Source organism: Telluria sp. LT1R51-2, assembly GCF_059685775.1.
Map to the genome: position 1 here is coordinate 628,823 of NZ_JCASIM010000001.1, position 113,553 is coordinate 742,375.

Annotated in this window: 100 protein-coding genes (1 of these 100 running past the window's edge); 65 read left to right on the plus strand and 35 right to left on the minus strand. The window is 64.3% G+C overall.

Features of this window, described 5'->3' with window-relative positions:
• The 7 genes from AC56LH_RS02780 to kdpE form a co-directional block, all read left to right on the plus strand.
• Positions 1–579, plus strand: partial view of a TorF family putative porin gene (locus AC56LH_RS02780; RefSeq protein WP_499643854.1) — the 3' portion only. Its footprint begins 222 nt before the window's first position; the window shows 579 of its 801 coding nt (coding positions 223–801); its start codon lies off the left edge, out of view; it ends in the stop codon at positions 577–579.
• A gap of 131 nt (positions 580–710) precedes the next feature.
• Positions 711–800, plus strand: a complete 90-nt coding sequence (locus AC56LH_RS02785) for a potassium-transporting ATPase subunit F (RefSeq protein WP_183549701.1) — start codon at positions 711–713, stop codon at positions 798–800.
• A complete protein-coding gene (kdpA, locus tag AC56LH_RS02790) occupies positions 800–2,599 on the plus strand; it encodes a potassium-transporting ATPase subunit KdpA (protein WP_499643856.1) in 1,800 nt (599 codons plus the stop codon). The genes AC56LH_RS02785 and kdpA overlap by 1 nt, the downstream gene beginning before the upstream one ends.
• Before the next feature lie 14 nt (positions 2,600–2,613).
• Entirely contained in the window at positions 2,614–4,713 is a 2,100-nt protein-coding gene (gene kdpB, locus AC56LH_RS02795; RefSeq protein ID WP_499643857.1) for a potassium-transporting ATPase subunit KdpB, read from the plus strand.
• A gap of 8 nt (positions 4,714–4,721) precedes the next feature.
• Positions 4,722–5,339, plus strand: a complete 618-nt coding sequence (gene kdpC, locus AC56LH_RS02800; protein ID WP_499643859.1) for a potassium-transporting ATPase subunit KdpC — start codon at positions 4,722–4,724, stop codon at positions 5,337–5,339.
• Between the two features lie 3 nt (positions 5,340–5,342).
• Positions 5,343–8,066, plus strand: a complete 2,724-nt coding sequence (gene kdpD / locus AC56LH_RS02805) for a two-component system sensor histidine kinase KdpD (RefSeq protein WP_499643861.1) — start codon at positions 5,343–5,345, stop codon at positions 8,064–8,066.
• Entirely contained in the window at positions 8,059–8,751 is a 693-nt protein-coding gene (kdpE, locus tag AC56LH_RS02810; protein ID WP_499643863.1) for a two-component system response regulator KdpE, read from the plus strand. Before kdpD ends, kdpE begins: the two co-directional genes overlap by 8 nt.
• A gap of 447 nt (positions 8,752–9,198) precedes the next feature.
• Here kdpE and AC56LH_RS02815 read toward each other — a convergent pair whose 3' ends face one another.
• Positions 9,199–9,609, minus strand: coding sequence for a putative quinol monooxygenase (locus tag AC56LH_RS02815; RefSeq protein ID WP_499643865.1), 411 nt, complete (start codon positions 9,607–9,609; stop codon positions 9,199–9,201).
• Between the two features lie 137 nt (positions 9,610–9,746).
• Between AC56LH_RS02815 and AC56LH_RS02820 the strand changes: the two genes are divergently transcribed.
• Complete coding sequence (locus tag AC56LH_RS02820) at positions 9,747–11,384, plus strand: M28 family peptidase (protein WP_499643867.1); 1,638 nt, start codon at positions 9,747–9,749, stop codon at positions 11,382–11,384.
• Positions 11,385–11,400: 16 nt separating this feature from the next.
• On the opposite strand, the gene AC56LH_RS02825 is transcribed toward AC56LH_RS02820, so the two are convergent.
• A complete protein-coding gene (locus AC56LH_RS02825) occupies positions 11,401–13,911 on the minus strand; it encodes a hybrid sensor histidine kinase/response regulator (RefSeq protein WP_499643869.1) in 2,511 nt (836 codons plus the stop codon).
• A 158-nt stretch (positions 13,912–14,069) separates the two neighbouring features.
• Entirely contained in the window at positions 14,070–14,711 is a 642-nt protein-coding gene (locus tag AC56LH_RS02830) for a GNAT family N-acetyltransferase (protein ID WP_499643871.1), read from the minus strand.
• 155 nt (positions 14,712–14,866) lie between these two features.
• Here AC56LH_RS02830 and AC56LH_RS02835 point away from each other — a divergent pair, with 155 nt between their 5' ends.
• From AC56LH_RS02835 to AC56LH_RS02845, 3 genes are all read left to right on the plus strand, one after another.
• A complete protein-coding gene (locus AC56LH_RS02835) occupies positions 14,867–16,615 on the plus strand; it encodes a methyl-accepting chemotaxis protein (protein ID WP_499648361.1) in 1,749 nt (582 codons plus the stop codon).
• Between the two features lie 247 nt (positions 16,616–16,862).
• A complete protein-coding gene (locus tag AC56LH_RS02840; RefSeq protein WP_499643873.1) occupies positions 16,863–17,333 on the plus strand; it encodes a chemotaxis protein CheW in 471 nt (156 codons plus the stop codon).
• Positions 17,334–17,359: 26 nt separating this feature from the next.
• A complete protein-coding gene (locus AC56LH_RS02845; RefSeq protein ID WP_499643875.1) occupies positions 17,360–19,087 on the plus strand; it encodes a methyl-accepting chemotaxis protein in 1,728 nt (575 codons plus the stop codon).
• A 424-nt stretch (positions 19,088–19,511) separates the two neighbouring features.
• Here the strand turns inward: AC56LH_RS02845 and AC56LH_RS02850 are convergent, their stop codons facing one another.
• On the minus strand, positions 19,512–20,534 hold the full coding sequence (locus tag AC56LH_RS02850; RefSeq protein WP_499643877.1) for a porin: 1,023 nt from the start codon (positions 20,532–20,534) through the stop codon (positions 19,512–19,514).
• Positions 20,535–21,089: 555 nt separating this feature from the next.
• Between AC56LH_RS02850 and AC56LH_RS02855 the strand changes: the two genes are divergently transcribed.
• Both AC56LH_RS02855 and AC56LH_RS02860 read left to right on the plus strand, forming a co-directional pair.
• Positions 21,090–22,142, plus strand: coding sequence for an aldose epimerase family protein (locus AC56LH_RS02855; RefSeq protein ID WP_499643879.1), 1,053 nt, complete (start codon positions 21,090–21,092; stop codon positions 22,140–22,142).
• Positions 22,142–23,020, plus strand: coding sequence for an SMP-30/gluconolactonase/LRE family protein (locus AC56LH_RS02860; RefSeq protein WP_499643881.1), 879 nt, complete (start codon positions 22,142–22,144; stop codon positions 23,018–23,020). Before AC56LH_RS02855 ends, AC56LH_RS02860 begins: the two co-directional genes overlap by 1 nt.
• A 33-nt stretch (positions 23,021–23,053) precedes the next feature.
• On the opposite strand, the gene AC56LH_RS02865 is transcribed toward AC56LH_RS02860, so the two are convergent.
• Positions 23,054–23,770 carry an anti-sigma factor gene (locus tag AC56LH_RS02865; RefSeq protein WP_499643883.1) on the minus strand — a complete coding sequence of 239 codons (717 nt, stop codon included), beginning with the start codon at positions 23,768–23,770 and terminating at the stop codon, positions 23,054–23,056.
• Complete coding sequence (locus AC56LH_RS02870) at positions 23,767–24,354, minus strand: sigma-70 family RNA polymerase sigma factor (RefSeq protein WP_499643885.1); 588 nt, start codon at positions 24,352–24,354, stop codon at positions 23,767–23,769. The genes AC56LH_RS02865 and AC56LH_RS02870 overlap by 4 nt, the downstream gene beginning before the upstream one ends.
• Before the next feature lie 258 nt (positions 24,355–24,612).
• Between AC56LH_RS02870 and AC56LH_RS02875 the strand changes: the two genes are divergently transcribed.
• The 4 genes from AC56LH_RS02875 to AC56LH_RS02890 all read left to right on the plus strand — a co-directional run bounded on the left by AC56LH_RS02875 (position 24,613) and on the right by AC56LH_RS02890 (position 30,378).
• Positions 24,613–25,590 (plus strand): ferritin-like domain-containing protein, encoded by a 978-nt coding sequence (locus tag AC56LH_RS02875; protein WP_499576403.1) that lies wholly within the window; start codon positions 24,613–24,615, stop codon positions 25,588–25,590.
• Between the two features lie 274 nt (positions 25,591–25,864).
• Complete coding sequence (locus AC56LH_RS02880; RefSeq protein ID WP_499643887.1) at positions 25,865–28,669, plus strand: GAF domain-containing protein; 2,805 nt, start codon at positions 25,865–25,867, stop codon at positions 28,667–28,669.
• A gap of 68 nt (positions 28,670–28,737) precedes the next feature.
• Entirely contained in the window at positions 28,738–29,433 is a 696-nt protein-coding gene (locus tag AC56LH_RS02885; protein WP_499643889.1) for a fumarylacetoacetate hydrolase family protein, read from the plus strand.
• Between the two features lie 87 nt (positions 29,434–29,520).
• Positions 29,521–30,378: a hypothetical protein gene (locus AC56LH_RS02890; protein ID WP_499643891.1), complete on the plus strand. Its 858-nt coding sequence runs from the start codon at positions 29,521–29,523 to the stop codon at positions 30,376–30,378.
• An 8-nt stretch (positions 30,379–30,386) separates the two neighbouring features.
• On the opposite strand, the gene AC56LH_RS02895 is transcribed toward AC56LH_RS02890, so the two are convergent.
• Positions 30,387–31,937: a methyl-accepting chemotaxis protein gene (locus tag AC56LH_RS02895; protein ID WP_499648363.1), complete on the minus strand. Its 1,551-nt coding sequence runs from the start codon at positions 31,935–31,937 to the stop codon at positions 30,387–30,389.
• 178 nt (positions 31,938–32,115) lie between these two features.
• Complete coding sequence (locus AC56LH_RS02900) at positions 32,116–33,141, minus strand: asparaginase (RefSeq protein ID WP_499643893.1); 1,026 nt, start codon at positions 33,139–33,141, stop codon at positions 32,116–32,118.
• A gap of 261 nt (positions 33,142–33,402) precedes the next feature.
• Here AC56LH_RS02900 and AC56LH_RS02905 point away from each other — a divergent pair, with 261 nt between their 5' ends.
• Positions 33,403–33,786, plus strand: coding sequence for a hypothetical protein (locus AC56LH_RS02905; protein WP_499643895.1), 384 nt, complete (start codon positions 33,403–33,405; stop codon positions 33,784–33,786).
• Here the strand turns inward: AC56LH_RS02905 and AC56LH_RS02910 are convergent.
• The gene (locus AC56LH_RS02910) at positions 33,772–34,638 is read right to left on the minus strand and encodes a pirin family protein (RefSeq protein ID WP_499643897.1); all 867 of its coding nucleotides are present in this window, start codon (positions 34,636–34,638) and stop codon (positions 33,772–33,774) included. The two genes, AC56LH_RS02905 and AC56LH_RS02910, sit on opposite strands and share 15 nt — an antisense overlap.
• Positions 34,639–34,763: 125 nt before the next feature.
• Here AC56LH_RS02910 and AC56LH_RS02915 point away from each other — a divergent pair, with 125 nt between their 5' ends.
• The 5 genes from AC56LH_RS02915 to AC56LH_RS02935 all read left to right on the plus strand — a co-directional run bounded on the left by AC56LH_RS02915 (position 34,764) and on the right by AC56LH_RS02935 (position 41,774).
• Positions 34,764–36,302 (plus strand): dipeptidase, encoded by a 1,539-nt coding sequence (locus AC56LH_RS02915; RefSeq protein ID WP_499643899.1) that lies wholly within the window; start codon positions 34,764–34,766, stop codon positions 36,300–36,302.
• A gap of 367 nt (positions 36,303–36,669) precedes the next feature.
• Positions 36,670–37,764, plus strand: a complete 1,095-nt coding sequence (gene galT / locus AC56LH_RS02920; RefSeq protein WP_499643901.1) for a galactose-1-phosphate uridylyltransferase — start codon at positions 36,670–36,672, stop codon at positions 37,762–37,764.
• Entirely contained in the window at positions 37,761–38,864 is a 1,104-nt protein-coding gene (locus AC56LH_RS02925) for a M24 family metallopeptidase (protein WP_499643903.1), read from the plus strand. The genes galT and AC56LH_RS02925 overlap by 4 nt, the downstream gene beginning before the upstream one ends.
• Positions 38,861–39,976 carry a galactokinase gene (gene galK / locus AC56LH_RS02930; RefSeq protein ID WP_499643905.1) on the plus strand — a complete coding sequence of 372 codons (1,116 nt, stop codon included), beginning with the start codon at positions 38,861–38,863 and terminating at the stop codon, positions 39,974–39,976. The genes AC56LH_RS02925 and galK overlap by 4 nt, the downstream gene beginning before the upstream one ends.
• Complete coding sequence (locus AC56LH_RS02935) at positions 39,963–41,774, plus strand: glycoside hydrolase family 2 protein (RefSeq protein ID WP_499643907.1); 1,812 nt, start codon at positions 39,963–39,965, stop codon at positions 41,772–41,774. Before galK ends, AC56LH_RS02935 begins: the two co-directional genes overlap by 14 nt.
• Positions 41,775–41,872: 98 nt before the next feature.
• On the opposite strand, the gene AC56LH_RS02940 is transcribed toward AC56LH_RS02935, so the two are convergent.
• The 4 genes from AC56LH_RS02940 to AC56LH_RS02955 form a co-directional block, all read right to left on the minus strand.
• Positions 41,873–42,406 carry a hypothetical protein gene (locus tag AC56LH_RS02940; RefSeq protein WP_499643909.1) on the minus strand — a complete coding sequence of 178 codons (534 nt, stop codon included), beginning with the start codon at positions 42,404–42,406 and terminating at the stop codon, positions 41,873–41,875.
• A 150-nt stretch (positions 42,407–42,556) separates the two neighbouring features.
• The gene (locus tag AC56LH_RS02945) at positions 42,557–42,982 is read right to left on the minus strand and encodes a VanZ family protein (protein WP_499643911.1); all 426 of its coding nucleotides are present in this window, start codon (positions 42,980–42,982) and stop codon (positions 42,557–42,559) included.
• A 117-nt stretch (positions 42,983–43,099) separates the two neighbouring features.
• On the minus strand, positions 43,100–43,405 hold the full coding sequence (locus AC56LH_RS02950) for a hypothetical protein (protein WP_499643913.1): 306 nt from the start codon (positions 43,403–43,405) through the stop codon (positions 43,100–43,102).
• 556 nt (positions 43,406–43,961) lie between these two features.
• Complete coding sequence (locus tag AC56LH_RS02955; RefSeq protein ID WP_499633529.1) at positions 43,962–44,729, minus strand: SDR family NAD(P)-dependent oxidoreductase; 768 nt, start codon at positions 44,727–44,729, stop codon at positions 43,962–43,964.
• Positions 44,730–44,877: 148 nt separating this feature from the next.
• On the opposite strand from AC56LH_RS02955, the gene AC56LH_RS02960 reads away from it, so the two are divergent.
• The 3 genes from AC56LH_RS02960 to AC56LH_RS02970 are packed head-to-tail and all read left to right on the plus strand — an operon-like array spanning position 44,878 to position 46,156.
• Positions 44,878–45,045: a hypothetical protein gene (locus tag AC56LH_RS02960; protein WP_499643915.1), complete on the plus strand. Its 168-nt coding sequence runs from the start codon at positions 44,878–44,880 to the stop codon at positions 45,043–45,045.
• Positions 45,042–45,548 carry an RNA polymerase sigma factor gene (locus AC56LH_RS02965; RefSeq protein ID WP_499643917.1) on the plus strand — a complete coding sequence of 169 codons (507 nt, stop codon included), beginning with the start codon at positions 45,042–45,044 and terminating at the stop codon, positions 45,546–45,548. Before AC56LH_RS02960 ends, AC56LH_RS02965 begins: the two co-directional genes overlap by 4 nt.
• A complete protein-coding gene (locus AC56LH_RS02970) occupies positions 45,545–46,156 on the plus strand; it encodes a hypothetical protein (RefSeq protein ID WP_499643919.1) in 612 nt (203 codons plus the stop codon). Before AC56LH_RS02965 ends, AC56LH_RS02970 begins: the two co-directional genes overlap by 4 nt.
• Here AC56LH_RS02970 and AC56LH_RS02975 read toward each other — a convergent pair.
• The 3 genes from AC56LH_RS02975 to AC56LH_RS02985 are packed head-to-tail and all read right to left on the minus strand — an operon-like array spanning position 46,146 to position 48,123.
• The gene (locus AC56LH_RS02975; RefSeq protein ID WP_499643921.1) at positions 46,146–46,658 is read right to left on the minus strand and encodes a TPM domain-containing protein; all 513 of its coding nucleotides are present in this window, start codon (positions 46,656–46,658) and stop codon (positions 46,146–46,148) included. The genes AC56LH_RS02970 and AC56LH_RS02975 overlap by 11 nt on opposite strands.
• Positions 46,658–47,503, minus strand: a complete 846-nt coding sequence (locus tag AC56LH_RS02980) for a TPM domain-containing protein (protein ID WP_499643923.1) — start codon at positions 47,501–47,503, stop codon at positions 46,658–46,660. The genes AC56LH_RS02975 and AC56LH_RS02980 overlap by 1 nt, the downstream gene beginning before the upstream one ends.
• Before the next feature lie 8 nt (positions 47,504–47,511).
• On the minus strand, positions 47,512–48,123 hold the full coding sequence (locus tag AC56LH_RS02985; protein ID WP_499643925.1) for a LemA family protein: 612 nt from the start codon (positions 48,121–48,123) through the stop codon (positions 47,512–47,514).
• Between the two features lie 149 nt (positions 48,124–48,272).
• Between AC56LH_RS02985 and pyrF the strand changes: the two genes are divergently transcribed.
• Positions 48,273–49,100, plus strand: a complete 828-nt coding sequence (gene pyrF, locus AC56LH_RS02990; protein ID WP_499643927.1) for an orotidine-5'-phosphate decarboxylase — start codon at positions 48,273–48,275, stop codon at positions 49,098–49,100.
• Positions 49,101–49,206: 106 nt separating this feature from the next.
• Here the strand turns inward: pyrF and sbcB are convergent, their stop codons facing one another.
• Together sbcB and AC56LH_RS03000 are read right to left on the minus strand one after the other, a co-directional pair.
• On the minus strand, positions 49,207–50,655 hold the full coding sequence (gene sbcB / locus AC56LH_RS02995) for an exodeoxyribonuclease I (RefSeq protein ID WP_499643929.1): 1,449 nt from the start codon (positions 50,653–50,655) through the stop codon (positions 49,207–49,209).
• Between the two features lie 111 nt (positions 50,656–50,766).
• Entirely contained in the window at positions 50,767–51,729 is a 963-nt protein-coding gene (locus AC56LH_RS03000; RefSeq protein WP_499643932.1) for a GGDEF domain-containing protein, read from the minus strand.
• 126 nt (positions 51,730–51,855) lie between these two features.
• Between AC56LH_RS03000 and AC56LH_RS03005 the strand changes: the two genes are divergently transcribed.
• On the plus strand, positions 51,856–52,686 hold the full coding sequence (locus AC56LH_RS03005; protein WP_499643934.1) for a helical backbone metal receptor: 831 nt from the start codon (positions 51,856–51,858) through the stop codon (positions 52,684–52,686).
• 55 nt (positions 52,687–52,741) lie between these two features.
• Here the strand turns inward: AC56LH_RS03005 and AC56LH_RS03010 are convergent, their stop codons facing one another.
• On the minus strand, positions 52,742–53,143 hold the full coding sequence (locus AC56LH_RS03010; RefSeq protein WP_499643936.1) for an HPF/RaiA family ribosome-associated protein: 402 nt from the start codon (positions 53,141–53,143) through the stop codon (positions 52,742–52,744).
• Between the two features lie 254 nt (positions 53,144–53,397).
• On the opposite strand from AC56LH_RS03010, the gene AC56LH_RS03015 reads away from it, so the two are divergent.
• Positions 53,398–55,005, plus strand: a complete 1,608-nt coding sequence (locus tag AC56LH_RS03015) for a methyl-accepting chemotaxis protein (protein ID WP_499643938.1) — start codon at positions 53,398–53,400, stop codon at positions 55,003–55,005.
• A 9-nt stretch (positions 55,006–55,014) separates the two neighbouring features.
• Here the strand turns inward: AC56LH_RS03015 and AC56LH_RS03020 are convergent, their stop codons facing one another.
• Both AC56LH_RS03020 and AC56LH_RS03025 read right to left on the minus strand, forming a co-directional pair.
• A complete protein-coding gene (locus tag AC56LH_RS03020; RefSeq protein WP_499643940.1) occupies positions 55,015–56,280 on the minus strand; it encodes an MFS transporter in 1,266 nt (421 codons plus the stop codon).
• Positions 56,281–56,286: 6 nt separating this feature from the next.
• Complete coding sequence (locus AC56LH_RS03025) at positions 56,287–57,315, minus strand: CDP-6-deoxy-delta-3,4-glucoseen reductase (protein WP_499648365.1); 1,029 nt, start codon at positions 57,313–57,315, stop codon at positions 56,287–56,289.
• A 145-nt stretch (positions 57,316–57,460) separates the two neighbouring features.
• Here AC56LH_RS03025 and AC56LH_RS03030 point away from each other — a divergent pair, with 145 nt between their 5' ends.
• Positions 57,461–58,348 (plus strand): NAD(P)H-binding protein, encoded by an 888-nt coding sequence (locus AC56LH_RS03030; RefSeq protein WP_499643942.1) that lies wholly within the window; start codon positions 57,461–57,463, stop codon positions 58,346–58,348.
• Between the two features lie 24 nt (positions 58,349–58,372).
• Here the strand turns inward: AC56LH_RS03030 and AC56LH_RS03035 are convergent, their stop codons facing one another.
• The 4 genes from AC56LH_RS03035 to AC56LH_RS03050 form a co-directional block, all read right to left on the minus strand.
• On the minus strand, positions 58,373–58,975 hold the full coding sequence (locus tag AC56LH_RS03035; RefSeq protein ID WP_499643944.1) for a glycine-rich domain-containing protein: 603 nt from the start codon (positions 58,973–58,975) through the stop codon (positions 58,373–58,375).
• Between the two features lie 235 nt (positions 58,976–59,210).
• A complete protein-coding gene (locus AC56LH_RS03040; protein WP_499643946.1) occupies positions 59,211–61,067 on the minus strand; it encodes a CHASE domain-containing protein in 1,857 nt (618 codons plus the stop codon).
• Positions 61,068–61,255: 188 nt separating this feature from the next.
• Complete coding sequence (locus tag AC56LH_RS03045) at positions 61,256–63,439, minus strand: metallophosphoesterase (RefSeq protein ID WP_499643948.1); 2,184 nt, start codon at positions 63,437–63,439, stop codon at positions 61,256–61,258.
• Positions 63,440–63,524: 85 nt separating this feature from the next.
• Entirely contained in the window at positions 63,525–65,279 is a 1,755-nt protein-coding gene (locus AC56LH_RS03050) for a glutamine--tRNA ligase/YqeY domain fusion protein (protein WP_499643950.1), read from the minus strand.
• A 199-nt stretch (positions 65,280–65,478) separates the two neighbouring features.
• On the opposite strand from AC56LH_RS03050, the gene AC56LH_RS03055 reads away from it, so the two are divergent.
• From AC56LH_RS03055 to AC56LH_RS03075, 5 genes are read left to right on the plus strand one after another with little or no spacing between them, the layout of a single operon-like run.
• Positions 65,479–65,772 carry a DnaJ domain-containing protein gene (locus AC56LH_RS03055; RefSeq protein ID WP_332530403.1) on the plus strand — a complete coding sequence of 98 codons (294 nt, stop codon included), beginning with the start codon at positions 65,479–65,481 and terminating at the stop codon, positions 65,770–65,772.
• Between the two features lie 48 nt (positions 65,773–65,820).
• Positions 65,821–66,330: a hypothetical protein gene (locus AC56LH_RS03060; protein WP_332530404.1), complete on the plus strand. Its 510-nt coding sequence runs from the start codon at positions 65,821–65,823 to the stop codon at positions 66,328–66,330.
• Positions 66,320–67,111 (plus strand): hypothetical protein, encoded by a 792-nt coding sequence (locus AC56LH_RS03065; protein WP_183549872.1) that lies wholly within the window; start codon positions 66,320–66,322, stop codon positions 67,109–67,111. The genes AC56LH_RS03060 and AC56LH_RS03065 overlap by 11 nt, the downstream gene beginning before the upstream one ends.
• 14 nt (positions 67,112–67,125) lie before the next feature.
• Complete coding sequence (locus tag AC56LH_RS03070) at positions 67,126–68,004, plus strand: hypothetical protein (RefSeq protein WP_499643952.1); 879 nt, start codon at positions 67,126–67,128, stop codon at positions 68,002–68,004.
• Between the two features lie 10 nt (positions 68,005–68,014).
• Positions 68,015–69,223, plus strand: coding sequence for an MFS transporter (locus tag AC56LH_RS03075; RefSeq protein WP_499643954.1), 1,209 nt, complete (start codon positions 68,015–68,017; stop codon positions 69,221–69,223).
• Between the two features lie 150 nt (positions 69,224–69,373).
• Here the strand turns inward: AC56LH_RS03075 and infA are convergent, their stop codons facing one another.
• Entirely contained in the window at positions 69,374–69,640 is a 267-nt protein-coding gene (infA, locus tag AC56LH_RS03080) for a translation initiation factor IF-1 (RefSeq protein ID WP_482897817.1), read from the minus strand.
• 450 nt (positions 69,641–70,090) lie between these two features.
• Between infA and AC56LH_RS03085 the strand changes: the two genes are divergently transcribed.
• The 4 genes from AC56LH_RS03085 to AC56LH_RS03100 are packed head-to-tail and all read left to right on the plus strand — an operon-like array spanning position 70,091 to position 74,609.
• Positions 70,091–71,593: an ATPase domain-containing protein gene (locus AC56LH_RS03085; RefSeq protein ID WP_499643956.1), complete on the plus strand. Its 1,503-nt coding sequence runs from the start codon at positions 70,091–70,093 to the stop codon at positions 71,591–71,593.
• The gene (locus tag AC56LH_RS03090) at positions 71,580–73,316 is read left to right on the plus strand and encodes a response regulator (protein ID WP_499643958.1); all 1,737 of its coding nucleotides are present in this window, start codon (positions 71,580–71,582) and stop codon (positions 73,314–73,316) included. Before AC56LH_RS03085 ends, AC56LH_RS03090 begins: the two co-directional genes overlap by 14 nt.
• Positions 73,317–73,344: 28 nt before the next feature.
• Positions 73,345–73,902 carry a sigma-70 family RNA polymerase sigma factor gene (locus tag AC56LH_RS03095; RefSeq protein ID WP_499643960.1) on the plus strand — a complete coding sequence of 186 codons (558 nt, stop codon included), beginning with the start codon at positions 73,345–73,347 and terminating at the stop codon, positions 73,900–73,902.
• Positions 73,899–74,609 carry an anti-sigma factor gene (locus tag AC56LH_RS03100; RefSeq protein ID WP_499643962.1) on the plus strand — a complete coding sequence of 237 codons (711 nt, stop codon included), beginning with the start codon at positions 73,899–73,901 and terminating at the stop codon, positions 74,607–74,609. Before AC56LH_RS03095 ends, AC56LH_RS03100 begins: the two co-directional genes overlap by 4 nt.
• Before the next feature lie 86 nt (positions 74,610–74,695).
• Here the strand turns inward: AC56LH_RS03100 and AC56LH_RS03105 are convergent, their stop codons facing one another.
• Entirely contained in the window at positions 74,696–76,345 is a 1,650-nt protein-coding gene (locus AC56LH_RS03105; protein ID WP_499643964.1) for a DUF4394 domain-containing protein, read from the minus strand.
• A 268-nt stretch (positions 76,346–76,613) separates the two neighbouring features.
• Between AC56LH_RS03105 and AC56LH_RS03110 the strand changes: the two genes are divergently transcribed.
• Positions 76,614–76,817 (plus strand): hypothetical protein, encoded by a 204-nt coding sequence (locus AC56LH_RS03110; protein WP_499643966.1) that lies wholly within the window; start codon positions 76,614–76,616, stop codon positions 76,815–76,817.
• A 69-nt stretch (positions 76,818–76,886) separates the two neighbouring features.
• Here AC56LH_RS03110 and AC56LH_RS03115 read toward each other — a convergent pair whose 3' ends face one another.
• The 3 genes from AC56LH_RS03115 to AC56LH_RS03125 are packed head-to-tail and all read right to left on the minus strand — an operon-like array spanning position 76,887 to position 82,316.
• Positions 76,887–78,137, minus strand: coding sequence for a CaiB/BaiF CoA transferase family protein (locus AC56LH_RS03115; protein ID WP_499648366.1), 1,251 nt, complete (start codon positions 78,135–78,137; stop codon positions 76,887–76,889).
• Positions 78,138–78,171: 34 nt separating this feature from the next.
• Positions 78,172–79,941, minus strand: coding sequence for a cation:proton antiporter domain-containing protein (locus AC56LH_RS03120; RefSeq protein ID WP_499643968.1), 1,770 nt, complete (start codon positions 79,939–79,941; stop codon positions 78,172–78,174).
• Between the two features lie 56 nt (positions 79,942–79,997).
• Positions 79,998–82,316: a family 1 glycosylhydrolase gene (locus tag AC56LH_RS03125; RefSeq protein WP_499643970.1), complete on the minus strand. Its 2,319-nt coding sequence runs from the start codon at positions 82,314–82,316 to the stop codon at positions 79,998–80,000.
• Between the two features lie 360 nt (positions 82,317–82,676).
• On the opposite strand from AC56LH_RS03125, the gene trpS reads away from it, so the two are divergent.
• Positions 82,677–83,699 (plus strand): tryptophan--tRNA ligase, encoded by a 1,023-nt coding sequence (gene trpS / locus AC56LH_RS03130; protein ID WP_499643972.1) that lies wholly within the window; start codon positions 82,677–82,679, stop codon positions 83,697–83,699.
• A gap of 140 nt (positions 83,700–83,839) precedes the next feature.
• On the plus strand, positions 83,840–84,889 hold the full coding sequence (locus AC56LH_RS03135; protein WP_499643974.1) for a serine endopeptidase: 1,050 nt from the start codon (positions 83,840–83,842) through the stop codon (positions 84,887–84,889).
• Positions 84,890–84,950: 61 nt separating this feature from the next.
• Here AC56LH_RS03135 and AC56LH_RS03140 read toward each other — a convergent pair whose 3' ends face one another.
• Positions 84,951–85,373, minus strand: a complete 423-nt coding sequence (locus AC56LH_RS03140) for a DUF3597 domain-containing protein (protein ID WP_499648368.1) — start codon at positions 85,371–85,373, stop codon at positions 84,951–84,953.
• Between the two features lie 760 nt (positions 85,374–86,133).
• Between AC56LH_RS03140 and AC56LH_RS03145 the strand changes: the two genes are divergently transcribed.
• The 5 genes from AC56LH_RS03145 to AC56LH_RS03165 all read left to right on the plus strand — a co-directional run bounded on the left by AC56LH_RS03145 (position 86,134) and on the right by AC56LH_RS03165 (position 92,799).
• Entirely contained in the window at positions 86,134–86,484 is a 351-nt protein-coding gene (locus AC56LH_RS03145) for a DUF1294 domain-containing protein (RefSeq protein ID WP_499643976.1), read from the plus strand.
• Positions 86,485–86,501: 17 nt separating this feature from the next.
• Positions 86,502–87,254, plus strand: coding sequence for a glycerophosphodiester phosphodiesterase (gene ugpQ, locus AC56LH_RS03150; RefSeq protein ID WP_499648370.1), 753 nt, complete (start codon positions 86,502–86,504; stop codon positions 87,252–87,254).
• A gap of 94 nt (positions 87,255–87,348) precedes the next feature.
• Complete coding sequence (locus AC56LH_RS03155) at positions 87,349–89,004, plus strand: flagellinolysin (protein ID WP_499643978.1); 1,656 nt, start codon at positions 87,349–87,351, stop codon at positions 89,002–89,004.
• A gap of 72 nt (positions 89,005–89,076) precedes the next feature.
• Entirely contained in the window at positions 89,077–91,686 is a 2,610-nt protein-coding gene (gene alaS, locus AC56LH_RS03160) for an alanine--tRNA ligase (protein WP_499643980.1), read from the plus strand.
• A 111-nt stretch (positions 91,687–91,797) separates the two neighbouring features.
• Positions 91,798–92,799: an OmpA family protein gene (locus AC56LH_RS03165; protein ID WP_499643982.1), complete on the plus strand. Its 1,002-nt coding sequence runs from the start codon at positions 91,798–91,800 to the stop codon at positions 92,797–92,799.
• 92 nt (positions 92,800–92,891) lie between these two features.
• On the opposite strand, the gene AC56LH_RS03170 is transcribed toward AC56LH_RS03165, so the two are convergent.
• Positions 92,892–93,797: a LysR family transcriptional regulator gene (locus tag AC56LH_RS03170; RefSeq protein WP_499643984.1), complete on the minus strand. Its 906-nt coding sequence runs from the start codon at positions 93,795–93,797 to the stop codon at positions 92,892–92,894.
• Between the two features lie 150 nt (positions 93,798–93,947).
• Between AC56LH_RS03170 and AC56LH_RS03175 the strand changes: the two genes are divergently transcribed.
• From AC56LH_RS03175 to AC56LH_RS03195, 5 genes are all read left to right on the plus strand, one after another.
• Positions 93,948–94,274 (plus strand): putative quinol monooxygenase, encoded by a 327-nt coding sequence (locus tag AC56LH_RS03175; RefSeq protein WP_499643986.1) that lies wholly within the window; start codon positions 93,948–93,950, stop codon positions 94,272–94,274.
• A gap of 362 nt (positions 94,275–94,636) precedes the next feature.
• Positions 94,637–94,864 carry a sulfurtransferase TusA family protein gene (locus AC56LH_RS03180; protein WP_499574699.1) on the plus strand — a complete coding sequence of 76 codons (228 nt, stop codon included), beginning with the start codon at positions 94,637–94,639 and terminating at the stop codon, positions 94,862–94,864.
• Between the two features lie 217 nt (positions 94,865–95,081).
• The gene (locus tag AC56LH_RS03185) at positions 95,082–95,831 is read left to right on the plus strand and encodes an electron transfer flavoprotein subunit beta/FixA family protein (protein WP_258836221.1); all 750 of its coding nucleotides are present in this window, start codon (positions 95,082–95,084) and stop codon (positions 95,829–95,831) included.
• A gap of 34 nt (positions 95,832–95,865) precedes the next feature.
• Complete coding sequence (locus tag AC56LH_RS03190) at positions 95,866–96,795, plus strand: electron transfer flavoprotein subunit alpha/FixB family protein (protein WP_499643988.1); 930 nt, start codon at positions 95,866–95,868, stop codon at positions 96,793–96,795.
• 110 nt (positions 96,796–96,905) lie between these two features.
• On the plus strand, positions 96,906–98,696 hold the full coding sequence (locus tag AC56LH_RS03195; RefSeq protein WP_499643990.1) for an acyl-CoA dehydrogenase: 1,791 nt from the start codon (positions 96,906–96,908) through the stop codon (positions 98,694–98,696).
• Positions 98,697–98,753: 57 nt separating this feature from the next.
• Here AC56LH_RS03195 and AC56LH_RS03200 read toward each other — a convergent pair whose 3' ends face one another.
• Positions 98,754–99,167 carry an NINE protein gene (locus AC56LH_RS03200; RefSeq protein WP_499643992.1) on the minus strand — a complete coding sequence of 138 codons (414 nt, stop codon included), beginning with the start codon at positions 99,165–99,167 and terminating at the stop codon, positions 98,754–98,756.
• Between the two features lie 248 nt (positions 99,168–99,415).
• Between AC56LH_RS03200 and rpsP the strand changes: the two genes are divergently transcribed.
• From rpsP to AC56LH_RS03245, 9 genes are all read left to right on the plus strand, one after another.
• Positions 99,416–99,664, plus strand: a complete 249-nt coding sequence (gene rpsP, locus AC56LH_RS03205; RefSeq protein ID WP_258836218.1) for a 30S ribosomal protein S16 — start codon at positions 99,416–99,418, stop codon at positions 99,662–99,664.
• Positions 99,665–99,719: 55 nt separating this feature from the next.
• Positions 99,720–100,256 carry a ribosome maturation factor RimM gene (rimM, locus tag AC56LH_RS03210; RefSeq protein WP_499643994.1) on the plus strand — a complete coding sequence of 179 codons (537 nt, stop codon included), beginning with the start codon at positions 99,720–99,722 and terminating at the stop codon, positions 100,254–100,256.
• Positions 100,257–100,282: 26 nt separating this feature from the next.
• Positions 100,283–101,044, plus strand: a complete 762-nt coding sequence (trmD, locus tag AC56LH_RS03215) for a tRNA (guanosine(37)-N1)-methyltransferase TrmD (protein ID WP_499643996.1) — start codon at positions 100,283–100,285, stop codon at positions 101,042–101,044.
• Between the two features lie 135 nt (positions 101,045–101,179).
• Entirely contained in the window at positions 101,180–101,572 is a 393-nt protein-coding gene (gene rplS, locus AC56LH_RS03220) for a 50S ribosomal protein L19 (RefSeq protein ID WP_183553473.1), read from the plus strand.
• A gap of 131 nt (positions 101,573–101,703) precedes the next feature.
• A complete protein-coding gene (locus tag AC56LH_RS03225; protein ID WP_499648372.1) occupies positions 101,704–102,330 on the plus strand; it encodes a CoA pyrophosphatase in 627 nt (208 codons plus the stop codon).
• 91 nt (positions 102,331–102,421) lie between these two features.
• On the plus strand, positions 102,422–103,381 hold the full coding sequence (locus tag AC56LH_RS03230; RefSeq protein ID WP_499643998.1) for a CobD/CbiB family protein: 960 nt from the start codon (positions 102,422–102,424) through the stop codon (positions 103,379–103,381).
• Positions 103,382–103,464: 83 nt separating this feature from the next.
• Positions 103,465–103,815: a DUF3579 domain-containing protein gene (locus AC56LH_RS03235; protein ID WP_482897841.1), complete on the plus strand. Its 351-nt coding sequence runs from the start codon at positions 103,465–103,467 to the stop codon at positions 103,813–103,815.
• 222 nt (positions 103,816–104,037) lie between these two features.
• A complete protein-coding gene (locus AC56LH_RS03240) occupies positions 104,038–106,839 on the plus strand; it encodes a M16 family metallopeptidase (RefSeq protein WP_499644000.1) in 2,802 nt (933 codons plus the stop codon).
• A 101-nt stretch (positions 106,840–106,940) separates the two neighbouring features.
• Positions 106,941–107,732 carry an SDR family oxidoreductase gene (locus AC56LH_RS03245; protein WP_499644002.1) on the plus strand — a complete coding sequence of 264 codons (792 nt, stop codon included), beginning with the start codon at positions 106,941–106,943 and terminating at the stop codon, positions 107,730–107,732.
• Positions 107,733–107,786: 54 nt separating this feature from the next.
• Here AC56LH_RS03245 and AC56LH_RS03250 read toward each other — a convergent pair whose 3' ends face one another.
• The gene (locus AC56LH_RS03250; protein ID WP_499644004.1) at positions 107,787–108,860 is read right to left on the minus strand and encodes a flavodoxin family protein; all 1,074 of its coding nucleotides are present in this window, start codon (positions 108,858–108,860) and stop codon (positions 107,787–107,789) included.
• A gap of 213 nt (positions 108,861–109,073) precedes the next feature.
• Here AC56LH_RS03250 and AC56LH_RS03255 point away from each other — a divergent pair, with 213 nt between their 5' ends.
• Positions 109,074–109,319, plus strand: coding sequence for a glutaredoxin (locus tag AC56LH_RS03255; protein ID WP_499644006.1), 246 nt, complete (start codon positions 109,074–109,076; stop codon positions 109,317–109,319).
• Between the two features lie 101 nt (positions 109,320–109,420).
• Here AC56LH_RS03255 and AC56LH_RS03260 read toward each other — a convergent pair whose 3' ends face one another.
• Positions 109,421–110,326, minus strand: coding sequence for a LysR family transcriptional regulator (locus AC56LH_RS03260; protein WP_499644008.1), 906 nt, complete (start codon positions 110,324–110,326; stop codon positions 109,421–109,423).
• Between the two features lie 95 nt (positions 110,327–110,421).
• Between AC56LH_RS03260 and AC56LH_RS03265 the strand changes: the two genes are divergently transcribed.
• From AC56LH_RS03265 to AC56LH_RS03275, 3 genes are all read left to right on the plus strand, one after another.
• Positions 110,422–111,207 carry an NAD(P)H-dependent oxidoreductase gene (locus tag AC56LH_RS03265; protein ID WP_499644010.1) on the plus strand — a complete coding sequence of 262 codons (786 nt, stop codon included), beginning with the start codon at positions 110,422–110,424 and terminating at the stop codon, positions 111,205–111,207.
• 151 nt (positions 111,208–111,358) lie between these two features.
• Entirely contained in the window at positions 111,359–112,345 is a 987-nt protein-coding gene (locus tag AC56LH_RS03270) for a DUF1852 domain-containing protein (protein WP_499644012.1), read from the plus strand.
• 26 nt (positions 112,346–112,371) lie between these two features.
• Positions 112,372–113,400: a methionine synthase gene (locus AC56LH_RS03275; protein ID WP_499644014.1), complete on the plus strand. Its 1,029-nt coding sequence runs from the start codon at positions 112,372–112,374 to the stop codon at positions 113,398–113,400.
• Positions 113,401–113,553 lie beyond the last annotated feature (153 nt).

Consider the following 113,553-nt stretch of genomic DNA (forward strand, 5'->3'; position numbering starts at 1 on the left):
GTCCACGCCACTGGCTGGTATGTCGGCGCGTGGGCATCGACCGTCAAGTTCGCGAAGGACGCCGGGGGCGACGGCGACGTCGAAATCGACCTGTACGCGGGCAAGCGCGGCGAGCTCGCGGTCGGCCTGTCCTCGGGTCTGACGTACGACGTCGGCGTGCTGCGCTACCTGTATCCGGACAATGGCCTGGGCCAGGTCGCCGGCTTCGTCAATGCCAACACCACCGAGGTGTATGCGCAACTGGGTTACGGCCCGGCCTACATCAAGTATTCGCACGCCACCACGAACCTGTTCGGCTTCGTCGACAGCGACGGCAGCGGCTACCTCGACATCGGCGCCAGTCTCGACGCCGGCAATGGCGTCACGGTGCTGCTGCACGCCGGCCGCCAGCGTGTGGACCACAACCCGGCAGCCGATTACACCGACTGGAAGATCGGCGCCTCGCGCAGCTTCGCGCTGGCCACGGTGGCCGTCGCGTATGTCGGCACCAACGCCAGCAAGAGCGCGTACGCCTCGCCAAGAAACGGCAAGTTCATGGGGCGCGACGCGCTGCAGCTGACCCTCAGCCGTACCTTCTGAATCCAACCACCAGAATAACAACCTCGCTGAAAGCGAACGTCCATGGATCTTATCTATATCGGCGCGCTCCTCGTCTTCGTCCGCCTGACTTGCCTGCTGGTGAGCGGTTGCGGACTCCTCGGAGGCAAGCAATGAATCTCTCCTACGCGATTGGCGGCCTGGCCGCCTGCGCGCTCCTCGTCTATCTCCTGATCGCCCTGTTCAAACCGGAGGACATGTGATGCCCACCAATGAACTGATGACGCAGTTCCTGCCGCTGCTCGCGCTGTTTCTGGTCGTGCTGCTGGCGCTGGCCTGGCCGCTGGGCGTACTGCTGGCGCGCATCGGCGCCGCCGACGTCACACCGGGCGCCGTGTCCGGCCTGGGCTGGCTCGGCGGCATCGAGCGCGCGCTGCTGCGCGCCGCAGGTCCTGCTGCCGGCACCGCGCAGACCTGGAAAGCCTATGCTCTGGCGCTGATCGCCTTCAATGCTGTCGGCGTGGTGTTTGTCTACGGCTTGCAGCGCCTGCAGGGCTGGCTCCCGCTCAATCCTGAAGGGATGGCGAATGTGAGCCCCGATTCGAGCTTCAACACCGCCGTCAGCTTCGTCGCCAACACCAACTGGCAAGGCTACAGCGGCGAGCAGACGATGAGCATCCTGACCCAGATGGTCGGCCTGGCCGGCCAGAACTTCTTTTCGGCCGCCACCGGCATCGCCGTCGCGTTCGCGCTGATCCGCGGCTTCGCTGCCCGTTCGGCCGGCGCGATCGGCAATTTCTGGGTCGACGTCACGCGCTCGACGCTGTACGTGCTGCTGCCGCTGTCCGTGATCCTGGCCGTCTTCCTGGTGGGGCAGGGCGTGGTGCAAAGCCTTGCGCCGCATGCCGAAGCGCAGATGATCGAGCCGGTCGCCTACACGCAGCCAGCCAGCGACGGCCAGGCGGCGGTCGAGACGCGCGCCGACACGCAGGTCATTCCGATGGGCCCCGTCGCGTCGCAGGAAGCCATCAAGATGCTCGGCACGAACGGCGGTGGCTACTTCAACGCCAACTCGGCGCACCCGTTTGAAAACCCGACCGCGCTGTCGAACTTTGCGCAGATGATCGCCATCTTCCTGATTCCGGCCGCGCTGTGCTTCGCGTTCGGCCGCATGGTGGGCGACGCCCGCCAGGGCTGGGCCGTGCTGGGCACGATGACGCTGATCTTCGTGATCGCGGCCATCGGGGCCTTCGCCGCCGAGCAGCAAGCCAATCCGTTGCTGGCGCCACTGGGCATCGACCAGGCGGCAAGCAGCCTGCAGTCGGGCGGCAATATGGAAGGCAAGGAGACCCGCTTCGGCATCGCCGCATCGAGCCTGTTCGCGGTGGTGACCACGGCCGCATCGTGCGGTGCCGTCAACGCCATGCACGACTCGTTCACGCCGCTGGGCGGCATGGTGCCGATGGTGATGATGCAGTTCGGTGAAGTGATCTTCGGCGGCGTGGGCTCGGGCCTGTACGGCATGCTGGTGTTCGCGATCCTGACGGTGTTCATCGCCGGCCTGATGATCGGCCGCACGCCGGAATACCTGGGCAAGAAGATCGGCGCATTCGAGATGAAGATGGTCGCCGTCGTCATCCTGGTCACGCCGTGCCTGGTCCTGCTGGGTACCGCGCTGGCCGTCACCACCGGTCTTGGCGCGGCCGGCGTGGCCAATCCGGGCGCGCACGGCTTCTCCGAAATCCTTTACGCACTGACGTCCGCCGCCAACAACAACGGCAGCGCGTTCGCGGGCTTGTCGGCCAATACGCCGTTCTATAACACGCTGTTGGCCGTGGCGATGTGGTTCGGCCGCTTCGCCGTGATCGTGCCGGTGCTGGCGATTGCCGGCTCCCTGGCTGGCCGCCAGCGCCTGCCCACCACACCCGGCACCTTGCCCACCCATGGCCTGATGTTCGTCGCCATGCTGGCCGCGATCGTCGTACTGGTCGGTGTTCTCAACTACGTCCCGGCGCTGGCGCTGGGTCCCGTGGTCGAACACCTGCAATTGTTCGGAGAATGACAATGGATCAATCAGTGATCAACCCAACTGAAGCAACCCCAGTCCAGGCGCCGCGCAAGTCGCTGAATCTGTTCGACGGGGCGCTGGTCTGGCCGGCGATGCTCGACGCCTGCAAGAAGCTGCATCCACGCACGCAAGTGCGCAGCCCAGTGATGTTCGTCGTCTACATCGGCAGCATCATCACCACGCTGCTGTGGTTCCAGGCGCTGACCGGGCATGGCGAAACAAGCGCCGGTTTCATCCTGGCCACCGCCGTCTGGCTCTGGTTCACAGTGCTGTTCGCGAACTTTGCCGAAGCGCTGGCCGAGGGCCGCAGCAAGGCGCAGGCGGCATCGCTGCGCAACCTGCGCCAGACCGTGACGGCGAAAAAGCTCGAGGCGCCAAAACACGGCGAGCCATGGCAGGCCTGCCCGTCGGGCGATCTGCGCAAGGGCATGTTCTTCCTGGTCGAAGCGGGGGACGTGATTCCCGTGGACGGTGAAGTGGTCGACGGCGTGGCCTCGGTCGACGAAAGCGCCATTACCGGTGAATCGGCGCCCGTGATCCGCGAATCGGGCGGCGACTTCGGCTCGGTCACCGGCGGCACCCGCGTGCTGTCGGACTGGCTGGTGGTGCAGGTGAGCGCGAATCCCGGCGAGACGTTCCTGGACCGGATGATCGGCATGGTCGAAGGCGCGTCGCGCAAGAAGACGCCGAACGAGATCGCGCTGACCATCCTGCTCGTGGCGCTGACGATCGTGTTCCTGGTCGTGACGGTGACGCTGCTGCCGTTCTCGCTGTTTGCCGTGCAGGCGTCCGGCAGCGGTTCGCCGGTGACGCTCACTGCGCTGGTCGCGCTCCTGGTGTGCCTGATCCCGACGACGATCGGCGGCTTGCTGTCGGCCATCGGCGTGGCCGGCATGAGCCGCATGTTGCAGGCCAACGTGATTGCGACGTCGGGCCGCGCGGTGGAAGCGGCTGGCGATGTCGACGTGCTCCTGATGGACAAGACCGGCACCATCACGTTCGGTAACCGCCAGGCGTCCGCCTTCCTGCCGGCGCCCGGTGTCACCGAAGAAGAACTGGCCGACGTGGCGCAACTGGCTTCGCTGGCCGACGAGACGCCGGAAGGCCGCAGCATCGTGGTGCTGGCCAAGAACCGCTTCAATCTGCGCGAGCGGGCGATGGAATCGCTTGGCGCGGTCTTTGTGCCGTTCACGGCCCAGACGCGCATGAGTGGCGTCGACCTGGGCGAGCGGCAGTTGCGCAAGGGCGCTGCTTCGGCGCTGCGCCGTCATATGGAATCGCTCGGCGCGGTCTGGCCTGGCGATGTGGAACGCAGTGTCGACGAAGCGTCGCGCCGGGGCAGCACGCCGCTGGTGGTGGCCGATGGCAGCCGCGTGATGGGCGTGGTCGAACTGAAGGACGTCGTCAAGGGCGGCATCCGCGAGCGCTTCGCCGAACTGCGGCGCATGGGCGTCAAGACCGTGATGGTCACCGGCGACAACAAGCTCACGGCGGCAGCGATTGCGGCCGAAGCCGGGGTCGATGACTTCATTGCCGAAGCGACGCCGGAAGAAAAGCTCGCGCTGATCCGCAGGTATCAGAGCGAAGGCAAGCTGGTGGCGATGACGGGCGACGGCACCAACGATGCGCCGGCGCTGGCGCAGGCCGACGTCGCGGTGGCCATGAATTCGGGCACGCAGGCGGCCAAGGAGGCCGGCAATATGGTCGACCTGGATTCGAATCCGACCAAGCTGCTGGAGATCGTCGAAATCGGCAAGCAGATGCTGATGACGCGTGGTGCGCTGACGACGTTCTCGATCTCGAACGACATCGCCAAGTACTTCGCGATCGTGCCGGCCATGTTCGTCGCCACCTATCCCGAGCTGAAGGCGCTGGACGTGATGGGGCTGACCAGTCCATCGTCGGCCATCATGTCGGCGGTGATCTTCAACGCCCTGATCATCGTGGTGCTGATCCCGCTGGCGCTGCGCGGCGTGCGCTATCGCGCCATCGGTGCGGCGGCCCTGCTGCGCCGGAACATGCTGATCTACGGCCTTGGCGGCCTGCTGCTGCCGTTCGCCGGCATCAAGCTGATCGACATGGCGCTCACTGCGCTCAATCTGACCTAGGAGTTTTCATGCAATCGATTCTTCGCCCCGCACTCGTGCTGTTCGCGGTGCTCACGCTGATCTGCGGCGTGTTCTATCCACTGGCCGTGACCGGGATCGCCCAGGCGGCGTTCCCCATCCAGGCCAATGGCAGCCTGGTGGAACGGGACGGCAAGACGGTCGGCTCGGCGCTGATCGGCCAGTCGTTCACTGCGCCGGGCTACTTCTGGGGCCGGCCATCGGCCACCGGTCCGATGGCCAATAACGGCGGCGGCTCGGGCGGCTCGAACCAGGGCCCGCTCAATCCGGCCCTGCAGGAAGCGGTCAAGGGCCGCGTCGCGGCGCTGCGCGCACTCGACCCGTCCAACACGGCGAGCGTGCCGGTCGACCTGGTGACGGCGTCGGCCAGCGGTCTCGATCCCGAGATCAGCGTGGCGGGCGCGCAGTACCAGGCGGCGCGGGTGGCGCGTGCGCGCGCCATGCCGGTCGAACGGGTCGGCGCGCTGATCGAACGGCACACCGAGCTACCGCTGCCTGGCTTGCCAGGTGCGCCGCGCGTCAACGTGCTGGCGCTGAACCTGGCGCTGGACCAGGCAGCCGGCGTGGCCAGCGTGGCCAGCGGCGCCGAAAGCGGGCATACTCGCTAGACCATGCCGCACGACGACCAGCGACCCGACCCCGACGCACTGCTTGCGCAACTGCGCGAGCAGGACCGGCGCGCCGCGCGCGGGCGCCTGCGCATCTATTTTGGCGCCTCGGCCGGCGTGGGCAAGACCTACGCCATGCTGCAAGAGGCGCGCAAGCTGCAGCGCGATGGCGCCGCGCCGCTGGTGGGCGTGATCGAAACCCACGGGCGTACCGAGACAGCGCGCCTGCTCGACGGGCTCGAACTGCTGCCGCGGCGGCGCATCGATTATCGCGGCAAGACGCTTGACGAATTCGACCTCGACGCCGCGCTGGCGCGTGCGCCCGGCGTCATCCTGGTCGACGAACTGGCGCATTCGAACGCGCCCGGTTCGCGCCATCCCAAACGCTGGCAAGACGTCGAAGAATTGCTGGCTGCCGGCATCGACGTGCTCACCACCGTCAACGTCCAGCACCTGGAGAGCCTGAACGATGTGGTGGGCGGCATCGCCGGCATCCGCGTGGCCGAGACGGTGCCCGATCGCGTGTTCGACAGCGCCGATGAAATCGTGATGGTCGACCTGACGGCCGATGCGCTGCTGGCACGGCTGAAAGAGGGCAAGGTGTATCAGCCGCAGCAGGCCGAGCGCGCTGCCGGTAATTTCTTCAAAAAAGGCAACCTGATCGCGCTGCGCGAACTGGCGCTTCGGCGCACGGCCGACCGCGTTGAAGGCGACGTGCGCGCCTGGCGCGAAGCGCAATCGATCGACGCGATCTGGAAGACCGGCGCCGGCCTGCTGGTGTGCCTCGGGCCGGGAACGCACGCCGAACACGTCGTGCGCAGCAGCGCGCGCATGGCGTCGCAACTGGGGACGGGCTGGCATGCGGTGTATGTCGAGACGGCGCGCCTGGGCAAGCTGCCCGAGATCGCGCGGGCGCGCATCATGGACACGCTCAAGCTCGCGCACAGCCTGGGCGCCACCACGGCCGTCCTGTCGGGCGAGGACATCGCGGCCAGCACGCTCGATTACGCGCGCGACCATAACCTGTCGCGCATTGCGCTGGGCCGGGATGGTTCGCGCTGGCCGTGGCGCCGGCGCACGGCGCGGCGGCTCGCGCGGCTCGCGCCGGGTGTGGATCTGATCGAGATCGGGCAGCCGGCCGTGCCGCCTGCTGCGGTCAATAGCACTGTGGCGGCTGCGTCTCCAGCGGTGGAGCCGTGCCAGTCGTTGCTGCCGCACGCGTGGGCTGCGGGCGCGAGCCTGCTCACGGTGCTGGTGGCCACGCCGCTGCAGCCATGGCTCGATCTGGCCAATATCGTCATGCTGTTCCTGCTGGTGGTGCTGCTCGTGGCCATGCGCTTCGGGCGCGCGCCATCGGTCACCGCCACCTGCATCGGCGTGGCCAGCTTCGATTTCTTCTTCGTACCGCCGCGTTTCGATTTCGCGGTAAGCGACGTGCAGTACCTCGTCACGTTTTGCGTGATGCTGGCCGTGGGCCTGATCACCGGACACCTGACGGCCGGCCTGCGTTTCCAGGCGCGCGTGGCAGCCCAGCGCGAGCGACGCGTGCGCGCGCTGTATGAATTCGCGCGCGAGTTGTCCGGCGCGCTGGCGGCGTCGCAGGTGTTCGAGTCGAGCCGCGCGGTGATCCAGAATGCCTTCGGCGCGCGCGCTACGCTGCTGGTGCCCGATGCCGATGAGCGGCTCGGCATGCCAGCGGCTGACGATGGCGCTGCGACCGGACCGGCGCCCGGCAACGTCGACCTGGGTATCGCCCAGTGGGCGTACGACCACGCGCAACCGGCGGGCCTGGGCACGGACACGCTGCCGGCCTGCCCGTTGTTCTACCTGCCGCTGGTGGCGCCGATGCGCACGCGCGGCGTGCTGGCGATCGAGCCGGAAGGCGGGCGCTGGGTCCTGATTCCCGAGCAGCGGCGCCAGCTCGATGCCTTGGCGGCGCTGGCCGCAATCGCGCTCGAGCGCGTGCACTACGTCGAAGTGGCGCAGGCTGCGTTGGTGAACATGGAATCGGAGCGGCTGCGCAATTCGCTGCTGGCGGCGCTGTCGCACGATCTGCGCACGCCGCTCACGGCGCTAGTGGGCTTGTCCGAATCGCTGCTGCGCGGTGAGCCAGCGTTGCCCGATACATCGCAGGCCCTGGCCCAGGCGCTCTACGACGAAGCGGTACGCATGGGGACATTGGTGACGAACCTGCTGGACATGGCGCGCATCGAAAGCGGGGAAGTGCGCTTCAACCTGGAATGGCAGGCGCTCGAAGAAGTCATCGGCAGCGCACTGCGCGCGTGCGGCGCGGCGCTGCGTCAGCACACGGTGACGGTGCGCCTGCCGCCCGATATGCCGCTGGTGCGTTTCGACGCCGTGCTGATCGAACGCGTGCTGTGCAACCTCGTTGAAAATGCCGCAAAATACACCCCGGCCGGCTCGCGCATCGAGATCTCCGCGCTGGCGCGCGGGGCCTGGATCGACGTCACGGTGAGCGACGACGGGCCTGGCCTGCGCGCCGGCAGCGAAGAAGCGATCTTCGAGAAATTCACCCGCGGCGAACGCGAATCGGCGCTGCCCGGCGTGGGCCTGGGCCTGGCGATCTGCCGCGCGATCATTGGTGCGCATGGCGGCATGATCCGCGCCTGCACATCAACCCTGGGCGGCGCCGGCTTCGTGTTCTCGCTGCCAGCCGGCAGCCCCCCTGAACTGGACTTGCTGTCGATGGAGACAAACGATGCTTGACGCGCCCTGCGCACTGCTGGTGGAGGACGAGCCGCAGATCCGCCGTTTCGTGCGCGCCGCGCTCGAACAGGAAGGCTGGCAGGTGCACGAATCGGTGAGCATGGCGCGCGGCCTGATCGATGCCGGCACGCGCCGCCCCGACCTGATCGTGCTCGACCTGGGCCTGCCGGACGGCGACGGCATCGACTTCATCCACGATGTGCGCAAATGGTCGGCGGTGCCGATCATCGTGCTATCGGCGCGCGTGGCCGAAGGCGAGAAAATCCGCGCCCTCGACGCCGGTGCCGACGACTACCTGACAAAACCGTTCGGCACCGGCGAACTGCTCGCACGCGTGCGCGCCACGCTGCGCCGCCAGCGCCAACCGGCCTCCGGCGGCGACAACAAAACGCACTTTAGCGACGTCTCAGTCGACCTGCAAGACCGTGTGGTCACGAGAAACGGCGAACACGTCCACTTGACGCCTACCGAATACCGCCTGCTCGCCGTCCTGGTCAGCAACGCCGGCCGCGTGATGACTGCCCCCCAACTGCTGCGCGCCGTCTGGGGCCCCGGCCACGCCGAAAGCGGCCACTACCTGCGCATCTACATGGGCCACCTCCGCCACAAACTCGAACCCGACCCCACCCAACCCCGCCACCTCCTCACCGAAACCGGCGTCGGCTACCGCCTCTGGCTCGGCTAAAAGTCCCCCAAATCAATGTTAAATAAATTAGGGTCAGAGTAGAATTAAAAAGCAATTTTCAAAGTTGCCAGTTAATTCGACTCTGACCCTAATTGTTTTGCAACTCTTTCCGAAAATCTAAATTAGGGTCAGAGTCGAATTGTTTGACAACATTCGGTAATTGCCCAATAAATCTACTCTGACCCTAATTGATTATTCCTATTGAACACCAATTATCTTGCGATGTTGGATTCTAAGGCGAGAAAGAAAGATCCTCGAATCATTTAAATGCGCAGCGAATTCAATTCAGTGAATCCAGGAATCAAACGATCGAAAAGTGGCGATCAATTGCTCAATAATTCGACTCTGACCCTAATTAATTTGCAAGAGTTTCTGCAAGAATAAATTAGGGTCAGAGTCGAATTGTTTGACAACTTTGGGTAATAGCCCAATAAATCTACTCTGACCCTAATTGTTGGGGAGGCCTTGGCCGCCGACGGGTTCGGTTTCGAAGCGTTCGCCGAAGCCGGCGATCAGGGGGCGGGCTTGTTTGATGGCGGCTTGGACTGACGGGAGGGCCAGTGAGGCCTTGTGATTGTCTTGCGTGTCCCAGGTTTCGGTGATCCAGATGGCGTCGGCGTCCTGCTTGTCCTTGGCGATGATGTAGGCCAGGCAGCCGGGCATGGCGGTGGTGCCTTCCAGCAGGATGGCGATGAGGGCGTCGCGTTGGCCCTGCGTGGCGAGCATTTTTCCGATCAGACCGTACATGCGGGGTGTCTCTTTCATCGTGGTGGTGGTGACGGGGAGTGCGGCGGCGCGGGTCTGGGTTAGCGGCAATGCTGCCAGCGCCCCCAGCATTTTGCGGCGGGATACGGTCATGCCTGTCCTTGCGTGGATTTGTCCTCGATAAGTATAGGTGTGGCCCCTGGTGCCGCCAAGCACAAACGGGCGTCTTGGCGTATTCGATGCAGGTCGGGTTAAGATGGCTTTTCCATCATCCTGTCACGAAAGCCTCGATGCGACTTCATCCTCTTGCCCTGGCCGTCAGCGCCTGCATTTTCTCCGTCTCCCAGGCTGCGCATGCGCAGCAACCGGCCGCCGTGTCCGAGACCGCACTGCGCGCCCATCTGTCGTTCCTTGCCGACGATCTGCTCGAGGGCCGCGGCACCGGCCAGCGCGGCGGCGACCTGGCCGTGCGCTATCTGGAAACCCAGGCCGCGCTGATTGGCCTGAAGCCCATCCCCGGCGGCGGCTATCGCCAGAAGGTCGAGATCGAGGGCAGCAAACTTCTCAGTGGCAGCGCCACCTTCACCGCCGGCGGCAAGACCTTCAAGCCGGCGCTTGGCAAGGGCATCGTCATGGGCACCAAGAGCGGCAACGAGAATCTGTCGTTCGACGCGCCCCTGGTCTTCGTCGGCTACGGCGCCGCAGCGCCCGAAGAACAATGGGACGACTACAAGGGCCTCGACGCCAAGGGCAAGATCCTCGTCATGATGGTCGACGATCCCCAGCCCACCGCCGAAGAGCCCAACCGCTTTGCCGGCAAGGCCTACACCTGGTATGGCCGCTGGGTCTACAAATTCGAGGAAGCCGCGCGCCGCGGCGCCGCCGGTGTCCTGTTGATCCACACGACGCCATCGAGCTCTTATCCGTGGAGCGTGCCGGCCAATGGCTTCGGCAACGAGCGCTTCGGCCTCAAGGGTCCGGGCAATCCAATGGAAGGCTGGCTGCACGAAGACACGGCGCGCGAGCTGTTCGCCGCCGGCGGCCATGACCTCGACAAGCTGCGCGCACAGGCCGAGCGCCGTGATTTTCGTCCGGTCGACCTGAAGGTGGCGGGGCATGTCGAATTGCGCTCGGCGATCCGGCCGGTCGAGCAGTTCAACGTGATCGGCATCGTGCCCGGCACCGACGCCAAGCTGAAAGAGCAGGCTGTCGTGTATTCGTCGCACTGGGACCACATGGGCATGGCCGAACTGAAGGCCGGCGACGATCCGAAGGCCGACCGCATCTACAACGGCGCGATCGATAACGCATCGGGCACCGCAGCGCTGCTGGTGATGGCGGACGAAGCGGTCAAGAAGCCGGCCAAGCGCACGCAGATTTTCTTGTGGCCCGCCGCCGAAGAGCAGGGCCTGCTGGGCGCAGCCGCGTATGTCGCCAAACCGGTATGGCCGCTGGCGCAAACGGCTGCCGACCTCAATCTCGACAGCCTGAACTTCGTCGGCCGCACGCGCGATATCGGTGTCGCCGGCGCGGAGCGCAGCAGCCTGCTCGAGACTTCGACCCAGGTGGCCAAGTCGATGGGCCTGAAGATCGCGCCAAGCTCGCCGGACATGTCGGGTGCTTACTTCCGCGCCGACCACTTCGCGTTCGCCAAGGCGGGCGTGCCGGCGTTTAACGTCGGTTCGGCCGTGTTCTCGGGCGATGGCCACTTCGAGTTTGAGCAGCACCAGAACGAATCCAGCACCAACATCAAGGGCTTCAAGGACCACTACCACCAGGTCAGCGATGCCTACCGCCCGGAGTGGGATTTGTCCGGCATGGTGCAGCAGGCCCAGTTCACGCTCAACCTGGGTTACGCGGTCGCCAACGCACCTGGCATGCCGACCTGGAAGAAGGGCGAAGCGTTCGGCAGCGTCAAGCGCAAGTAGATTCCGTCGCCAGCACTCACACGGCAGCGGCGGCGCTACTCGCCGCTGTCAGGATGCGATCCAGGTTGGCCATGTCGACCGGTTTGACCAGGTGGTGGTCAAACCCTGCCTGGCTGCTGGCATCGCGGTCCTGCGACTGGCCATAGCCGGTAACAGCGACCAGCAACGCGTGCGCTGTCGCCGGAGCTGCGCGCAGGCGGCGCGCCAGTTCGTGGCCATCCATGCCTGGCAGGCCGATGTCGAGCAGGCAGGCGTCGGGCACGAACTGTGCGGCGCGCACCAGGGCATCGAACGGATCGTGTTCGACGGCCACCTCATGCCCGGCAGCGCTGACGTACATCGCCAGTACCTGCGCCGCGTCGACATTGTCGTCCACCACCAGTACCTTGAGCTGATGCGCCACCGTGGCTGCAGGCGCGCTGGTATCGCCGCTGCCTGCCCGTTGATCCGCGCTGCGCGGCAGCGTCACGATGAAGCTGCTGCCCTGGCCCTGACCGGCGCTCTCTACCCGCACGCTGCCGCCGTGCAGCTGCACCAGGCTGCGCACCAGCGCGAGCCCGATGCCAAGGCCGCCCTGCGTGCGGTCCGGCGTGCGTTCGCCCTGCACGAACATCTCGAATGCGCGGTCCAGTTCTTCGGGCAGCATGCCGATGCCATTGTCGGCCACCACGATGCGTAGCCGCGACGGGTCCAGTTCGAGCGCGACCCGCAGCTTGCCGCCGGCGGGTGTGAACTTGACCGCGTTGTGCAGGAGGTTGCCCACCACCTGCACCAGGCGCTTGCGGTCGCCCATCACCCAGGCCGGCGCCGTCAGCAGTGACGATTCCAGCGTGTGGCCCTTCTGGCGTAGCGGCTCCTGGACCTGCTCCAGCGCTTCGGTCAGCACGTCGTTGACATCGATGCGGGTTTTCGCCAGTGTCACCAGGCCGCGCGTCACGCGCGAGACGTCCAGCAGATCGTCCACCAGACCCGCCATGTGCCGCGCCTGGCGCGCGATGATCCCGCTGATCTGGCGCGTGCGCGCCGGGTCGAGTGTGTCATGCCCCAGCAGCTGCGCGCCGGACGCGATCGGCGCCAGCGGATTGCGCAGTTCATGCGCGAGCATTGCCAGGAATTCGTTCTTGCGCTGGTCGGCCTGGCGCAGCGCTTCTTCGGCATTGACCCGGTCGGTCACGTCCTGGATGGTGCCGCGCAGCGCCAAGACGTTTCCGTCGCTGTCCTGCACCGCCTCGCAATGCAAATCGATCCAGATCCGGTGGCCGTGGGCGTGCAGCACCTGCAGTTGCAGCCTGCCGCTGCCGCCGGTACGTTGCAGCTCGCGGATCAGGGCATTGGCGCGCTGCCACGATTCCTCGGGCAGCACCGCGCCGCGCTGTTCGTCGAACGGCGGCAGCTCGCGCCCATAGATATGCGGCACCGATTCGGACGTGATCAGGGCGCCGCCCTGCAGCTGCATGTGCCAGGTGCCAAAGCGCGCCATGCGGTGCGCGTCGCGCAGTTCGGCTTCCTTGATCGCCAGGGCCTGCGCGCGTTCACCGAGCAGGTTCGATGCGGCGCCGATGGCCTCGGCCACTTCGGCCGCTTCCTTGACGTGCACCTGCGTGAAGCGGGGCGGCGTCTCGCCTTTGCCCAGCGCCACCGCCGGTTCGGTCAGGGCCTGGACCGAACGCGCGAGACGTCCGCCGATCTGCCAGGCCAGCCACAGGCCGATGGCAAACAGCAGCAGCACGCCGGTCAGGAGTGCGGCCAGCGGCTCGAACAGCACCTGGTTCAGGTTCGCGCGTGGTATGCCAATCGCAACGTGCCAGCCGGTGGTTTCGGAGCCCGAGTAGAAGGTAAGCTGGGCGGTTCCTTCCTGCGATACGGAGCGCACGATGCCTTCGCGCTTGCGCTCGATGGCATGGAACAACGGAGCGGTGACGCGGTTGCCGACGAAGCGTTCGGGACTCAGGTTGCGCGCGAAGATGGTGCCACCGGCGTCGAGGACCGACGCACGCGCGCCTTCCGATACCGATTTGGGCGTGAGCATGTCGTCGAAGTAGTCGGGCCGCACGCCGATGCTCAGGACGTAGGCCACGGTGCCATCGATCAGCACCGGCACGTCGACGCTCACGATGGGCTGGCCGACGACCTTGCCAATGAAAACACGTGAGATGGCCGGCCGACCGCTGGTGAACACCTGTTCCAGCGAGTCGGACGTTTCGGTCGGAAGCCGTTCGCCGTAGGCCACGGCGGTATTGAGAATCTGCTGACCGCTGCGCTCGCGCAGCACGGCGGTCATGCCGTCGCCGGCCAGTTGCAGCGCTGCGCGCGCCTGGCGGTGCACGCGCGCGAAATCCCGTTCCTGGAGCGCGTCGAGCGTCGACAGGGTCTGGGCGACGGCCTGCGCCTGCAGCAGCTTGCTGTCGACCGTGTGCACGAGCGCGCGCACGGTCTGCATCGTGTTGCGCTCGAATTGGGCGCGGCTTTTCTGGTACTGATGGACGAACAGGAGCGATGCGCCGACCACGCCCGGCAACAGTGTCACCAGGACAAGCCAGAGCAAGTAAGCCCGCAGGGGTCTGCGGGGGATGGTCGACGATATGCCAGTCACATTGCTTTCCAGAACGTTCAACCCGGCGAATTCTACGCCACAAACAGGTGGCGCACACATTCCTTGAGCTGGCTGGCAGCGGGAGGTGTCGGTCAGCGTCGGTTGCGTGTAAAAAGGGTCTTGTAATAAATTGCCGTCGCGTGCCAGCGACCATTCGGCGTACAGGCGTACTCGGGCAACGCGCCAACCCGTTCGTAGCCACTCTGCTGCACCAGTTGCTCGGCAGCGGAACCCACCGCGGCATCCAGAAACAGCAAGCCGCGGCGCAGCGCCAGTGCTTCGATTTCCAGAGCTTGCATGAGCGCCATCCCGATACCGCTGCGTCGTGCGGTGCAGTGTACGAGCAACTGTTGTACTTCGGCGCGGTTGTGGCCATTCGGCTTTGTGCATAGTTCCAGCTGGATACTGCCGAGCAGCACACCTTCACGCTCTGCTGCCAATAGTACGCGTCGCCCCATACCTACTTCTTCCGCGACGCCTTGCCAATACGCGTCGAGCTGATCCTGGTCAAGGCCGTTGACGAATCCCAGCGAGTGGCCATCGGCGACGGCATCGAGCAGCAGCGTGCCCAGGGACGGCATGGATTGGGCGATGGTGCGTGGATCGAGTCTGCGGATGATCATAAAACTCCCGGAACTGATGGTGGATGAAGGTCCTTTTAGTTCAAGCATATTGTGTGCCAAGGCGACCATGACGGCAGGGAAAGCCTGGGTCACCTGTTGCGAGCGCGCCATAGTTTCGACCTAAACCAAGTTTTATTTTCCAGTATTGACAACGATCTATCGACACGACTAAAAGTCGCTTGTAATGTTCTCTTAGGGTAACTATTTTCAGCGCGTGGCGCTGCACAAGGATGACCATGACAGGACCAAACAACAAGCGATCCGGCATGGCGCTGGCACATCTGAATATCGGCAAACGGCTGGCACTGGGCTTTGGCCTGATCTGCATCATGCTGGTCGTGATGATCGTATTGAGCAATGCGATGCTGGCCCGCACCAATGCTGGCACCGACGAGATCGTCAACGGGCGCATGCCGCGCATTGCGCTGACCACCCAGATGCAGGACCGGATCAACGATATTGCCATCTCGCTGCGCAACATGATCCTCAGCGAGAGCGGCTCCGACCACCGGCGTCAGGTGAAGGACATCATGGCCGCGCGCGCTGCAATGGACGGTATTTTGGTCAAGCTGCGGGCGTCGCTGCACAACCCGAAAGCGATCGAGCTGCTCGCCCAGATGGAAAAGGAGACCGCGCTCTACAAGGCCGGCCAGGACGCGATGATCAAGCACCTCGAGGCGGAAGAAGTCGACGAGGCGCGCGCGTTGCTGAGTGAAGACCTGGGCCCGCTGCTGATGCGCCTGAAGCGGGCAACGGCCGACCAGACCGCGCTGCAGGTCGCGATCGCGAACGAGGCCGCGCGCAACGCGGCCACCACCTATCGCAACACGAGTCTGCTGATGTGGGGCCTGGGCGGCGTGGCCTTGCTGCTGTCGGTTCTGGCGGGCTGGACCATCACGCGCTCGATCACGCGGCCGCTGGCGCGGGCGCTGAACGTGGCCAACACGGTCGCTGCCGGCGATCTGACCAGCCGCATCGAGGTCACCACGCGTGACGAAACCGGCCAGCTGCTGCAGGCCCTCAAGACCATGAACGAAAACCTGGCGCGCACCGTCGGGACCGTGCGCGTGGGAACGGACACGATCGCGGTGGCGGCGGCCGAAGTGGCGGCGGGCAGCCATGACCTGTCGATCCGCACCGAACAGCAGGCCGCAGCGCTGGAAGAAGCCGCGTCGTCGATGGAGCAGCTGACGGCGACCGTCCGTCAGAACGCGGACAACGCGCGCCAGGCCAATGTGATGGCGGGTCTGGCCTCGACGGTTGCATCGCGCGGCGGCGATGTGATCGCGCAGGTGGTGGGCACCATGGACGGGATCAACGCGTCGTCGAACAAGATCACCGACATCATCGGCGTCATCGACGGTATCGCATTCCAGACCAATATCCTGGCTCTGAATGCAGCGGTTGAAGCGGCGCGCGCTGGCGAGCAGGGCAGGGGTTTTGCCGTCGTGGCGGGCGAAGTGCGCAACCTGGCGCAGCGCTCGGCGGCGGCGGCGCGCGAGATCAAGGGCTTGATTCAGGATTCGAGCGGCAAGGTTGCCGATGGTGGCAAGCTGGTGGCGCAGGCCGGCCAGACCATGCGCGAGATCGTCGACAGCGTGCGCAGCGTGACCGATATCATGACCGAGATCAGCGCAGCGAGCCTGGAGCAGACTGCCGGCATCGAGCAGATCAATCAGGCCGTGACGCAGATGGACGAGGGCACGCAGCAGAATGCGGCGCTGGTCGAAGAAGCGGCAGCGGCGGCGACCTCGATGCGCGAGCAGGCGGCGCGGCTGGCGCAGGCAGTGGCGGTATTCCAGATTGACGGGGAACAGATGCAGGGTGCATCGGCGGCAGCGGAAGCGAGTGCGCCAGCGCCGGCAGTGCCGACCGTGCCTGTCCCGGCACCAGCCCCGGTCGTGAAACCGGCGCCTGCGCCGCGCAAGGCAATCGCATCACCTAAGGCACAAGCCAGGCCGGAAGCGGCGTCTGTCGCAGCACCGGTCGCAGCCGGGGATTGGGAAGAGTTCTGAGTCCGGTCTGAGTTCGCCTGCTGGAACGGCATCGACATCGACAACGGCAAGCTGCGGCTTGCCGTTTTTTTTATACCGTCAACCAACACATGTGCCGATAAAAACGTGCGCATCGTCCAGGATTCATTGCGATACCGCTGGCTTTGCCGTTTCGTTAGCGTGCATGCATCGTTATGGTCCGCATTAGAACTTACTCTTCTTGCCGAAAAGAAATATCACACAAACTAACGGCCTTGAAAGTAATCTCATGGAACAAGCAGTCAACGATCACGAAGTGCTCTCTTTCCGCCTCGGCAAGGAAGAGTACGGTATCAGCATCCTCAACGTGCAGGAAATTCGCGGCTACGAGGCGCCGACGCGTCTGGCCAATGCGCCGGATTTTCTGAAGGGCGTCATCAATCTGCGCGGGCGGATCGTACCGGTGGTCGACATGCGCATCAAGTTCGGCTTTGCCACTCCTTCGTATGACAGCCTGACGGTCGTGATCATTCTGAACATCGGGCAGCACGTGATCGGCATGGTGGTCGACAGCGTCTCCGAGGTCGTCACCCTCGAAGCGGACCAGATCCGGCCGGCACCCGCCATGGGCTCGCTCGATGCCGGTTACCTGCGTGGCCTTGGCACGGTCGGCGAACGCATGCTGATCCTGCTCGATATCGACGCCCTGATGCAATCCGACGAACTCGGCCTCGTGCCGTCGCTGCCGCTGGCCGCCTGAACGCTTGCGTAGAAAGAAGCATCCCCATGAAACTCAGCAATCTGAATATCGCATCACGCCTGTCCCTCGGTTTCGGCATCGTCGGCGTCATGCTCGTTGCGATGATCATCATGAGCAATGCGTCGCTGCTGCGCGTGAACAATGGCACCAAGGATCTGGTCGAGCACAGGATCCCGGCGATCGAGATGAGCAACCGCCTCGAAGGCCAGATCAACGTCATTGCCATCGCGCTGCGCAACATGATGCTCAACGCCGAGCCGACCGACCGCCAGAAGCAGGTGGACGCCATCGGCAAGGCACGTACGACAATCACTGCCACGCTGACCGAGATCGAACCGGTGCTGGCGAATCATCCCGAGGAGCTGGCCATTCTGCGCACCATGCAGGGCGCGAGCACCAGCTACCTGACCGGTGTCGGGGAATTGCTCGCCCTGATCAATGCGGGGCAGGAAGAACCGGCCAAAACTTACCTGACCAACGAATTGCGCCCGCGCCTGGCCAAGCTCAAGGAGGCCACTGGCGCCGAACTGGCCCTGCAAAAAGACCTGGCCGCGAAAGCCGCAGCGAGCGCCGCAGCAACCTACGACAGCACGATGTGGCAGACCTGGGCCTTGGGCGGCCTGGCGCTGGCATTCGCGGCGCTGGTGGCCACCTTGATCACGCGTTCGATCACGGTGCCGGTACGCCGCGCGCTGGAAGTGGCCAACACCGTCGCCGCCGGCGACCTGACCAGCCGCATCGACGTCACCACCCACGACGAAACCGGCCAGCTGCTGCAAGCGCTCAAGACCATGAACGAAAACCTGGCGCGCACAGTGGGCGCGGTGCGGATCAGCACCGATACCATCGCAGTTGCTGCCAGCCAGGTGGCGGCGGGCAGCCAGGATCTGTCGGGCCGCACCGAGCAGCAGGCCGGGGCGCTGGAAGAAACCGCGTCGTCGATGGAAGAACTGACGTCGACCGTCAAGCAGAACGCCGACAATGCGCGCCAGGCCAACAAGCTGGCCGAGACCGCGTCGAACGTGGCCGCGCGCGGCGGTGAAGTGATTCACCAGGTGGTCGATACGATGGACCAGATCAACGCATCGTCGAGCAAGATCAGCGACATCATCGGCGTCATCGACAGCATCGCGTTCCAGACCAATATCCTGGCGCTCAATGCGGCGGTGGAAGCGGCCCGTGCGGGCGAGCAGGGCCGCGGGTTTGCCGTCGTGGCCAGCGAAGTGCGCAATCTGGCGCAGCGTTCGGCGGCCGCCGCCAAGGAAATCAAGACCCTGATCGGCGACTCGGGCAGCAAGGTTGCCGACGGCAGCAAGCTGGTAGCGCGAGCGGGCGCCACGATGCAGGAGATTGTCGAGAGCGTCCGGCGCGTGACCGACATCATGACCGAGATCAGCGCAGCCAGCGTCGAGCAGACCGCAGGCATCGAGCAGATCAACCAGGCGGTGGCGCAGATGGACGAGGGCACACAGCAGAACGCGGCGCTGGTCGAGGAAGCGGCGGCGGCGTCGGCCTCGATGCAGGATCAGGCGGCGATGCTGGCGGCGGCAGTGGCCGTGTTCCGGATCGATGCCGGGCAGATGGCCGATGCGCCGCCGGCGGATGTCGGTGTGGTGCGTGCAAAACCGGCGCCGGCAGTGAAGAAGGTTGCCATTGCCCATGCAAAACCGGCGTCAACGCCGACGCCAGCGCCAGCGCCGGCAAAGGCACACGCCAAGGCGCCTGTTGCTGCGGACGAGTGGGAAACGTTTTAAGCCACGTTGAACCTGCATGCCCGGATGACGGGCGATGGAAAAACGGCAAGCCGCAGGGCTTGCCGTTTTTTTGTTGCGTGGTCTGAACGTTACCTCAGCTGTTATCGTTGGCTATAGATGAGGTTATTGGCATGACCCCATGACCCCATTGCAGCGTGCTCCGGTGAGTTCGTGATCCCGTGGTCCCTTGGTCCTGTCGCCCAGGGACTCTGCGGGCTGGTGATTCCATCACACCATGACGCCGTACGCCACGCATCCGGGCTGAAACCGCTACGCTAACCGGTGAGTCCAGTGCATCCCCTATTTAACGTTGACAGCGCCAACTGGCAAACCGCGGACGTAAAAAAACGGCAGACCCTGCGGTCTGCCGTTTTTATATCCGTCGCGAATCAGGCGACCTGCGCCCGATACGATACAGCGTCGCTTAGAACGAGTGACGCACGCCGACGTTGTAGACCTGTGGGTCCGAACCGAAGGCCGTCGCTGGCAGGGCGATGGTGCCCGATGGCGAGGTCAGCGAGAACACGCCGTTGTTGTTGTTACGCAGTTTTGCGTACGAAGCGTACACGTTGGTGCGCTTCGACAGGGTGTAGCTGTAGGCAACGGTGACTGCCTTGCCTTCTGCGCCGGTTGCCAGTTCTTGCTGCTGGTAGTTCAGGAAGACGCGGTTGGCGCCGAAGCCGTACGACACGCCGGCGTTTTTCTGCTCGTACTTGGCGCTTGGCAGGACGCCGGTTTCTGGGTCAGCAGCCATGTAGCCAGCGCGCACTTCGAAGTCGCCGAACTTGTAGCCGATACCTGCGTTGTACTCTTTGTCGTCGCCGGTGGTCAGGCGCTCGACGTTCTGGTAACCAGCGCCGATGTACAGGCCAGCGTTTGCGTATTCCAGCGCAACGCCGGTCACGTCGCCCGACGGGTCGATGCTACGCTCGCCGGCGCCGTAGGCTGCGCGCAGGGTGAAGCCGCTCAGAGCATTGCTCTGGTAGTTGACCGAGTTCGACAGGCGACGGGTCAGGCGGTTGGTGCCGAAGGCAGCCAGGTTCGAACCGTAGAAGCCCTGGCCCAGGGTGTCCGATGCAGCAGCAACTGCAGCGATCGGGCCGTATTCACGACCGACGGTCACGGTACCGAAGGCGCCTTGCAGGCCCACGACAGCGCGGCGCTGGAACATGTTCGAATCGGTTGCGCCGGTATCGACGGCAACAGCGGCTTCGATGTTGAACAGTGCCTTCAGACCATTGCCCAGGTCTTCGGTACCGCGGAAGCCGATGCGGCTGGCCGATTGGGTACCCGACGACACGACGGTGCGGCTGCTCTCGCCAGGCGCATCGTTGTTTTCAACGCCGATCGACGCATCGACCATACCGTACATGGTGACGCTGGTTTGGGCTTGGGCGACGAGTGGCAGTGCCGACACGAGGGCGATGGCAAGAATTTTGTGCTTCATGGATGAATCTCCAGTGTTTGTTTGTGAAATAGCCTAGTAATCATGACATGCCCGACGGACATCTGTCACCGGGTTCGCCCAACACAAATCGGCGCGACGGCGGCCGGAATCGACACCGGCCGCAAGCCAATTCAACCGGCTTCTCATAGGAGAATCGCGGGTTTCGGCGGCCCGTTCGGCGGCGCAAATGTGCACCGGGATCATTGAAAAATATTGCTGAAAATCAATTCAAGCCGTTGCAGAGACGCCACATTTTCGGCCTTGACGGCTGCTGCAATGCGCAATAACGGTGCACGCATGCCGTTTCAGCGCGGCGGTGCAGCGGGAAAGCCGGGTGCGCGAAAGCGGTTTCCGGCAGCCTGGCATCGTGGACGTCGTCTGTTTTTTGCACCGCAGTAGTGCATGACGGATTCTGATGCCCGCACACGATTAAAGATGAATGCTGACCGTTTGCCTGATCAACGCGCATGAATCACGTCGGCACAGCCAGTCATGCGTGCATGCTACGATCTCGGCGTCGTCGGCCAACCTCTGTCTATCAAGGATCACATCAACGTGCAAACCGGTATCACGCAAGCGCCATTCGGCCAATTGCCCGGGGGCGAAACCGTCACCCAGTTCACGCTCACCAACGCCCGTGGCATGGTGGCCAGGATCATCGACTTCGGCGGTGTCATCACCGAACTGCACGTACCGGACCGCGATGGCAGGCTGGCGGACGTGGTGCTGGGTTTCGACACGATCGGCCCCTATTGCAGCGACAGTCCGTATTTCGGCGCGCTCATCGGTCGCTATGGCAACCGCATCGCCAAAGGACAATTCACGCTCGACGGCCTGCAGGTGCAACTGCCCGTCAACAATGGCAACAATCACCTGCACGGCGGCCCCGGTGGTTTCGACCGCGTCCTGTGGCAGGCAATGATCGACGGCGACAGCCTGCGCCTGGTCTACCGCAGCGTCGACGGCGAGATGGGCTATCCGGGCAACCTCGATGTCACCGTGGTCTATACACTCACGGATGCCAATGAACTGGTGGTGCGCTTCCACGCCGTGACCGACAAGGCCACGCCGGTCAACCTGACGCAGCACAGCTACTTCAACCTGGCCGGCAAGGGCGACATCCTGGCGCACTGCCTGACCATCGATGCCGACCGCTTCGTGGCGATCGACAGCGGATCGATTCCAACGGGCGAACTGGCGCCGGTCACCGGTACGCCGTTCGATTTCCGCCAGCCGCGCCCCATCGGCGAGCGGCTCGGGCAACCTGACGAGCAACTGCGCCACGGCAGCGGCTACGACCATAACTTTGTCCTGAATAAAGCTGAAGGCGGCGCGTTGACACGGGCCGCGCGCGTGAGCGAACCCGTCTCGGGGCGGGTGCTGGAATTGTGGACGCAGGAACCCGGCGTGCAGTTCTACAGCGGGAACTTCCTCGACGGTTCGCTGAACGGCAAGGGCCGCAACTACGGGCACCGCAGCGGCTTGTGCCTGGAGCCGCAGCACTTTCCCGATTCGCCGAACCAGCCGCAGTTCCCGAACGTGATCCTGCGCCCGGGCGAGGTCTACGCCACCGAGTCGCGCTTTCGCTTTCTGACCGAGGCAGCGTGATGCAGGTGCTGACCGACACCCGGCACGAGTTGGGCGAATGCGTGCTGTGGTGCGAGCGCATCGGCCGCCTGCTGTGGACCGATATTCCCGCTGCCGTCCTGTGGTCGTACACGCCGGCCACCGGCCGCACGATCAGCTGGCCGATGCCCGAACGCCTGTGCTGCTTAGCGCTGACCGGGAGCGATGACCGCCTGCTACTGGGGCTGGCGTCGGGCCTCGCGTTCTTTACCTTCTCGAGTGGCAAGGTCACGCGCATCTGCGACGTCGAAGCCGGGATCCCGTCCACGCGCCTGAACGACGGCCGCTGTGACCGTCAGGGCCGCTTCGTGTTCGGCATGTTCAACCAGGCCGAACAGCCAAAGCACGCGCTGGGCGGCTTCTATCGCCTGAACCTTGACCTCTCGCTCGAGCGCTTGCCATTGCCCAATGCCGCGATCGCCAACAGCATCTGCTTCAGTCCGGACGGGCGCCGCATGTATTTCGCCGACTCGGCCCAGAAGGCGATCCTGTACGCCGACTACAACCCGTGCAGTGCCGAAGTAGGGCGGGTGCACACGTTCGTCGCAGCCGATGCCGTGAAAGGCGAGCCGGATGGTGCCACGATCGATGCCGATGGCTACCTGTGGAGCGCGCGCTGGGGCGCCGGCATCGTCGCGCGCTTCGCGCCCGATGGCCGGCTCGATCGCACCGTGCCGCTCGCTGCGCCGCAACCAAGCTGCCCGGCGTTCGGCGGCCCTGATCTTGCGACGCTGTTCGTGACCAGCGCCCACGTGGGCATGACGGACAGCGAACGCGCCGCTGCGCCGTCATCTGGAGCCGTGTTCGCACAGGCGCTGGATGTGCGTGGTCTGCCCGAGGCGCGCTTCCTGCATGCCTGACCGGGTCGGGCCGGGCCCGGCACATGGCCCGAACTACAGCATCCGCACCCAGTTACCCTTGTAAAGAATCGGCCCGGTCGGCCCACCGGCGCCCGGCGAGCCGCCGCGCGGTTCGAGCGACACCGCCAGCGTGGCGATGTCGTCGCCAATTGCGCTGCCGGTCAGGGGCAGCTCGATGGCGCCTTGCGCCGGAATCACGCCAAGCGAACGGGGCGCACCATTCTTGGGAACCGCCCACAATTGCAGCGACTTGTCGGCCGCAACCGGCGCATTCTCGACCAGCCGCGCCGTGAACACGCGGCGCTCGCTGTCGGCGGTCAGCAGCAGCGCTGTGCGTGCCTTATCATCGATCAGCGTGGCGACAAGGTCGATCTGCGGCGCCTCGACCAGCGTCGAACGCAGCACGCCCACCATCAGCAGCGTCGCGGCCAGTGACGCCAGGCTCAGCGAACGCCAGAACGTCAGCGACTCGGTACGCCAGAACTGCCAGGCCGCGTGCGCACGTGGTTGGGCTTGCCCCAGGCCAAGGCGGCGCTCGATCGCGCGCCACACTTGGGCGCCGGGTGTCTGCGCACCCGTGAATTCAGCCATCGGCATCAGGCGCTCCTGCCATTCGGCGGTCATGCGCTGCAGGGTCGCGTCGTCGCGCAGATAGCGTTCGAAACGCCGGCGCGCGCCGCCCCTGAGCGTGCCGAGGACATATTCGGCCGCCAGCTTGTCGCACAGTTGCGGATTGTTGCGGATATTCATGCTCGTTCGCCTTTAACCAGGCAGGTCTTGAGTCGCTCCAGGCTGCGGCGGATCCAGGTCTTGACGGTACCGATCGGTATCGCCATCTGCTGCGCCACCTCGCTGTGCGACAGGTCATGGAAAAAGGCCAGACCAACGACTTGCCGGTGCGCCCCTTCGAGCAACGACATGCAGTAGGCCAGCGCCTTCGCATCATGGCTGATGAGCAGCGCGTCGATCGGCGTCGCGCGCGGATCCTGCAGGGCCGCCATGATCTCGGCATCGAAGACGGGGCCGTCGATGTCGAGGTCGTGAGCGCAGCGGCGCAGCAGATCGAGCGATTTATTGCGCACGATCGTCGTCATCCACGTCATGGGCGCGGCCAGGTGGCGCTGGTAACCGGCAGCGCCGTTCCAGATTGCCACAAACCCGTCCTGCAGGGCTTCCTCAGCCAGTTCGCGCTTGCCTAATATACGCAGCGCGTAGCCGAACAGTTTCGGCGAAATGGCGTCGTACAACGCGCGAAAGGCCGCCGCGTCACTTTGTGCTGTGCCGTGCAGCCAGATTGCCAGCTGTTCGGGATCGGGATGAAGGGTATCTGGCACTGCCATCCTTGGACGTTGTGTGAGTGAACTATCTGGTGGTATTGACAATATCATATCGCCCCGCGCGTGCTCGCACGGGTGGGGCGGCAGACGGTGTCGACACTATTTCTTACATTTTTTTAAATAGTTGAAACCGATTCAATCGTGCGTCAGTACAAGCTATACGCGCTGCATCAGCGGTGGCAACCAGGTTTCCTGGCTGACATACCCGAGCAGACGCCAGCCCATTTACTCGATCGCATCAACCGGAGACTCACCATGACAGACACGAATGTGACATTGGCACTGCTCGACTCACGCAAGGAAAAGCTGGAAAAGCGCCGCTCGTTCTTCAAGAACGTGGGAGGGATCAGCGTCGGTATGGTGGGCGGTACCTTCCTGTCCGCCTGCGGCGGCTCGGTCAAGGACGCCATTGCGCAGGCAGCGCAGCCGACCGATATCGACATCCTCAACTTTGCGCTGAACCTCGAGTACCTCGAAGCGCAGTTCTATTCGTACGCGGTGTTCGGCACCGGTCTGGCAGCGAACCTGACAACCGGCACCGGCACGCAAGGCGCCGTCACGGGCGGGCGCGCAGTCGCATTCAAGGATCCGCTGGTCGCGCAATACGCCAAGGAAATCGCGCAGGATGAAATCGCGCACGTGGGCTTCCTGCGCGCAGCGCTCGGTACGGCAGCCGTGGCCCAGCCGGCCATCGACATCGGCGGCACCGATCCGAACGGCGCGTTCTCGAATGCTGCCCGCGCGGCCGGTTTGGTGGGTCCGGGCGTCGCGTTCGATCCGTATGCCAGCGATGAAAACTTTCTGCTGGGCGCGTTCATTTTCGAGGACGTCGGTGTGACCGCGTACAAGGGCGCCTCGCCGCTGATCACGAACAAGACGTTCCTGGAAGCGGCAGCCGGCATCCTGGCAGCCGAGGCGTACCACGCGGGCATCGTGCGCACCGTGTTGTATACGAAAGGCTTGTCGGCACCGTCGCTGCGCACCGCGGCCACGGCAATCTCGAACGCGCGCGACAGCCTGGACGGCTCGACCGATGTCGATCAGGGCATCGTCAATGCGACCGACAGCAGCGTGTCGAACATCGTCCCGCTCGACAAGGACGGCATCGCGTTCAGCCGCACGCCGGGCGACGTGCTCAATATCGTGTATCTGACCAAGGAATCGGTCACGATGGGCGGCTTCTTCCCGCGTGGCGCCAATGGCGTGCTCAACATGAGCTCCGCCTACGTCTGATTGCTGGCAGTAACGGCGATGCGGCCTGCCGCATCGTCTCGACGGAGCAGTGCGTTGCCGACCGGCGCCCGCCGGCGGCATGCGCAGTGTTCATCAGGATTGTGGCATCCCCGCCACGCGCCATCCTGGGCGCATGCCTAACGGGCGCGGCCCCGTTTGGTTGCTCGATATAATCGCCCAACAAGAATAGGTTGGCGGCGATGTAGTAAAGCAGGACAAGATGTTCAGGGTTTCAAGCTCGCCAGCCTTGCAAGAACCACACTGGGTATTCCTGATGAGTAATCTGAGCGGCTTCATGCCGATGGTCGATGGCAGTCCAGCACTGTCCGGCGACCGTACCGGGCTGGACGCACCTGCACCAGCCCTGGCCGCGCCATCCACGCTGTTCGAGCCTGCGTTGTTCGAGCCTGCGTTGTTCGAGCCTGTCACTTGGCCAGATGGCCTGCGCGCCATCGCCGACCTGATTCAGGCGTCGCGCTTTCCAATGTTTCTGGCCATCGGGCGCGAGCTGCGCCTGTTCTACAACGACGCGTATTCCGACCTGCTGGGCGACAAGCACCCGGCGGCGCGCGGCGCGCCGTATGCCAGCGTGCGCCCCGAGCTGTGGGATCGCATGCGGCCGTATTTTGACGAAGTCCTGGCCGGCGAATCGGCCCGGCTCCAGCACGCGCTGATGGAATTCGAGCGCAACGGCAAGCGCGAACGGCGCTTTTTCTGCGTGTCGCTGTCGCCCGTGCGCCATGCCGGCCAGGTGGCCGGCGTCTACTGCGTGCTGACCGAAACGACGTCCGACGTGCTGTCCGATTACCGCCACGCGTTCCACCAGAAGCTCGACGAAACGCTCGACGGCCTCGATGACGCCGCCCACATCATGCGGGCGACGAGCGCGATGACGGGGCAGACGCTGGGCGTGGCGCGCGTTGGCTACGGCGAGATCGACGCTGCCGGGCGCACCGTCAGCATCGACAGCGACTGGACCAGCGGCCGCATGGCCAGCCTGGCCGCGCGCACGCATCCGTTCGATGCGTTCGGTCCGGTGATCATGGCCAAGCTGCGCCAGGGCCGCAGTGTGCGCATCGACGACGTCGACGACGACGAACGCAGCGCGCCACATGCCGCGGCGTACGACGCCATTGGCGTGCGCGCGCTGGTGATGGTGCCGATTGTCGAGGAAGGGCGCTTGTGCGCCGTGTTTTACCTGCACGAGCCGATGGCGCGCCACTGGACCGAACAAGAAGTGGCGATGGCCGAGGACGTGGCGCGCCATACGCGGGAAGTGGCGCGCCGCTCGCGCGTCGAAGAAAACCTGCGCGACGAGAGCCGCATCCTGGAGACGGTCAACCGCGCCGGGCGCGCACTGGCCTCGACGCTTGACCTGAACACGCTGGCGCAATCGATTACCGACGCTGGCGCCGAACTGAGTGGCGCACGCTTCGGCGCGTTCTTCTGCCACACCGGGGGCCGGGACCACCCGCTGCAGGCGCCGCTGCACGAGCAGATGCGCCTGTACGCGCTGTCGGGCGCGTCGCGTGAGCAGTTCGACCGCCTCACGCCGCCAACGGCGGCCATCTTCCGCCCGCTCATCGAGGGCGGCGCGCCGGTGCGCAGCGACGACATCACGCGCGACCCGCAGCATGCCGCACTGGTGGCCGACGGCACGCCGCTGGCGCAGCTGCGCGTGCGCAGCTATCTCGCGGTGCCGGTCGTGTCGCAGTCGGGCAAGGTGCTTGGCGGCCTGTTCCTTGGCCACCCGGCGCCGGCCATGTTCACCGAACGCACCGAGCGCATCGTCGCCGGCCTGGCCGCGCAAGCCGCCGTGGCGATGGACAATGCGCACCTGTACGAGATCGCGCAAACGTCGGCGCTCGAACGCGATGCGCTGCTCCAGAGCGAGCGCCTGGCGCGCGTGCAGGCCGAGCGCCTCAGTCACACCAAGGATGAATTCCTGGCCATGCTGGCGCACGAGCTGCGCAATCCGCTTGCGCCGATCAGCAGCTCGGCCAGTTTGCTCAGCCTGCAGTTCGCGAACGAGCCGCGCATCTGCCAGACCAGTTCCATCATCAGCCGTCAGGTCAAGCACATGAGCCGCCTGATCGACGACCTGCTGGACGTCTCGCGCGTCACGCGCGGGCTGGTCAAGCTCAAGCTGGCGACGGTCGATTTTCGCGATGTGGTGAGCGGGGCGCTCGACCAGACCCGCCCGCTGGTGCTCGAAAAAGCGCACCATGTGACGGTGCAGCTGCCCGACACGCCCGTGTACGTGCGGGGCGACCTCACGCGCCTCGTGCAGAGCGTGGCCAATATCGTCGGCAATGCCGCCAAGTACACACCCAGGGCCGGCACGCTGGCGCTGCGCCTCGTGTGCAGCGACGCTCGCATGACGCTCGAAGTGCGCGACAATGGTTCCGGCATGCCGTCCGACCTGGTACCCAATGTGTTCGACCTGTTCACGCAGGGCGCACGTACGCTGGCCAGATCGCAGGGCGGGCTGGGGCTGGGCCTCACGCTCGTCAAGCGCCTGGTCGACCTGCACGATGGCGAGGTTACCGCGCACAGCGACGGTGTCGGTTGCGGCAGCACGTTCACGCTGTGCCTGCCGTGCGTGAGCGCGCGCGCCGACATTGATGCCGACGATGCGCCGCCGTCCGATGTCGATCCGGTACGCGCCGCGCTCGGCCGCCAGTTACGCGTGCTGATCGTCGACGACAACACCGACGCCGCCGACAGCCTGGCCACGCTGCTGCAGGTGCAGGGCCACGCCACCGCTGTCGAATACGACGCCGCCTCGGCCCTGCGCCGCGCGCGCATCGAGCATCCCGACGTGATGCTGATCGATATCGGCCTGCCCGATATCGATGGCTATCAGCTGGCATCGAGCCTGCGCGCGCTGCCCGAGATGGCGGCCACGGTGCCGGTGGCGGTCACCGGTTATGGCCAGGCGAAGGACCGCGAACGGGCGCTCGAGGCCGGCTTCGTCCATCATCTGGTCAAGCCGGTCGACATGACGGCGCTCGTGCGGATCCTGGAATCGAGTGCGTCACTGGCGGCGCAGGCCGAGGCAGCGGCCGCACCGTCCTGAGTGTTGCTTTCGGCTATGCTCAGCGGCGTCGGGAGTATGATGATGCTCCTGTTAATGAAAGGATGAGCATGACCGAATTCGTCATCACCGCACCCGAAACGGCGTCCGTGGCCGTCGCCGGTTCCAGCGCGCGCTTCCCGGTGCGCCGCGTGTTCTGCGTGGGCCGCAACTACGCGGCGCATGCGCGCGAAATGGGCAGCGACCCGAATCGCGAACCACCGTTCTTCTTCACCAAGCCGGCCGATGCCGTCATTCCGGCCAGCGGCGCGGTGCCCTATCCGCCATCGACGAACGACCTGCACCACGAGATCGAACTGGTCGTGGCACTGAAGGCGGGTGGCAAGGACATCGACGCGGCGCAGGCGCTTGACCTGGTCTGGGGTTATGGCGTGGGTCTGGACCTGACCCGGCGCGACCTGCAGGCGGTGGCCAAGGACGCTGGCCGGCCATGGGACATGGCCAAGGGCTTCGACGCATCGGCCCCGTGCAGCGCGCTGCATCCGGTCAGCGACGTGGGGCATCCGGCCCAGGCACGCATCTGGCTGGAAGTGAACGGTGCGCTGCGCCAGGAAGGCAACCTCGATGAAATGATCTGGCCGATTGCCGACGTGATCGCGTCGCTGTCACGCCTTGTGACCCTGGCCCCGGGCGACCTGATCTATTCGGGCACGCCGTCCGGTGTCGGCGCGCTGCAGCCGGGTGACCGGGTGCGCGGCGGCGTCGACGGTGTCGACACGTTCGAGCTGACCATCGCGCCACGCTGATCAGCCGTCTCTGCAGAATGTGTGTTCTGCATCAACACGTGCGAAATTTGATACGCTAGGGATATCGGCGCACGTGGGGAGGTGGCAATGACACAGGTTGCATTGATTGCCGTACACGGCATGGGCGAGACCTTGCCCGATTATGCCGACGGCCTGATGGCGGGATTGCGTCGCCGTCTGGGTACGCTGGCTGGCCAGGCCGTCATGCGTTCGGTCTACTACCAGGGCATCCTGCACGACAATCAGCGCATGGTCTGGGACCGCACCTCGGCCACCGGCCAGGTGCGCTACGCCGCGCTGCGCAAATTCGTCCTGTACGGTCTGGGCGACGCCGCCGGGCTGGAAAACCGCAAGGAAGATCCCGGCTCGGTCTACGAGCAGGCGCAGGGCGAGATCGCCACCACGCTGTTGTCGGCCTACGCTGCGCGGCCCGGCATGCCGGTCGTGTTCGTTGCGCACTCGCTGGGCGGCCAGGTGCTGTCGAGCTATCTGTACGATGCGCAGAAGGCGGCTGCCGGTAAGCCGGTCGGCGCAGGCATCTGGCGCGATATCGATGCCTGGGCCGGTGTTGCGCTTGGCCGGCCGCTGACAGCCAGCGAGCTGGCCTTCATCGGCGGCGCCACCTGCGCCGGGCTGGTCACCACGGGCTGCAATATCCCGATCTTTGTCGCCGCGCACCAGGAGATGCACATCATCCCGATTGCGCCGCCGACGTCGCTGTTCAAGTGGATCAACTTCTATGATCCCGATGACGTACTGGGCTGGCCGCTGCAGCCGCTGTCAAACGGCTACCGCGCGCTGGTCGAGGACCGCGCGATCAATGCCGGCGGTGGGGTGGGGGACTTGTTGCTGCGCAGCTGGAATCCGCTGGCGCACAATACCTACTGGGACGATGACGCGGTGCTGGACGCCATCGCCGCGATGCTGCGCCGACTGGCGGCGTAGCAGCGCCCTCAGGCGCTCAGCGCGGGCACCTTGCGCGTCGCCAGCGTCGGGCGCAGCCGGCCGCCCGATTCGCCCAGCTTGAAGGCAGCGGCCACCTGCGCCAGTTGCGCTGCCTGCTCCTGCATGCTCGCTGCCGCAGCGGCGGCTTGTTCGACCAGCGCCGCATTCTGCTGGGTCACATGGTCCATCTGCGTGATCGCTTCATTGACCTGGTTGATGCCCACGCGCTGCTCCTGCGTGGCGCTGGTGATCTCGGACATCATGTCGGTCACGCGCGCCACGCTGGCCACGACGTCGTCCATCGTGGCGCCAGCCTGTTGCACGAGCGCCGTGCCGGCATTCACCTGCGTCATCGAGTCGCCGATCAGGCCCTTGATTTCACGGGCCGCGCCGGCCGAGCGCTGCGCCAGGTTGCGCACTTCGGACGCCACCACCGCAAAGCCGCGCCCCTGTTCACCGGCGCGCGCCGCTTCCACGGCAGCATTCAGGGCCAGGATATTGGTCTGGAACGCGATGCCATCGATCACGCCGATGATGTCGACGATCTTGCGCGCCGAGGCGTCGATCGAACCCATGGTGTCGACCACCTGCCCGACGATGGCGCCGCCGCGCGCCGCGACATCCGAGGCTGTTTTTGCCAGGCCATTGGCCTGCACCGCATTGTCGGCATTCTGGCGCACGGTGGCGGTCAGTTCTTCCATCGAGGCGGCCGTCTCTTCAAGTGAGCTGGCCTGCTGCTCGGTGCGTGCCGACAGGTCGAGGTTGCCGGCCGCGATCTCGCTCGACGCGGTCGAGATGGCGTTGGTGCCTTGCTGGACCTGCGAGACCACCCGCACCAGCGAGCCGTTCATCGTCTGCAGCGAGCGCATCAGGTCGCCGACTTCGTCTTTCGGGTAAGTCGCAAACATGTGGCCGAGGTCGCCCGAGGCCACCGTTTCGGCGACATCCAGCGCGGCGTCCAGTGGCCGGGTGATGCTGCGCGTGACCAGCACGGCAGCGACGGCGCCGATCAGCGTCGAGAGTACCGCAAGCAGCAAGACCAGTTGCGTGCTGCGCTCGTTCGCCGCTTCGATGGCCAGCGCCGTCTGGTCGATGCTCTTGCGCTGGATCTGCAGCAGGCTCTGGACCCGGGCGCCATAGGCAGCGGCAGCTGGTGCGAATACCTGTTCATAGGCCTGTTCTGCCGCCGCCGCGTCGCCCGACGTGCGCGCGTTCATCACAGTTTCCTTGGCCTTCTGGTAGGTCTTGCGCAGGCCGAGGATGTCCTGCAGCGTCGCTTTCTCTTCGGGCGAGTCGAGCAGGGCTTCGACTTTCTTGAGAATGACCGTGGTACCGGTGACGCTGTCCTTGATCGGCTTGGCGAACACGGCTGACAAGGTGCTGTCGGTGCTGCGCGCGATGAGCGAGGTGCGCGCGATGGCCGAATAGGTCAGCACATACCAGTCCGAGACCAGGCGTTCCTTGGTCAGCGGCTTTTGCATCATCTGCTGGGTGGCTTCCGCGCTGCTGCGCGTGGTGTAGAGGGCGAACGAGGTGCCGGCCAGCGACAGGACGAGCATCGTGGCAAAGCCGACGGTGAGGCGTGAGCCGATACGGAGATTTTTTAACACGATGTCATCACTTGAAAAAAGGATTGAACGCCTGAGAAATGCCTTGCGGCAAGTATCAACCCTTTAAATCTCAAATGAAATAGCAAGAAGACAGCATGTTGTAATGACGCAGCACAAACCTGTTGCTTTATGCCTGACGGGTCAGTTTGAACAGGGTACGGATGTCACCGGCCACGGCGCCGCGGGCGTTCTTGATCAAAGGCTGCCGGTAACGCTCGAGCTGCTCGCGCCGCGCCGCGTTCAGCAGGCCCAGCTGGTCCAGCACGGCGTACACGGCCGGGTGCAGCGCACGCACATTGCCATCGGCGATCTTGATCGCGATGCCGATCCCGGCCGAGCGGATGCCGATCGCCTGCACGGCGTCGGCGCCGATCTTGGTGACCCAGTCGCCGTCGCCCGCCGTCATCCAGTGCAGGTCGGTGCGCTCCTCGCCCGAGACCAGGTCGGGGCGGGCGATCATCGCATCGCGCAGGATGCCCATCGCGCCGCCCAGTTGCGGGTCTTGCGGGCCATGCGCGAGGCGCGCGTACAGGTGCGCCAGGCGACTGAGCGGCATCGCGTAATTGGGCGCCGAGCAGCCGTCCAGGCCGACCGGCAGCGCGCCGGGCGCCACGCCGATGGCATCGGCCAGCGTGCTGCGCACGGCTTGCTGCAGCGGGTGCGCGCGGTCGACGTAGTGTGCGGTGGGGGCGTCGTGCAAGCGGCACCAGGCTAGAAAGCCGCTGTGCTTGCCGGAGCAGTTGTGGTGCAGCGGCGTCCAGTGCGCGTCCGGCGGGGGCTTGCCGCCGGTGAACTCGTAGTGCAGCGGCACCGCGCAGCCGCATTCGAGGTGGCCGGGGTCGAGTCCGATTTTATTCAGGATCGAGCTGACGCCAGCGAGGTGCCTGGCTTCGCCCGAGTGGCTCGCGCACAGCAACGCGACTTCGTCGCCGGACAGGCCGAAGCGCGCCGGACCGTCGGCCAGGACGAACGGCAAGGCCTGGAACGGTTTGAGCGCCGAGCGCGTGAAGGTCGGGTAATCCGGGTCGCCGGCAGACCACAACAGGCGCCCGCTCGTGTCGACGACGGCGACCGATCCGAGGTGCACGTTCTCGATCACGTTACCGCTGTCGGGGTAGCCGCGCGTGGTCGCGGCGAGGGGAGTGACTGGCATGGGAGAGGGTGAATTCGGGTTGAAGGAACCCTACTGTACGACATACCTACAGAATGCAGACACACAGTTGAAACAAGGCGCGCTTTGATATATGCACCTCCCGTTCACCCCACCGATTGCGCACTTCGTCGCGCATTTCCGGCGCTTGATGCGCTTGGCGCTTGAATGCTTTTTGCGGCTCGCTAGACTGGCTTCATCGTCAGGCAACAGAGCGCTGGCGACACGGACTTCTCCGCCACCGACCTGAAAGGAATTTTCATCATGCGCCTCGCCCGCCTTGCCTTGTTTGCCGCCGCCGCCGTCGTTTCACTGACCAGCGCCGCCCAGCCACTGACTGCAACCAACCCCGACGTCGTCAATGTGCGCGCCGCGCAGCCGAAGAAAGTCTATGTCGATCCGCTGATGTACCAGCACATGCAGGGCGCCTACAAGCTCGACGACGGGCGCACGCTGCACGTGACGGGCAAGGGCCGCAAGCTGTACGCCGATCTCGGCGACGGGCCGCAGGAAATCGTTCACGTTGGCCGCGACCGCTTCGAAGCGGTCGGCAAGGACGTGAGCGTGCGTTTCGACGGTGCGCCGTTCCCGGACGCGGTCCACATCAGGGACGATGCCGGCCGGGTGCTGGCCTCAAGCCAGCGTTGAGCCGAAGCGCCCGGCCTGGTAGTCGGTGATCGCCTGCGCGATTTCTTCGCGGGTGTTCATGACGAATGGCCCGTGCGAAACGACCGGTTCGCCGATCGGATCGGCGTGCCCGAACAGCAGCAGCGAGCCGGACTCGGCGACGATCTCGAGCGTGTCGCCCTCCGTGCTCAGCTCCACCAGTTGGTAAGCGTTGGCGAGATCGCCGTGGTGACCCACGCCGATGCGTCCACGCACCACATACAGCAGCACGTTGCGACCTTGCAGGCCGGTGATGCGCAGCCGGCCACCGGCCTGCATCGCGACCGTGCTCATGAACACGCCCGTCAGCGACTGCACCGGGCCCGTGTTGCCGTCCAACTCGCCCGCGATCAGGTTCAGCATGACCTTGCCGTCGTCGAGCGATAACGCGGGAATGCGGTCCTGCTGCACGCCGGTGTAGGCGGGCGCCGTCATCTTCAGGTGCGACGGCAGGTTCACCCACAACTGCAGGATCTCGAGCGGGCCGCCCGTCTCGAGAAACGCGCGCGGCGAGACTTCGGCGTGCACGATGCCGCTGCCGGCCGTCATCCACTGGATGCCGCCGGCGTGGATCACGCTTTCATGGCCGGCGCTGTCGCGGTGGGCCAGCATGCCTTCGACGATGAAGGTGACGGTTTCGAACCCCCGGTGCGGATGGGGGCCGAACGGCAGGCCGCGGTTGTGCGGGCCATAGGTTTGCGGGCCGTGGTGGTTCAGGAACAGGAAGGGATCGATCTGGTCGAGCTGGGGCGAGGGTACGGGGCGCTGCGTGAGCAGGTCGCCGATATCGTCGCGCAGCGCGGCGTGCGTGCGCAGGAAAGTCTTGTCGGTCATGGTGAGGATGTCGTTGAGTGGGGATGCGTAACGATACGCTGAAAGTGGCCATGACGTTCACAGCGGTGGCAGAAGGCGCTATGCTGGGCGTTTGCGTAGTTGCACCCCTTGGAGATCGGCCCAGTATGTACAAGAACGCCTGCATTGCCAGCCTGCTGCTGGCCTCATCCACTGTACTGGCTGCAGCATCTACTACAGCCCCTGCTGCGGCGCCCGGCGAGGTCGCCGTCAGCGCCGCCAAGTATGCGGTGGCCACCTACCGCAACGACGTCGTCGACACGCTGGCCAAGCTGGTGAGCTTCAATACGGTGGCTGATCCGCGCTACCCGTCCGACCAGAACCCGGTGCATGCTGCGTTCAAGGCTACGCTCAAGGCAGAAGCCGGGCGCATGGGCCTCGACTACACCGATTACGGCTGGACGGTTGTCATCGGCCTGGGCAAGGGCACCGAGCGTGTCGGCATCGTCACCCATGGCGACGTGCAGCCAGTGGACCCGACCAAGTGGAAGAAGTCACCGTTCGTGCTGGACCGCACGAGCGAGCCGGGCAAACTGATTGCGCGCGGCGCCGAGGATGACAAGGGGCCGATCGCCACCGCGCTGTATGCGATGAAGACGATCCGCGACCGCCAGATTCCGCTCACCAAGCGCATCGAATTGTATGTGTACATGGGCGAGGAATCCGACTGGGGTCCGCTGACCGAATTCCTCAAGACGCACGTGCCGCCGCAGATGAGCATCACGCTCGACGCCGAATATCCGGTGGTGACGGCGGAGAAGGGCGGCGGCACGGTGGCCGTGACGATCCCGAAGGCCGGCGCGCAGGCGCCGCTCGAGGGCGACGCCTACATCGCCGCGTTCGCGGGCGGCTCGTTCAACACGCAGATTCCGGAAGACGCCGAAGCGCTGGTGGCCAACGCGACGCCCCAGATCGAAGCGCAGATCCGCGCTCGCGGCGCGCAGCACGAGGGCATGACCTACACCTACACCTGGCAGGGCAAGGACCTGGCAGTGCGCGCCAAGGGCGTCTCGGCCCACTCGTCCAAGCCGCAGGAGGGCGTGAACGCGGTGAGCATGCTGGCCGATGCACTGGCCGTGCGGCCGTGGGCCAACACGACCGCCGGCGGCACCGTGAACTACCTCAACGAGATGGTGGGCACCGGCTACTACGGCGAGAAATTCGGCAGCGGCGCCGGCAATATCGCCTATCGCGACAAGTTCATGGGCCCGCTCACATTCAAGCCGACCGTGATCCGCCAGCTAGACGACGGCATCGAAGTGGCGATCAACCTGCGCCGTCCGCAAGGCAAGACAAGCGCGCAGCTGACCGACCAGATCAACGCGGCACTGAGCCAGTGGCAGGCGCGCCAGGTTCCGCTCACGAACATCAAGGTGGGCATGCGCGACCCGTGGGTGCTGAACGATGCGCCGCAGGTGCCGACCTTGCTGTCGACCTTTGCCTATTTCACCGGCATGAAGGATGCGAAGCCCGTCGCGATCGGTGGTGGCACCAATTCGCGGCTGTTCCCGAATACCGTCAGCTTCGGTCCGTCGATGCCGGGCCAGAAATATTCCGGGCATTCGGAGCATGAGTTCATCACGACCAAGCAACTGCTGCTGAATCTGCAGATGTACACGGCAGTGCTGGTCGAACTGGCGCGCTGAGCTGGTGGCCCGGTGGCGGGCGCGCCCGAACGCGGTATTTGCCACGGCTGGCCTGTAGGGCTGCTTCTTGCCAGCTAGTGTAAAAACTTCTAATTTTTGCGTAGGCGCGGGACTACAATATCCTTGCCGTGGAGCGCCTTTGCTGGTGCTCTCCCTTGTGAATCATCGTTGTATGCCGAGGGCGGTATCGTCCCGATACAGCCACAGTATTGTCGCCTGGAAAAGTCCATAGTTCCCGGTAGAAAATGTGGCAAATACAGCATGTTAGGATCGGCAAGGAGCCTTGCTCCTGCAGCCGTGAGCGCATCAATGCGTCGATGTTGGCGTGCGCGCTCGCGCCGGATGTGACCGAACCTTATTGATTGCCATGCACAGTAAAGAACTCAAAAAACCGGACGGACGCAACCTTACCCTCTACAGCAACGGACCGATTCCGGACGATCTGGTCGCACCCAGCCCGTTCCCGGATCCGCAGCACGCGAACCCGCATCTGCGCTGGCATCCACTGCGCGGCGAGTGGGTGACCTACGCGGCATTCCGCCAGAATCGCACCTACCAGCCGCCACCCCAGTACAACCCGCTGGCGCCGACGATCGACCCCGCCAATCCCACCGAGATGCCGGCCGGCGACTACGAGATCGCCGTGTTCGACAACCGCTTCCCGTCGCTGGCGCTCGAGTCGCACGATCCGCCATCGGTGACGGTGCAGACCGCCCCGGCCAATGGCCAGTGCGAAGTGGTCGTGTTCACGCAGGATCCGAACACGGCGCTGGCCCACCTGCCGCTCTCGCGCATTGCGCTGCTGCTGCAGGTCTGGGGCGATCGCACCACGCGCGTGGGTAGTCTGCCGCACATCCAGTACGTGCTGCCGTTCGAGAACCGCGGCGCCGAAGTGGGCGTCACGCTGCACCATCCGCACGGCCAGATCTATTCGTACCCGTTCGTGCCGTCGGTTCCGGCGCGCATGCTGGCGCAGGAGCGTGAGTACTACCAGCAGCACGGCGCAAGCATGCTGTGTGACATGGCGCGCGACGAAGCCGCCGACGGCAAGCGCGTGCTGTACCAAGACGATTTCGCGATTGCTTTCGTGCCGGCCTGCGCGCGTTATCCGTACGAGGTATGGGTGATGCCGACTGCGCCGTGCAAGGATTTCGCCGCACTCACGCCGCCGCAGCGGGATTCGCTGGCGCGCGCGCTCAAGACCGTGCTGCTCAAGTACGAGACGCTGTGGAACCGGCCATTCCCGTACCTGATGGCGTGGTACCAGGCGCCGACCGACGGCGCCGAACATCCCGAAACGCAGCTGCACGCGCAGTTTTATCCGCCGTACCGCACGCGCGACCGGCTGAAATACCTGGCCGGTACCGAGCTGGCGGCCGGCATGTTCGCAATGGACGTGCTGCCCGAGACCACGGCGTACGAATTGCAGCAGGTCGAGATCGACCTGGAGGAGGGCGCATGACGGACATCGATATGCGCGCCCAGGAGGTCGCCGACAAGCTCGCGCAGCTGCGCGCCTCCCTCGCCAGCAGCGGCGCCGGCGCCGTGCGCCTGCGCGGCACCGACTGGTTCGCGTGGGTCACCGCAGGCGGCTCGAACGCGGTGCTGCACACCACCGACACGGGCATTGCCGAAGTGCTGGTCACGCCGGGCGACGCCTGCGTGCTGACCGACCAGATCGAAGGCGAGCGCCTGCGCCTCGAAGAAGTGCCGGCCGGGTTCAGCTTTCATGTCGAACCGTGGGCCGAGCCCGAGCTGCGCGAGCATTTCGTGCTGGCCGCGGCCGAGGGTCGGCCAGTGCTGTCGGACCGTCCGCAGGGCGACGAACTGCCGTTGCCGCTGCCGCTGCGTCAGCGCAAGCTGGTGCTGGGCGACGCCGAACAGGCGCGTTACCGCCTGCTGGGGCGCGAAGCAGCCGAAGCCATGACCGAGGTGCTGCACCGTGCTCGCCCCGACTGGACCGAGCAGCAATTGGCCGGCGCTGGCGCCGACGCGCTGTGGCGGCGCGGCATCCATCCGGCACTGGTGCTGGTGGCCGGTGCGCGGCGCTTGCCGCTGTTTCGCCATGCAACGCCGTCGCACGAGCCGATCGGCGAGCGCGCGATGCTGGTGTTCTGCGCGCGCCGCCACGGGCTGTATGCCAACCTGACGCGCTTCGTGAGCTTTGGCGGCGCAGGTTCAGCACCCACGGCCCAACGCGCGCTGATGGCGCTGGAGGCCACCGGCCTGGCGGCCGTGGTGACGGGCAAATCGCTGTCGTCGGTGTATCACGCGCTGGCCCAGGCCTATCACCATGCCGATGTCGAGGACGCGATCCGCGAACACCACCAGGGCGGCATCACCGGCTACCTGGCGCGCGAGATCGTGGCCACGCCAAGCACCGCCACGCAGCTCGAACAGGGCATGGCATTTGCGTTCAATCCAAGTTATAACGGTATGAAGATCGAAGACACGTTCCTGCTCGGCCCCGACGGACTCGAAAACCTGACCTTCGACCCGGCCTGGCCGTCGGTGGACATCGACGGCCGTCAGCGGCCGCTCTGGCTGGAGGTGGACGCATGACCATTACGACCGATACCTTCTTTGGCGGCGCCCCCGAAGTGAACGCCTCGGCGCCGGGGCGCGTGAATCTGCTGGGTGAACACACCGACTACAACGACGGCTTCATGCTGCCGGTGGCCACGCCCCAGCGCACGCTGGTGGCCATGAGCCGCAGCGGCGACGACCATTTCCATTTTTACTCGCCCAACTTCGATGCGACCGTCACGTTCGCAAAGGACAGCAGCGCGCCGCAGGGCTTCGGCAGCTATATCGAAGGCTGCATCCGCCTCGTGCAGCTTGAAGGCATCGAGGTGCCGCCACTGCGCGTGTATGTCGAGACCGATTTGCCGGTGGGCTCCGGCCTGTCGTCGTCGGCCGCGCTCGAAGTGGCTATGCTGCGCGCCATGCGCGCGCTGCTGGGGTTCGAGCTGGACGACGTCAAGCTGGCGCGCATCGCCCAGCGTGCCGAAATCGAGTACGCGCACGTGAACTGCGGGATCATGGACCAGATGGCCTCGAGCCTGGCCGATGAAACCAATATGCTGTTCATCGATGCGCGCACGCTCGAACACCACCTGGCCGCGCTGCCGCCAGAGACCGAACTGATCGTGATCGATTCGGGCGTGGCGCGCACGCTGGCGGCGAGCAAGTACAACGAACGGCGCGCCGAATGCGAAGAAGCCTCGCGCATCCTGGGCGTGACGGCGCTGCGCGACGTGGCCGACCCCGCAGCGGTCGAGGCGCTGCCGTCGCCGCTGCGCGAACGCGCCCGCCACGTGGTGCACGAAAATCTGCGTGTGCTCGAGGCCGCCAAAGGCGTCGACGCCGAACGCTTCGGCGCACTGATGAATGCCTCGCATGCGAGCCTGCGTGACGATTACGAAGTCTCGATTCCTGCGCTCGACGTGCTGTGCGACGCGCTGCGTGCAGCGCCCGGCGTGCTGGGCGCGCGTCTGACCGGCGCCGGCTTTGGCGGCGCCTGCGTCGCCCTGTGCCGCAAGGGGCAGGCGCAACAAGCGGCTGCCACCGCGCTGGCGGCCTATCATGATCATCATGGACCAGGCAATGACGTCCAGGGACGCATCCTGATTCCGGTACCAACTGACAGAAAGGACAAGAATGAATCAGTTTGAATACCCGCGTCCCCAACTGGTGCGCGACCAGTGGCAGAACCTGAACGGCACGTGGCAGTTCTGCTTCGACGACGAAGGGCACTACACGCTGCCGTCGGATGTGAAGGAATGGACGCACGAGATCACCGTGCCGTTTGCGCCGGAAACCGCGATGAGTGGCATCGAAGACACGGGCTTTCACCGCTTCGTCTGGTACCAGCGCGAATTCGAGGTGATGCCCATGGATGGGCGCACGATCCTGCACTTCGGCGCGGTCGATTACAGCGCGCGCGTGTGGGTCAACGGCCAGCTGGTCGTCGAGCACGAGGGCGGGCACACGCCATTCTCGGCCGACATCTCCGGCACCTTGAACGCGGATGGCAAGCAGGTCGTCACCGTCTGGGTCGAAGACGACCCGGCCGATCTGGCCAAACCGCGCGGCAAGCAGGACTGGCTGCTCGATGCGCACTCGATCTGGTACCCGCGCACGACGGGCATCTGGCAGACGGTATGGATCGAACAGGTCTCGCACACGTATATCCAGAAACTGCGCTGGACGCCCGTGTTCGAGACCTACGAAATCGGCTGCGAAGTGTTCGCCACCGGCGATATCCAGGAAGAGCTGTTTGTCGAAGTCAAGATCTGGCACGGCGACCAGCTGCTGGCCGACGATTACTACAAGCTGCTGGGTGGTGAGGCGAACCGCAAGATCGCGCTGTCCGATCCGGGTATCGACGACTCGCGCAACGAAATTTTGTGGAGCCCGGAACGCCCGACCCTGCTCGATGCCGAAGTGACCCTGCGCGCAGGCGACGTCGTGCTGGACCGCATCCGCTCGTACACGGCGCTGCGCTCGGTGTCGATCAACCGCGACCGCTTCATGCTCAATGGCCGCCCGTACCAGCTGCGCCTGGTGCTGGACCAGGGCTACTGGCCTGAATCGTTCATGACGGCCCCGTCCGACGGCCACCTGAAGCGCGACGTCGAGCTGGCCAAGCTGATGGGCTTCAATGGCGTGCGCAAGCACCAGAAGATCGAGGACCCGCGCTTTTTGTACTGGGCCGACAAGCTGGGCCTGATGGTGTGGGAAGAGATGCCATCGGCCTACCGGTTCAGCCCGCGCGCGATCACGCGCATGGTCAAGGAATGGACCGAGGCGATCGAACGCGACTACAGCCACCCGTGTATCATCGTGTGGGTGGCCTTCAACGAGTCGTGGGGCGTGCCGAACCTGACGCTCACGCAGGCGCATCGCAATGCCGTCGAGGCGTTGTACCACCTGACGCGCACGCTCGACTCGACGCGCCCGGTGATCGGCAACGATGGCTGGGAAGCATCGGCCACCGACATCCTGGGCATTCACGACTACGACAGCGATCCGGAGAAAGTGCTGGCGCGCTACGCCGTCACCGATCCGGTGCGCACGCTGTTCGACCAGCGCCGGCCCGGTGGCCGCATCCTGACGCTCGATGGTTTCCCGCATCGCGGCCAGCCGATCGTGCTGACGGAATTCGGCGGCATTGCCTACGATCCGAAGCAGACGCCCAATCCCGACGAGACGACGTGGGGCTATAGCCGCGCGCATACGGCTGAAAGCTATCTGAAGCAATACCGGCGCCTGCTGCAGGTGGTGAACGAGACGTTCATGTTCAGTGGTTTCTGCTACACGCAGTTCACGGACACGTTCCAGGAGGCCAATGGCTTGCTGAACGCCGACCGCTCGCCGAAACTGCCTTTGGATGTGATCAGCGCCGCCACGCGCAATATTCCGTTGTACCACCGCGAGGTAGAGGCAGACAAGGACGCTGGCACGCCTTAACGACATTCAAAGGGCAGGGCCGGTACGGCCTGCCCGCTGAAGCTCCACCAGGCCACATGTCGCGCAGGCGCATGTGGCCTTTGCACGTGCGCATGCGTTCAGCGCCGGATCGCGCCGCCCGTCACATTGACGCGCTCGCCGCTGCGCAAGTCAGAGGTACCGCTGTACGTGATGACCTGCGTGCTGCCGTCGTCCATGCGCACCTTGACGCGGTACGCCTGGGCAGCGCCGGTGCCGCCTGTTGCGCCGGCCGTGCCGCTGGTGCCCACGGATGCGTCGCTTTTGCTCATGCCACCCGGGGCAGGGAGGCTGGCGATGGACAACACTGTGCCGTTGGGCGCGGGCATGCGCGCAGACGCGGCGGCGGACTGGTCGCTGCGCTCGTCCTGCATGCCGGCGCTGCCGGAGCCGGTGGCGCCTTTGCTGCCGGACGTGCCTGCACTGGCCGACGTGATGGCCGGGCCGGTCACAATGCGTTCCACGTCGCCGCTGCTGCTGGCGACATCATCGGTATGGCTGCTCGTTGCGCTACTGGCCATGTCGCCGGCGCTGCCCGTGGCGGCGCAGCCCGATGCGGCGAGCATGACCGCCAGCAGGCCCGCCATGGCCACGCTCTGGTGCGATTGCTTCATGATCAACTCCTCTTAGTGGTGTAGGGATGTGACGGTGCTGTGCCACAAGGATAAGAGGCGCAACGCGCAGCAGCGTTCCAGCTGTCGCGTCAGGAAGGTAGTTGGATCAAGCAGGCGGGCCATGGCGGGAACCCGGCCGGACAAGGATGGTCAGCGCGCCCGTTCCGGCGCAGCGCGCACCGCGTGCGGCATCGGGACCCGCGCAAGCAGCGCAGTCAGTATGATGGCTGCGACGGTTGCTGCGCTGACATCGACCAGCCAGTCGTGCACCGTGCCCGAACGGTACGGCAGGAAGTGCTGCACGCTCTCGTCGAAGGCGCCCATCAGCGCAATGGCCAGCACCGCCTTGAGTGCACGTTGCAACCCGTTCCCGGTACTGCCAAGGAACCACAGTGTCGCAAGAGCGGCATAGGCCAGGCTGTGCAGGACAAGGCCGGACGCGAATTCGCCCACCTCAGCGCGCGCACCGGGCACGGAGCCGGCGATCACGATACAGGTAAAGATCAGCAGTGCCACAGCGTGCATGGCACGGCGGTGACGTGGTTCGGCGTACAACAGGGGAGACAGGGCAGGCATGGCGACGTGGTGACAGTACAGTAACGGTGACGGGGCAAACGTCAACGTTACCATGCCGGGCGCACCTTGTGTGCCCGTTGCCGCCGGCCCGTGCGCCAGCCGCTCACTGCGACGGGGTCAGATCGTCAGTGCCGGTGCACCGTTGGCATAATGGGCGTCGAAACAGCTGGCGCAGTCGGCACAGAACAGGTGCGCCACGCGTACGCTCGCCTGTCGCAACACGAGTTTCAGGTGCGACCGGCGGCACTTGGGACACACTTCGCGGACGCTGCCGAAGGTAAGCAGATTGAGGGGCGCGCTGTCACGATCGACATCGTCGACCACGGCGCGTGGATTGAGTTCGCTGAGGATGAGGTCGCTTGTAGAATGATTGCGACGGCAACTGTCTGGCGAAAGCGATGTTTCTGGTACACGTAAACTCATCGGACGATCTCCCGTGGTCGTTTCGTTGTACGCGGTCTCCACCCGCTGGGCAAGGTGGGACGTCGCAGCTTCATGATAGCCCTATTGAAGACGGCTTCAAGCACATAGACAATTTTTTCTGGCCCAAGTTGCCACAATGCCGAAAAAAATGCCCGCGCGAGGCGGGCATAACCCGAGAACGGGCCAAGAGTGCGAAATCCGGGTTGGTGTGCAGCGCACGGAGCGCTCCACACCTGCTGGCACCACGCATATCGGTTACGTGTGTGTCAGGTGCGTTCGAGTATAGGCAGGGATTGTGACGGGTCCGTGACGATTGTCAATGTTGCGCAGGCATAGTGAACGCAATTAAGCTTATTGCAATACGGCCGAAATAACGTGATCCGCGCAAACCGTTCAGGCAAAAAAAAGCCCGCTGGGCGGGCTTGAAACTATTTTCTTGGAGGAGAATAGTGGAGACAGGTGTAACTATAGGGATTCACTGACCGGGCGTCCAATTGCGTTTTCGGATACCAGACATGTGATCTGTCAATATCTCTGTCGCGACGCTGTTTGCGCATCAATCGCGCACCGGCACCGTGTAGTTCAGTGCCATGCGCCCGCCATCGGCGTACAGGGTCTGGCCCGTCATGTACGACGCATCGTCGCTGGCCAGGAAGGCGGCGATCGACGCGACTTCTTCCGGTTCGCCGCAGCGGCCCAGCGGAGTGCGCGACAGGATCGTGTGTCGCGCTTCCGGGCTGCCCAGCACGGCCTTTTTCGCCAGCTCGGTCAGGATCGTGCCGGGACCAATGGCGTTCACGCGAATATCGTACTGGGCCAGGGCGATGGCCGCCACGCGTGTGAGCTGGTTGACGCCGCCTTTCGAGATCACGTACGGCACCTGGTTGGGGATCGTCAGCTCGGCGTTCACACTCGACATATTGATGATGCAGCCGCCTTCGCCGCGCGCCACCATGTCGCGCGCCGCTGCCTGGCTGCACAGGAACATCGATTTCAGGTTGATGCGCAGCACGCGGTCGAAATCGTCCTCGTGCAGGTCGAGGAACTCGGCAGCGTGGGTCACGCCGGCATTGTTGATCAGGATATCGATGCGGCCAAATGCGGCCAGCGTGGCCGCGATCATCGCATCGACCTCGACCTTGATACCGACGTCGGCACGGCAGGCGCGGGCTGCATCGCCCAGGCTGGCAGCGGCTTGCTCGACTTCGGGCCGGATATCGACGAGCATGACGCGCGCGCCTTCGCGCACGAGGCGCTCGGCGCAGGCCAGGCCGATGCCCTGGCTGGCCCCGGTGACGATGGCGATCTTCTGGTGTAGTTTCATGGCGGGCTTTCGGCGCTGTGGCAAAAGCTGCCATTCTAACCACCTGCGGCAGCGCCCCACAGGTGCCGAAATAAAAACTGCTATTTATGTGTAAGTTTTTCCCGTGGCAACGTACTACAGGATCCATTGCCCCTTCAATGAGAACGAGATGAACTGGAAACACCTCGCGTTTGCCCTTACGGTCCTGAGCTACCACTGCATGGCGTCGGCGCTGCCGCTCGGCCATCTGTCACGGCCAATCGAGCAGGTCGGGTGCTGCGCACCCGCACCTGTCTGTGTCGAGCCACCCGATCAGGATGCGCGGATGGCGGCATGATGTTGCGCGGAGCGCAGGATGCCACGTTTGCCCGCGTGGTTGCAGAACATGGCCCCATGCTGGCGCGCTTCGCGGCCAGTTTCGAGCGCGATCGCCACGCGCGAGAAGACTTGCTGCAGGATATCCTGCTCGGCGTGTGGCAGGCGCTGCCTGCGTTTCGAGGCGACGCGAGTCTCAAGACCTACATCCTGGGCGTCGCGCACCGGCGCTGCGCGTCGCATGTGATGCGCGAGGTGGCGCAGCCGCGCCATGAAGAACTCGACGACGAGTGGGTTGATGGCCAGCCGGGTCCTGAAGTGCTGGCAGGCCTGAATCAGCAACAGGCGCGCCTCTTGAGCGCGCTGCGCGACTTGCCCATCGGGCAGCGCCAGCTGGTGGTGCTGGCGCTCGAAGGCCTGCGCTACGACGAGATCGCCGACTTGCTCGGCATCACGGTGGGTAATGTGGGCGTGCGCCTGAACCGCGCGCGGACAGCGCTCAGAGAACAACTGGAGGAACGATGAACGAGCAAGACGAATGGGCGAATTTGCAGGATGCGTGGGGCGCGAGCCGGCCTGCCAGCGCCGTGCCCGACGTGGGCTTGATGATCGCCCGTGCGCGGCGCGAACGCCGCATGACAGTACTGGTGCTGGTGGGCGAATGGGTGATGATGATCGTGGCGGCAGTGCTTGTCGCGGAGCGCTGGCAGCGTGTCGCTACCAACGGCTACGAGACATTGTGGCTGGGGTTCCAGACGCTGCTCATGGGCGTCATCATCGTTGTTTATACGTGGACGCGCCTGGCTGCCCTGCATGAGCCGGCGGGAACGAGCCTGCGCGACTGGCTGGCGCTGCGCCGCCGGCGCGCCCGGCTCGGCCTGCGCCTGGCGCGCTTCACACGCTGGACGACGGTTGCCTTACTGCCGGCGCCGGTGATCGTACTGGTCATGGCGCGCAGCACCCAGGCCGGCATCACCGGGTTGGTGACAACAACGCTGGTGCTGGGAGCGGGATGGTGGTGGGCGCAGCGCAAGCGCGCCCACATGAACGCCGAGATCGCCGAGGTCGACGCGCTGGCGCTGGAATGGCTGGATGAACCGCCTGGCCCATCGGGCCAGACGTCTAGAGCATGATGGGCCGGTCGGGCAACTCGTTGGTGCGCTCGCCGCTGGCCGGGAAGTGCTGGTGCAGCAGGTCGTTGACCTGCGCCACTACCGCCAGTGTGGCGTCATGGAAGTGCCCGTTCTTGAAGCCTGCTGTCAGCGTGCGGCACACGGCTTGCCAGGTGGCAGCGTCGATCTTGCGGTCGATGCCCCGGTCGGCCACGATGTCGACCTTGTGCTCCGCCAGGTTCACATAGATGAGCACGCCGCAATTGTCTTCGGTATCCCACACGCCATAGTCGGCGAACAAGGCGAGCGCGCGCTGGCGGTTGGTGATGCCGTCCCAGGCGGCGTCGAAGGGCAGGGCCTTCTCGACGATCAGGCGCACCTCGCCGCGGTGCGTGCGCTCGCCGGCATCGATGGCCTCGGCAATGGCCGTGAGCGTCGTTTCAGGAAACGCGCGCCGCGCTTCGCCCGCGCTGCTGGTGGCGTGGCGCCACGCGCGCGTGATTTTTTGTGCAATCGATCCCATTACCAGTCTCCCGAGGCGCCGCCGCCGTCAAAGCCGCCACCACCGCCAGAAAAACCGCCGCCGCCAAAACCACCGCCGCCACCGCCACCGCCAAACCCGCCACCACCACCGTTACTCATATTGCCGATGATGTTGCCGAGAATGAAGCCGGTCGTCGCACCGCCCCAGTTCGAGCGGCCACGGCTGCTGGCAACCGTGCGGCCGCGCTTGCCGCCGAAGACCGAGCGCAGCAGGAATGCACCGATCAGGATCGCAAAGATTGCGATCAGTGGAATCCCGCCGCCGGCAGCCTCCTGTCGTTGCGGCGCTTGCTGTGCAGGCGCCGGGAAGGCTTCCTGGTTCAGCAGTGTGGCAATCGCGCCCACGCCGGCCACCAGGCCTTCGTAATAATGTTGTTCCCGGAAATGCGGTGCGATCACGTCCTGCAGGATGCGCTTGGACTGGGCGTCGGTCAGCACGCCCTGTACACCACGGCCGGCCTCGATACGCAGGCGGCGCAGCGCCGACGGGTTGCCGGGGGCGACGACCAGCAGCACGCCGTCGTCGACACCCTTGCGGCCGAGCTTCCAGGCATCGGTGACGCGGATGCTGTAGGCCTCGATGGCTTCGGGCTCGGTCGACTTGACCAGCAGGACGGCGATCTGGCTGCCGGTCCTGGCTTCATAGTCGGCCAGCACCGCTTCCAGGCGCTGGCGCTGGGTCGCGTCGAGCATGCCGGCCTGGTCGGTCACGCGCGCCGTGAGTTTCGGCACGTCCTTGAGCTGTGCATGGGCCGGCGCCGCGCCGGCGAGCAGCGTCGCCAGTGCGAACAGGAGCGTGGAAAACAAGCGCAGGAAGGGCGTCATCGCCAGCCTTACTTGCCGAAGTTGACGGCTGGTGCGGTGGAGATCGCTTTTTCATTCTCGACCGTGAACGATGGTTTGGTTTCGTAACCGAACATCATGGCCGTCAGGTTTTTCGGGAACTGGCGCACGGTCACGTTGTAATCCTGGACCGACGCGATGTAGCGCTGGCGGGCCACCGTGATGCGATTCTCGGTGCCTTCGAGTTGCGACGCCAGGTCACGGAAGCTTGCATCGGCCTTCAGGTCCGGGTATTTTTCGGACACCACCATCAGGCGCGAAAGCGCACCCGACAGTTCACCCTGCACCTGCTGGAACTTCTGGAACGCTTCCGGGTTGTTCAGCACTTCCGGGGTAATCTGGAAGCTGGTGGCCGAGGCGCGGGCGCGCGTGACGGCTTCGAGCGTTTCACGTTCGTGCGACGCATAGCCCTTCACGGTATTGACCAGGTTCGGGATCAGGTCGGCGCGGCGCTGGTACTGGTTGACCACTTCACTCCAGGCGGCCTTGGTCGCTTCATCCTTGGTCTGGAAATCGTTGTAGCCGCAGCCCGAGAGCAGGATGCCGGCGAGAATGGCGCTGCCGAGCAGGCGGGTCCAGCGGGAGATAAAGGTCGTGTTCATGGCAGTAAAGGTCCGTGCAAGTTGTCGAATAATCAAAATATACCTGAAACGGGCCGCAATCGGTGTTCCTGCAACCCGGGGGAGCAGGTAGTGGCACGGCGGCGGGTACAATATTGGGTTTGCAATTATTCGGATACAAGGGGCTCGAGGTGACTTTCATTCAAAAACTGGCGGCTGCATGGACCCGCAACGATTCGCTGCTGTGTGTGGGCCTCGACCCGGACCTGGCGCGCTTCCCCGCGCACCTGGCCGGCCAGCCGGATGCGATCGTGCAGTTCTGCAAGGCGATCATCGACGCCACGGCCGATCTGGCCTGCGCCTTCAAGCCGCAGATTGCCTATTTCGCTGCGCTGGGCGCCGAAGACCAGCTCGAGGCAATCTGCACCTATCTGCGTGAGACGTATCCACACATCCCGCTGGTGCTCGACGCCAAGCGCGGCGACATCGGCGCCACCGCGCACCAGTACGCGCGCGAAGCGTTCGATCGTTACGGCGCCGATGCGGTGACCGTCAATCCGTACATGGGCTTCGATTCGGTCGAGCCGTACATGGCCTGGCCGGACCGCGGCGTGATCGTGCTGTGCCGCACGTCCAACGCGGGCGGCTCCGACCTGCAATTTCTGGACGTGGGCGGCCGTCCGCTGTACCAGCACGTGGCGCAACTGGTGGCCGACAAGTGGAATCGCAACGGCCAGTGCGCGCTGGTGGTGGGCGCCACGTTCCCGGAAGAGATCGCGCAGGTGCGCGCACTGGTGGGCGACATGCCGCTGTTGATTCCGGGCGTGGGCGCGCAGGGTGGCGATGTCGAGGCAACCGTCAAGGCGGGCCGCACGGCGGGCGGCGCCGGCATGATGATCAATTCGTCGCGTGCGATTTTGTATGCGACACCGCAGGATGGCGAAGACTTTGCGCAGGCAGCGCGGCGCGTGGCAACGGAAACGCGCGACGCGATCAATGCGGCGCGCAACGCGGCGTGATGTGAACATCGCGCCGTTGGCGGAATGGCGGAACGGCGTAACGGCGTAACCGCGTAATGGCGGTAGGGTGGACGGGTTTCCCGTCCACTTTACGTAGCGCCGACTTTCAGTGCAGTTCGGGCGCGATCATCTCGGCGTAGTCATACAGCGCGCCAAGAATCGCCTCCGCGCGCTCATCCGCCGTCTCGGACAACGCATCGATTTCCTGGAACAATTGATCGATGGTTCTGGCCCCGCCGGCGCCCTCGAACAGGCGCGCTGCGCGGTGCGCTTCCCAGGTTTGCATCTCTTCTTCCGACAGCGTCTCGGGGAAGTTGCGCGCGCGGTAGCGCAGCAGCAGTTCGTTGAGGCGCTCGTCCTCGAAGCTCACGCGCTTGCCAGTCAGGGCGGCGGGCTTTTGCATGCGGAGCGATTCCAGCTGGCGCCGGTCTTCCTTGCTGACGAAGCCGCCGTACAGATCCTCGTCCACATCGACCGGCGTGCCGGATGCCGGCTTTTGCAGCACCTGCGCCCAGACGGCGCGCAGGTCGGGGCCGGCAGCGGCCAGCGCGGCGTGCGCGCGGCCCTGTTCGAGATCGATATCCCAGCGCGTGGCCAGCTCGGGCTGCAGCGTCTTGAGATTGGCCACCAGCATCGGCGACTTGTTCAGGTGCACGCTCTTGATCGGCAGGCGCGTGACGCCTTCCGGCAAGTCGTCGGTGCGCGTGAACATGCGCGTGCGGATGGTTTCGGCATCCAGGGCGAACAGTTCTGACGGATCGTAGCGGCAATCCCAGACCAGGATTTCGTTCTTGTTGGTCGGGTGTTGCGCCAGCGGATAGACGAGGGCCAGGCAGCCGTGCTCGACCGGGAACATGCCGGATACGTGCAGGAACGGCTGGCGCTCGGCAGGGGCCTGGTGCAGGCCGATCTCGGCAGCGACGCGGTCCTTGCGGCGCAGCTCCAGGCAAAACTCGAACAGGCGTGGCTGCTTGCTGCGGATCAGGCGCGCCAGTGCAATGGTTGCGCGCACGTCCGACAGCGCATCGTGCGCGGCCTCGTGCGCCAGGCCATTGGCCGCGCTCAGGTGTTCCAGCTTGAAGCTCGGCTTGCCATCGTCGCGGGTGGGCCACACGATGCCGTCCGGGCGCAGCGCATGCACCATGCGCACGACGTCGAGCAAATCCCAGCGGCCGCAGTTGTGCTGCCATTCGCGCGCGTACGGATCGATCAAGTTGCGCCAGAACAGGTAGCGCGTGACTTCATCGTCGAAGCGGATCGTGTTGTAGCCGACGCCGATCGTGTCGGGCTGGCTGAACGCGGCTTCGATCTGGCGCGCAAACTCGTGCTCGGGCACGCCGTGTTCGAGGCAGTGCTGCGGCAGGATGCCGGTGATCAGGCACGATTCGGGATCGGGCAGGAAGTCATTGGCCGGCTGGCAGTACAGCATGATCGGCTCGCCGATCTCGTTGAGTTCAGCATCGGTGCGGATCGCGGCGAACTGGGCCGGGCGGTCGCGGCGCGGGGTCGCGCCAAAGGTTTCGTAGTCGTGCCAGAGAAAGGTATGCGGGCTCATGTCTTGTTGTTGTCTTGGCTGCAATCACAGCGTCGGCGACATGGTGGCACAGATGCGCCGTCGCGTCACGGACCGGCGTCACGGTCCGTGCTGCCGGGACGGTGTTGTGACCTAGTTGCTGACGCGGTTGCGTCCGGCTTCTTTCGCCCGGTACAGGGCGGCGTCGGCGGCTGCCATCAGCGCGTACTCATCGCCATTCTCGCCCAGGCTGGCCACGCCGAACGACGCGGTCAGGTGCGGCAGCTCTACGCGCATGTCGGTAAACACGACGGTGTCGCGCAGGCGCTGGCACAGGCGTTCGGCCACCATCGTGGCCAGTTCGATGCCGGTGTCGGGCAGGACGGCCAGCATTTCCTCGCCGCCGAAGCGCACCGCAAAGTCGGACGGGCGCAGCGCGTCGCGGATCAGGCTGGCTGCAGCCGACAGCGCCACGTCGCCAATGATGTGGCCATGGGTATCGTTGAACTGCTTGAAGTGGTCGAGGTCGATCATGACGATCGACAGGCCGCTGCCGGTACGGGCCGCGCGCGCCGCCAGCTTCGGCAGCATGTCGTTGAGCCATGCGCGGTTGTACAGGCCCGTGAGCGGGTCGTTGAGCGACAGCTGGCGGTAGAATTCGCCCAGCTTCTGGCGCCGGCGCAGCAGCGCGTTGGTGGTGCGGATGCGGAAGGACAACAAGCGCAGAAGATTACGCGCCAGCACGCTCGAGTGGTCGATCAGGGTCCAGACGACGCTCGATTCGATCACCAGGAGCTCGCTGTCTTCGAGCGCCGTCATGGCCGCCAGGTTCGCGGCATCGTCCAGCACGGCCTGGTCGCCGACGCTTTCGCCCGGCAAGACGCGGATGGTGCCGGTTTCGTCGCCTGCGTGCGCATCGGATTCGATCTCGAGCTGGCCCGAGAGCACGATGTACAGGTGCGCCTGGCCGCTGTCGTCGATGCGCTCGCCTTGGGGCACGCGCACGATGGCGCAGTCGGCCAGCATGGCGGCAACCTCAGGGTCGGTCTCGTCGCGAAACAGCTGCAAGTCGTTGATGTTGGTGCGGCTGGTGCCGAAGGTGCCGATCTGTTCCAAGTGTGTCCTCAAGCGGTGTGCCGCGTTGGCATGCGTGATTGCATGTGTTATTACATCAACGGAATCATAGCCGATTGTGCCACTCTTGCGCGTTTGGCGAAACTTAAACCACCATGGCTGACCCGCATGACACCTTCTACCACTGATCTGATCGACGCGTTGAGCCAGGCATATGTGCCCGCGCCCGGTGCACGTATTGTCTCTCTCGTACCATCGATTACCGAATTGCTGTGCGACCTGGGCCTGGCGCCGCAGCTCGTCGGCCGCACGGGTTTCTGCATCCATCCGAGGGACGTTGTCGCATCCATTCCCAAGGTCGGCGGCACCAAGGACGTCAATCTCGACAAGATTCGTGCGCTGGCGCCGACGCACGTGGTCGTCAATCTCGATGAAAACACGCGACCGACGTACGATGCGCTGGTGGAATTCGTGCCGCACGTGATCGTCACGCATCCGGTGACGCCGCAGGACAATCTGGCGCTGGCCCGCCTGCTGGGCGGCATCTTCGGTGTACAGCATGCGGCCCAAGCCTGGTGCGCCGCCTTCGACAAGGCATTGACCGCGCTGCGCGCAAGGCAGCCCGGTCCGTCACGGACGGTGCTGTACTGCATCTGGCAGGATCCGTGGATGAGCATCTCGGCCGATACGTATATCGCTGCGATGCTGGCTGAACTGGGCTGGCGCGTGCCGCTGCTGGGTGAAGACCGCTACCCGCGCTTCACGTGGTCGGACAGCCTGGTCGATGGCCTGGACGCCGTGCTGCTATCGACCGAACCCTACCGCTTCACGCAGGCGCACGTGGACGCGCTGGAAAAACAGATTGGTATTCCCGTGCTGCTGGTCGATGGCGAAATGCTGTCGTGGTACGGCAGCCGCGCGCTGGCGGGGGTACATTATCTGGAGGCGTTGCGGGAACTTCTGGAAGGTGCGGCCGGCGAGGTGCGTCGCGCTGAGTGAGGCGTCGGTGTTACCCCCCGCGCCCATGGCGGGCGCAGGGTCGTACGGGCACTGATCAGTTATCGGTCAGGTGCTTGTCGGCAGTCGGGTCGATGTCGCCGTCGACACCGTCAACGCCGACCACCGGCGTGGCGGTATGGCGATGCTTGTCGTGCAGGCGGCCGATGGTGCTGTCGAGTGCGCGGGCAAGTTTGCCGCTGGCGTTGTTGATGGCCTGGTGCAGGTCGTTGGCGTGATCGTGCACGACGATCGGGGCCACGCCGGCCAGACGGGCTTCGAGCATGCAATGGTTGCCGCCGTCTGCTTTCTTTTCCTTGTTCTCGTCGCTCAGGTGAACGTCGACACGGGTAACTTGCTCGCTGAAACGACCGATGGAAGCGCGCACGACGGTGTCCACGTGCTCGTCCAGGCCCTGGTGCTTGGTGATGGTGTTATCGGTATTGACGTTGATCTGCATGGATGGCTCCTGTAATCGTTATGGCTTTATCTTACACGTCCCGCGATTTTTTCAGCGTCCGCACCGTCTACTGTGCTGAGCTTACGATAAAAGCAATCTTGTTGCTAATTTTCAACATTACAATTTATCGCTCGTGTTGTAGGAGCGCTCCTACTAGAATCGCACCCCTACATCCAGAATTCTCACCAATTATTTCAGCGCCACCCATCGTCGACGGGTGTGGAACCGGCGCCTCACAGGGTAACGACAACACAATGCATCTGAATCACTTAAAAATCGGCCAGCGGCTCGCGCTCGCATTCGGCCTCGTGCTGGTCCTGCTGGCCATCGTGCTGGCCACCGGCATCCAGAAACTTCAGGCGATGGACAACCTGCTCGTCAAGGTCGTGCAAGGCAATGGCGCACGCATCGACGCAGCCGGCACGATGCGCGATTCGCTGCGCCGCATCTCGATCGCCATGCGCGACATGACCATCGAGACCGATCCCGCGCAGATGCAGGAGCAGGCAAAGATCATTGCCAGCGCGCGCAACAGCTATGACAAGGCAGAAGCAGCGCTCGAACGCCTGCATACGTCGGATGAGGGCCGGGCCATTCATGCAAAGATCGTCTCGAGCCGCAATGCGATGCTCCCGGTGATCGCCCAGGGCCAGACACTGGCGCTGGCCAATGACCTGGAAGGGGAAGCAGCCTTTCTGCGCAACCAGTTCGTGCCGACGATGCGGCCCTGGACCGCGGCCATCGATGAGATGGTCGCGCTGCAGCAGCAGCGCAATGCGCATGACCAGACGGCTGGCGGCGAAGCCTATGCTCAGGCCCGCGTCATGATGCTGAGCGTGGGCAGCTTTGCGTTGCTGGCTTCGATCATTGTCGCCTGGCGCATCACCCGTTCGATCACGCAACCCCTGAACCGCGCCGTCGATGTGGCGCGTACCGTCGCCGCCGGCGACTTGAGCAGCGACATACTGATCGATTCGCGCGATGAAACCGGCCAGCTGCTCGCCGCGTTGAAAGACATGAACCTCAATCTGCGCACGATCGTCAGCCAGGTGCGCGACGGTACCGAAACCATCGCCACCGCATCGGACCAGATCGCTACGGGCAACCTCGACCTGTCGGCGCGTACCGAGCAGCAGGCCGGCGCACTCGAAGAAACGGCGTCATCGATGGAAGAGCTGACCTCGACCGTGAAGCAGAATGCAGAGAATGCCCGTCAGGCCAACACGCTGGCGCGCTCGGCATCCGATATCGCCACCCGTGGCGGCGTGGTCGTGGCCGACGTGGTCGATACCATGAGCGCCATTCACACATCGGCCAGCAAGATCGTCGACATCATTTCCGTCATTGACGGCATCGCATTCCAGACCAATATTCTGGCTCTGAATGCAGCGGTCGAGGCAGCGCGCGCAGGTGAGCAGGGCCGGGGCTTTGCCGTGGTCGCCAGCGAGGTGCGCAACCTGGCGCAGCGCTCGGCCAGTGCGGCGAAAGAAATCAAAAACCTGATCGACGACTCGGTGACCAAGGTGGACGAGGGCAGCCGCCTCGTGACCCAGGCCGGCAGCACCATGGACGAGATCGTGGGCAGCGTCAAGCGCGTGACCGACATCATGGGCGAGATCACGGCCGCCAGCCAGGAGCAGGAAAGCGGCATCGAGCAGATCAATCAGGCCATCACGGAGATGGACGCGGTCACCCAGCAGAATGCCGCGCTGGTCGAAGAAGCCGCCGCCGCGGCGGAGTCGCTCAAGGACCAGTCGGCGCAACTGGCCGCCACGGTCAGCGTGTTCAAGGTCGATGCCGCACGCCATCCTGCGCCGCGTGTGGCTGCGGGTCAGCGCACGCTGGAACTGCAGGCGGCATGACCCGCCTGGTCAGCTGATCCGGTCTTTTTCAGGTGCCAGCGCTTTCTCGTGATGCGGAAAACGGTCCATCCGCGACAGCACCGGGAACAGCATCGCCCAGACGCCCGTCACGACCAGCGTGGCCACGCCCCCGAGCAGGATCGCGCGCGTCAGTCCCAGCCAGCCGGCCGTGACGCCGGACTCGAATTCACCGAGCTCGTTCGAGGCGCCGATGAACACCGAGTTCACGGCGCTCACGCGCCCGCGGATGTCGTCAGGCGTTTCGTACTGCACCAGCAGATGGCGGATATACACGCTGACCATGTCGCCCACGCCCAGCAGGAACAGCGCGCCGAAGGCAATCGCGACATGGTCGGTCAGGCCAAGCACGATCACGCACAGGCCGAACAGGGCAACGCCGCCGAACATCCAGGCGCCGACGCGGCGCGTGATAGGAAACATCACCAGCGCCACCGAACACAGGGCTGCGCCCATGCCCGGCGCGGTGCGCAGAAAGCCCAGGCCGGACGGGCCCACGCCTAGGATGTCGTGCGCATACGCGGGCAGCAGGGCGGTCGCGCCACCAAACAGCACCGCGAACAGGTCGAGCGAGATGGCACCGAGCACGATCGGGCGCGAGCGCACGAAGCGCAAGCCTTCGAGCAGCGTGTGCCAGCTGACGGGCGCCTTGTTGATCACCTGCGCGATGGTGCGCGTGTTCGTCATTAAGAGCACCGCCAGCGCGAGCAGCGAGGCGGCCGTCATGTGCACCGTCTGCGGTCCCAGCACGTAGAGCAGGCCGCCGACGATCGGGCCGAGGATCATCGCCACGTGCATCGTCGAGGAGCCCAGCGCCACCGCCTGGCTGAAGTCGCGGTCGGGCACCAGGTTCTTGAGCACCGCCTGCGAGGCCGGCATCATGAAGGCGCGTGCGCTGCCGAACAGCACCAGGATCGCGAACACGGGCCACACGGTCGTGCTGCCGCTGGCCGTGAAGGCAATCAGCATCGCGCTGCACAGCAGTTGCACGGCCATGCAGCACAACACGATCAGGCGCCGGTTGTAGCGGTCGGCCACGTGGCCGGCCCACAGGATCAGCACCAGGAACGGCGCGAACTGCGCCAGGCCGATCAGGCCCAGGTCGAACAGGCTGCCGGTGATCTGGTACACCTGCCAGCCGATCGCCACGCTCTGCATCTGCACGGCGAAGGTGGCAAGAAAGCGCGCCGACAGGTAGAACGCCAGGTTACGGTTGCGCAGGACACCCAGGCGCCCGGTCGGTGAAATCAGCGGCATGGGGCCTTATTGGTCAGCCAGATCGGCGGCGGTTGTGAACGCGTCGGCGAAGAATTCGTCCTCGGGCAGGCCGCACAGCGCCACATAGTCGCGCCGCGCCGCATCGACCATGAGCGGTGCGCCGCAGGCATACACCTGGTGGCCGGACAGGTCGATGATGTCCTGCACAACGGCGGCGTGCACATAGCCGGTGCGGCCCGTCCAGGCATCTTCTGGCAGCGCATCCGAAATCACCGGCACGTAGGTGAAGTCGGGCAGCGTGGTTTCCCAGGCGCGGCAGAGTTCGTCCATGTACAGGTCGTGCGGGCGGCGGCCGCCCCAGTACAGCGTGACCTTGCGCGTGGACTTCAGGTGCATCAGGTGCTCGACCAGGGCCTTGACCGGTGCGAAGCCGGTGCCGGAGGCCAGCAGCACGATCGGCTTGTCGGAGTCTTCGCGCAGGAAGAACGTGCCGAGCGGGCCTTCGAAGCGCAGGATGTCGCGCTCTTTCATGGCGCCGAACACGTGGTCGGTGAACAGGCCGCCGGGCAGGTGGCGGATATGCAGTTCGAGCGGGCCTTCGAACGACGGCGCATTGGCAATCGAATAGGCGCGGCGCTTGCCGTCCTTGAGCAAAAATTCGATGTACTGGCCGGCGCGGTAGGCCAGCAGTTCGTTGGCCGGCAATTGCAGGTTGACGATGGCGACGTCCGGCGCCGCCTTGCGGATGCCGGCAACGCGCGTAGGCATCTTGCGCAGCGGGTAATCCGAGCTGCCGCCCACTTCGCGCGCCTCGATCACCAGGTCGGCCGACGGCATCGCGCAGCAGAACAGCGCCATGCCGGCGGTCTTTTCGATGTCGGAGAGGGCGCGCTGCTGGTACGGCTTGTGCTCGATGGCGCCATCGAGCACCTTGCCCTTGCACGAGCCGCAGGCGCCGTTCTTGCAGCCATACGGCAGGCCGACGCCGGCGCGGATCGCGGCGGCTAACACGGTTTCATCGGCTTCGCAGCCGAACTGGCTGCCGCTGGGCTGGACGGTGATCTGGAAGGTCATGCGAATGGAGAAGTTGGGGCGCGAACGCGGGTGGTTGGTGGGGTGCGCCGGTGTGCGGCGCGAGGCCGCCATTCTACACCGGCCCTTGTTTTGCCGGGCGCGCCCTGTGCTACAGTTGCCGCCTCCACGACCCCACGATCTTCCCATGACCATGCCATCCCGTCCCGCTTTTGCCCGTCCGCGCCTGTTGATCATCGGCTGTGGCGACGTCGGCATGCGCCTGCTGCCGCTGCTGGCCGGGCGTTTTCGCGTGTTTGCCCTGACCAGCCAGCCCGAGCGCTGCGCTGAGCTGCGCGCCGCCGGCGCGGTGCCGGTCGTTGCCGACCTCGACCAGCCCGCCACGCTGGCGCGCCTGCATAATCTGGCGCCGTGGGTGCTGCACCTGGCCCCGCCCCAGCCCGATGGCGATACCGACCGCCGCACGCGCCACCTGGTGGCGGCGCTGGGCGCCGTGCGCCGCATCGTGTACGTGAGCACCAGCGGTGTGTATGGCGATTGTGGCGGGGCGCTGGTGAAAGAGTACCGGCCGGTGGCGCCGAAAAACGGGCGCGCCCGGCGCCGCGTGGACGCCGAGCGCATCCTGCGCGCGTGGGCCCTGGTGGCCGGCGCGACACTGTCGATCCTGCGCGTGCCCGGCATCTACGCCGCCGACCGTCTGCCGCTGCGCCGCCTGGAGCAGGGCACGCCCGCATTGCGGTTTGAGGACGATGTGTACACCAACCATATCCACGCCGACGATCTGGCCCGCATCGTGCTGCAGGCGTTGACACGCGGCCGGTCCGGGCGGGTGTATCACGCGGTCGACGACACGCGCATGAAGATGGCCGATTACTTCGACGCCGTGGCCGACGCCTTCGGCATGCCGCGCTCGCCGCGTCTGCCGCGCGCCGAACTGGCGCAGCTGGTCTCGCCCGTGCTGCTGTCGTATATGTCCGAGTCGCGCCAGCTCGACAACACGCGCTTGCGACGCGAACTGCGCGTGCGCCTGCAGTACCCGGACGTCGCCACGGCGCTGGCGCGCCTGCGGGGCTGATCCGGGCAGTTGCCAGGCCCTTGCTTATGCGCGCTTGCCGGGCGATGCGCAGAACGCGATTTTGCTGGTCATGATGGCCGGCAGGCCCGGCGAGGCGCAGAAGGCGCTCTCCGCGACCTTGGCAGCCGGCTTGCCGGGAGAGGCGCAAAAAGTGATCGCGCGCGCTGCAGTCGCCGGCTTGCCCGGGGACGCACAGAACGCGCTGGCGCCTGCCGGCTTGCCTGGCGACGCGCAGAACGCAGCGTCGCCCCTGACCACCACGCCAAACTCGGCTTCATACAGTTGGCGCATGCGCTCGCCAGCCTGGACATGTTCGCCTTCGGTGCCGGCGGCGATGCCGACATACGGATAGTGATGCAGGAAAAAGCCGAACACGGCTTCGCAGTCGCGTGCGTACTTCATGGTATCGAGGATGTGATAGTGCCAGAAGGTGTCGACATCGACGGATGGCGAAGCGCCGGCATCCGGGTACTTCTTCATCAGGAACAGGAAGCGCCGGTACTCGGTCTCGACGGCATTGGTGCGCGTTTCGGACCAGCCTTCGCCGGATGCCGCGTGCATCAGTTTCATCTTGATCGGGTTCAGGTCAAGCGCCTCGAAAGCAGCGTATTCGGTATGGGTCGACATCGTGTTCACCTCGTCTGGGTTGTGGATGGATCGGGGCATGGGGCCGCTGTCACAGTGTCGGTGCGGGGTATTTCCGTGACGCATTACCGGAAAATTCCGGGGGTGTTGACCTGTGACAGACACAACCATTGTCGTGCGGTGGCTCAGCTCAGCAGTTGCGCTGGATCAAACTTCGGGAGAATGGCCGAGCTCGGGTAAGGGTGGCGGCACCACCCGTCGAACACAAAGGGATGGATCAGGCAGCGATGGGCGAGGTCGGCGTGCTGTCGGTGCGCAGGCCGGGCGTGTACGTGTCGCCCGGCACGTCGGCCACCGGGATTCTGACCACGACCGTGGTGCCGCCGCTGCCGCTGCTGCTGTTGATCGAGAACGAGCCGCCCAGGATGGCGACGCGTTCCTCGATGCCCACCAGGCCGAACGAGCCATGGCGGTTGCGGCTGCCCGGCTGCAGGCCGACGCCGTTGTCGCGGATCGTCATCGTGAGCATGCCGGCATGCTGGTGCAGCGTGATGCCGACCTCGGTGGCACGCGCGTGGCGCGCCACGTTGTTGAGCGATTCCTGCAGGATGCGGAAGAACGCGATGGCGCTGTTGTCGTCAATGCGGTGCTCGCCATCGTCGTCCACCAGCTCGCACGTGATGCCGGTGCGGCGCGCAAAGTCGGCCACCTGCCAGTCAACGGCGGCCGACAGGCCCAGATCGAGCACGTTCGGGCGCAGATCGTTGATGATCTGGCGCACGCTGCGGATCGTGACGTCGATCTGGCGCACCGTGGCTGCGGCGCGCGCGTGCAGGCGCTGCTGCCCGCCGCGGGTGCGGTTGGCCAGCAGTTCCGCTTCGATCTTCAGTGCCAGCAGGTTCTGCGCCAGGTCGTCATGGATTTCGCGTGCAATGCGCTTGCGCTCGCCTTCCTTGATCTGCTCGGCGTGGGCGGCCAGCAGGCGCAGTTTTTCATGGCTGGCCTGCAGCTTGGTCTGCGAGGCGCGCAGCTCGCGCGTCATGTCCTCGGCCATGCGCAGCGCGTTGCGGCGCGACGAGGCCAGCGTCTGGAACAGCGCATACAGCAGCGCGGTGCTCATGCCGGCGGCAAGCGCCGCCAGCCACGGGTAATACAAGTCAAAACGCGTGTACATGGCGGATTTTGGAATGCTGAAGTCGGCACGCCAGACGCGCTGGTTGAACTCGACCGGCAGGCTGGCGGCAAAGATCGCCTCGTCGGCCTGTGGCGGGGCCGGGTTGGGTTGCGTGCGCGTGGCCAGACTGTCGTACAGCACGGCGCGCGGCGGCGCCTCGCCCGGTTCGGGCGCCAGCGCGGTCAGCTCGGTCAGCACCAGACGCACGCCCTGGACCGGGAATTCATCGAGCACCCCGGCCACCAGTGGCGAAATGCCGAAGCCCAGACCGGCCGAGCCGACATAGGCCAGGCGCCGTTCCTCGACGCTGTTGTTGGGCAGGTCGCTGCGGTAGACCGGCAGGCGCAGCGCCAGCGCGCTCTGGTTGGGCCCGGGCCGCAAGGCGATGCGGGTGCCCGAGGCGCTCGAGCTGCCGGTATCGCGCGACACGGCCAGCGAGCGCCGGGTCGCGCCACGCGCTTCCAGGTCCAAACCCAGCCGGTCGAGCAGGTTCGGCGGCAGCGGTTCCATGTAGACCAGCACCGTGTAGGTATCGCGATCGGGCGCCGTCAGCGAGGGGGTGTGCACGACGCCGCGCCGCGCCAGGCGCTTTTGCAACTCGTCGTTCAGCGCCGGCAAGCCATCGGCACGCACCGCGCGCGCATAGTTGATGTTGACGATCCCGGGGAAGTGGCGCTTGATGTCGAGTTCACCGACATACTGGTGGAACTGGGCCGCGCTGGTATCGGGTTCGGACCGGAACAGGCCGGCAACCCCGCGCAGCACGTCGCTGTAGCTCTTCACGCGCGCGTCGATCATGGTCTGGGCGGCGCGTGCCATGGCCCGAAAGCGTGTCTGCGCATCGCTCTCGATCGCCTGCGACGTGGCGACGTAGCCGCCGGCCCCGAACGCCAGCGACAGCACCACGCCGGCGAGCATGGCGGCGGGAATCACGGTCCCGGGTTGGCGGTCTGGATACATGGTCGATCTCACGAACGTGAGGCCCGTTGTGGTGGTGCGCGCGGAGGATGGTTCCACGCTAAGCATTGTCGGCGTTCACCGTAGCTAGCAGGTTTACTAGGTTCGGCAAGTTGATGCCCCCTCAATGACATCACGGCGCCCGGCTCGTTGCGAGCGGGGCGCCGTGGGACAGCTGGCGTGGGGCGGGCCTAGTTGAAGCTCAGCCCGTTGTTGCTGGCGTTACTGACTTTCTTGCCCTTCAGGTCGACCGTGAAATGGTCGCTCGGCTTGGCCGAACCAAGACCCTTGAGGATCGCGAAGACGCCTTTGAACTGCTGCTGGAACGGCACGTGCACCGGGTTCTGGTCGGACGGCTTGTCGCCGATGCGCACGATCGGCGCCGGCGTCGCCGGGAACGCCGACATCAGCACCTTGTACTGGTTCACGCGCGCCTGGCCCATGTCGCGCAGGGCCAGTTCGCCCGCATACACGGTGCGGTGGAAGTCGCCGTAGAACGCGTACGGGGTGAGGTTCGCGAAGTCGTCCAGGCGCAGGCCGGCGGCCGTGGCCAGGCGGTCGGCGCGCACGGTGGCGTCCTGCCAGTCGGTGGCCAGCGTCGACGCGGCAACCGTGGTGCTTGCCGGCGTGCCCGCAGCGGCGCATGCGGCGGTCAACGGCAGCACGCCTGGCGCGTCCTTCAGTTGCGCCAGCGTGACCTTCGTCTGCAATTGCGACAGGATCAGCATCTGCTTGCCGTTCAGGGCCATCGCCGCTTCTTTCATCTCGCATGGCCAGTATTCGTCCATGAAGCGCAGGCGCGACAGTTCGCCGAAGTACTGGTGCGTGAATTCACCATACGAGCGGGTGTCGAGGATGCTGCGGTCCCAGCGCTTGGCGACATCGGCGACCACCGAGCTGCCCTTGAGGTAATCGTTCTCGACCACGTAATGCGGGAACAGTTCGGCAAAGCGCGGCACCGTCGACAGCGGCATGGTCTGGACGTCGATCGTCTCGGCATCCTTGTAGGTGACGACCTTGTAGGCGGCGCCATACACGGCCAGCGACGGCGACTGCACGTTGACGAGGTAGTTGCCGCTGCCGTCGGTGTGGTCGTTGGTGCCGTTGAAGTGCATGTGCCCGCCCACGTGCAGGCGCAGGCCCGTGGCCGCCACGGCATTGGCCACGCTCGCGTCCGGCACGCGCGCCGTCTGGAATGCGCCCGACTTGAACACGTCCTTCATGGCCTGCGTCTGGTTAGCGTAGAAGTCCATGGTCGGATAGTGCGAGAACGCCATCAGCTGCTTGCCTTCGGCTTTGGCGCGCGCGGCGACCGACTTGATGTAATCCATCAGGAACATCTTGTGGGTGATCACCTTGTTCCAGCCGGCGTTACCGGCGCCGTCGAAGCCCTTGAAGCTGGTCGGGTTGGCGGGGTCGAACTTCGCGTTCGGCACGAACACGTTGGCGTCGATCGACAGCAGCCACAGGCCCTTGACCGGCTCGACCAGGTAGGTGGTGTCGATCAGCTTCGTGCATTTGGTGAAGGCTTTGCCCAGCTTGGCCTCTTCCGCAGCTTTATAAGCGCCGCCCGAGCCTTCGGCGCAGATTTCGAATTCACGGCTCTTGCCGCCCGACTGCGCCAGCGCTGCGTCATACGTGTATTTGCCGGCGTCGTACTTGCTGAACGGGGTTTCCCACAGCAGGTCGGCCTTGTTCGGCATGAAGCCGAATTCGCCCATCTTGACCATCAGGCGCTCGGTGCCTTGCTCCATGACCTGATCGGTGCAGATCACCGTCGGATCCTTGGCCAGGCAAGCCGGATTGCCGGTGGCGTAGATTTTCTGCTCCTTGCCGTCCTTGGTCAGAAAGTCGTTCTTGCCCGCTTCGTTGTCGTCGAACGGCTCGACAGGATCGTGGTTGCCGGGCGCGATGAAAAAGCGCATGCCCTTGGCCTGGTACTGCTTCATGATCTCGGCGATGCCGTCGACGTTCATCGGCTGGGCGTCGTCGGTATAGTCGCCCGGCAGCGCGACGACGCGAATGCCCTTGGCATAGGCGTCATCGAGCGCGGCGTAGAAGGCGAAGTAATTTTCGTTGAACAGGCGCGTGGAGGTCAGCTGCGCATACATGGTGCGGATGGTCGCGTTTCTGCCGTCTTTCGTCGGAATACCGGCGAACTGGCTGCTCTTGAAGTCGCCGTAGACGTTCTGGAAGTGGACGTCGCTCATGAAGGCGACGGCGGTGCTTACCGGGGCAGGGGCGGGGGCCGGCGTTTGCACTGGCGGCGTGACGGCGACAGGGGCATCGCTGTCGCCAGGACTGCAGCCTGCCAGCACGGCCAGCAGGGAAAGCGCCGCGCAGGCGGCGGCGCGGTGATGCGTTGGACGGGTCATGCAATTACTCCGGTCATCAAGATGCCCGGAGGATGACATCGCTGCATGACCGGATGGTTACATGGCCGGCTGTAGAACCCGCTGCTTACTTGCCCCAGCTGTCCTTGAGCGTCGTCACCCGGTTGAACACCGGCTTGCCCAGCGTGGAATCGATGCGGTCGGCCACAAAGTAGCCGTGGCGCTCGAACTGGAAGCGCTGGTCGCCCACGGCGTCCTTCAGGCCCGGTTCCAGATACGCGGTGATCGTCTCGAGCGCATTCGGATTGAGTACCGTCTTGAAGTCCTTGCCGCCGGCGTCCGGCTGCGGGTCCAGGAACAGGCGGTCGTACAGGCGCACTTCGGCTTCCAGCGCGCTGGCGGCGCTGACCCACGTGATGTTGCCCTTGACCTTGTAGTTGTCCGCGCCCGGCGTGCCCGACTTCGAATCGTCGAAGTACTTGACGTGCACGGCGGTGACGTTGCCGTCGGCATCCTTGTCGAAGCCCGTGCACTCGACCACGTAGCCATACTTCAGGCGCACGCGGCTGCCCGGCAGGTCGCCCTGCGGCGGCGTGAAGCGGAAGTAGCCTTTCACCGGCGTTTCCATGAAGTCTTCCTGCTCGATCCACAATTCACGCGTGAACGGGAAGGTGCGCTTGCCCATTTCCGGATGGTGCGGGTGCACGGGCGAGCTGCACTCGTGCGACTCGCCTTCAGGGAAGTTGTCGACGATGAGCTTCAACGGGCGCAGCACGGCAATCGCGCGCGGCGCTTTCGGGTCCAGATCGTCACGCAGCGCGCCTTCGAGCGTGCTCATGTCGATCCAGCCGTCGGCCTTCGACACGCCGATGCGCTCGCAGAACAGCTGCAGCGATTCGGGCGTGTAGCCGCGGCGGCGCAGGCCAACGATGGTCGGCATGCGCGGATCGTCCCAACCGGTGACGGTGCCATCGTCGACCAGCGCGCGCAGCTTGCGCTTGGAGGTCACGACATAGGTCAGGTTCAGGCGTGCAAATTCGTACTGGCGCGGCACGGGCTTCCTGAAGAAGCCGCCTTCGGCCAGCGTCTCGACCAGCCAGTCGTAGAACGGGCGGTGATCCTGGAATTCCAGCGTGCACAGCGAGTGCGTGATGTTTTCAATGGCATCCGAGATCGGGTGCGTGTAATCGTACATCGGGTAGATGCACCAGGCGTCGCCCGTGCGATGGTGGTGCGCATGGCGGATGCGGTACAGGGCCGGATCGCGGTTCGTCATGATTGGCGACGACATTGCGTCTTCGCTCATCTTGGCGCGCAGGATGTGCTCGCCGTCCTTGTACTTGCCGGCTTTCATGTCGCGGAACAGCTGCAGCGATTCTTCGACCGGGCGGTCGCGGAAGCGCGAATTGGTGCCCAGCGTGCCGAAATTGCCGCGGTTCTTCGCCATCTCTTCGGCGCTCTGGCTGTCGACGTAGGCTTTCCCGTTCTGGATCAGGTACTCGGCCATCGTGTACAGCTGGTCGAAGTAGTCGCTGGCGTAGTACAGGTGCTCCTGGCCCTCTTGCTGCCACGAGAAACCGAGCCACTTGACGCTGTCGATGATCGTGTCGACGTATTCCTGGTCTTCCTTCTCGGGATTGGTGTCGTCGAAACGCAGGTGGCACAGGCCGCCGTAGTCACGCGCCAGGCCGAAGTTCAGGCAGATCGATTTGGCGTGGCCGATGTGCAGGTAGCCGTTCGGCTCGGGCGGGAAGCGCGTGATCACGGGCGGCAAGCCGTCGCGGGCATGCGTGCCGGCGGCCAGGTCGGATTCGACGATGGCACGCACAAAGTTCGACGACGGTGCGTTGCCCGGCGCCGGGGAATTCTTGTCGTTGCTCATGAGATAGTTCTGGGAGGGTAAGTTGTCGGGCATTTTACCGTAGACGGCGGCCCTGTAGCATGCCCTTGTCGTGACGCCGCCTGCCGCTGCGGCCAGCCGGCAAAAGCGGGCGCCCGCGCCCCGTCGAACCTGTTCTATAGGATAATCCCCGTTTAACGCGTAATTCAATGCCAGACGGCTGATGCCGGGAGAGTTTCTGTTGGAAAATTTATATGCGATCCTCGGCGTGGCCCCGAATGCCACCGACGACGAGATCAAGAAGGTCTACCGCTCGCTGGCCATGCGCTACCACCCGGACCGCAATCAGGCGCCGGGCGCCGAGGCGCGCTTCAAGGCCGTGAGCAAGGCTTACGAGATCCTCTCCGACCGCGCCAGGCGCGACGAATACAACCAGAGCCTGAACCACCGCATCGTGCTCGACGCCGAAGCCGAAGCCTTCGAGCTGTGGCGCTCGCTGTTCGCCCTGAACGGTGTCAATCTGCCCGCGCACTGACGCCCGGGCCGCCCATGCGCCCCGCTAAACACATCTACAGGACATAAAATGAAAAACGTACATCCCGAATTCTCTTTCCAGTCGCGTGAACTGGAAGGCCAGATCGAGGGCACCCTGGGCGACCCGCCGAACCGCAAGAACTACGACATGATGGTGAACGCGCTGGTGTCCGAATACGCCGACGGCGGCGGCATCGACGACGTCAACATGATGGCCTTCGCGCTGGTCGACAAGATCCGCTTTCTGGATGCCAAGGGCCTGATGGGCGAAGCGCTCGACTACGCCGACGGCGACCCGGCCAAGGTGTTCGCCATGGCCGAATGCACGGGCGACGATGGCGCCAAGATGTACGAAGCGATGACGACCAACTTCCCCGAGCTGGCGCGCCAGGCGATCATCACCGCGTTCCTGTTCAAGAACCAGAATCGCTGGGACGATGAAGATCAGTCGCTCGAGCAGCTGGGGCGCAACGACGATGGCGACGATGTCGATGAAGACGGCGAAGCAACCGACGACTTCAGCGGCCTGTTCGACGAAGGAGACCGCGATGAGCGATGATACCGGCAGCAAGAACGAACACCTGCCAGCCCTGACGCAGCAAGTGGGCGACCTGGTCCTGGCCGGCTCGCTCGACCACGCCGAAGAGGTGTTCTCGAAAGCGGCCGACGAGCATGGCGACTACGCCGTGGCGCAGGTGCTGAGCGACCTGCCACCGCAAGTCACGGCGCTGCACCTGGCCGGCTTTGACGGCGGCAAGACGTCGCTGGCCACGATGCTGGTGCCGCCCAAGGCCTGGGCCGACAGCCTGGCCTACATCGCCGCGACCTGGCCCGACAATCTGATCGAGGACGATCCCGAGCGCATCGCCGAAAACCTGTTCAATCACGTCCATGGCGTGGTGTATGCGCAGGACGACGAAGAGCGCCGCAACGAGCTGCTCGAAGCGGCATCGGCCACCGACCATGGCGCGACGATCTTCGCGATCATGTGGTCGCTGGCCCCGCGCGAAATCCTCGAAGTGGCGGGCGAAATCCTGTCCAAGGGCCGTTACGTGAGCGGCCAGACGAGCGCCGACAGCGACATCGTGCCGCTGGCGGTCGATCTGGCCAAGGCCAGCGAAGATGGCTGGGAGCGTTCGCTGCTCGAGCTGTTCCCGGAATTCCGCCACAGCGCCGAGATGGCCGAGATCGAGCTGCCGGACGATCCGGACGAAGAGTCCGAGTTCATGCAGCGCTCGACCCGCGACCTGTTGCTCCGCCTGCGCAAGCAAGTCCCGTCGGTGCGCAGCATGCCGCGCCGCAGCCCGCGCCGCAGCCTGGGCTCGGACATCTTTTCGTGACGGCAGGCCCCAGCATGCTGCCTGCCATTGTCATTGAAAAGCCGCCCCGGCTGATCCGCGCGATCCGGCTGCTGCCGGTCGACGCCACGCCCGATGAAGCGGCGATCCTGGCCGACGAGCTGTCCGGGATCACCGCCATGGTGGCCGAAAAGTTCACCAACGACCGCACCGCCGAAGGCATCGGGCGCGCGCTGCTGTTGACGGTCGGCGGCATCTCGCTGGGCCTGGAACACCTGATCCAGACCGAGGAAGAGGGCGACCTCGATGCGCTCGACATCCTGATCGGGGAGGGCGCCGAGCACGCGTTCCAGGCGGGCTTTCGCCTGATCCGCGAGCTGGCTGCGCTGCCCGAGGACAGCCTGGTGAGCGAGTACGATCTCGATCCGATCTATGCGCAGCGCCGTCTGAAAGAACTGTTCGTCGACATCTGCACGGCCGATCCGGGCGAAACGTGGTCGGGCTACGAGCGTTATCTGGGCCAGGTGCGCCAGCGCCAGGAAGTCCAGGCGGTCGTCAAGGCCGCCGAGTGGCTGCGCAAGCATCACTACGAGGGCGCGGTCGTCGATCCGGATCTGAATGCCGAAGGCGTGATCGCGATGGCCATCATCTTCGCGGCCGAAGGCGGCGCGCGCATCACGGCGCGCACCGGTCAGCGCGAGTTCGAACGCTTCGTCAAGGCGGTGCGCAAGCACAATCCCGATTTCGAAGCCGGCTGGGCCGAGCTGATGGCCCGCGTGCCGCCGGCGCATCAACCGGTGATTGCCGCGCGCATCGCGACCTACCGCGCCAGTTGCACAGTGCTGCAATTGATTGGCACGACGGCGACGATGAAGCAGCTGTTTGCCGAAATGGAAAACTACGCCGGGTCGGAGCTCGATCCCGAGTACCCGTGAAGGCTGGCCGGTGACCACCTCAGGCGTGCGCATTGCCGCTGGCAGCGTGGCGTTCCGGCGCATCAACCGCGCGATGGCGTTTGGCGGCTTTTCGACCTTCGCGCTGCTGTATTGCGTGCAGCCCTTGATGCCATTGCTTGGCCGCGACTTCGGGTTGTCCCCCGCGCAGAGCAGCCTGGTGCTGTCGGTGGCAACGGCCATGCTGGCTCTCGCGCTGCTGGGCTCCAGCAACGTCGCCGAGCGCTTCGGGCGCAAGAAAGTCATGGTCGGCTCGATGCTCAGCGGCGCGGTGCTGACGCTGGGCTGCGCGTTTGCGTCCGATTACATTCACCTGGTGGCGCTGCGCGCCGGCATGGGCCTGATGCTGGGCGGCTTGCCGGCCGTGGCGATGGCTTACCTGGGCGACGAGATCGAACCGACGTCCCTTGGCCTGTCGATGGGCATGTACATCAGCGGCAGCGCCTTTGGCGGCATGACGGGGCGGGTACTATCGGCCTTCATCAGCGATTTCGCCTCGTGGCGCATCGCGCTTGGCGTGCTGGGCGCTGCCGGGCTGTACGCGGCGTGGGAATTTTCGCGCAGCCTGCCGGTCTCGCGCCATGGCGCAACGCTGCCGGCGCGCGGCCCCGGCTTCATTGCCGGTGTGCGCATTCACTTGCGCGATCCGGGGCTGCCGTGGCTGTTTGCGCTGTCGTTCCTGTTGATGGGCGCCTTCATCACGTTGTACAACTATATCGGTTACCGGTTGCTGGCTGCGCCGTTCAATCTGCGCCCGAGCGCGGTGGGCCTTCTGTCGCTGCTGTACCTGCTGGGCATCGTCAGTTCGATGTGGGCCGGCAAGCTGGCCGACCGGCTCGGAAGGCGCAACGTGCTGTGGCTCATGATGGGGTTGATGATCACCGGCTTGTTGATCACACTGGTCGATTCGCTGGTGGCGATCGTGCTGGGCGTGGGCCTGGCGACGTTCGGCTTCTTTGCCTCGCACTCGGTGGCGAGCAGCTGGGTGGGACGGCGCGCACGGGCGCCACAGGCGCTGGCCTCGGGCATCTACCTGTTCTTCTATTACCTGGGGTCGAGCGTGGTGGGCTGGTCGGGCGGGTATGTCTACGAGCACTGGGGCTGGACCGGTGTCGTAAGCTTGCTGGCGGGACTGCTGGGCGTGGGCTTGGGGATTGCGTTGCATCTCCGGCGGCTGGCACCGTTGCCGATTAACTACTAGCGAGCAAAACTATCGGGGCAATGCAGGGGCAATGCAGGGGCAATACAGAGGCAATGCAGGGGCAATACAGAGGCAAGACCGGTGCGGTGCGACGCGTGAAAAGCGGCGCACAAGTAAAAACGCCACGCTGCGAAGCGTGGCGTTGTGCGATCAGCGGCGTGCTGCGCGGTTTTGCGGGCGCGGTGCGCCGTTGGTTTTGCCAAGGTGACGGAAGGTGATCCGGCCCTTGCTCAGGTCGTACGGCGACAGTTCGAGGCTGACCTGGTCGCCGGCGATGATGCGGATGTGGTTCTTGCGCATCTTGCCCGAGGTGTAAGCGATCAGCTTGTGGCCGTTTTCGCAGTCGATACGATAACGCGAGTCCGGCAGCACTTCAGCCACGACGCCATTCATTTCGATGAGTTCTTCTTTTGCCATGATGGAGCTCCTGTAAATTTTAATATTGGGTAATCACACCAGCCTGGCGCGCGGCGCACGGGCTGGCGGATGATGCGGCCCGCATGAAGCAGGCGGTGTCAGGATGGGAATAATATTACTTCGCTGGGTGTTGCGGCCCGTGTGCCATCTCGTGCCGTGGCGTCGCGCTTTGCGCGAATCATTTGTCCACAGGAACACGATATGGGGACGGTAGTAGAATTTTCCAGTGGCAATCTCGTGTTGTCATTCCTGAAACTTTGTAATCGTGAAGGAGTGATCGATGCCATACAAGCGATAGTGTAGCACGGTTGCCGGTCTGCGGTTCATGCACAGCCCTAATGACGATATAATCTGCCCAACTTCCGTTGCAAAAAGCAACGCTTTTCATCAGGTCTTTCGCGTGGCGCAATTGCGCACGTGTGCATCGGCCGATTTCCCTGGGCTGCTTTCATGAACGACAGCGCTTCCGACAACGTGACGGGCCGCATTTCCACCGGTATCTCGGGTCTCGACGACATCCTGGGTGGCGGCCTGACGCCGCAACGCGTGTATCTCGTCGAAGGCTCGCCCGGCGCCGGCAAGACCACACTTGGTCTGCAGTTCCTGCTCGACGGACTGGCGCGCGGTGAAGCCGGCCTGTATGTCACCTTGTCCGAAACTGCCGATGAGCTTGTTGCGGTCGGTCAAAGCCATGGCTGGGACCTGGGCGCGCTGTCGATCTACGAGCTGGCGGGAGAAGACGATCTTGATGTCGATGCGCAACAGTCCGTCTTTCACCCGTCGGAAATCGAGCTGGGTGAAACCACGCGCAAGGTGATGGACCGGGTCGACGAACTGCGTCCGGTACGGGTGGTGTTCGACAGCCTGTCCGAAATGCGCCTGCTGGCCCAGAATCCGCTGCGTTACCGGCGCCAGATTCTCGCGCTCAAGCAATTTTTCACGGCGCGTGACTGCACCGTGTTGCTGCTCGACGACAAGACCAGCCAGTCCGACCAGCACCTGCACAGCATTGCCCATGGCGTCATCAGCCTGGAACAGATTGCCCGCGACTACGGCAAGGAGCGGCGCCGCGTCAATATCATCAAGATGCGCGGCATCCGCTTTCGCGGCGGCTTTCATGACTATGCGCTCGACACGGGCGGCATCACGATGTACCCGCGCCTGGTGGCTGCCGAGCACGTGCGCGATTTCGTGCCGCTGGTCGGCTCGAGCGGCTCCGACGGCTTCGACGCACTGCTTGGCGGCGGCCTGATTCGCGGTACCAACACCTTGATTGTCGGGCCGTCCGGCATCGGCAAGACCACGCTGTCCACCCGCTGCCTGCTGGCTGCGCTCGAGCGTGGCGAAAAGGCGGCGTATTACCTGTTCGACGAAGGCCTGGGCACCTTTTTTGCCCGCAGCACGCAACTGGGGCTGGACCTGCGGCCCTACCTGGCCTCTGGCCAACTCGCGATGTGCCACTTCGATCCGGCCGAACTCTCGCCGGGCGAATTCGCGCAGCTGCTGCGCGACGCGGTCGAACAGCAGGGCACGCGCTTCATGGTGATCGACAGCCTGAATGCCTACCTGCAGGCGATGCCGGGCGAACAGTTCCTGACGCTGCAGATGCACGAGTTGCTGTCTTACCTGAACCAGCAGGGCGTGACGACCGTGATGATCCTGGGCCAGCACGGCCTGATGGCCGAGGCCCGCACCGACATCGACCTCAGTTACCTGAGCGACAGCACGGTGCTGATGCGCTTTTTTGAAGCGAGCGGCAATGTGCGGCGCGCCATCAGCGTGATCAAGAGCCGCACCACGCAGCACGCGCAGACGATCCACGAACTGCAACTGGGCGAGGGCGGGGTGCGCATCGGCGCGCCGCTGGTCGGTTTCGAGGGTGTGCTGACCGGCATCCCCAACTACCGCGGCGCCACGCCCATGATGGATCCGGTCGCAGATGCCGGGCAATAACCAGCCGCGCAGCGCGCACGAAGAGCGCATCCTGATTTTCGCGCCGCGCGGACGCGATGCCGAGGTCATGGCGTCGGTACTGCAGCGCGATGGCCTCGAGTGCAGGGCGTTCACCGACTTTGCCCGTCTGGGCGCGGCGATCGCAGAAGGCGCCGGCGCAGCCATCCTGGCCGAAGAAGCGCTGCAGAACGTCGATGCCAGGGCCTTGCACGCCTGGCTCGAGGCGCAGGCGCCATGGTCCGATTTTCCGTTTATCGTGCTGCTGGCCAAGGCGATCGGCCTGCAGCAGGGCGCGGCCCGCGAGCGCCTGGGCGACTACGGCAACGTGATCCTGCTCGAACGCCCGCTCAATGCGCAGACGCTGCGCAGTGCCAGTATCTCGGCCCTGCGCGCGCGCCGCCGCCAGTACCAGGCACGCGATGTACTGGCCGACCGCGAGCGCACGGCGCAAAGCCTGCACGACAGCCGGCAGGAACTCGTCGCCCTGAATGAAACGCTCGAATCGCGCATCGACGAGCGCACGCGCGCGCTGGCCCAGGCCAACGACCGCCTGATGAACGAGATCATCGAGCGCGAACGCGTGCAGCAGGCGATGGCGCAGTACCAGAAAATGGAAGCGGTCGGGCGCCTGACCGGCGGCATTGCGCACGACTTCAACAACCTGCTCAATGTGGTCCAGGGCAGCATGGACCTGATCCTGTTGATGTCGAAAGACGACGTGGCCAAGGGCCGCGCCGAGATCGCGCGCCGTGCCTGCCAGCGCGGCGGCAAGCTCACGAGCCAGTTGCTGGCGTTCGCGCGCAACCAGAGCCTCGATCTGCGCGAAACCGACATCGGCCTGTTGTTCGACGGCGTGCGCGAACTGGTGGCCAGCTCCGTCGGTTCGGCCATCCGGCTGCGCTTTGCCGTGGATCAGGACTGCACCGCGGTGCTGGCCGATGGCAACCAGATGGAGATGGCCTTGCTGAACCTGGCCATCAATGCGCGCGACGCGATGCCGGGCGGCGGCGAGCTGGTATTTGCGGCCGGCCTGTCTGCGCCGCCGGCGGGCCTGCTGGCCGACGGCGACTACGTGCGCATCGCCGTGACCGACAGCGGCGAAGGCATGGCGCCGGAACTGGTGGCCAAGGTGTTCGAGCCATTCTTCACGACCAAGGGCGTCAAGGGTACCGGGCTGGGCCTGAGCCAGGTGTACGGCATGGCGCAGCAATCGGGCGGCGCGGCGCGCATCGTCAGCGAGCAGGGCGTGGGCACCACGGTGGAAATCTGGCTGCGCGCCGCCACCAATCTGGACGAGGCCGAGCCGGCGCCGGTCGCGCAGATGCCGGTGGCAAGCCAGCCGGCGCGCATCCTGATCGTGGAAGACGACGACTTCGTGCGCGCCTCGATGGTGTCGTCGCTCGAAGCGCTCGGCCACAAAGTGACGCAGGCGGCCGACGGCGAAGCGGGCCTGGCGGCCCTGCAACGGGCGCGTCCGGAGCTCCTGATTACGGACTACCTGATGCCTGGCATGACCGGCGCCGACCTGATGGTGCGCACGCGCGCCATGTTCCCTGGCCTGCCAATGATCATCGCTACCGGCTACGCCGACATGAAGGCGATCGAGCAGGTGATCGGCGACGACATCGTGCTGCGCAAACCGTTCCAGCTGGCCGAACTCGCGGTGAGTGTCGGCCAGGCCCTTGACCGCCAGCGCCAGCGCGACAGCGCGGCACTCGTATGAATGCACTGCCACTTTCCAACGGACGATCGTGACGACCGCACCTGACCCATTCGACTATGAAGCTGCCATTGGCGCCTGCGCCCGCGGCGACCGGCACGCCCTGCGCCGGCTGTATGACCAGGAAAGCCCGCGCCTGTTGGGCGTGGCACTGCGCATCGTGCGCGACCGCCAGAGCGCCGAAGACGTCGTGCACGACGCCTTCGTGAGCATCTGGACCCGCGCCGCCGGCTTCGATGCCACGCGCGGTTCGGGCCGCGGCTGGATGTACACGATCGCGCGCCACGCGGCGCTCGACGCCGTGCGCGATGGCGCCCATGAAGTCGGCGTCGACGAGGACACGCTCGATGCGCTCGACGCCGACGCCTTCGATCCCAATATGCAGGACGCCTTCGAGCTGCGCCAGGACATGGGCCGGCTGCACGAGTGCCTGACGCAGCTCGACCCGGCCAAGCGCAACAGCATCCTGCACGCGTATGTGGATGGCTTTTCGCACAGTGAAATCGCCGAGCGGCTCAAGTCGCCGCTGGGCACGGTCAAGGCCTGGATCAAGCGCGGCATGAGCGCGCTGCGGGAGTGCATGGTATGAACGCAACACACGATAACGCGACACCCGATTACGACGAACTGGCCGGCCAGTACGTGCTTGGCACGCTCACGCGCGCCAAGCGGCTCGAGGTCGACGCTGCAATGGTCGACAATGCTTCGCTGCGCGCCGCCGTCGCCTTCTGGGAAGCGCGCCTGCTGCCCTTGACCACGCTGGTGGAACCGAGCACGCCACCGGCGTCGCTGTGGGCGCGCATCGAGCGCAGCCTGGGACCTGTCAGTAAGCCAGTGACGGTCGCGCGCGCCGGCTGGTGGGAGCGCCTGGGCCTGTGGCGCGGTCTGGCTGCGGGCGGCTTTGCCGCTGCTGCCGTGATGGCCGTGGTGGTCGGCCTGCGCGTCAACGACCTGCAGCAGCCGCACTATATGGTCGTGCTGGCCGCGCCGCAGAACGCGGCGCCGGGCTGGGTGCTGAAGATGTCGGGCGCGACCACGCTGCGCCTCGAACCGCTGGTCGCGACCGCCGTGCCGTCGCAGCGCGCGCTGCAGCTGTGGACCAAGGCCGACGACTGGTCCGGCCCCGTGTCGCTGGGCCTGGTCAAGCCGGGCGAAACCGTCGACGTCAAGCTCGACAAGCTGCCGAAGATCGTGCCGAACCAGCTGTTCGAAATCACGCTGGAGCCCGAGGCCGGCTCACCGATCGGCAAGCCGACCGGCCCGATCCTGTTCATCGGACGTGCCGTGGTCATCTAAAGATCGCGCGCACCAACGGAAAAGGGCGTTCCCACGCAAGCGGGAACGCCCTTTGTTCATCCTACAGGATGATTAATGCAGCCAGATCAACGCAGCCAGATCGCGATGTCCTTGATGCCTGGCGTGCCGCTGCCAATGCGCGATGCGGTCGGGTTGGTGGCGCCGCCGATCAGCGTGCCGGCGCCGGTGGTGATGTCGACGCGGTACAGCGACGTCGGGCCACCGTCGGTGGTGCGCAGCGCTGCCAGCACCAGGCCGTTGGCGCCACCGGCGATGTCCATGCCGCCGTCGCCGGCGATCGTCACGCCCAGCGGGCCGACATTGACCAGCGTGCCGTCATTTGGCGGGTTCTGCAGGGCCAGTACCGAGCTGGCGCTGTCGACGTCGAACAGCTGCGTCGCGGTCGCGTTCGGGACGCTGTTGGTGTAGGCAGCCGCTGCCACGACGGGGGCCACGCCGGCGCGGTTGATGGCGCCGTCGGTGGTCGTCGCGCCGGTGTCGACGTTGATGCGCAGGCTCTGGCCACTATTGCTGATCACGCGCAGGCGGTCGGCCACCGGGTTGAAGTCGACGGCAAACGCGGTGCCGGCAATCGCGGTGTATGGCAGCGTGGTGTCGGTGCTGTCGGCGGCCAGCGTGGCTTTCACGGTCGCCACGCCATTGGTTGGATCGATCGTGATCAGGCGCGCGGTCGAGGTCAGGCCGTACAGCATGCCGTCACGTGGACGCACGTCGATGCCCAGCACGAGTTCGCCCGGAGCCAGGCCGCTGATGACGACGTCGGTATCGAGCGTGTTCGGCGTGCCGATTTTGAAGCCAACCAGATGGTTATTGTCCGTCAGGCCCAGCACGACCGGCGTCTGCGCCGCGCGCAGGGCAATGCCGCGGATGTCTTCGGTCACGCCCAGTGCGCCCACCAGCGTGGCCGGTGCGCTGGTCGCGGCCAGGTTCACGCCATACAGATTGCGTGCGCCGCCGACGGTGGCCACCATATAGCCCATGTTGGTACGTGCATCGATGTCGAAGCCGTTGACGGCGCCGGCAACGATGCCCAGCGGGACCGGATTGGCCAGCGTGCCGTTGTTCGGCGGATTCTGCGTGTACAGCGTGTTGTTGACGGCATCGATGCCGAACAGCGTCGTCGAGCCGGTGCCGGCGAACGAGTTGGTATAGGCCGAGGCCGAAATAGCCGTGTTGGCTGCGCCGCCGTTGATGCTGCCGTCGGTGGTCGTGGCGCCCGTGTCGACATTGATGCGCAGGCTCTGGCCCGTGTTGCTCACGATGCGCAGGCGGTCGGCCATCGGGTTGAAGTCGACGCCGAAGTTGGTGCCGGCCAGCGCGGTGAACGCGTCGGTGGTGTCGGCGGGATCAGCGGCCAGGCGCGATTTGCTGGTCGCAGCGCCGGTCACCGGGTCGAGCGTGTACAGGCGGCCGGTCGAGCCGACGCCGTAGAGCATGCCGTCGACCGGACGCATGTCGATGCCGACCAGGTTTTCGCCGCTCTGCAGGCCGGTGACCATCACATTGGTGCGGAGGGTCGCCGGCGAAGCGCGGTCGAACGAGATCAGACGGTTGCTGACAGTCAGGGCAACCACATCGCCAACAGTCGCGGATGCCGGCGGTGGGGTAGTCGGCGCCGGCGCGGCGTTGTTGTCATCATCGTCGCTGCCGCAGGCGGTCAGTGCAAGTGCGATCGAAGAAACGAGGACGAGCTTGGCGAATTGTGGTTTTTTCATGATATGTCCTTATTAGTAGAATGGGTCGTCAAATACATCAGGTTGCATGGCCGCCGGGCGGGCTTCCATGTCGACACCGGTACTACGCGCCAGATGCAGCATTGGATGCAGTCGGGTGAAAATAAATTTTCTGGCGTAGCCCGGCAGGTGCCTGAACCCTGCGTGCTGGTGAGAATGCACGCATTTTGATGACAATGTCGCATGTTACTATTGGGCAATTCTGCTGCAGCTCCTCTGCATCGGCAACCTCTGTTTCAATGGTGTCGTCATGCGTGTTTCCCTGGGTGAGGTCGTGTCCGTGCTCGCCATTTCATTGGCTGGGGGAGGCGCGCTCATCAAGACCTGGTCGACCCTGTCGGATACCGAATTCACGCCGGGCTTCTACATCGCCGGCACGCTCTTCAGCATGCTGATCTGTTCGCTGTTTTTGCTGGCCTTCGCATCGGTGCGGGCCTGGACGCGGGTGCGCTGAATCCACCCGCAAGCGGCCGCACGACCGCCAGGCTGGAGGATGACTGGAAATTACAGGGGAAAAACGGGACTAGACGATGCCGCGGTCCTGCAGGGCGGCGATCTCGGCGTCGCTCTTGCCCAGCACATCGCGCAGGACGTCGAGCGTGTGCTGGCCCAGCGTGGGCGGCGCCACGCTGCTGGTGGCCGGCGTGGCCGACATGCGGATCGGATTGCGCACCAGCGTGACTTCGCCGGCGCTCGGATGCGGCAGCGCGATCGCCATCGCGCGCGCCTGCACCTGCTCGTTGGTGAAGACCTCGCCGACGTCGTTGATCGGCCCGCACGGCACGCCGTGTTCTTCCAGCAGCGCGATCCAGGCGGCGCGCGTTTTTTCACCAACCATCTCGGCCAGCAGCGGCACGAGCACGTCGCGATGCTGCACCCGCAGCGGATTGGTGGCAAAGCGCGCATCAAACGCCAGCTCGGGCCGGCCACCCGCCTCGACGAACTTCTGGTACTGGCCATCGTTGCCGGCGGCGACGATGATGTGGCCATCGAGGCACGCGAAGGTCTGGTATGGCACGATATTGGCGTGCGCATTGCCCCAGCGCTTCGGGGCCTTGCCGCTGTTGAGATAATTGCTGCCGACATTGGCCAGCATCGCCACCTGCGTGTCGAGCAGCGCCATGTCGATCTGCTGGCCTTCACCCGTGCGGTCGCGGTGCGTGAGGGCAGCCAGCACGGCCACCGTCGCATACATGCCCGTCATCAGGTCGGTCAGCGCGACGCCGGCCTTTTGCGGCCCGCCGCCGGGCAGGTCGTCACGCTCGCCCGTCACCGACATCAGGCCGCCCATGCCTTGGATCAGAAAATCGTAGCCGGCGCGGTGCGCGTACGGCCCGTCCTGGCCAAAGCCCGTGATCGAGCAATAGACCAGGTCGGGTTTGAGCGCCTTGAGGCTCGCGTAGTCGAGGCCATAGCGCGCCAGGTGCCCGACCTTGAAATTCTCGAGCACCACGTCGCACGACAGCACCAGTTCGCGCAGCAGGGCTTGGCCTTCGCTGCTGGCGATATCGACCGTCATCGAGCGCTTGCCGCGGTTCGCCGTCAGGTAGTAGGCCGCTTCCTGCGTGTCGCGGCCATCGGCATCCTTCGCATACGGCGGACCCCAGGCGCGCGTGTCGTCACCACTGCCGGGGCGCTCGATCTTGATCACGTCGGCGCCCAGGTCGGCCAGGTTTTGCGCGCACCACGGGCCGGCCAGCACGCGCGACAGGTCGAGCACGCGGATGTGGCCGAGCGCCTTGGGCAGGGAAGTCGAAGGAGAAGATGGCGTCATGGTGGAGGCTAGGTAGGCGATCATGAAGCGCCGATTATAACGGGCCGGCCATGGGCTGCGGCGCCAGCTGGGCGGCTGCCGACAGCGCGCGCTCACGGTCGACGATGGCGTCGATCGTGCGCTCTTCCAGGCCCATTGCCCCGAGCACGAAGCTGGACAATTGCAGGCTCGCTTCCAGCGTTTCGGGTACCACGACCGAGGCGCCGGCCAGACGCAGGTCGCGCGCGTGCTTCTCGTCGCGCGAGCGGGCAAACAAGGCCACGTGCGGGAATTCACGCCGGATGCCATGCACCGCCTGCAGCGCCGCGAGCGGCTGGTCCATCGTCAGCACGATCGCGGGGGCTTCGTCGGCGTGCACGCGGCGCAGCAGCTCGGGGCGCGCGGCATTGCCGAACCAGACCGGCCAGCCGTCGGCGCGCAGCTGCGCCACCAGCCGCGCATCGGTTTCGAATGCCACAAAGGGAATCTGTTGCGCAGTGAGCAGTTTGCCCAGTTGCTGGCCGACGCGGCCGAAGCCGGCAATGATGACCTGGCCGCGCACCGCACTCAGGGCGGCATGATCGTGCTGCGCGGCCAGCTGGTCCCCGCGCGTTTCCAGCTGGTCGCCAATGGCCGTGCCCAAACGCGCCAGCAGCGGCGTGATGAACAGCGACAGGCCCACCGCCAGCATCACGCGCGCGCCCAGCGCCGGATCGAGCACACCGCTGGTGACCGCGTAACCGATGACGATGAAGGCGAACTCGCCGCCCTGGCCCAGCAGCAGGCCACCTTCGACGGCGCGCCCCCACGGCAGGCCGCCAACGCGAAACAGCAGGGCCACGACGACGCCCTTGATCAGCACCAGCCCGAGCACGAAGGTGGCCAGCCACAGTGGTGCGTCGAGGATCTGGCCGGTGTCGATCGTCATCCCGACCGTCATGAAGAACAACCCCATGAGCAGACCCTTGAACGGCTCGACCATCAGTTCGACTTCGTGCTTGAATTCGGTCTCGGCCAGCAGCAGGCCGGCAATCAGGGCGCCCAGCGCCATCGACAGGCCGGCGGCGGCCGACAATGCCGCGATGCCGAAGGTCGCGAGCAGGACCAGCGCCATGAACACGTCGGGCTGGCGCTGGCGGGCAAAGGCGCGAAACAGCGGATGCACGACGCGCCCGCCCACCAGGTAGATGACGGCAATCGCGCCGGCGGCCTTGGCCAGCGTGATCGCGGCCAGCAGCAGCGCGTCGTTGCCGTCGCCGGCACCCTTGGCCAGCGCGCCGATCAGGATCAGGATCGGCACCACGGCCAGATCCTGCAGCATCAATACGGCAAACGCGGCCTGGCCCAGGCGCGTGCCGGTGCTGTGCTGCTGGTTCATCAGCTGCATGACGACGGCGGTGGACGAGAGCGAGAGCACGAGGCCGAGGATGACGGCGGCCTGGCCCGGCAAGCCATACAGATACAGGGCCGCGCCGATCAGCGTGGCGCTGGCCACGACCTGCGCGGTGCCGGCGCCGAACACCCAGCGCCGCATCGACCACAGGCGCGCGGCGGACAGTTCGAGTCCAATCATGAACATCAGGAACAGCACGCCGATTTCAGCCAGCATCGAGATGCCGGGGCCGGCGGGGAAAGTAAGGAACGCCAGCCACGGCGTGTGCAGGGCCAGCGCGCCCAGACCAAAGGGGCCGAGCAGGGCGCCGACAGCGAGAAAGCCGAGCACCTGATTGATGCGCAGGCGCTGCAGGGTGGGGATGAGGATGCCGGCCAGGATCAGGAACAGCAGGATTTCACGCAGGAAGGGGAAAGCGTGGTGGTCGTTCACGGTAGTACCTGTTCGTGGAGGGTTGGCGTGAGCGCCAACCCTACCACACGGACCGGTCAGGTCCCCGAGTGGATGGCCTCATCCAGTTCGGCCTGGCGCTCGCCGCCTGCCATGTCCTGGCGCCGTTCGGCCTGCGCCTCGAGCTCGCGCCGTTCGTCACGGTCGGCATTGCGCAGGTCGATGTAGCGGCGCAGCGCATCGTCGAGCGTCGGCAGCAGCGCGCCCCGTTCGCTGGCCAGCGCGCAATAGCGTGGGCGCGGCGCCGTGAAGCCGAATTCCTCGGCCGCTTTTGATTCCAGACTGCCGGCATCGATGCCGGCCAGTTCGGCCGCTCGCCGCGCCAGCTCTGCCCAGGTGAGTTCGCCCTGGTTCGCCAGGTGCCAGATGCCCGCTTCGCCATCCACCGCGAGGTCGAGACACGCATGCACCAGGTCGGGCACGAAGGTCGGCGACACGGTCAGGTCGCCCGCCGCGACGAACGGGTCGCCCCGTTCCAGCGCAGCGAGGGCCTGGGTGACGAAGTTGTGCTCGTCCCACGGGCCGAAGAAGGCGCTGGTACGCACGACCAGCGCGCCCGGGTGGTTCAGCAGGACCACGCGCTCGGCTTCGGCCTTGCTGCGGCCGTACACGCCCAGCGGCGCGACCGGATCGGATTCGACATACGGCCGCTCGTTGCTGCCGTCGAACACGAGGTCGCTCGAGAACGTTGTCAGGTGGATGCCATGCTGCGCACAGGCGGCGGCCAGCGTCGCCGCGCCCACGGTGTTTTCGCGCATGCAGCGTTCGAGTTCATTTTCGGCGTCGTCCACGCGCACGTAGCCGCAGGTATTGATCACGGCCCATGGCTTGTAGCGGGCCAGTGCGCGCTCGACCGATTCCTGATCGGCGATGTCCATGTCCTGGCGCGACAGCAGGCGGTGCGCCAGATTGCGTTTTTCGCAGATGCGGGCAAAGGCGCGGCCCAGCGTGCCGGTGGCGCCCAGGATCAGGATCGGCGGGGCGCTTGTGTCGACCACGCGGTGGCCATCCGCGGCGGTGGACGTGACCGTGTCGGGCGTGGCGACCGGCTGGCAGACGAAGCGGCCCGGGCGGCGCCACCAGCCCTGCGCGCGCAGCACTGGATGCGACAGTGGCTCGCCGGCGGCCAGTTCGTTCATCATCGTGGCCAGCGCGGTGCGGCGCGGCAGTGGCGAGCGCACGTCGAGCGGGCCCGGTTCGTAATAGCCGTTCTCTGCGGTGACGAGGCAGTTCCAGTCGAATGAGCCGAGCAGCGCCCAGACCGTCACGGCGCGCACGTCGACGCCGCTGGCGCGCGACCCCTGCGCGGCTTCCCAGATTTCAAGCAGCCAACGCAGTTGGTCTTCGCGGTTGGCGTCGATGTGCGCTTCGGTGATCGCCAGCGGGATGCCGTAGCGGTCCCAGATTTCCTGCAGCAGCGGGGCGATGCCGGGCGTGGGCGTGGCCAGCACGCGCGAGGCTTCGACGTCGGCGCACGGGAGGTCGTCGGCCATGCCGCGGTGGTGCGCCGGATAGCGCTCCGGCCGATGGTCGAGCCAGCGCTCGCTCGTGACGTAGTAATTGCAGCCGATGATGTCGGGCGGGCACGGGTTGTCGCGGAACCAGAGGATGTCGGCAGCATCGGCGCCATTGCGCAGCAGGTAGTTCCACAAGGGGTGGTCGGGCACCACCATCCCGCACAGCAGGTCCCAGCCGAGCCAGCGGCGCTCGTTGTAGAACTCGGCGACGTCGCTCAGTTCGGGCGTGCTGTAGGTCTTGCCCAGATCGTCGGTCTGGATCAGCTTGGCAGCCGGATTGACGGCGCGGATCGCGCGCATCGACAGCACGGTGGCGCGGCACTGATTGAGCAGCGCCTGGATGAACGTGCGGTCGTCGCGCCCGTGCGGATACCAGACGCCATACAGGCCGGCAAAGCGCGCCGTCGTGCAGATCTCGTTGACGGGAGTGTAGTACTCGAGCCAGGGATAGCGCGCGGCGACGGCGCCGGCGTAGTCCGCCAGGGCCTGCGCAAAGCCCGGGTCGACCAGGCTCGTGTGGCGCGGGCCGCTGCCGTGGTGGACCAGGCCAGCAATCGGCGTGACACCGGCGGCGCGCAGCGCGTTCAGGCGTTCGTCGGGCCAGTGCCAGTTGGCATGCTCGAGGCCGTCCGGCGCCGTGCGTTCCCACAGAATCGGATAGCGGATGGCGCGGATGCCCAGGCCGGCGAAGCGCTCGATGTCGCAGGGCCGGTCGGTATGGCCGTTACGGTCGAGCTGGCTGAAATAGGCGTCCTGCACGCGGTTGACGGTGCATTCGAGGCCGCCCCACAGTTCGAGAGGGTGGTTCTGGTGATCCTGGCTGTTCGTGCTCTTGTTCATGGCTTGATTCCTTAATATTATTGCAACTAGCTGTTCGACATGAAGTGCTCTGCGAAGTGCCCCAGTTGATTTCTGCTGTATTGGGAGAGCCTGCTGCCGGGTCATGGGCCGGGTGGCGGTTGACAGCGCGGCGGCAACCTGCAACCATGCGGTCCATGATCTTTCCGAAAGCACATTTCATTCTTTCCTGGTGGCGCCGCTGACAGCGCGCGGCCACGGGAAATGATGTGCATTTCATAGCCGCCTCGATTCAGGCGGCGTTCATTGTTGATACGCAGCGATCGGGGCATAGAACCAGGAACCTCGATGACACTGCCTACTTCAACTACTTCTACCGATACTGCCACTGCTACCGTAGCAATGACCGCAGCAACTACGCCGGCTGCCAACTCGATCATCCTCACCGGTGACCGGCCAACGGGCCCGCTGCACCTGGGCCACTTCGTCGGCAGCCTGCGCGATCGCGTCGCGTATCAGCATCAATACCGCCAGTTCGTCATGCTCGCCGACTCGCAAGCCATGACCGACAATATGGATGACTTGGGTAAGGTACACCGGAATGTGGTCGAAGTGGCGCTCGATTACCTTGCTGTCGGGATCGATCCGGCCAAGACGACCGTGTTCATCCAGTCGCAAATCCCCGAGCTGACCGAGCTCACGTTCTATTACCTGAACCTCGTGACCGTCGCGCGCCTCGAGCGCAATCCGACCGTCAAGGCCGAAATCGTCCTGCGCGGCTTCGAGCGCGACATCCCAGCGGGCTTTTTGACCTACCCGGCCAGCCAGGCTGCCGACATCAGCGCCTTCAAGGCAAACATGGTGCCGGTCGGCGAAGACCAGATCCCGATGATCGAGCAGTGCAACGAGATCGTGCGCAAGTTCAACCGCATCGTCGGGCGCGACATCCTGGTGGAAGCCAAGGCCTTCGTGCCCGAAGTGGGGCGCCTGCCAGGCATCGACGGCAAGGCCAAGATGAGCAAGTCGCTGGGCAACACGATCAACCTGGGCGCCAGCCCTGACGAAATCCGCGCCGCCGTCCGGAACGTCTACACCGACCCGCTGCACCTGAAGGTGTCCGACCCGGGCCACATCGAAGGCAACGTCGCCTTCACGTACCTGGACGCGTTCGATACCGACAAGGATGGCCTGGCCGAGATGAAGGCGCATTACCAGCGCGGCGGCCTGGGCGACAGCATCGTCAAGAAGCGCCTCGAAGGCATCCTGCAGGACATGCTGGCGCCGATCCGCGCGCGCCGTGAAGAGTTCGCGAAAGATCCGGCCTATGTCATGCAGATGCTGAAGGAAGGCACGATGAAGGCGCGGGAAGTGGCGGCCGCGACGACCGACGAGGTCAAGAAGGCCCTGGGGCTGTCGTACTTCTAAGCGTGCTTCTACCGTTGCTTAGGACGGGTATCACGAGGTGATGCCGGTGGTAGCGCAGCGCAAGGCTGTGTTGACTATCGGTAGCGCACCGCGCCCGGGGGTGGCAAGCTGCACGCTTGTCCATCACCCGGGAGTTCCTCATGAGCAAAGGCCTTCGCCTCACTGAAAAATGGATGCAGCGTGCCCTGTGGCTCGTTGCGTTCATGTTTGCCGGTTTTTTGATCGGGCTTGGCAGCCTGATCGTGCAGAACGTGCGCGATGTTGAAGAGCCACTGACGCTCGAGCAGTTCATAAACCCGGCCCAATTGGCCAGTGTGCAAGCCGAGCGGGAAGCAGCGCACAAGGCGCAGGAGCAGGCCCAGTCGCGCCTGGAGCAGGCGACCCAGAAGCACACGGTGGCCAGCGCGAATACTGCGTCGGCGCGCGAGACGTTCGGCAACTGGCTGGCGACGCGGCAGGTGACGGCGCGGCCAGAGCAGGATCCGGAATTAATCAAGCGCACGGAAGCACTCGATGCGCTCGCAAGCGCCGAGCGCACGGCGCTTGCAGCAGTCGAGGCCGAACAGCAGACGCTGCTCGACGCAACCCAGGCCGGGGAGCGTGCCGCCAGCCGTTGGCGTGCGCTGGAAGAGCCTGCCGAGATGGCGTTGCTTGAAGCCCAGGCTGCGCGCGATCTTCGCGTGTTCGGCTATCGGCTCGCATTGACCCTGCCGCTCTTGCTGGTGGCAGGCTGGCTGTTCAAGCACAAGCGCAAGACGTCCGACTGGCCGTTCGCCTGGGGCTTCATCCTGTTTGCGCTGTTCACGTTCTTTTTCGAACTGGTGCCGTATCTGCCAAGCTATGGCGGTTACGTGCGCTATATCGTCGGCATCGTCCTGACGGTCGTTGCCGGGCGCTATGCGATCCGGTGGTTGCAGGGATACTTGGCGCGCCAGAAGCTGGCTGAAGCCTTGCCCGATGCCGAACGCCGCCAGGGGATGCGCTATGACGTGGTTCAGACCCGGCTGGTGAAGAGCGTGTGCCCCGGCTGCGAGCGGGCGGTCGACCTGAAGGATGGCAAGAACGATTTTTGCCCGCACTGCGGCATCGGCCTGTTCAACCGCTGTACTGCCTGCACGACGCGCAAGAATGCGTTTGCACGGTTCTGCTTCGCGTGCGGCGCGGCGGCCAATACGACACTGGCCGACTGAATGACAAAAACCGCAGCCGGCAGGGCCGGTTGCGGTTTTGTCTGTTGCGCGCTACGGGGTATCAGTCACGCAGGTCAGCCGGCACCTTGCCGCCATTGGCTGCCAGCTTGTTCATGACCTGGCGGTGCAGCCAGATGTTCATCTTGGCCGAATCGTTCATGTCGCCGGTGTAGTTCAGCTCAGCAGCGAGTTCCTTGCGCGACTGCAGGCTGCTGTCCAGACCGAGCAGCTTGAGCAGGTCGACGATCGACGAACGCCAGTTCAGCTGCTGACCCGACGAGGCGAGCATGCCGTTCAGGACTTGCTCGACGTCGACCGGCTGGGCTGGCGCCGCAGCTGGCGCTGGCGCTGCTGCCGGTGCGGAGGCCGTTGGGGCTGCCGGTGCTGCAGTCGGGGCAGCAGGTGCAGCCGTTGGCGTTGCTGCCGGTGCTGCGTCTTTTTTGCCTGGGAAAATTTTATGGAAGATGTTGCTCAGGATACCCACGGGACCCTCCTTTTCTGGTGATTGCTTACGGATGTTGTTTGCCATGTAGCCCAGTGCGACGGCCAGGGCGGCGCCCCCGGCAGCCTTGATCAGCGTCGGATGCTCGGCGTAGAAGTCGCTCATGCGATCGACGATGCCGGGATTCTGCTGTTGTGCTTTTTCAGCCAGTTCCTGTACTTGCTCGGGCGAAACCTGCGCTGCCTGCTCAGGCGTGACCTGCGTTGGCACATTGTTGCCGAAGATCTTGCTCAGTGCACCACCGGCGACCGACGACAGCACGCTGCCGCCCGCGCCACCCAGCAAGCTGGTCAACATGCCGGCGCGCTGGTTCTGGTCGCTCTGGCCAAACAGCTGGCTGACCATCTGCGGGAACGGTGGGGTCTGGTCGGAGCGCAGTGCGCTCGCGATGCCTTGTGCGACGCTGGCCCGGGGCGCGTTCTGCGCGACCTGGTCGAAGTCAGCGGCAGCATTGCCGTTGGTGCTGGCGGCGCCTGCGCCACCAAGATATTGCTGCAACAAATTACCTAAATCAAAAGCCATGTGTTCTCCTGCTGGGTGAGTGCCGGGATGGATGACCAGCGTAGGCGTTTTGATATCAACTGCTCTGTACGATGACGAACCCACGGTGCATCGATCATCAACGATCTGCGCTCTGTGATCTGCGCTCTGTGAACGTTAAGTGGGTGTTGCGCGGGAAAGGGTAGCGCTGCATCTATTTGCCAGGTGGACACGACAGTACCGCGAACGGTAAGCTGTCGGCATGCCCTACGTCCAGCTCGCCGTGTTCCTCGTCCTCTACCTGTTTGCCAGCCTGGCCTGGAACATGTCCCAAGTCGTCGGCGCCGCCTATCTCGTCACCAGCCTGACCTGTTTCGTGGCTTACGCTATGGACAAGTCGGCTGCGCGCGCCAGCACGTGGCGCACACCGGAAGCCACACTCCTGCTGTTGGGTCTGATCGGTGGCTGGCCCGGCGCCGTGCTGGCGCAACAGTGGTTGCGCCACAAGACCAGCAAGCAATCGTTCCAATGGAAATTTCAGGCGACGGTGGCGCTGAACCTGGCCGTATTCGCATTCCTTGCTTACCGCTTCGGCCAACCGGCCTTTGCATGATGATGATGAACGATCCCGTGTGGCCGTGGCCCCGCATCCTCGCGCACCGTGGCGGCGGCACGCTCGCGCCCGAGAACACGGTGGCCGGCCTGCGCTGCGGCATGGCGGCGGGCTTTCGCGCGATCGAGTTCGATGTCATGCTGGCGCGTGACGGCGTCCCCGTGGTGCTGCACGATCCGGGCCTGGGCCGCACGGTCCGGGGCAGCGGCAGCGTGTTCGAGCACGATGCGCTGGAGCTGGCCGCGATGGATGCCGGCAGCTGGTTCGGCCCAGCGTTCGCGGGGGAGCCGGTGCCGCTGTTCGACGCCTTCGCGCGCCTGTGCATGGCCCACGGCATCTGGATGAATATCGAGATCAAGCCCGCGCCCGGCTACGAACGCGAGACGGGCCGCGTCGTGGCGCAGATGACGGCCGCGCTGTTCGCTGACGCACTCGCATCCGGCGACCCGGCCGCGTTGCCGCTGTTGTCATCATTCAGCGACGTCGCGCTGGCGGCAGCCCAGGCGGCCGCGCCGGCGCTGCCGCGCGCCTGTTTGATCAGCGCGCTTGGCGCCGATTGGCAGGCGCGGGCGCAGGCGCTCGGCGTATGCGCCATCCATACCAATCACCTGCACCTGAGCCGGCAGCAGGCACGCGCCGTCAAGGACGCCGGCTATGGCCTGTTCTGCTACACCGTCAACGATGCCGGCCGCGCGCGCGAACTGCTGGCGTGGGGCGTGGACGCCTTCTGCACCGACCGCATCGACCTGATCATGCCCGATTTCGCCTGACATCAAGGCCAGGCACTATATTTACATTGCGACCTCAAGTAACAGGGGAGGAGTGACGTTAAGAAGGGACGATCACCCTGACGGTGTTGCCACCATGGCGCTTTCCATATCAACGAATACCCTGTCGCTCAGTACGCAGCGCAGCATGCGCACGCATGATACCGAGCAGGCCAAGCTCGTCGAGCGCCTGAGCTCCGGCATGCGTATCAACCGCGCATCCGACGATGCGGCCGGCCAGGCGATCACGTCGCGCTTGAGCTCGAACCTGCGCGGTACTAGCCAGGCGCTGCGCAGCATGAGCGACGCGACGTCGATGCTGCAGGTGGCCGATGGCGCCATGGCCAGCGTCACCGAGACCCTGCAACGCTTGCGCGAGATGGCGGTGGCCGCGGGCAATGGCAGCTACACGGATGGGGATCGCAACGCGCTGCAGAAAGAAACACAGGCGCTGCTGCAACACATCACACAGGTAGGCACCGACACCAGTTTTAATGGGGAAGCGCTGTTTTCGCAGGACACTGTCAGTATCGGTGGCGACGAACGACGGCGCGCCGTGCTCGATGGCTTGCAATCCGGCTGGCTCAGTTCGGCCGAGGACCTGATCAAGCAGCATTACGGGCTCATGGGCGATGGCGCCAAACTGACTGTCAACCTCGACACCACGGATGGCGCGTATAACGTCCTTGCCTCGGTGTCCGGCACGTCGTCCGGCGGCAAGCTGAACAATCTGCACCTGAACCTCGACATGGCCGACTTCGGCACCGCGCCTACCCCCGACGGTGGCAGCGCGCCGCTCTACAGCGACCGCATCGTCGCCCATGAAATGGTGCACGCGGTGATGGGCCGCACAATGAACATGGGGTCGCTGCCGCAATGGTTCGTCGAAGGCACGGCTGAACTGATCAATGGCGCCGACGAGCGTCTGGCCGGCGCCGGCAGCATCGCGGGCGTGGTCGCCACCATCGCTGGCGGCGGTTTTTCGTACGAGGGCGGGTATGCGGCCAGCCGCTACCTGCACGACCGCATGAAGGGCCTGGGCGTGGAGGGCGGCATCAAGGGCATCATGCAATACCTGAACAACAACCAGTCCGCCGATCTCGACGCCGCGCTCAATGCTGTGTCGAAGGGCGTGTACACCAGCAACGCCGCGTTCCTGGCGGACTTCGGCGCCAATGGCGAACAATTTATCAATACAAAAATGAACCTGACCAATGCCGACACGGGCGCGATTGGTGGCTTGGACGCCGACGGCGGCCCGGTGCGCGACGCCCGCGCCGTCGTGCCCGCCAGCGGGACCAGCAACGCATCGGATGGTCTGGCCGGTTTCAATGTCGTCTACCCGGACGAGGGCGGCGCCAGCGGCGTGCGGCGCGTGCAGGTGCAGGCCGGCGACAAGGCGAGCGACCTGATCGACCTGCAATTCTCGTCGATGAATGCGCGCGCCCTGGGCCTGGCCAATCTCGACATGACACGCTCGAGTGTGGCGCTGCTGACCATCGACCGCGCGCTGGAGTTCGTGGGCGAACAGCGCGTGCGTACGGGCGCGTCAAGCAACCGGCTGGACCTGGCTGCCAGTGCGCTCGAGACGAGCTCGCAGAACATGCAGGCGGCGCGCTCGCGCATCCAGGACACCGATTACGCGAGCGACACGGCGCGGCTGACCCGCACGCAGATTCTGCAACAGGCAGCGTCGGCGATGCTGGCGCAGGCCAACGGGCAACCACGCTCGATCCTGAGCCTGCTGCGCTGAGAATGGATCGGGGAGCTAGGCTATAATCGTTCCTTTACAGGCACGCTGCCTCACTCCGCCCAACGATCAGACATGAAATCCTCCGACATCCGCGAAAAGTTCCTCAAGTTCTTTGAATCCAAAGGCCATTCCATCGTGCGTTCCAGCCCGCTGGTGCCGGGCAACGATCCGACCATGCTGCTGACCAACAGCGGCATGGTGCAGTTCAAGGATGTCTTCCTGGGCCTGGATTCGCGCCCGTACTCGCGCGCGACGTCCGTGCAGCGCTGCGTGCGCGCCGGCGGCAAGCACAATGACCTGGAAAACGTCGGCTACACGGCGCGGCACCACACGTTCTTCGAGATGCTGGGCAACTTCAGCTTCGGCGACTACTTCAAGCGCGATGCGATCCAGCTGGCCTGGGAACTCCTGACCAAGGTCTACCTGCTGCCAGCCGAAAAGCTGACCATCACCGTCTATTTCGAGGATGACGAAGCGTACGACATCTGGGCCAACGAGATCGGCGTACCGAAAGAGCGCATCATCCGCATCGGCGACAACAAGGGCGCGCGCTACGCATCCGACAACTTCTGGCAGATGGCCGATACGGGCCCGTGCGGTCCGTGCACCGAGATCTTCTACGACCACGGCGCCGACATCTGGGGCGGCCCACCGGGCTCGGCCGAAGAAGACGGCGACCGCTTCATCGAAATCTGGAACCTCGTGTTCATGCAGTTCTACCGCGACGAATCCGGCTCGCTGACCCCGCTGCCGAAGCCGTCGATCGACACCGGCATGGGCATGGAGCGCCTGGCCGCCGTGCTGCAGAACGTGCACAGCAACTACGAAATCGACCTGTTCCAGAACCTGATCAAGGCCGCTGCCCGCGAAACCGCCGCGCCTGACCTCGACAACAATTCGCTGAAGGTCATCGCCGACCACATTCGCGCTGCGTCGTTCATGATCGTCGACGGCATCATCCCGAGCAGCGAAGGCCACGGCTACGTGCTGCGCCGCATCGTGCGCCGTGCGCTGCGTCACGGCCACAAGCTGGGCCAGACCAAGCCGTTCTTCTACAAGCTGGTCGCTGACCTCGACCTCGAGATGGGCGAAGCCTATCCCGAACTGCGCACGGCCAAAGAGCGCGTGGCGCAAGTGCTCAAGGCCGAAGAAGAGCGTTTCGGCGAGACGCTGGAAAACGGTATGAAGATCCTCGAAGCCCAGCTGGCCAAGGATCCGAAGAACCTCGACGGCGGCACCGCCTTCACGCTGTACGACACCTACGGCTTCCCGCTGGATCTGACTGCCGACATCTGCCGCGAGCGTGGCATCACGCTCGACGAAGCGGGCTTTACCGCCGCGATGGAACAGCAAAAGAAAACGGCGCGCGCTGCCGGCAAGTTCAAGATGGCGGCCAACGTCGAGTACGCGGGCGAAAAAACCAAGTTCGTCGGCTACGATTCGCTGGCCCACAACACGCACGTGCTGGCGCTGTACGCCGACGGCGTGAAGGTCGAGCAACTGAGCGCCGGCCAGGCGGGCATCGTCGTGCTCGACACGACGCCTTTCTACGCCGAATCGGGCGGCCAGGTGGGCGATCAGGGTGTGATTGGCGACGGCGCCATTCGCTTCGAAGTCGAAGACACGCTCAAGATCCAGGCCGACGTCTTCGGTCACCACGGCGTGCTGCGCGAAGGCACGCTGAAGGTCGGCGCAACGGTCGACGCACAGGTCGACACGGCCAAGCGCGCACGCACCATCCGCAACCACTCGGCAACGCACCTGATGCACAAGGCGCTGCGCGAAGTGCTTGGCACGCACGTGGCACAAAAAGGCTCGCTGGTCGACCCGGACAAGACCCGTTTCGACTTCAGCCACCCACAGGCGCTGACGCTGGACGAGATCACGCAGGTCGAGACTATCGTCAACCGCGAGATTCTCGAGAACCATGCGACCCAATCGCACAATATGTCGTTTGACGATGCGGTCAAGCACGGCGCGATGGCGCTGTTTGGTGAGAAGTACGGCGACACCGTGCGCGTGCTCGACATCGGTACGTCTAAAGAGCTGTGCGGCGGCGTCCACGTGACCCGCACCGGCGACATCGGCCTGTTCAAGATCGTGTCGGAAGGCGGCGTCGCGGCCGGTATCCGCCGCATTGAAGCGGTCACGGGCGAAGGCGCACTGGCCCTGGTCCAATCGATCAACCGCAAGCTGATCGAAGCTGCTGGCGCCCTGAAGACCAATCCTGACGAACTGACCAGCCGTATCGGCCAGGTGCAGGACCAGGTCAAGCTGCTTGAAAAAGAAGTCGCCGCACTGAAGTCGAAGCTGGCCTCGGGGCAGGGCGACGAGCTGCTTGCGCAAGCCATCGACGTCAACGGCATCAAGGTGCTGGCGGCCACGATGGAAGGCGCCGACGTGGCGACGCTGCGCGAAGCGATGGACAAGCTCAAGGACAAGCTGGGTACCGCCGCGATCGTGCTGGCAAGCGTACTCGACGGCAAGGTCAGCCTGATCGCAGGCGTGACCAAGGATGCCACAGGCAAAGTCAAGGCGGGCGAGCTGGTCAACTTTGTGGCCCAGCAGGTGGGCGGCAAGGGCGGCGGGCGTCCGGACATGGCGCAAGCCGGCGGCACGGATCCATCGGGCTTGCCGACGGCGCTGGCCGGCGTGGCTGGCTGGGTGGGTGAGCGCGCGTAAGCAGCGTTCTGCCGGATAAAAAACGCCGCCTCTCCGGGCGGCGTTTTTTATTGCCTTCATCGCATTGCCCTCATAGAATCATGCACGAACATCAACCTTTTAAAGGCGATCATGCTGACACTTCGGGTTCTGGTAACGGGTCTTCTGGTAACGGCGGTGTCTGTGGCGCAGGCCCAGATGCCGGCAAACGACACGGTCAAGGGCGGCAAGGATCATCCGCTGCTCACGCGTTTTGCGGGCGCTAAGCTGGTTGGCTACGAGGTGAAGCAATTCGACGAGGCCACGCTGCCGGCGGGCAAGCGCGTCCGGATCGCCGGCAAGCTGGGTTTCGAGAAGACCCTGCGCCTGGAGGGCAAGTACACCCGCATCGCCTACGTCTATCCCCAGGACCGCTCGTCGCTCGAAGTCATGCGCAACTACCAGGCAGCGCTCGAAAAGGCCGGCATGAAAAGCACCTTCGCCTGCGCCAAGGAGACCTGTGGCGAAAACTTTGGCGACTTCGTGCAGCAGCAGCGGGTAGGCTACAACTTCATCCAGGGCGGCGAGGCGGCGACCTCGCCCTTCAACTACGGCCGCAATGACAACCGTTATCTGCTCGCATCGGGAACGCGGCCCGATGGGTCTGCGCTGACCGTTGCCGTCTACGCAGTCGATCCGGTCCAGGGCAAGAACGGCGGCGTCTACCTCGACATCGTCGAAGGCAAGTCAATGGAAGGGGGCAAGGTTGCTGCCGACCTGAACGCGGCGGACATGGCCAAGGGCATCGCCACGGACGGCAAGGTGGCGATCTACGGTGTCTATTTCGACACCGGCAAGGCCGACGTCAAACCCGAATCGGCAGCCGCGCTGGCTGAGATGGCTGCCATGCTCAAGCAGTCGCCAAAGCTCAAGGTGTTCGTGGTCGGCCACACCGACAACCAGGGCGCCGTGGCCCAGAATCTGGCACTGTCGCAGCGACGCGCCGAGTCGGTGGTCGGGGCGCTGGCCGGCACCTACAAGATCGATGCCGCGCGCCTCAGTCCGAAAGGCGTGGCTGCGTATGCGCCGCTGGCGTCGAACCGCGCCGAGGCGGGACGCCAGCAGAACCGGCGGGTAGAGCTGGTCGAGCAATAAGCGCTGGCGGTGCGCGACACCATCGCGCAAGCATATTGCGTAGCCTTGCCGGAACGACTGTTGTGCGCGCTCTTTTGGACCGTATCTGGTGCTTATGATGCACCGTCATCTCGAACGAGTCCGGGAACCTTGGCAAGCACCTGCGCAATGAATTCGATGAAGACCGCTGCACGCTGGGGCAGGCGTCGTTCTGCGGAATACAGCACATTGACGGGCACAGGCGGCGCCCCATGCTCGGTCAACAATGCGACCAGTTCGCCACTCTGCAGTTCTTCGGTCACCATCCACGCAGGCAGGTAAGCGATCCCCAGGTCGTGCATGACGGCGCGCCGGATGCCGTCCAGACTATTGAGCCGCACACGCCCGCTGACCTTACGATCGCCATCTCTGAATGGCCAGCTGTCATTGCCGGCCGCCAGCAGGGTATACACAAGGCAGTCGTGCGCAGCCAGGTCGCCGGGTTCCAGCGGTGTGCCACGTCGCTTCAGATACCTCCTGCTTGCCACGCAGATGCGCGCAGATTGACCGACGCACCGCGCGCGCAGAGTGCTGTCACGTAATTTGCCACCCCGTATGGCGATATCGATGCCTTCTGCCACCAGGTCGGTGTAGGCGTCACCAAGACGACATTCCACATCGACATGCGGATAGCGCTGCAGAAAATCTGGCAGTGCGGGTATCAGGAGTTCAGTGCCGATACTCTCCGGACACGCAATGCGCAGCAGTCCATGCGGATCTTGTTCGCCATGCGCCTGTGCTTCGGCTTCCCCGATGATGTCGAGTGCCTGGCGTGCTTGTGCGTAGTAGCGCTTGCCCTCGGTCGTGGCAACCATCTGCCGCGTCGAGCGATGCAATAGCCGCGTACCCAGCGACTTCTCCAGTGCTGCCACATGCCGGCTGACGTTTGGTTGCCCGATGCCGAGCTCACGGGCGACGGCTGAAAAACTACCGGTTTCGACGGCGCGCACGAAGCATCGCATCCACAACAATTTATCCATTCTTGTCCGCGTGAATTCGTTTTATGCAACCCGAGCATAAGTGATATGGCCGCAGCGTGGGTTCTCGTTCACGCATTCAGCCATCAGACTGCACGGACCGAGCCCATGCACACACGCTCATGCTCCGGTTTTACTATGACAGGAACCTATATGAACACTGCTTCTACTGAACGCTTCGTCAGCCTGATTGGCACCTATGAAATCGATCCACTGGACGCTGTGGCGTTTGCACGCATCGCGACGGCGTCGGTTGATCAGATCGCCAATAAACCAGGCTGCCTGTATTACATCGCCTCGCAAGACCTGAAGCAGGGCAATGTGTTTCATCTTGCCGAAGGCTGGGCGACGCAAGAATATCTGGATGCTCACCTCGGCAGTCCGGATTTTCTGACCATGCTGGAGCATGCATTCACGCTGCGTATCGTGCGCCGTGAGATCTACATGTCAGCGTCATCGGGCCGAACGTTGATGGGTTGAGCCGCGCAATCCGGGCGCACATGTCGCTGTCGGACATGGATTGACCCGCCAATCGACGTTTCAGTCGAAACAGCCCCCATTTTATTGCGCCGGATTGTCTGACCGTCTATTGCACGCGCCGATTTGGGTCGCATCTGGTCTGCACGATGCACCGCCATAGTGCTTTTTTGTGAGCATCCAGTACAGACCCGGTAGCAGTTCGTCAAGCTTTTAACATTGGGTTGCAGGCTCGCAACAATCTATGACTATTTTGGTGCGGTGCGTCATACTGCGCGAATTGGAGTAGTATTCAAGTTCCAGCACCATCCTTACTGATCAGGAATGCGATGAGCGACATCATTTTCGACACCGACACCGATATTATGGAATTCCAGAAAGATCTGGATGCGCGGGGGCTGAATTGCCCACTGCCCATCCTCAAAGCGAAGAAGGCGCTCGCCGACATGGAGAGCGGTCAGGTGCTGCGTATCGTGGCCACCGACACCGGCTCTGTGCGTGACTTCCAGGCCTTCGCCAAGCAGACCGGCAATGCGCTGCTCGCCCACACATTCGAACACGGCGAGTTCACCTTTCTGATGCGCCGCAAGTAAGCCACGCCGCCGGGTCGCGTTCATTGCGACGGCGTGCATTGTCGTGACGGGGCCTGCACCCCGTCTGTTTCCCCGAATTCATGACAGACAGACTATTTTAGGTGTTTTACTCTACTAAAAAATCGCACGCTCGTGCTTTAATTTGGCCCGATGCCCCGATTTCTCATATAATCTGAGCCACTTTAGTCTGTCTCCATCTCATTTTAAAAGGCACCCTATGAAAGTCCTGGTACCCGTCAAACGCGTGGTCGACTACAACGTCAAGGTTCGCGTCAAGTCCGACAACAGCGGCGTGGATATCGCCAACGTCAAGATGTCGATGAACCCGTTCGACGAAATCGCGCTGGAAGAGGCCACCCGTCTGAAAGAAGGCGGCAAGGTTACCGAAGTGGTGGCAGTGTCGATCGGCGTGCCGCAGTGCCAGGAAACCCTGCGTACCGGCCTGGCCATCGGCGCCGACCGCGCCATCCTGGTCGAGACCGCTGGCGACACCGAGCCGCTGGGCGTGGCCAAGATCATGAAGGCACTGGCTGATAAAGAGCAGCCACAGCTGATCATCCTCGGCAAGCAGGCAATCGACGACGATTCGAACCAGACCGGCCAGATGCTCGCCGCGCTGCTGGGCTGGCCGCAAGCGACGTTCGCATCGAAAGTGGTGCTCGAGGACGACAAGGTCACCGTGACGCGCGAAGTCGATGGCGGCCTGGAAACCGTGGCGCTCAAGCTGCCTGCGGTCATCACCACCGACCTGCGCCTGAACGAGCCGCGTTACGTGACGCTGCCGAACATCATGAAGGCCAAGAAAAAGCCGCTCGAAACGATCAAGCCGGAAGACCTGGGCGTGGACGTGGCGCCGCGCCTGAAGACGCTGAAAGTCGTCGAGCCTGCCAAGCGTTCGGCGGGCGTGAAGGTCCCGGACGTGGGCACGCTGGTGCAGAAGCTGCGCACTGAAGCCAAAGTCATCTGAGCCGTTTGTCGTCATTAACAAGATAGGAATCAACATGGTCGCATTAGTCATTGCTGAACACGACAACGGCTCCCTGAAGGGCGCTACCCACCACACCGTCACCGCAGCTGTCCAGTGCGGGGGCGACGTGCACATCCTGGTTGCCGGTTCGGGTTGCGGCGCTGCCGCCGAAGCTGCTGCGCAGATCGCGGGCGTCTCAAAAGTGCTGGTCGCCGACGCGCCGCACTTCGCCGACGGCCTGGCCGAGAACGTGGCCGAGCAGATCCTGGCAATCGCCAGCAGCTACTCGCACATCCTTGCGCCAGCCACCGCCTACGGCAAGAACATCCTGCCGCGCGTGGCCGCCAAGCTGGACGTCGCGCAGATTTCCGAAATCACCAAAGTCGATTCGCCCGACACGTTCGAGCGCCCGATCTACGCCGGTAACGCGATTGCCACCGTGCAGTCGAGCGACAGCGTGAAAGTCATCACCGTGCGCGGCACGGCGTTCGACTCCGCAGCCGCTGGCGGCTCGGCCGCCATCGAAGCCATCGCTGCCGTCGCAGACGCGGGCACGTCGAGCTTCGTGGGCCGCGAGCTGGCCAAGTCGGACCGTCCTGAACTGACCGCCGCCAAGGTGATCGTCTCGGGTGGCCGCGGCATTGGCTCGGCCGACAACTTCAAGATCCTCGAGCCGCTGGCCGACAAGCTGGGCGCGGCGATGGGTGCGTCGCGCGCCGCCGTCGACGCCGGCTTCGTGCCGAACGACTGGCAAGTTGGCCAGACGGGCAAGATCGTCGCGCCAACGCTGTACATCGCCGTCGGTATTTCCGGCGCGATCCAGCACCTGGCCGGCATGAAGGACTCGAAGGTCATCGTCGCCATCAACAAGGATCCGGAAGCGCCGATCTTCTCGGTCGCCGACTACGGCCTGGTGGGCGACCTGTTCGAGGCAGTGCCGGAACTGGTCAAGGAACTGGGCTGATCGCCAGGCGCGGCGTCGTCGTACGCCGCGCCGACAGCCGCCAATGACGCCGTTCCCGCCCGTGCAGGAACGGCGTTTTTTTTGCATAAGAATTTATTCAGGAGACAATGGTGAGCTACAACGCCCCGCTGAAAGACATGCAGTTCGTGCTGACCGAACTGGCCAACCTGGCCGAAATCAATGCGCTGCCCGGCTGTGAAGATGCGACACCCGATACCGTGGAAGCGGTCCTGGAAGAGAACGCTAAATTCTGCCGCGACGTGATCGCGCCGCTCAACCGCGTCGGCGACAAGGATCCGAGCTACTGGAAAGACGGCGTCGTCACCACGACCAAGGGTTTCCGCGAGGCGTTCAAGGCGTACGCCGAGGCCGGCTGGCAGGGCGTGCAGCACCCGCAGGACTTCGGCGGGCAGGGCTTGCCCAAGCTCGTGGCCACGCCCTGCATGGAGATGCTGCACGGCGCCAACCTGTCGTTCGCGCTGGTGGCACTGTTGTCCGACGGCGCCATCGAGGCCTTGCTCACCGCCGGCTCGGACGCGCAAAAGGCGCGCTTCCTCGAGCCGCTGGTGTCGGGCCGGTGGACCGGCACCATGAACCTGACCGAGCCGCAGGCCGGCTCCGACCTGGCCGCCGTGCGTACCCGCGCCGAGCCGCAGGGCGACGGCACCTACAAATTGTTCGGCACCAAGATCTACATCACGTATGGCGATCACGACATGACCGAGAACATCGTGCACCTGGTGCTGGCACGTACGCCTGACGCGCCGCCGGGCGTAAAGGGGATCTCGCTGTTCATCGTGCCCAAGTTCATGATCAACGACGATGGCTCGCTGGGTACGCGCAACGACGTTGCCTGCGTCTCGATCGAACACAAGCTGGGCATCAAGGCCAGCCCAACGGCCGTGCTGCAGTTCGGCGACAATGGCGGGGCCGTCGGCACGCTGGTCGGCGAAGAAAACCGTGGCCTCGAATACATGTTCATCATGATGAATGCAGCGCGCTTCGGCGTGGGCATCCAGGGCGTCGGCCTGGCCGAGCATGCGTACCAGGGCGCCGTGGCCTTCGCCAAGGACCGTGTCCAGTCGCGCGATGTTGCCGGTTCGAGCGGCCCGGTCACGATCATCCACCACCCGGACGTGCGCCGCATGCTGATGTCGATGCGCTCGCAGACGGAAGCTGCGCGTGCGCTGGCGTATGTCGGCGCGGCACTGTCCGACCTGGCCCATCACCATCCGGATGAAGCCACGCGCACGGCGAATCTGGCCATCTATGAATACCTGGTCCCGATCATCAAGGGCTGGGCGACCGAGATGAGCGAGCAGGTCGCGCGCGACGGCGTGCAGGTGCACGGCGGCATGGGCTTCATCGAAGAGACGGGCGCAGCGCAGCACTACCGCGATGCCAAGATCCTGACCATCTACGAAGGCACGACGGCGATCCAGGCCAATGACCTGGTGGGCCGCAAGACGGTGCGCGATGGCGGCGCCGTGGCCAGGGCGCTGATCGCGCAGATTCGCGATGTCGAGCGTCAGCTGGGCGAGGCGCAGAACGCCGATTTCGCGGCCATCGCGCAGCGCCTGCAAGAGGGCAGCGCGGCGCTCGAGCAAGTGGTCGAGTATGTGGTGGCCAATATCAAGACGGACGTGAAGGCGGTGTTTGCCGGCAGCGTCACGTACCTGAAGCTGGCCGGCATCGTGCTGGGTGGCTGGCAGATGGCGCGCGCGGCGCTGGCGGCGCAGAAGCGCCTGGATGCGGGGGAGGGCGATGCTGCCTTCTACCGTGCCAAGATCGGCACGGCGCGCTTCTTTGCCGATCATATCCTGTCGCAGGCGCCGGGGCTGCGCACGTCGATCGTGGATGGCGCAGCGGGCGTGCTGGCGCTGGAGATCGAACAGTTCTAAAGGAGCAGTTCGCGTTGGCCGTAACAAGAAAGGCAGCCTGCGGGCTGCCTTTTTTTGTCACCCGTACGCGCCACCCGTGTACATCACATCCGACAACCGTGCGATCGTCCCGATCAGCACGGTGGTCGCCACCAGCATCGTGATCACCAGCAGCAACACCAGCACCCAGTTCGAGTGCGACTGCTGCCCGCTGTGCGTGTTGTACTGGGCATCCCACTTTTCATCCGGCGTCAGCCCGATCACCAGCGCCTCGACAAAGCCGGCGATGTACGACACCAGCAGCGGCAGCACTATATAAAACGGATGCGGCTTGACCGCGCCGTACAGGATCCCCATGACCGGCAGGCAGCACAGGTGCAGCAGGCCGATGCGGTCCGCACCAGGCTTCAGATAAAAGCGGTGAATACCGAAGCCGCCCAGCAGAAGGGCGAGCAGGGTGGCGACAGTCTTGTTCTTGTGCGCAGCAGCCATGGATGTTGTCAATCGTTCAGGAAAGCCAAAGTATCGTCCAGATTGGCGCGAATGGCACGCTTTCGGCGATTGGCAGCGTATTCCAGGGCATTAGGGCAGATGGCTGGTAGCGGTCTGGCGCGAAATCGGTGATAATGGTTGATTCTCCTGGGACTGCGCGCCCTGTATCATTAACGCTTGCTGCTGTTCGGTGTCGCGCGCTATAATCGTCGACTTTCTCCGTCCAGAACAACTTTTTCGGAAATATTATGGTCGTTATTCGTTTGGCTCGTGGTGGCGCAAAAAAGCGTCCGTTCTTCAACATCGTTGCAACTGATTCGCGCAATCGTCGCGATGGTCGTTTCATCGAGCGTATCGGTTTCTACAACCCGATGGCATCGGGCGCCGAAGTCAGCCTGCGTATCGCTGCTGACCGTCTGGCTCACTGGGAAGGCGTTGGCGCGCAACTGTCGCCAACCGTCGCTCGCCTGGTCGCCCAGCAAAAGCCAGCTGCTTAATTTTTATTAAGCAAGGTACGCAGGTTTGAACGATTCAGCAGCAAGCAACGCCGGTATGGGGACTTCGGTTCCCGCCGATCTGGCCGAAGTGGGGTATGTGTCCGGTGCTTATGGCATCGTCGGTGGCATTCGTGTCACGCCGCACTCCTCTGATGCCGATGCGCTGCTGAACGTGAAAACCTGGTGGGTCAGCAAGCCGACTCTGCACGCCGTTACGGTGCGCAGTGCAAAACTGCATGGCGGCGATGTCGTCGCCACGCTGGTCGGCCTGCAGGGCCGCGATGCTGCCGAAGCGCTCAAGGGCGCCACGGTACAGATCGCACGCAGCGCGTTTCCCGCGCTCGAAGAAGATGAGTATTACTGGTCCGATCTGATCGGGCTTGACGTGGTCAACCTGCAGGGCGAAGCCCTGGGCAAGGTGGCCGACATGATGAGCAATGGCGCGCAATCGATTTTGCGCATCGTGCCGGTGCCCGATCCGTCGTCAGACGAGAAGGCCCCCGAGCGCCTCGTGCCGTTCGTCGACCAATTCGTCAAGACTGTCAGCCTCGACCAAAAACTGATTACCCTGGACTGGGGTCTCGATTTTTGAACCCGTCCACGTGGGCTTGAGATCCGATGCAATTTGACGTCGTGAGCTTGTTCCCGGAAATGTTTGCCGCATTGACGCAATCCGGGGTGACCCGCCGTGCGTTCGAGCAGCAACGCTGGGGCTTGCATCTCTGGAATCCACGCGATTTCACGCAAGACCGTCACCGCACCGTCGATGACCGCCCGTATGGCGGTGGTCCCGGCATGGTGATGATGGCACGGCCGCTCGAAGCGACCATCAATGCCGCGAAGGCACGCCAGCAAGACCTCGGTCTGCCCAGCCCGCGCGTGGTGTTCATGTCGCCGCAAGGCAAGCCGCTGACCCATGCCCGCGCGATGGCACTGAAGGACGAGCCCGGTCTCGTCATCCTGTGCGGTCGCTACGAAGCGGTGGACCAGCGCCTGCTCGACCGTTGCGTCGATGAGGAAATTTCTCTCGGCGACTTTGTGCTGTCGGGCGGCGAATTGCCGGCGATGGCCCTGATGGACGCCGTGGTACGCCTGATTCCCGGCGTGCTTGGCGACGATGCATCGGCCGTCGAAGACAGTTTCGTCAACGGCTTGCTCGACTCGCCGCACTATACGCGGCCTGACGTGTACGAAGACATACCGGTGCCACCTGTCCTGATGGGTGGTAACCACGCCGAAATCGTCAAATGGCGCCGCCAGCGCATGCTGGAAGCGACTTTGTCAAAACGGCCGGATCTGCTGGACGCGGCGCGCAGCGCTGGCCAGCTGACCAAGAAAGACGAACAGTTTCTGGCAGGGTTGGTCAAACCTGCCGACTAAGAATGTGGCGTCGCAAGACGCGCAAAGAACATGTGTCGCAAGACGCATGCAAAAGCGGGCACGTTGCCCGTTGTTCAACCCCATCCTCTACTGGGCGAAGGTAGCGCCGGCAAGATGGTTAATGGAGTCATAAAAATGAATCTGATTCAACAACTCGAGCAAGAAGAAATTGCGCGCCTCGGCCGCAAGATCCCTGATTTCGCACCTGGCGATACCGTTATCGTCAGCGTCAACGTCGTCGAAGGCACCCGCAAGCGCGCCCAGGCATACGAAGGCGTCGTGATTTCCCGTCGTAACCGTGGCCTGAACTCGAACTTCATCGTTCGCAAGATCTCGTCCGGCGAAGGCGTCGAGCGTACGTTCCAACTCTACTCGCCGCTGATCGCTTCGATCGAAGTCAAGCGTCGTGGCGATGTGCGTCGTGCGAAGCTGTACTACCTGCGTGAGCGTTCGGGCAAATCGGCGCGTATCAAAGAAAAACTGCCACAGCGTCGCGTCAAAGCAGCGCCAGCAGCTGCAGCTGAGTAATAGCCATCGTGCGCAAGCACCTTTGCTAATAAAAAGGCATCCGCAAGGATGCCTTTTTTACTATCCGCAGCGCTTATTGAAAGAACGTCATTTTGGCCAAGCTCGTGTTCGACCCTACCCAGTTGCCCGTGATGAGTCTGGCCGGCGAGGCCGCGGTCGCGCCCGCACGGCTCAATCCCACAGCGCTGCGCCAGCGCTTTGCGCAAACCCTGGCCTGGGAGCCGGAAATTTCGACCGAGACCGATGACCGGCTGGCCGCGCCGTTTCGCCGCGCCGCCGTGCTGATCCCGCTGGTCGAGCGGCCCGAAGGCGTGACGGTCCTGCTCACGCGCCGCACCGACCATCTGACGAGCCACGCCGGCCAGGTCAGCTTTCCCGGTGGCCGCTCGGAAGATTACGATTCATCGCCCATCGAAACCGCGCTGCGCGAAACCGAAGAAGAAATCGGCCTGTCGCGCCATCGCATCGAGATCATCGGCGTGCTGCCCGACTACGCCACCATCAGCGCGTACCGCGTCACGCCGGTCGTGGCCCTGGTCGCGCCGCCATTCACGTTGCAGGTCGATCCGGGCGAGGTGGCCGAAGCGTTCGAAGTGCCGCTCGCCTGGCTGATGGATGGCCAGCATCACCAGCGGCGCGAAATCACCCTGCCGCAGGGCGGCAGCCGGGCTTTCTACACGATGCCGTACGAGCAGTATTTCGTCTGGGGCGCGACGGCCGCCATGTTGCGCAACCTGTTCCATTTCTTGCGGGCGTGAAAGGTTGTTGGTGCCCGAAATTTGATTCTGGCGTGCTTCTCCGCTATCGTATCGGGGCAGTCGTGTTGCCATAACAAAAAAGGGTTCCTGAATGACATTCTTTTCCATCCTGTGCGCGCTGCTCATTGAGCAACTGAAACCGCTGCGCGCGGACAACCAGGTGTACGGCGCCATCAAGGCGCTGGCCATTCGCATCGAAACCTGGTTCAACGCCGGCGAGCAGACCAATGGCCGCATGGGGTGGTTCCTGATGATGGGGGCGCTGATGCTCCCTACCTGGATCATCCACTGGGTGTTCATGTATTACAACCTGGTGTTCCTGGCCTTCATCTGGAACGTCCTGATCGTCTACCTGACGATGGGATTTCGCCACTACAGCCATTTCTTTACCTCCATCCAGTTCGCCCTCAATACCGGCGACGAGGCGCGTGCACGTGCGCTGCTGGCCGAATGGACGAGGCTCGACACGGTCGGCATGGACAGCACCGACATCACCCGCATCGCCGTCGAGAAAGCGCTGATCACGACGCACCGCAATGTGTTCGGCGTGTTCTTCTGGTTCCTGATGCCGCTGGGGCCGGCCGGCGCGGTGATGTACCGCGTCTCGGAATACCTGTCGCGTGCGTGGAACGAGCCGGACCACATGCGCAACGAGGCATTCGGCGAGTTTGCGGCCAAGGCGTTTTACTGGATCGACTGGATGCCCGTGCGCCTGACGGCGGTGGCGTTTGCCGTGGTGGGCAATTTCGAAGACGCCGTCTATGCATGGCGTAATTTCGCCAACCGCTGGGTGGATGAAGCGCGCGGGATCATCCTGTCGGCCGGTGGCGGCGCGATGGGTGTGCGTCTTGGCACGCCGAATGAAAATGCCCCACAATTGCTGCCGGCGGACGCCGCCATGGTCGACATGAGCGACAGCGATGCGGACATCCTGCCGGGCGAAGAACCGACGATTCGCGCGCTGCAAAGCACGGTGGGCCTGGTGTGGCGCGCCGTGATTCTGTGGATGATTCTGCTGTTGCTGACCTCCAGTGTGGCTTGGCTGCGCTAGGGCGGGAGTGGGGCGGCGCCCTGGTTCTCGTCCTCAGGTCTTCTATAAGATATAATAGTGGCTTCACTTAGCCCTTCAGGACTATGACCGATCTAGCGCAGACAAAGGACGAGGAACTCTCCGGAGAATTTTTTGTCCTGGGCATGACGAACAACGGCAAGCAATTCCGCCCGAGCGACTGGGCAGAGCGGCTGTGCGGTGTGCTGGCGGCGTATTGCCCCGGCACCGGCGGGCCCAACGCCCACCTCAAGTATTCGCCCTACGTCTACCCGACCCTTGTCAATGGCATCAAGGCCGTCGTGGTCAACCGCAAACTGCAACAGATCGAGCCGCTGGCGTATCACTTCGTGCGCAGCTTTGCGACCGACAACGACATGCAGATCGTCGAAGCCTGCTTCGTGCCGCTGCCCGGCGAACAGAAACCCCGGGCCTGAACCTGCCTCACCTCGCCACTGGCGCCTCGATCATCTCTAGGCGCCAGTGTTGCTTTTGGGGCGACTTTGAATCGCTCTGCGTCCCCCCGTCCCCAGCGCCTTAGCACGCATCCAATGCCTGCCGTCAACCGGTCAACCGGAGGGGCATGGCCGGCTTGTTCCTCTGCTACCATTCCGGTATCAGGCGGGACGGTTGGCGTTCTGCCCCAATGATGGGACACCATGGATTCAAAGAACAAGCTGCGCGACATCTCCGCGCATGTCGCTGCGCTGTGCCTGGCGCTGATCACCACTGCGCCTGCCAGCGCCCAGACGGCTGTCAAGGCGCCCGCCGCCAGCGCCACCAGTGCTGTCAGTGTCGCGCCGCCAAAGGGCGTGACGCAAGGCCCGTCGGTCGAAGGCATCACCGAATACCGGCTGGCCAATGGCCTCAAAGTACTGCTGTTTCCGGACGCCTCGCGCCCGACCGTGACGGTCAACATGACCTATATGGTCGGCTCGCGCCACGAAAACTACGGCGAGACAGGCATGGCCCACCTGCTGGAACACTTGCTGTTCAAGGGCTCGACAAAGAACCGCGACATCACCAGGCAGTTCTCGGAACGGGGCATGCAGTTCAACGGCACCACGTCGCTCGACCGCACGAATTACTATGAAGTGTTCCAGGCCTCGAAAGGCAATCTGGACTGGGCGCTGCAGATGGAAGCGGACCGCATGGTCAATTCTTTCATCTCTGCCAAGGACCTGGCGTCCGAGATGACGGTCGTGCGCAATGAATTCGAAAGCGGCGAAAACCAGCCGGGCAACGTGCTGTTCAAGCGCATGCAGAGCATCGCCTATGACTGGCACAGCTACGGCCGCTCGACGATCGGCAACCGCAGCGACATCGAGAACGTGCGGATCAAGAACCTGCAAGACTTTTATCGCACCTACTACCAGCCGGACAACGCCGTGCTGCTGGTAGCCGGCCAGTTCGAGCCGGCTGCCACGCTGGCCAATATCCAGCGCCTGTTCGGGGCGATTCCAAAGCCGAAGCGCGCCTTGCCCGTGTTCTGGACCGAAGAGCCGACCCAGGACGGCGAACGCAGCTTCACCGTGCGGCGCCAGGGCGACATGCAGTTCGTTGCGGTTGGCTACAAGATCCCGTCCGACCTGCACCCGGAGGCCGAAGCGCTGGGCTTCGCATCGCAGATCATGGGTGACGCGCCCAATGGCCGCCTGCACAAGCTGCTGGTCGAAACAGGCAAGGCCAGCCAGGTGTTCAGCTTTGGCCAGACCGGCTACGCGCCGGGCCTGCAGTACTTTGGCGCGGTGGTCAAGCTGGGCGAACCCATCGAGCCGGTACGTGAAGCGTTGATCCAGGCGGTTGAAGAATTCGCCAGCAAGCCGCCCACGGCCGAGGAACTCGAGCGCGTGCGCCGTTCGTGGCTGAACACGGTCGAGCGCAGCCTGAACGATCCGCAGGCGGTCGGTGTGGCGTTGTCCGAGCCGGCGTCACTGGGCGACTGGCGCATGTATTTCGTCAGCCGCGAGCGCGTGCAGAAGATGACGGCCGGGCAGATCGCCGCCAGTGCCGGCCGCTACTACCTGCGCACCAACCGCGTGACCGGTACCTTCATCCCCGAAGAATCGTCGAAACGCGCGGCGCTGCCAGCCGCGCCGGCCGTGGCCGACGTGCTGAAGGACTTCAAGCCCGCCGTGTCGAACCTGGTGGCGGAAAACTTCGAGCCGAGCCAGCAAAACATCATGCAGCGCACGACGGTGACCACGGCAGGCGGCGTGAAGCTGGCGCTGCTGCCGAAAAAGAACCGCGGCGAGACCGTCACGGTGGACCTGCGCCAGCACTTTGGCACCGAACAAAGCCTGTTCGGCAAGGGCACGATCCAGGGCCTGACGTCGGCGATGCTAATGCGCGGCACCACGCGCTACACGCGCGCCGAACTGGCCGACGCCTTCGACAAGCTCAAGATGACGGGCGGCCCGACGCATTTCCAGACCACGCGCGAACATCTGCCCGAAGCACTGAAACTGGTGGCGCACGTGCTGCGCGAACCGGCGTTCCCGGAATCCGAATTCGAGCAACTGCGCCAGCAGATCCTGGTGGGCTTGGAAGCGAGCCGCAATGAGCCCGAGAGTGCTGCTGCGCGCGCCATGGCGCTGCACTTCAATCGCTATCCGAAGGGTGATGTGCGGCACGCGAACTCGCTCGAAGAAGACGTGGCCGAGGTCAAGGCAGCGCGCCTGGCCGACCTGAAAGCATTCCACGCCGACTTCCACGGCGCCCAGCCGGCCGAAATGGCGATCGTGGGCGACTTCGATGCGGCCCAGATCACGCCGCTCGTCAACACGCTGTTCGGCGCCTGGCGTGCGCCGCAGCCGTTCGCACCGGTGCTGACCGACTACGCCGAGGTGGCGCCGCTCGCTCGCACACTCAATACGCCGGACAAGGAGAACGGGTCATACACGGCGCGCCTGAACGTCGACCTGAACGTCGAAGACCCGGACTATCCGGCGTTGATGCTGGCCAATTACATCTTTGGTGAAGGGGGCCTGAAATCGCGCCTGATGGACCGGATCCGCCAGAAGGACGGCCTGTCGTACGGTGGCGGCTCGGATCTGATGGCGGGGACGCTCGACCGCTTCGGCGTGTTCTCGATCGGCGCCATCGCCGCGCCGCAGAACCTGGCAAAGCTGGATGCGGCAGTGCGCGCCGAACTGACGCGTGCAGTCAAAGAGGGCTTCACGGCCGACGAGCTGGCCGGCGCCCGCTCGGGGCTGATGCAGCAGCGCCTGCAGACACGCACGAACGATGCTGCACTGGCGAGCGGCTGGACCTCGTACCTGTACCGCGGCAAGACCTTCCTGTGGTCGCTGGAACTGGAACGCAAGCTGAACGCCGTCACATTGCCCGAGTTGAACGCGGCGTTCCGCAAGGCGATCGATCCGGCAAAACTGTCCGTCGTGATGGCTGGCGACCAATCCAAAGTCGGGGAGCCGGTCAAACCGATAGTCGCTATACCCTAACTGCAACAGATACCCGTCATAAATGCCCTGAAGTGTGACGCTGGGGAAAGCATGCGTTAAAATGTTTCCTTCCAGAATTAAAGTATCACCCAGGGAGCATCATGAAGGGCATCACCAAATTGCCGCCAGCGAGCGGCTTGTCGTTCACCGGCAAGGTCGTCCTGGTCACTGGCGCCGCCAGCGGCATCGGTCGCGCCATTGCCTTGGCCTTTGGCCGGGCAGGCGCGTGTGTGGTCGTGGCCGATATTTCGATCGAAGGCGGCCACGCGACGGCAGGGATGATCGTGGAAAACGGCGGCAAGGCACTGTTTGTGCAGAGCAACGTCACGCGCGCGCTTGAGGTCGAGGCCCTGGTGGAAAAAACCATCAATTACTACGGGCGCCTGGACATCGCTGTCAACAATGCCGCAGTGGACGAAGAGCATCACCCGCTGGCCGACGCCGACGATGAACGGTTCGACCGCATCATGAACGTCAACGTCAAGGGTGTCTGGCTGTGCATGAAATACCAGCTGCGCCAGATGCTCAAGCAGGGCGGCGGGTCGATCGTCAACATGGCAGGTGTTGCCGGCCTGGTGGGCAGCCCGAACCATGCGATCTACAGTGCCAGCAAGCATGCGGTGGTGGGCCTGACCAAGAGCGCCGCCGCCGAGTATGCACGTGACGGCGTGCGCGTCAACGTGCTGTGCCCGGCAGCGGTAAAAACGCCGATGCTGGCGCGCGCGATCGAGCGCGACCCGGGCATCGAGAAAAAGCTCAAGGCCGCCCATCCGATGGGCCGCTTTGCCGAAGCCGGCGAAGTCGCGCAGGCGGCACTGTGGCTGTGTTCGGACATGGCCTCGTACGTCAATGGCCACGAGATGGTCATCGACGGCGGTTATACGGCCGTCTAGGTTCGCCAGCAGCGTGCACCGCGCTGCGCACGCTGCACGCTGCTGGCGCCGGGCTTACTTGGGCCGCGGCTGCTTGAGGTCCTGGCTGGCCACGGCGACGCGTCCGGCGCGTACTTCGCGCACGGCAGTCGCCACGGCGCGGGCAACGTTGCGCGCTTCTTCCTGCACTGCATGGTCGGCGTCGAACGTCTCGTGGCTGTCGGCATAGGATTCGTAGTAGCCGATAAAACGGTTGAGCTGTCCGAAGCTGCCCGAACTGATCAACCCCATCCATTCCAGCCAGTCCGACAGCGAGCGGCGCACGCCCTCGATGCCGGCCACGTCGCCGTGCACCACGAGGCCGAACGCGCGCCCGGCCAGGTGTTTCGGATAGTCCCAGCCATCGCGTTCGATCTGTTTGGCGATCTCGGCCTTTTTGCCCTGTGTCGAGGACGGATCGGGATTGCCGCCGTCGGCGCAGACCAGGCGGTCGATCATCTGCTTGAGCACGCCCGGCGTCTGGTACCAGTAGACCGGCGTAATGATGATGACGCCGTGCGCCAGCACCCAGCGTTCGTAGATCTCGTTCATCCAGTCATTGACCTGGCGCTCGGCGTGGTTCGGGTAGCAGCTGCATGGCCAGTGGCACAGCGGCATCGCGGTCGAGACGCAACCCTTGCATGGGTGGATGTGGCGGTCGTAGTCGGAGTTGATCAGGCTGAGGTCGAGAATGTCGGCCTCGATGCCATCGGCTTCGATGATCTCGCGCGCCATTTCGGACATGCGCCAGCTTTTCGAGATTTCGCCGGGGCAGGTGCCGTCGTTGCGGGCCGACGCGTTGATGACCAGGATGCGGCTCTTGGTGTCCGGGTTCTTCTGGTGCTTTTCGGCCTCAAGCAGGCGGTCGCGCGCGGCTTTCCAGTCGACCGACAGGTCGTAGTCGGGATCGGCAAACCCTGGCCCGGCCTTGACCGTGCGTGGGGCCTTGCGGCCGTCCTGGTAAGCGTCCCAGGCGACCGCTTCGATAGCGGCCAGTTCGTTTTCGAGCGCATCGTAGCCGGGGTCCTGGAAGGTGCGGCGAAATTGCAGGTGGAATTCGTTGCGCCCCAGCTTGGCGGGCGCCTGGCCCTTGCGTACCGTCGTCATCATTTCTCCCATGTGAATGGGGTTATTATCGCGAGGACTGGTTAAAGGCTGTGTTCGCGCGCGCACACTGAATGGCGAATCGGTGCACGGGCAGCGCGACTGTGGGTGCGTTCACGCACGGCGCGGGTCGTCATGCCTGTTTACTGTGGAACCACAATGTAACGGCCCGTGGCGTCACCGCCAATAACCTGTCAAGAGCAAAGGAATAACATGTCAATGGAATCGAAAAAAGCAGTGCTGCACCGCATGGTCACCCCGGAACATATCTGTCCGTTCGGCGTCGAGTCACTGGAACTATTACAGCAGGCCGGTTACCAGGTCGAGGATCATCAACTGACGACCCGTAGCGAGGTCGATGCCTTCATGGAGGCGGAAGGTGTCCAGACGACGCCACAGACCTATATCGACGGAAAGCGCGTCGGTGGGTACGACGAACTTGTCGAGATGCTAGGTCAGAAGTAACCAGCAACCGGCTGGTGGGGCAGCGCAATGAACGTCCGCTGCCTCACCAGGCCGTCAATGCCGGCAGAGTTTTTGCCGGCGACATGAACCTGGATGTCCGCTCATAGCCGCTCGGCAAACTCCGCAATCATGGCACGCAGCCAGCGTTGGGCAGGATGACCATGATGACGTTCATGCCACAACATGCTCACCGAAAAGCCGGGAACGGGAAAGGCGCAATCGACGGCGTCGAGCATGACTGCAGCATTGCGCACCAGGCGTTCCGGTACCAGGGCCACCAGGTCCGACTGCGCAACGATCCCAGGTACAAACAGGAATGACGCCGCCGACAACACCACCTTGCGCTGGTGTCCAAGCGCAGCCAGCCCGCTATCCAGAGGCGTCGAGAACGCGCCGCCATCGAGTGACACAATGACATGCTCCAGCGCACAGAATTGCGCGACTGATATCCCGGGGCACAACTTTGGATGGTCACGCCTGCCGATCAACACGTAGCGCTCGTCGAACAAATGACGGCTGCGAAGTGGGCCTTGCGCCTCGCCCGGCGTCATCAGCGCCAGATCAATGTCGCCCTTGGCCATGTTCGCCTCCAGGCCCTGCGGATCGAGATGGTGCAAGGCGATTCGTACACCGGGAAAGCGTTGCCGCAGCATCAATACGAACGGCTGCGCGAGCACAGCCTGCAGGTAGTCCGTGCAGGCGATGTTGACGTCGAGCGCGGACGCTTCCGGGTCGAAATCATGGTGCTCGGACACAGTCGAGCGCAGCTGGTCCAGCGAGCGGCGCAGTGGCTCGAGCAATTCGAGCGCCTTGCTGGTGGGCGCCATGCCGCGCTGCAGAGGAATTAGCAGCGGATCGTCGAACAGCGCGCGCAGGCGGCGCAATTGCGCGCTCACTGCCGGCTGGCTCAGGTGCAAACGCTGGGCAGCTTTGGTGACGTTCTGCTCGATCAGAAGCGCTTCCAACGTCACCAGAAGATTAAGGTCAAGCGTGGTTTTGGTATTCATCCGATGGATAATAGGTCAAAAACAATGCAATTTCACAGATACCCGAGGACCGATCACACTGGCGAGCTCCCATCATTCTTGCAGGAAGCGCTGATATGACCTCAACGACCAGAAAGAACGTGCTGCTCGTGTATGCACACCCGGAGCCGACCTCGGCCACCCGTCACCTTGTGGAGATTGCCATTCAAACCCTGGAGGCACAGGGGCACACCGTCACCCTGTCCGATCTGTACGGGATGGGGTGGAAGGCTGTGTTCGATGCAAACGATTTCCCGAACCGCGTGAACCCCGAACGTCTGGCGTTCATCGATGAATCGGGTCATGCCTATGCCACCGGCAGCCAGACGCCGGACGTCGAACGGGAGCAGGCGAAATTGCGCGCCGCCGATGCCATCATCCTGCTATTTCCGCTGTGGTGGTTCGGCATGCCGGCGATTATGAAGGGCTGGATCGACAGGGTCTGGGCGTTCGGCCTGGCTTACGGTTACCAGGGCGCGGGCAATACGTATCGCTACGGCGAAGGCGGCTTCGCCGGCAAGCGCGCCATGCTGGCCGTCACCGTTGGCGGACCGGAAATCGACTATTCAGCTCGTGGCATCAACGGCCCTCTCGAGCAGCTGCTGTTTCCCATCACTCATGGCAGCCTGTTCTTTCCCGGCATGCAGGTATTGCCAACGTTTGCCACCTACAACGCGGTTCGCATCGACGCCGGGCGCATGGCCTCCATCGAGTCCGCATGGCGCACGAGCCTGCGCGAATTGTTCAATGCCGCGCCGATGGCATTTCGGACGCAGAACGGTGGAGACTATCCGGACCGGCATGTGCTGGCGGAGGATGTCATGCCTGGGAGAGTTGGGCTGGAAGCGCATATCAAGACGTAAGCGTTTGCAGGCTTGGTGACACTTAAGACGCGAGTCATGAGCGGAACTCATCGTTTGATGAGTTAACATCACTTTTATTCATTCCAACGCGTGGGCATACTGCATTGGGTTGGGCACACATGTCGTGCTCTCTATCCCGGAGCACCTGGCTATGAAGAATGAAGATTTCACGTTTGCGATCAAGACCGTCCGTTTCGACGAACATTACCGTCCGGCGGATGGCACGCGTATCACGACCAATTTCGCCAACCTGGCCAGAGGAGAGAATCGCCAGGACAATCTGCGCAAGGCATTGCAGATGATGGACGCGCGCTTCAATGCGCTGGCCAATTGGGACAATCCCAAGGGGGATCGTTATTCTCTCGAACTCGATATCGTGTCCGTCGACATGGCGTTGGGGGGCGAAGAACGCGATGATGCGTTTCCGCTGATCGAGATTTTAAAAACCAGCATCGTCGATCACGAGACCAATGACCGCATCGACGGCATCGCCGGCAATAATTTTTCCTCGTATGTGCGCGATTATGATTTCAGCGTGTTGCTGTCGGATCACAACAAGGATCGACAGGAATTTGGCGTCCCGGCCAACTTTGGCGACCTGCACGGAAAGCTGTTCCAGTGCTTTCTTGGCTCGACGGCCTACAAGGAAAATTTTGGCAAGTCCCCCGTGATCTGCCTGAGTATTTCAACCAACAAGACGTACCACCGCGCCGAACACCAACACCCTGTATTGGGTGTCGAATACCTGCAGGATGCACCTTCGCTGACCGATCAATACTTCAGCAAGATGGGGCTGCGGGTGCGCTACTTCATGCCGCCCGATAGCGTTGCGCCACTGGCATTCTATTTTGTCGGCGATCTGCTGTCCGACTATACCGATCTGGAATTGATCGGCACTGTCAGCACCATGGAGGCGTTCCAGAAAATCTACCGGCCTGAAATCTACAACGCCAATTCTGCGGCGGCCAAATACTATCAGCCGAAATTGAAACACCAGGATTATTCATTGACGCAGATCGTGTATGACCGGGAAGAGCGTAGCCAGCTCGCCGTCAAACAGGGGAAATTTGCTGAAGAACATTTTATCAAGCCATACCAACCGATCCTCGAGCGATGGGCAGCCAGCTACACCCTCTGATCATCCACCACGTAAAGCCAATTGATATGAAAAAATTGTTGCCCACTTCAACTGCCGGCAGTCTGCCGAAACCCGCCTGGCTCGCACAACCAGAGACGCTCTGGTCGCCCTGGAAATTGCAAAACGAGGAACTGGCCGAGGGCAAACAGGATGCGTTACGCCTGTCCCTCGAAGACCAGCAACAGGCAGGCATCGATATCGTCAGCGATGGCGAACAGACGCGCCAGCATTTCGTCACGACCTTCGTTGAACACCTGGACGGCGTCGATTTCGCGAAGCGCGAGACTGTCAGGATCCGCAATCGTTACGACGCCAGCGTGCCCACCGTAGTTGGCGCCGTGAGCCGCCCGAAGCCGGTGTTTGTCGACGATGCCAAATTCCTGCGTCAGCAAACCAGACAGCCGATCAAATGGGCCCTGCCTGGCCCCATGACCATGATCGACACGCTCTACGACAGCCACTATAAAAGCCGTGAAAAGCTGGCCTGGGAATTTGCGAAAATCCTGAACCAGGAAGCGCGCGAACTGGAAGCTGCCGGCGTCGACATCATCCAGTTCGACGAGCCTGCCTTCAACGTGTTTTTCGATGAAGTCAACGACTGGGGCATCGCCACACTGGAACGGGCCATCGAAGGCCTCAAATGTGAAACCGCGGTCCACATCTGCTACGGCTATGGGATCAAAGCCAATACTGACTGGAAAAAGACATTGGGATCGGAGTGGAGACAATACGAATCCATCTTCCCTCAACTGCAAAAATCGAATATCGACATCGTCTCGCTGGAATGCCATAACTCGCATGTTCCGATGGATCTGCTGGAACTCATTCGCGGAAAAAAAGTGATGGTCGGTGCGATTGACGTGGCAAGCAATATTATCGAAACCCCGGAAGAAGTTGCCAATACCCTGCGCAAGGCGCTTCAGTTCGTCGATGCCGACAAGCTGTGCCCCTGCACCAATTGTGGGATGGCACCTTTACCACGCCACATCGCGCGCGCCAAGCTGGCTGCGTTGAACGCCGGCGCCGACATCATCCGGCGCGAACTCTCGGCCTGACCATGTGACGTTTTAGTTTGCTGATGCAGAGCCGGGCACGCGAAGGCGTGCCCGTTTTCAGCAATGTATTACGCTGACGAATACACAATTATTTACCTGTCCAGAACGTTCGCTTCTGGACATACGGCCTGACCGTCTCCACCATCCCAGCGA

What these genes read in the sequence shown, in the direction of transcription:
- AC56LH_RS03265 (WP_499644010.1), top strand. Translation starts at nt 110,422, where the DNA reads ATGACCTCAACGACCAGAAAGAACGTGCTGCTCGTGTATGCACACCCG.
- AC56LH_RS02980 (WP_499643923.1), bottom strand. Translation starts at nt 47,503, where the DNA reads ATGACGCCCTTCCTGCGCTTGTTTTCCACGCTCCTGTTCGCACTGGCG.
- AC56LH_RS03015 (WP_499643938.1), top strand. Translation starts at nt 53,398, where the DNA reads ATGCATCTGAATCACTTAAAAATCGGCCAGCGGCTCGCGCTCGCATTC.
- AC56LH_RS03250 (WP_499644004.1), bottom strand. Translation starts at nt 108,860, where the DNA reads ATGATGACGACGGTACGCAAGGGCCAGGCGCCCGCCAAGCTGGGGCGC.
- alaS (WP_499643980.1), top strand. Translation starts at nt 89,077, where the DNA reads ATGAAATCCTCCGACATCCGCGAAAAGTTCCTCAAGTTCTTTGAATCC.
- AC56LH_RS02860 (WP_499643881.1), top strand. Translation starts at nt 22,142, where the DNA reads ATGCAGGTGCTGACCGACACCCGGCACGAGTTGGGCGAATGCGTGCTG.
- AC56LH_RS03145 (WP_499643976.1), top strand. Translation starts at nt 86,134, where the DNA reads ATGCCCTACGTCCAGCTCGCCGTGTTCCTCGTCCTCTACCTGTTTGCC.
- AC56LH_RS02965 (WP_499643917.1), top strand. Translation starts at nt 45,042, where the DNA reads ATGATGTTGCGCGGAGCGCAGGATGCCACGTTTGCCCGCGTGGTTGCA.
- AC56LH_RS03190 (WP_499643988.1), top strand. Translation starts at nt 95,866, where the DNA reads ATGGTCGCATTAGTCATTGCTGAACACGACAACGGCTCCCTGAAGGGC.
- kdpC (WP_499643859.1), top strand. Translation starts at nt 4,722, where the DNA reads ATGCAATCGATTCTTCGCCCCGCACTCGTGCTGTTCGCGGTGCTCACG.
- AC56LH_RS03060 (WP_332530404.1), top strand. Translation starts at nt 65,821, where the DNA reads ATGAAAAACGTACATCCCGAATTCTCTTTCCAGTCGCGTGAACTGGAA.
- AC56LH_RS03170 (WP_499643984.1), bottom strand. Translation starts at nt 93,797, where the DNA reads ATGGATAAATTGTTGTGGATGCGATGCTTCGTGCGCGCCGTCGAAACC.
- AC56LH_RS03115 (WP_499648366.1), bottom strand. Translation starts at nt 78,137, where the DNA reads ATGACGCCATCTTCTCCTTCGACTTCCCTGCCCAAGGCGCTCGGCCAC.
- trpS (WP_499643972.1), top strand. Translation starts at nt 82,677, where the DNA reads ATGACCGCAGCAACTACGCCGGCTGCCAACTCGATCATCCTCACCGGT.
- galT (WP_499643901.1), top strand. Translation starts at nt 36,670, where the DNA reads ATGCACAGTAAAGAACTCAAAAAACCGGACGGACGCAACCTTACCCTC.
- AC56LH_RS03030 (WP_499643942.1), top strand. Translation starts at nt 57,461, where the DNA reads ATGACCATGCCATCCCGTCCCGCTTTTGCCCGTCCGCGCCTGTTGATC.
- AC56LH_RS03225 (WP_499648372.1), top strand. Translation starts at nt 101,704, where the DNA reads ATGAGTCTGGCCGGCGAGGCCGCGGTCGCGCCCGCACGGCTCAATCCC.
- galK (WP_499643905.1), top strand. Translation starts at nt 38,861, where the DNA reads ATGACCATTACGACCGATACCTTCTTTGGCGGCGCCCCCGAAGTGAAC.
- AC56LH_RS02900 (WP_499643893.1), bottom strand. Translation starts at nt 33,141, where the DNA reads ATGCCAGTCACTCCCCTCGCCGCGACCACGCGCGGCTACCCCGACAGC.
- AC56LH_RS02895 (WP_499648363.1), bottom strand. Translation starts at nt 31,937, where the DNA reads ATGCTCGTCCTGTCGCTGGCCGGCACCTCGTTCGCCCTCTACACCACG.
- AC56LH_RS03185 (WP_258836221.1), top strand. Translation starts at nt 95,082, where the DNA reads ATGAAAGTCCTGGTACCCGTCAAACGCGTGGTCGACTACAACGTCAAG.
- AC56LH_RS03235 (WP_482897841.1), top strand. Translation starts at nt 103,465, where the DNA reads ATGACCGATCTAGCGCAGACAAAGGACGAGGAACTCTCCGGAGAATTT.
- AC56LH_RS03005 (WP_499643934.1), top strand. Translation starts at nt 51,856, where the DNA reads ATGACACCTTCTACCACTGATCTGATCGACGCGTTGAGCCAGGCATAT.
- AC56LH_RS03045 (WP_499643948.1), bottom strand. Translation starts at nt 63,439, where the DNA reads ATGACCCGTCCAACGCATCACCGCGCCGCCGCCTGCGCGGCGCTTTCC.
- AC56LH_RS02905 (WP_499643895.1), top strand. Translation starts at nt 33,403, where the DNA reads ATGCGCCTCGCCCGCCTTGCCTTGTTTGCCGCCGCCGCCGTCGTTTCA.
- AC56LH_RS02910 (WP_499643897.1), bottom strand. Translation starts at nt 34,638, where the DNA reads ATGACCGACAAGACTTTCCTGCGCACGCACGCCGCGCTGCGCGACGAT.
- AC56LH_RS02985 (WP_499643925.1), bottom strand. Translation starts at nt 48,123, where the DNA reads ATGAACACGACCTTTATCTCCCGCTGGACCCGCCTGCTCGGCAGCGCC.
- AC56LH_RS03270 (WP_499644012.1), top strand. Translation starts at nt 111,359, where the DNA reads ATGAAGAATGAAGATTTCACGTTTGCGATCAAGACCGTCCGTTTCGAC.
- AC56LH_RS03065 (WP_183549872.1), top strand. Translation starts at nt 66,320, where the DNA reads ATGAGCGATGATACCGGCAGCAAGAACGAACACCTGCCAGCCCTGACG.
- AC56LH_RS02865 (WP_499643883.1), bottom strand. Translation starts at nt 23,770, where the DNA reads ATGAATATCCGCAACAATCCGCAACTGTGCGACAAGCTGGCGGCCGAA.
- AC56LH_RS03025 (WP_499648365.1), bottom strand. Translation starts at nt 57,315, where the DNA reads ATGACCTTCCAGATCACCGTCCAGCCCAGCGGCAGCCAGTTCGGCTGC.
- AC56LH_RS02945 (WP_499643911.1), bottom strand. Translation starts at nt 42,982, where the DNA reads ATGCCTGCCCTGTCTCCCCTGTTGTACGCCGAACCACGTCACCGCCGT.
- infA (WP_482897817.1), bottom strand. Translation starts at nt 69,640, where the DNA reads ATGGCAAAAGAAGAACTCATCGAAATGAATGGCGTCGTGGCTGAAGTG.
- AC56LH_RS03050 (WP_499643950.1), bottom strand. Translation starts at nt 65,279, where the DNA reads ATGAGCAACGACAAGAATTCCCCGGCGCCGGGCAACGCACCGTCGTCG.
- AC56LH_RS03040 (WP_499643946.1), bottom strand. Translation starts at nt 61,067, where the DNA reads ATGTATCCAGACCGCCAACCCGGGACCGTGATTCCCGCCGCCATGCTC.
- AC56LH_RS02840 (WP_499643873.1), top strand. Translation starts at nt 16,863, where the DNA reads ATGGAACAAGCAGTCAACGATCACGAAGTGCTCTCTTTCCGCCTCGGC.
- AC56LH_RS03275 (WP_499644014.1), top strand. Translation starts at nt 112,372, where the DNA reads ATGAAAAAATTGTTGCCCACTTCAACTGCCGGCAGTCTGCCGAAACCC.
- trmD (WP_499643996.1), top strand. Translation starts at nt 100,283, where the DNA reads ATGCAATTTGACGTCGTGAGCTTGTTCCCGGAAATGTTTGCCGCATTG.
- AC56LH_RS03020 (WP_499643940.1), bottom strand. Translation starts at nt 56,280, where the DNA reads ATGCCGCTGATTTCACCGACCGGGCGCCTGGGTGTCCTGCGCAACCGT.
- AC56LH_RS03260 (WP_499644008.1), bottom strand. Translation starts at nt 110,326, where the DNA reads ATGAATACCAAAACCACGCTTGACCTTAATCTTCTGGTGACGTTGGAA.
- AC56LH_RS03240 (WP_499644000.1), top strand. Translation starts at nt 104,038, where the DNA reads ATGGATTCAAAGAACAAGCTGCGCGACATCTCCGCGCATGTCGCTGCG.
- AC56LH_RS02955 (WP_499633529.1), bottom strand. Translation starts at nt 44,729, where the DNA reads ATGAAACTACACCAGAAGATCGCCATCGTCACCGGGGCCAGCCAGGGC.
- AC56LH_RS02820 (WP_499643867.1), top strand. Translation starts at nt 9,747, where the DNA reads ATGCGACTTCATCCTCTTGCCCTGGCCGTCAGCGCCTGCATTTTCTCC.
- AC56LH_RS03070 (WP_499643952.1), top strand. Translation starts at nt 67,126, where the DNA reads ATGCTGCCTGCCATTGTCATTGAAAAGCCGCCCCGGCTGATCCGCGCG.
- AC56LH_RS02975 (WP_499643921.1), bottom strand. Translation starts at nt 46,658, where the DNA reads ATGGGATCGATTGCACAAAAAATCACGCGCGCGTGGCGCCACGCCACC.
- AC56LH_RS03125 (WP_499643970.1), bottom strand. Translation starts at nt 82,316, where the DNA reads ATGAACAAGAGCACGAACAGCCAGGATCACCAGAACCACCCTCTCGAA.
- AC56LH_RS02940 (WP_499643909.1), bottom strand. Translation starts at nt 42,406, where the DNA reads ATGAAGCAATCGCACCAGAGCGTGGCCATGGCGGGCCTGCTGGCGGTC.
- AC56LH_RS03100 (WP_499643962.1), top strand. Translation starts at nt 73,899, where the DNA reads ATGAACGCAACACACGATAACGCGACACCCGATTACGACGAACTGGCC.
- AC56LH_RS02830 (WP_499643871.1), bottom strand. Translation starts at nt 14,711, where the DNA reads ATGGCGCGCTCGCAACAGGTGACCCAGGCTTTCCCTGCCGTCATGGTC.
- AC56LH_RS03105 (WP_499643964.1), bottom strand. Translation starts at nt 76,345, where the DNA reads ATGAAAAAACCACAATTCGCCAAGCTCGTCCTCGTTTCTTCGATCGCA.
- AC56LH_RS02925 (WP_499643903.1), top strand. Translation starts at nt 37,761, where the DNA reads ATGACGGACATCGATATGCGCGCCCAGGAGGTCGCCGACAAGCTCGCG.
- AC56LH_RS02880 (WP_499643887.1), top strand. Translation starts at nt 25,865, where the DNA reads ATGAGTAATCTGAGCGGCTTCATGCCGATGGTCGATGGCAGTCCAGCA.
- AC56LH_RS02785 (WP_183549701.1), top strand. Translation starts at nt 711, where the DNA reads ATGAATCTCTCCTACGCGATTGGCGGCCTGGCCGCCTGCGCGCTCCTC.
- AC56LH_RS02915 (WP_499643899.1), top strand. Translation starts at nt 34,764, where the DNA reads ATGTACAAGAACGCCTGCATTGCCAGCCTGCTGCTGGCCTCATCCACT.
- kdpD (WP_499643861.1), top strand. Translation starts at nt 5,343, where the DNA reads ATGCCGCACGACGACCAGCGACCCGACCCCGACGCACTGCTTGCGCAA.
- AC56LH_RS02815 (WP_499643865.1), bottom strand. Translation starts at nt 9,609, where the DNA reads ATGACCGTATCCCGCCGCAAAATGCTGGGGGCGCTGGCAGCATTGCCG.
- kdpE (WP_499643863.1), top strand. Translation starts at nt 8,059, where the DNA reads ATGCTTGACGCGCCCTGCGCACTGCTGGTGGAGGACGAGCCGCAGATC.
- rplS (WP_183553473.1), top strand. Translation starts at nt 101,180, where the DNA reads ATGAATCTGATTCAACAACTCGAGCAAGAAGAAATTGCGCGCCTCGGC.
- AC56LH_RS03035 (WP_499643944.1), bottom strand. Translation starts at nt 58,975, where the DNA reads ATGTCGACCCATACCGAATACGCTGCTTTCGAGGCGCTTGACCTGAAC.
- AC56LH_RS03255 (WP_499644006.1), top strand. Translation starts at nt 109,074, where the DNA reads ATGGAATCGAAAAAAGCAGTGCTGCACCGCATGGTCACCCCGGAACAT.
- AC56LH_RS02970 (WP_499643919.1), top strand. Translation starts at nt 45,545, where the DNA reads ATGAACGAGCAAGACGAATGGGCGAATTTGCAGGATGCGTGGGGCGCG.
- AC56LH_RS03135 (WP_499643974.1), top strand. Translation starts at nt 83,840, where the DNA reads ATGAGCAAAGGCCTTCGCCTCACTGAAAAATGGATGCAGCGTGCCCTG.
- AC56LH_RS03245 (WP_499644002.1), top strand. Translation starts at nt 106,941, where the DNA reads ATGAAGGGCATCACCAAATTGCCGCCAGCGAGCGGCTTGTCGTTCACC.
- AC56LH_RS02960 (WP_499643915.1), top strand. Translation starts at nt 44,878, where the DNA reads ATGAACTGGAAACACCTCGCGTTTGCCCTTACGGTCCTGAGCTACCAC.
- AC56LH_RS02950 (WP_499643913.1), bottom strand. Translation starts at nt 43,405, where the DNA reads ATGAGTTTACGTGTACCAGAAACATCGCTTTCGCCAGACAGTTGCCGT.
- sbcB (WP_499643929.1), bottom strand. Translation starts at nt 50,655, where the DNA reads ATGAGCCCGCATACCTTTCTCTGGCACGACTACGAAACCTTTGGCGCG.
- AC56LH_RS02845 (WP_499643875.1), top strand. Translation starts at nt 17,360, where the DNA reads ATGAAACTCAGCAATCTGAATATCGCATCACGCCTGTCCCTCGGTTTC.
- AC56LH_RS03200 (WP_499643992.1), bottom strand. Translation starts at nt 99,167, where the DNA reads ATGGCTGCTGCGCACAAGAACAAGACTGTCGCCACCCTGCTCGCCCTT.
- AC56LH_RS02875 (WP_499576403.1), top strand. Translation starts at nt 24,613, where the DNA reads ATGACAGACACGAATGTGACATTGGCACTGCTCGACTCACGCAAGGAA.
- AC56LH_RS03085 (WP_499643956.1), top strand. Translation starts at nt 70,091, where the DNA reads ATGAACGACAGCGCTTCCGACAACGTGACGGGCCGCATTTCCACCGGT.
- kdpA (WP_499643856.1), top strand. Translation starts at nt 800, where the DNA reads ATGCCCACCAATGAACTGATGACGCAGTTCCTGCCGCTGCTCGCGCTG.
- AC56LH_RS03110 (WP_499643966.1), top strand. Translation starts at nt 76,614, where the DNA reads ATGCGTGTTTCCCTGGGTGAGGTCGTGTCCGTGCTCGCCATTTCATTG.
- rpsP (WP_258836218.1), top strand. Translation starts at nt 99,416, where the DNA reads ATGGTCGTTATTCGTTTGGCTCGTGGTGGCGCAAAAAAGCGTCCGTTC.
- AC56LH_RS03180 (WP_499574699.1), top strand. Translation starts at nt 94,637, where the DNA reads ATGGAATTCCAGAAAGATCTGGATGCGCGGGGGCTGAATTGCCCACTG.
- AC56LH_RS03165 (WP_499643982.1), top strand. Translation starts at nt 91,798, where the DNA reads ATGCTGACACTTCGGGTTCTGGTAACGGGTCTTCTGGTAACGGCGGTG.
- AC56LH_RS03175 (WP_499643986.1), top strand. Translation starts at nt 93,948, where the DNA reads ATGAACACTGCTTCTACTGAACGCTTCGTCAGCCTGATTGGCACCTAT.
- AC56LH_RS03155 (WP_499643978.1), top strand. Translation starts at nt 87,349, where the DNA reads ATGGCGCTTTCCATATCAACGAATACCCTGTCGCTCAGTACGCAGCGC.
- AC56LH_RS03010 (WP_499643936.1), bottom strand. Translation starts at nt 53,143, where the DNA reads ATGCAGATCAACGTCAATACCGATAACACCATCACCAAGCACCAGGGC.
- AC56LH_RS03230 (WP_499643998.1), top strand. Translation starts at nt 102,422, where the DNA reads ATGACATTCTTTTCCATCCTGTGCGCGCTGCTCATTGAGCAACTGAAA.
- AC56LH_RS03090 (WP_499643958.1), top strand. Translation starts at nt 71,580, where the DNA reads ATGCCGGGCAATAACCAGCCGCGCAGCGCGCACGAAGAGCGCATCCTG.
- AC56LH_RS02885 (WP_499643889.1), top strand. Translation starts at nt 28,738, where the DNA reads ATGACCGAATTCGTCATCACCGCACCCGAAACGGCGTCCGTGGCCGTC.
- rimM (WP_499643994.1), top strand. Translation starts at nt 99,720, where the DNA reads ATGGGGACTTCGGTTCCCGCCGATCTGGCCGAAGTGGGGTATGTGTCC.
- AC56LH_RS02890 (WP_499643891.1), top strand. Translation starts at nt 29,521, where the DNA reads ATGACACAGGTTGCATTGATTGCCGTACACGGCATGGGCGAGACCTTG.
- AC56LH_RS02850 (WP_499643877.1), bottom strand. Translation starts at nt 20,534, where the DNA reads ATGAAGCACAAAATTCTTGCCATCGCCCTCGTGTCGGCACTGCCACTC.
- AC56LH_RS02935 (WP_499643907.1), top strand. Translation starts at nt 39,963, where the DNA reads ATGAATCAGTTTGAATACCCGCGTCCCCAACTGGTGCGCGACCAGTGG.
- AC56LH_RS02835 (WP_499648361.1), top strand. Translation starts at nt 14,867, where the DNA reads ATGGCGCTGGCACATCTGAATATCGGCAAACGGCTGGCACTGGGCTTT.